The 115,343-nt window shown below is 61.3% G+C and carries 95 protein-coding genes, 1 tRNA gene and 1 pseudogene (2 of these 97 cut by a window edge); 47 read left to right on the plus strand and 50 right to left on the minus strand.

What is annotated here, in order from left to right; all coding sequences use genetic code 11:
- Window positions 1-64, minus strand: the start of a protein-coding gene (locus BMZ46_RS27320) for a choline ABC transporter substrate-binding protein (RefSeq protein WP_074692109.1). The gene continues 887 nt to the left of window position 1, outside the view; 64 of the gene's 951 nt are visible here — the first part of the coding sequence; its start codon is at window positions 62-64; its stop codon lies off the left edge, out of view.
- 434 nt (window positions 65-498) lie between these two features.
- Here BMZ46_RS27320 and BMZ46_RS27325 point away from each other — a divergent pair, with 434 nt between their 5' ends.
- Together BMZ46_RS27325 and BMZ46_RS27330 are read left to right on the plus strand one after the other, a co-directional pair.
- Entirely contained in the window at window positions 499-1,875 is a 1,377-nt protein-coding gene (locus BMZ46_RS27325; protein WP_039767995.1) for an L-serine ammonia-lyase, read from the plus strand.
- 470 nt (window positions 1,876-2,345) lie between these two features.
- On the plus strand, window positions 2,346-3,449 hold the full coding sequence (locus BMZ46_RS27330; RefSeq protein WP_011336300.1) for a choline metabolism transcriptional regulator GbdR: 1,104 nt from the start codon (window positions 2,346-2,348) through the stop codon (window positions 3,447-3,449).
- Window positions 3,450-3,589: 140 nt separating this feature from the next.
- On the opposite strand, the gene BMZ46_RS27335 is transcribed toward BMZ46_RS27330, so the two are convergent.
- The 6 genes from BMZ46_RS27335 to choX all read right to left on the minus strand — a co-directional run bounded on the left by BMZ46_RS27335 (window position 3,590) and on the right by choX (window position 8,960).
- On the minus strand, window positions 3,590-3,853 hold the full coding sequence (locus tag BMZ46_RS27335) for a hypothetical protein (RefSeq protein WP_039767996.1): 264 nt from the start codon (window positions 3,851-3,853) through the stop codon (window positions 3,590-3,592).
- A 358-nt stretch (window positions 3,854-4,211) separates the two neighbouring features.
- Complete coding sequence (locus tag BMZ46_RS27340) at window positions 4,212-5,375, minus strand: gamma-butyrobetaine dioxygenase (RefSeq protein WP_074692112.1); 1,164 nt, start codon at window positions 5,373-5,375, stop codon at window positions 4,212-4,214.
- A gap of 24 nt (window positions 5,376-5,399) precedes the next feature.
- Window positions 5,400-5,876 (minus strand): thioesterase family protein, encoded by a 477-nt coding sequence (locus BMZ46_RS27345; RefSeq protein ID WP_074692115.1) that lies wholly within the window; start codon window positions 5,874-5,876, stop codon window positions 5,400-5,402.
- Window positions 5,877-6,016: 140 nt separating this feature from the next.
- Window positions 6,017-6,982 (minus strand): L-carnitine dehydrogenase, encoded by a 966-nt coding sequence (locus BMZ46_RS27350; protein ID WP_039767999.1) that lies wholly within the window; start codon window positions 6,980-6,982, stop codon window positions 6,017-6,019.
- A gap of 70 nt (window positions 6,983-7,052) precedes the next feature.
- The gene (locus BMZ46_RS27355) at window positions 7,053-7,940 is read right to left on the minus strand and encodes a 3-dehydrocarnitine:acetyl-CoA trimethylamine transferase CdhC (protein ID WP_039768000.1); all 888 of its coding nucleotides are present in this window, start codon (window positions 7,938-7,940) and stop codon (window positions 7,053-7,055) included.
- A gap of 75 nt (window positions 7,941-8,015) precedes the next feature.
- Entirely contained in the window at window positions 8,016-8,960 is a 945-nt protein-coding gene (gene choX, locus BMZ46_RS27360; protein WP_039768001.1) for a choline ABC transporter substrate-binding protein, read from the minus strand.
- Between the two features lie 192 nt (window positions 8,961-9,152).
- On the opposite strand from choX, the gene BMZ46_RS27365 reads away from it, so the two are divergent.
- Together BMZ46_RS27365 and BMZ46_RS27370 are read left to right on the plus strand one after the other, a co-directional pair.
- Window positions 9,153-10,097 (plus strand): GlxA family transcriptional regulator, encoded by a 945-nt coding sequence (locus BMZ46_RS27365; protein ID WP_011336294.1) that lies wholly within the window; start codon window positions 9,153-9,155, stop codon window positions 10,095-10,097.
- A gap of 68 nt (window positions 10,098-10,165) precedes the next feature.
- Window positions 10,166-11,338 carry an ATP-binding protein gene (locus BMZ46_RS27370; RefSeq protein ID WP_074692118.1) on the plus strand — a complete coding sequence of 391 codons (1,173 nt, stop codon included), beginning with the start codon at window positions 10,166-10,168 and terminating at the stop codon, window positions 11,336-11,338.
- Here the strand turns inward: BMZ46_RS27370 and BMZ46_RS27375 are convergent, their stop codons facing one another.
- Window positions 11,339-11,755 carry a DUF3010 family protein gene (locus BMZ46_RS27375; RefSeq protein ID WP_007959772.1) on the minus strand — a complete coding sequence of 139 codons (417 nt, stop codon included), beginning with the start codon at window positions 11,753-11,755 and terminating at the stop codon, window positions 11,339-11,341.
- A 47-nt stretch (window positions 11,756-11,802) separates the two neighbouring features.
- Window positions 11,803-12,204, minus strand: a complete 402-nt coding sequence (locus BMZ46_RS27380) for a lysozyme inhibitor LprI family protein (protein WP_039768003.1) — start codon at window positions 12,202-12,204, stop codon at window positions 11,803-11,805.
- Between the two features lie 234 nt (window positions 12,205-12,438).
- On the opposite strand from BMZ46_RS27380, the gene BMZ46_RS27385 reads away from it, so the two are divergent.
- The 9 genes from BMZ46_RS27385 to BMZ46_RS27425 all read left to right on the plus strand — a co-directional run bounded on the left by BMZ46_RS27385 (window position 12,439) and on the right by BMZ46_RS27425 (window position 28,125).
- Complete coding sequence (locus tag BMZ46_RS27385; RefSeq protein ID WP_074692120.1) at window positions 12,439-13,416, plus strand: dipeptidase; 978 nt, start codon at window positions 12,439-12,441, stop codon at window positions 13,414-13,416.
- A gap of 77 nt (window positions 13,417-13,493) precedes the next feature.
- On the plus strand, window positions 13,494-14,024 hold the full coding sequence (locus BMZ46_RS27390; RefSeq protein ID WP_011336290.1) for a DUF5943 domain-containing protein: 531 nt from the start codon (window positions 13,494-13,496) through the stop codon (window positions 14,022-14,024).
- Between the two features lie 15 nt (window positions 14,025-14,039).
- The gene (dgcA, locus tag BMZ46_RS27395; RefSeq protein WP_011336289.1) at window positions 14,040-16,100 is read left to right on the plus strand and encodes a dimethylglycine demethylation protein DgcA; all 2,061 of its coding nucleotides are present in this window, start codon (window positions 14,040-14,042) and stop codon (window positions 16,098-16,100) included.
- A gap of 150 nt (window positions 16,101-16,250) precedes the next feature.
- A complete protein-coding gene (gene dgcB, locus BMZ46_RS27400) occupies window positions 16,251-18,200 on the plus strand; it encodes a dimethylglycine demethylation protein DgcB (RefSeq protein ID WP_074692124.1) in 1,950 nt (649 codons plus the stop codon).
- Window positions 18,200-19,420, plus strand: coding sequence for an electron transfer flavoprotein subunit alpha (locus tag BMZ46_RS27405; protein ID WP_074692126.1), 1,221 nt, complete (start codon window positions 18,200-18,202; stop codon window positions 19,418-19,420). Before dgcB ends, BMZ46_RS27405 begins: the two co-directional genes overlap by 1 nt.
- Before the next feature lie 9 nt (window positions 19,421-19,429).
- Window positions 19,430-20,200, plus strand: coding sequence for an electron transfer flavoprotein subunit beta (locus BMZ46_RS27410; RefSeq protein WP_074692129.1), 771 nt, complete (start codon window positions 19,430-19,432; stop codon window positions 20,198-20,200).
- 1,185 nt (window positions 20,201-21,385) lie between these two features.
- A complete protein-coding gene (locus BMZ46_RS27415) occupies window positions 21,386-24,838 on the plus strand; it encodes a GMC family oxidoreductase N-terminal domain-containing protein (RefSeq protein WP_074692131.1) in 3,453 nt (1,150 codons plus the stop codon).
- Between the two features lie 148 nt (window positions 24,839-24,986).
- Window positions 24,987-26,855, plus strand: coding sequence for a c-type cytochrome (locus BMZ46_RS27420; RefSeq protein ID WP_074692135.1), 1,869 nt, complete (start codon window positions 24,987-24,989; stop codon window positions 26,853-26,855).
- Between the two features lie 25 nt (window positions 26,856-26,880).
- On the plus strand, window positions 26,881-28,125 hold the full coding sequence (locus BMZ46_RS27425) for a metallophosphoesterase family protein (protein ID WP_074692138.1): 1,245 nt from the start codon (window positions 26,881-26,883) through the stop codon (window positions 28,123-28,125).
- A 117-nt stretch (window positions 28,126-28,242) separates the two neighbouring features.
- Here BMZ46_RS27425 and gbcA read toward each other — a convergent pair whose 3' ends face one another.
- The gene (gene gbcA / locus BMZ46_RS27430) at window positions 28,243-29,535 is read right to left on the minus strand and encodes a glycine-betaine demethylase subunit GbcA (protein WP_039768012.1); all 1,293 of its coding nucleotides are present in this window, start codon (window positions 29,533-29,535) and stop codon (window positions 28,243-28,245) included.
- Between the two features lie 293 nt (window positions 29,536-29,828).
- Here gbcA and gbcB point away from each other — a divergent pair, with 293 nt between their 5' ends.
- A complete protein-coding gene (gene gbcB / locus BMZ46_RS27440; protein ID WP_011336281.1) occupies window positions 29,829-30,929 on the plus strand; it encodes a glycine-betaine demethylase subunit GbcB in 1,101 nt (366 codons plus the stop codon).
- Window positions 30,930-31,158: 229 nt separating this feature from the next.
- Here the strand turns inward: gbcB and BMZ46_RS27445 are convergent, their stop codons facing one another.
- The 3 genes from BMZ46_RS27445 to BMZ46_RS27455 all read right to left on the minus strand — a co-directional run bounded on the left by BMZ46_RS27445 (window position 31,159) and on the right by BMZ46_RS27455 (window position 34,334).
- Complete coding sequence (locus BMZ46_RS27445) at window positions 31,159-31,983, minus strand: SDR family oxidoreductase (protein ID WP_039768013.1); 825 nt, start codon at window positions 31,981-31,983, stop codon at window positions 31,159-31,161.
- A gap of 452 nt (window positions 31,984-32,435) precedes the next feature.
- The gene (locus BMZ46_RS27450) at window positions 32,436-32,969 is read right to left on the minus strand and encodes an REP-associated tyrosine transposase (RefSeq protein ID WP_074692140.1); all 534 of its coding nucleotides are present in this window, start codon (window positions 32,967-32,969) and stop codon (window positions 32,436-32,438) included.
- 324 nt (window positions 32,970-33,293) lie between these two features.
- On the minus strand, window positions 33,294-34,334 hold the full coding sequence (locus BMZ46_RS27455; protein WP_074692143.1) for a threonine aldolase family protein: 1,041 nt from the start codon (window positions 34,332-34,334) through the stop codon (window positions 33,294-33,296).
- 128 nt (window positions 34,335-34,462) lie between these two features.
- Between BMZ46_RS27455 and BMZ46_RS27460 the strand changes: the two genes are divergently transcribed.
- The 8 genes from BMZ46_RS27460 (at window position 34,463) to fdhA (ending at window position 44,193) form a co-directional block, all read left to right on the plus strand.
- Window positions 34,463-35,173, plus strand: coding sequence for a TraX family protein (locus tag BMZ46_RS27460; protein WP_074692146.1), 711 nt, complete (start codon window positions 34,463-34,465; stop codon window positions 35,171-35,173).
- Between the two features lie 156 nt (window positions 35,174-35,329).
- On the plus strand, window positions 35,330-36,583 hold the full coding sequence (glyA, locus tag BMZ46_RS27465; RefSeq protein ID WP_011336274.1) for a serine hydroxymethyltransferase: 1,254 nt from the start codon (window positions 35,330-35,332) through the stop codon (window positions 36,581-36,583).
- 20 nt (window positions 36,584-36,603) lie between these two features.
- A complete protein-coding gene (locus BMZ46_RS27470; protein WP_003206307.1) occupies window positions 36,604-37,854 on the plus strand; it encodes a sarcosine oxidase subunit beta in 1,251 nt (416 codons plus the stop codon).
- 14 nt (window positions 37,855-37,868) lie between these two features.
- Entirely contained in the window at window positions 37,869-38,198 is a 330-nt protein-coding gene (locus tag BMZ46_RS27475) for a sarcosine oxidase subunit delta (RefSeq protein WP_011336273.1), read from the plus strand.
- Window positions 38,195-41,212: a sarcosine oxidase subunit alpha gene (locus BMZ46_RS27480; RefSeq protein ID WP_074692149.1), complete on the plus strand. Its 3,018-nt coding sequence runs from the start codon at window positions 38,195-38,197 to the stop codon at window positions 41,210-41,212. The genes BMZ46_RS27475 and BMZ46_RS27480 overlap by 4 nt, the downstream gene beginning before the upstream one ends.
- A gap of 147 nt (window positions 41,213-41,359) precedes the next feature.
- Entirely contained in the window at window positions 41,360-41,992 is a 633-nt protein-coding gene (locus BMZ46_RS27485) for a sarcosine oxidase subunit gamma (RefSeq protein WP_039768018.1), read from the plus strand.
- Between the two features lie 13 nt (window positions 41,993-42,005).
- Entirely contained in the window at window positions 42,006-42,863 is an 858-nt protein-coding gene (gene purU, locus BMZ46_RS27490) for a formyltetrahydrofolate deformylase (RefSeq protein ID WP_007959808.1), read from the plus strand.
- Window positions 42,864-42,993: 130 nt separating this feature from the next.
- Window positions 42,994-44,193, plus strand: a complete 1,200-nt coding sequence (gene fdhA / locus BMZ46_RS27495; RefSeq protein WP_011336270.1) for a formaldehyde dehydrogenase, glutathione-independent — start codon at window positions 42,994-42,996, stop codon at window positions 44,191-44,193.
- 54 nt (window positions 44,194-44,247) lie between these two features.
- On the opposite strand, the gene BMZ46_RS27500 is transcribed toward fdhA, so the two are convergent.
- Entirely contained in the window at window positions 44,248-44,550 is a 303-nt protein-coding gene (locus tag BMZ46_RS27500; RefSeq protein ID WP_074692150.1) for a hypothetical protein, read from the minus strand.
- 267 nt (window positions 44,551-44,817) lie between these two features.
- Here BMZ46_RS27500 and BMZ46_RS27505 point away from each other — a divergent pair, with 267 nt between their 5' ends.
- Window positions 44,818-45,375: a DUF2780 domain-containing protein gene (locus BMZ46_RS27505; RefSeq protein WP_039768021.1), complete on the plus strand. Its 558-nt coding sequence runs from the start codon at window positions 44,818-44,820 to the stop codon at window positions 45,373-45,375.
- Window position 45,376: 1 nt separating this feature from the next.
- Here the strand turns inward: BMZ46_RS27505 and BMZ46_RS27510 are convergent, their stop codons facing one another.
- The gene (locus BMZ46_RS27510; RefSeq protein ID WP_074692151.1) at window positions 45,377-46,264 is read right to left on the minus strand and encodes an acyltransferase; all 888 of its coding nucleotides are present in this window, start codon (window positions 46,262-46,264) and stop codon (window positions 45,377-45,379) included.
- Between the two features lie 265 nt (window positions 46,265-46,529).
- Here BMZ46_RS27510 and BMZ46_RS27515 point away from each other — a divergent pair, with 265 nt between their 5' ends.
- The 4 genes from BMZ46_RS27515 to creD all read left to right on the plus strand — a co-directional run bounded on the left by BMZ46_RS27515 (window position 46,530) and on the right by creD (window position 50,814).
- Window positions 46,530-47,033 (plus strand): retropepsin-like aspartic peptidase RloA2, encoded by a 504-nt coding sequence (locus BMZ46_RS27515; protein WP_064599935.1) that lies wholly within the window; start codon window positions 46,530-46,532, stop codon window positions 47,031-47,033.
- A 232-nt stretch (window positions 47,034-47,265) separates the two neighbouring features.
- On the plus strand, window positions 47,266-47,946 hold the full coding sequence (creB, locus tag BMZ46_RS27520; protein WP_007959816.1) for a two-component system response regulator CreB: 681 nt from the start codon (window positions 47,266-47,268) through the stop codon (window positions 47,944-47,946).
- Window positions 47,946-49,361 carry a two-component system sensor histidine kinase CreC gene (creC, locus tag BMZ46_RS27525; protein ID WP_074692153.1) on the plus strand — a complete coding sequence of 472 codons (1,416 nt, stop codon included), beginning with the start codon at window positions 47,946-47,948 and terminating at the stop codon, window positions 49,359-49,361. Before creB ends, creC begins: the two co-directional genes overlap by 1 nt.
- Before the next feature lie 82 nt (window positions 49,362-49,443).
- Window positions 49,444-50,814: a cell envelope integrity protein CreD gene (creD, locus tag BMZ46_RS27530; RefSeq protein WP_074692155.1), complete on the plus strand. Its 1,371-nt coding sequence runs from the start codon at window positions 49,444-49,446 to the stop codon at window positions 50,812-50,814.
- Window positions 50,815-50,901: 87 nt separating this feature from the next.
- Here creD and BMZ46_RS27535 read toward each other — a convergent pair whose 3' ends face one another.
- From BMZ46_RS27535 to BMZ46_RS27570, 8 genes are all read right to left on the minus strand, one after another.
- Complete coding sequence (locus BMZ46_RS27535) at window positions 50,902-51,531, minus strand: glutathione S-transferase (RefSeq protein WP_039768114.1); 630 nt, start codon at window positions 51,529-51,531, stop codon at window positions 50,902-50,904.
- Window positions 51,532-51,596: 65 nt separating this feature from the next.
- Window positions 51,597-51,776, minus strand: a complete 180-nt coding sequence (locus BMZ46_RS27540; RefSeq protein WP_039768028.1) for a hypothetical protein — start codon at window positions 51,774-51,776, stop codon at window positions 51,597-51,599.
- Window positions 51,773-52,903: a PepSY-associated TM helix domain-containing protein gene (locus tag BMZ46_RS27545; RefSeq protein ID WP_039768029.1), complete on the minus strand. Its 1,131-nt coding sequence runs from the start codon at window positions 52,901-52,903 to the stop codon at window positions 51,773-51,775. Before BMZ46_RS27545 ends, BMZ46_RS27540 begins: the two co-directional genes overlap by 4 nt.
- Window positions 52,904-52,976: 73 nt before the next feature.
- Window positions 52,977-55,403, minus strand: a complete 2,427-nt coding sequence (locus tag BMZ46_RS27550; RefSeq protein ID WP_039768030.1) for a TonB-dependent siderophore receptor — start codon at window positions 55,401-55,403, stop codon at window positions 52,977-52,979.
- A 178-nt stretch (window positions 55,404-55,581) separates the two neighbouring features.
- A complete protein-coding gene (locus BMZ46_RS27555; protein ID WP_074692158.1) occupies window positions 55,582-56,553 on the minus strand; it encodes a FecR domain-containing protein in 972 nt (323 codons plus the stop codon).
- On the minus strand, window positions 56,550-57,068 hold the full coding sequence (locus tag BMZ46_RS27560; protein WP_039768032.1) for an RNA polymerase sigma factor: 519 nt from the start codon (window positions 57,066-57,068) through the stop codon (window positions 56,550-56,552). Before BMZ46_RS27560 ends, BMZ46_RS27555 begins: the two co-directional genes overlap by 4 nt.
- Before the next feature lie 110 nt (window positions 57,069-57,178).
- A complete protein-coding gene (locus BMZ46_RS27565) occupies window positions 57,179-57,886 on the minus strand; it encodes a 3'-5' exonuclease (protein WP_039768033.1) in 708 nt (235 codons plus the stop codon).
- The gene (locus tag BMZ46_RS27570; RefSeq protein ID WP_074692160.1) at window positions 57,883-59,823 is read right to left on the minus strand and encodes a putative nucleotidyltransferase substrate binding domain-containing protein; all 1,941 of its coding nucleotides are present in this window, start codon (window positions 59,821-59,823) and stop codon (window positions 57,883-57,885) included. Before BMZ46_RS27570 ends, BMZ46_RS27565 begins: the two co-directional genes overlap by 4 nt.
- Before the next feature lie 253 nt (window positions 59,824-60,076).
- Here BMZ46_RS27570 and BMZ46_RS27575 point away from each other — a divergent pair, with 253 nt between their 5' ends.
- A complete protein-coding gene (locus BMZ46_RS27575) occupies window positions 60,077-60,523 on the plus strand; it encodes a response regulator (RefSeq protein ID WP_074692163.1) in 447 nt (148 codons plus the stop codon).
- A gap of 262 nt (window positions 60,524-60,785) precedes the next feature.
- On the opposite strand, the gene BMZ46_RS27580 is transcribed toward BMZ46_RS27575, so the two are convergent.
- The gene (locus tag BMZ46_RS27580) at window positions 60,786-62,963 is read right to left on the minus strand and encodes a malate synthase G (protein ID WP_074692165.1); all 2,178 of its coding nucleotides are present in this window, start codon (window positions 62,961-62,963) and stop codon (window positions 60,786-60,788) included.
- A gap of 454 nt (window positions 62,964-63,417) precedes the next feature.
- Here BMZ46_RS27580 and BMZ46_RS27585 point away from each other — a divergent pair, with 454 nt between their 5' ends.
- The gene (locus BMZ46_RS27585) at window positions 63,418-63,936 is read left to right on the plus strand and encodes a glycine cleavage system transcriptional repressor (protein ID WP_007959830.1); all 519 of its coding nucleotides are present in this window, start codon (window positions 63,418-63,420) and stop codon (window positions 63,934-63,936) included.
- Window positions 63,937-64,159: 223 nt separating this feature from the next.
- On the opposite strand, the gene rarD is transcribed toward BMZ46_RS27585, so the two are convergent.
- The 5 genes from rarD to BMZ46_RS27610 all read right to left on the minus strand — a co-directional run bounded on the left by rarD (window position 64,160) and on the right by BMZ46_RS27610 (window position 69,735).
- A complete protein-coding gene (rarD, locus tag BMZ46_RS27590; RefSeq protein ID WP_039768038.1) occupies window positions 64,160-65,047 on the minus strand; it encodes an EamA family transporter RarD in 888 nt (295 codons plus the stop codon).
- 66 nt (window positions 65,048-65,113) lie between these two features.
- Window positions 65,114-66,088: a serine/threonine protein kinase gene (locus tag BMZ46_RS27595; protein WP_007959832.1), complete on the minus strand. Its 975-nt coding sequence runs from the start codon at window positions 66,086-66,088 to the stop codon at window positions 65,114-65,116.
- Between the two features lie 116 nt (window positions 66,089-66,204).
- Window positions 66,205-68,106: a PhoX family protein gene (locus BMZ46_RS27600; RefSeq protein WP_074692168.1), complete on the minus strand. Its 1,902-nt coding sequence runs from the start codon at window positions 68,104-68,106 to the stop codon at window positions 66,205-66,207.
- Window positions 68,107-68,174: 68 nt separating this feature from the next.
- Window positions 68,175-68,939 (minus strand): TOBE domain-containing protein, encoded by a 765-nt coding sequence (locus BMZ46_RS27605; protein ID WP_074692171.1) that lies wholly within the window; start codon window positions 68,937-68,939, stop codon window positions 68,175-68,177.
- A 58-nt stretch (window positions 68,940-68,997) separates the two neighbouring features.
- Entirely contained in the window at window positions 68,998-69,735 is a 738-nt protein-coding gene (locus BMZ46_RS27610) for a ComF family protein (protein ID WP_039768042.1), read from the minus strand.
- 91 nt (window positions 69,736-69,826) lie between these two features.
- Here BMZ46_RS27610 and bioB point away from each other — a divergent pair, with 91 nt between their 5' ends.
- From bioB to BMZ46_RS27640, 6 genes are all read left to right on the plus strand, one after another.
- Window positions 69,827-70,882 (plus strand): biotin synthase BioB, encoded by a 1,056-nt coding sequence (bioB, locus tag BMZ46_RS27615; RefSeq protein ID WP_011336244.1) that lies wholly within the window; start codon window positions 69,827-69,829, stop codon window positions 70,880-70,882.
- Window positions 70,883-70,950: 68 nt separating this feature from the next.
- Window positions 70,951-72,129, plus strand: coding sequence for an 8-amino-7-oxononanoate synthase (bioF, locus tag BMZ46_RS27620; RefSeq protein WP_074692174.1), 1,179 nt, complete (start codon window positions 70,951-70,953; stop codon window positions 72,127-72,129).
- Window positions 72,122-72,853 carry an alpha/beta fold hydrolase gene (locus BMZ46_RS27625; RefSeq protein ID WP_074692176.1) on the plus strand — a complete coding sequence of 244 codons (732 nt, stop codon included), beginning with the start codon at window positions 72,122-72,124 and terminating at the stop codon, window positions 72,851-72,853. Before bioF ends, BMZ46_RS27625 begins: the two co-directional genes overlap by 8 nt.
- Complete coding sequence (bioC, locus tag BMZ46_RS27630; RefSeq protein ID WP_039768045.1) at window positions 72,846-73,652, plus strand: malonyl-ACP O-methyltransferase BioC; 807 nt, start codon at window positions 72,846-72,848, stop codon at window positions 73,650-73,652. The genes BMZ46_RS27625 and bioC overlap by 8 nt, the downstream gene beginning before the upstream one ends.
- A complete protein-coding gene (gene bioD, locus BMZ46_RS27635; protein WP_074692179.1) occupies window positions 73,649-74,329 on the plus strand; it encodes a dethiobiotin synthase in 681 nt (226 codons plus the stop codon). The genes bioC and bioD overlap by 4 nt, the downstream gene beginning before the upstream one ends.
- A gap of 106 nt (window positions 74,330-74,435) precedes the next feature.
- Window positions 74,436-74,732 carry a pyrroloquinoline quinone biosynthesis protein PqqE gene (locus BMZ46_RS27640; protein WP_074692182.1) on the plus strand — a complete coding sequence of 99 codons (297 nt, stop codon included), beginning with the start codon at window positions 74,436-74,438 and terminating at the stop codon, window positions 74,730-74,732.
- An 89-nt stretch (window positions 74,733-74,821) separates the two neighbouring features.
- On the opposite strand, the gene BMZ46_RS27645 is transcribed toward BMZ46_RS27640, so the two are convergent.
- Window positions 74,822-76,072, minus strand: coding sequence for a hypothetical protein (locus tag BMZ46_RS27645; protein WP_074692185.1), 1,251 nt, complete (start codon window positions 76,070-76,072; stop codon window positions 74,822-74,824).
- Between the two features lie 315 nt (window positions 76,073-76,387).
- On the opposite strand from BMZ46_RS27645, the gene BMZ46_RS27655 reads away from it, so the two are divergent.
- The 5 genes from BMZ46_RS27655 to BMZ46_RS27675 all read left to right on the plus strand — a co-directional run bounded on the left by BMZ46_RS27655 (window position 76,388) and on the right by BMZ46_RS27675 (window position 85,918).
- Window positions 76,388-78,193 carry a phenylacyl-CoA dehydrogenase gene (locus tag BMZ46_RS27655; RefSeq protein ID WP_074692190.1) on the plus strand — a complete coding sequence of 602 codons (1,806 nt, stop codon included), beginning with the start codon at window positions 76,388-76,390 and terminating at the stop codon, window positions 78,191-78,193.
- 260 nt (window positions 78,194-78,453) lie between these two features.
- The gene (locus BMZ46_RS27660) at window positions 78,454-80,568 is read left to right on the plus strand and encodes a cytochrome-c peroxidase (protein ID WP_074692193.1); all 2,115 of its coding nucleotides are present in this window, start codon (window positions 78,454-78,456) and stop codon (window positions 80,566-80,568) included.
- 210 nt (window positions 80,569-80,778) lie between these two features.
- The gene (locus BMZ46_RS27665) at window positions 80,779-82,068 is read left to right on the plus strand and encodes a GGDEF domain-containing protein (protein ID WP_007959861.1); all 1,290 of its coding nucleotides are present in this window, start codon (window positions 80,779-80,781) and stop codon (window positions 82,066-82,068) included.
- 90 nt (window positions 82,069-82,158) lie between these two features.
- The gene (locus BMZ46_RS27670; protein WP_074692195.1) at window positions 82,159-83,955 is read left to right on the plus strand and encodes an acyl-CoA dehydrogenase C-terminal domain-containing protein; all 1,797 of its coding nucleotides are present in this window, start codon (window positions 82,159-82,161) and stop codon (window positions 83,953-83,955) included.
- A gap of 184 nt (window positions 83,956-84,139) precedes the next feature.
- The gene (locus tag BMZ46_RS27675; RefSeq protein ID WP_074692198.1) at window positions 84,140-85,918 is read left to right on the plus strand and encodes an acyl-CoA dehydrogenase C-terminal domain-containing protein; all 1,779 of its coding nucleotides are present in this window, start codon (window positions 84,140-84,142) and stop codon (window positions 85,916-85,918) included.
- 227 nt (window positions 85,919-86,145) lie between these two features.
- Here the strand turns inward: BMZ46_RS27675 and BMZ46_RS27680 are convergent, their stop codons facing one another.
- A complete protein-coding gene (locus tag BMZ46_RS27680; RefSeq protein WP_064380308.1) occupies window positions 86,146-87,075 on the minus strand; it encodes a LysR family transcriptional regulator in 930 nt (309 codons plus the stop codon).
- A 169-nt stretch (window positions 87,076-87,244) separates the two neighbouring features.
- Here BMZ46_RS27680 and BMZ46_RS27685 point away from each other — a divergent pair, with 169 nt between their 5' ends.
- The 4 genes and pseudogenes from BMZ46_RS27685 (at window position 87,245) to BMZ46_RS27700 (ending at window position 89,574) form a co-directional block, all read left to right on the plus strand.
- Complete coding sequence (locus BMZ46_RS27685) at window positions 87,245-88,528, plus strand: aspartate aminotransferase family protein (RefSeq protein ID WP_074692200.1); 1,284 nt, start codon at window positions 87,245-87,247, stop codon at window positions 88,526-88,528.
- Between the two features lie 252 nt (window positions 88,529-88,780).
- Window positions 88,781-88,978: pseudogene (locus tag BMZ46_RS27690) on the plus strand (type II toxin-antitoxin system RelE/ParE family toxin); the annotation flags it as partial.
- Between the two features lie 9 nt (window positions 88,979-88,987).
- On the plus strand, window positions 88,988-89,308 hold the full coding sequence (locus BMZ46_RS27695) for a helix-turn-helix domain-containing protein (RefSeq protein ID WP_039768053.1): 321 nt from the start codon (window positions 88,988-88,990) through the stop codon (window positions 89,306-89,308).
- A 107-nt stretch (window positions 89,309-89,415) separates the two neighbouring features.
- On the plus strand, window positions 89,416-89,574 hold the full coding sequence (locus BMZ46_RS27700) for a YqaE/Pmp3 family membrane protein (protein WP_003228885.1): 159 nt from the start codon (window positions 89,416-89,418) through the stop codon (window positions 89,572-89,574).
- Window positions 89,575-89,577: 3 nt separating this feature from the next.
- On the opposite strand, the gene BMZ46_RS27705 is transcribed toward BMZ46_RS27700, so the two are convergent.
- The 16 genes from BMZ46_RS27705 to rpsU form a co-directional block, all read right to left on the minus strand.
- Entirely contained in the window at window positions 89,578-91,386 is a 1,809-nt protein-coding gene (locus BMZ46_RS27705) for a S9 family peptidase (protein WP_074692203.1), read from the minus strand.
- Window positions 91,352-92,524, minus strand: coding sequence for a pyrroloquinoline quinone biosynthesis protein PqqE (gene pqqE, locus BMZ46_RS27710; RefSeq protein WP_074692205.1), 1,173 nt, complete (start codon window positions 92,522-92,524; stop codon window positions 91,352-91,354). The genes BMZ46_RS27705 and pqqE overlap by 35 nt, the downstream gene beginning before the upstream one ends.
- The gene (gene pqqD / locus BMZ46_RS27715; protein WP_007959876.1) at window positions 92,496-92,771 is read right to left on the minus strand and encodes a pyrroloquinoline quinone biosynthesis peptide chaperone PqqD; all 276 of its coding nucleotides are present in this window, start codon (window positions 92,769-92,771) and stop codon (window positions 92,496-92,498) included. Before pqqD ends, pqqE begins: the two co-directional genes overlap by 29 nt.
- Complete coding sequence (pqqC, locus tag BMZ46_RS27720) at window positions 92,768-93,520, minus strand: pyrroloquinoline-quinone synthase PqqC (RefSeq protein ID WP_007959877.1); 753 nt, start codon at window positions 93,518-93,520, stop codon at window positions 92,768-92,770. The genes pqqD and pqqC overlap by 4 nt, the downstream gene beginning before the upstream one ends.
- A gap of 21 nt (window positions 93,521-93,541) precedes the next feature.
- On the minus strand, window positions 93,542-94,453 hold the full coding sequence (gene pqqB / locus BMZ46_RS27725) for a pyrroloquinoline quinone biosynthesis protein PqqB (RefSeq protein WP_039768057.1): 912 nt from the start codon (window positions 94,451-94,453) through the stop codon (window positions 93,542-93,544).
- A gap of 84 nt (window positions 94,454-94,537) precedes the next feature.
- The gene (gene pqqA / locus BMZ46_RS27730; RefSeq protein ID WP_003444522.1) at window positions 94,538-94,612 is read right to left on the minus strand and encodes a pyrroloquinoline quinone precursor peptide PqqA; all 75 of its coding nucleotides are present in this window, start codon (window positions 94,610-94,612) and stop codon (window positions 94,538-94,540) included.
- A gap of 159 nt (window positions 94,613-94,771) precedes the next feature.
- Window positions 94,772-97,198: a pyrroloquinoline quinone biosynthesis protein PqqF gene (pqqF, locus tag BMZ46_RS27735; protein WP_074692208.1), complete on the minus strand. Its 2,427-nt coding sequence runs from the start codon at window positions 97,196-97,198 to the stop codon at window positions 94,772-94,774.
- 38 nt (window positions 97,199-97,236) lie between these two features.
- The gene (locus BMZ46_RS27740; RefSeq protein WP_074692210.1) at window positions 97,237-98,031 is read right to left on the minus strand and encodes a carbon-nitrogen hydrolase family protein; all 795 of its coding nucleotides are present in this window, start codon (window positions 98,029-98,031) and stop codon (window positions 97,237-97,239) included.
- 12 nt (window positions 98,032-98,043) lie between these two features.
- Window positions 98,044-99,726 (minus strand): flavin monoamine oxidase family protein, encoded by a 1,683-nt coding sequence (locus BMZ46_RS27745; protein WP_074692213.1) that lies wholly within the window; start codon window positions 99,724-99,726, stop codon window positions 98,044-98,046.
- A gap of 146 nt (window positions 99,727-99,872) precedes the next feature.
- A complete protein-coding gene (locus tag BMZ46_RS27750; protein WP_039768063.1) occupies window positions 99,873-100,334 on the minus strand; it encodes an Lrp/AsnC family transcriptional regulator in 462 nt (153 codons plus the stop codon).
- Window positions 100,335-100,501: 167 nt separating this feature from the next.
- Entirely contained in the window at window positions 100,502-101,254 is a 753-nt protein-coding gene (locus tag BMZ46_RS27755) for a hypothetical protein (protein ID WP_074692216.1), read from the minus strand.
- A 133-nt stretch (window positions 101,255-101,387) separates the two neighbouring features.
- Window positions 101,388-101,464, minus strand: a tRNA-Ile gene (locus BMZ46_RS27760).
- A 15-nt stretch (window positions 101,465-101,479) separates the two neighbouring features.
- On the minus strand, window positions 101,480-105,226 hold the full coding sequence (locus BMZ46_RS27765) for a bifunctional diguanylate cyclase/phosphodiesterase (RefSeq protein ID WP_039768065.1): 3,747 nt from the start codon (window positions 105,224-105,226) through the stop codon (window positions 101,480-101,482).
- 126 nt (window positions 105,227-105,352) lie between these two features.
- A complete protein-coding gene (gene rpoD, locus BMZ46_RS27770) occupies window positions 105,353-107,200 on the minus strand; it encodes an RNA polymerase sigma factor RpoD (protein WP_039768067.1) in 1,848 nt (615 codons plus the stop codon).
- 67 nt (window positions 107,201-107,267) lie between these two features.
- Entirely contained in the window at window positions 107,268-109,235 is a 1,968-nt protein-coding gene (gene dnaG / locus BMZ46_RS27775) for a DNA primase (RefSeq protein WP_074692219.1), read from the minus strand.
- A 480-nt stretch (window positions 109,236-109,715) separates the two neighbouring features.
- Window positions 109,716-109,931: a 30S ribosomal protein S21 gene (rpsU, locus tag BMZ46_RS27780; protein WP_002551877.1), complete on the minus strand. Its 216-nt coding sequence runs from the start codon at window positions 109,929-109,931 to the stop codon at window positions 109,716-109,718.
- A 199-nt stretch (window positions 109,932-110,130) separates the two neighbouring features.
- Between rpsU and tsaD the strand changes: the two genes are divergently transcribed.
- The gene (gene tsaD / locus BMZ46_RS27785) at window positions 110,131-111,156 is read left to right on the plus strand and encodes a tRNA (adenosine(37)-N6)-threonylcarbamoyltransferase complex transferase subunit TsaD (protein WP_039768071.1); all 1,026 of its coding nucleotides are present in this window, start codon (window positions 110,131-110,133) and stop codon (window positions 111,154-111,156) included.
- Window positions 111,157-111,179: 23 nt separating this feature from the next.
- Here tsaD and plsY read toward each other — a convergent pair whose 3' ends face one another.
- Window positions 111,180-111,749, minus strand: coding sequence for a glycerol-3-phosphate 1-O-acyltransferase PlsY (gene plsY, locus BMZ46_RS27790; RefSeq protein ID WP_007959895.1), 570 nt, complete (start codon window positions 111,747-111,749; stop codon window positions 111,180-111,182).
- Window positions 111,750-111,823: 74 nt separating this feature from the next.
- Between plsY and folB the strand changes: the two genes are divergently transcribed.
- Window positions 111,824-112,180, plus strand: coding sequence for a dihydroneopterin aldolase (gene folB, locus BMZ46_RS27795; RefSeq protein WP_064380331.1), 357 nt, complete (start codon window positions 111,824-111,826; stop codon window positions 112,178-112,180).
- Complete coding sequence (gene folK, locus BMZ46_RS27800) at window positions 112,171-112,689, plus strand: 2-amino-4-hydroxy-6-hydroxymethyldihydropteridine diphosphokinase (protein ID WP_074692221.1); 519 nt, start codon at window positions 112,171-112,173, stop codon at window positions 112,687-112,689. The genes folB and folK overlap by 10 nt, the downstream gene beginning before the upstream one ends.
- Window positions 112,690-112,728: 39 nt before the next feature.
- On the opposite strand, the gene BMZ46_RS27805 is transcribed toward folK, so the two are convergent.
- Window positions 112,729-113,958 carry a multifunctional CCA addition/repair protein gene (locus BMZ46_RS27805; protein ID WP_074692224.1) on the minus strand — a complete coding sequence of 410 codons (1,230 nt, stop codon included), beginning with the start codon at window positions 113,956-113,958 and terminating at the stop codon, window positions 112,729-112,731.
- A 63-nt stretch (window positions 113,959-114,021) separates the two neighbouring features.
- Window positions 114,022-115,343: the 3' portion of a SpoVR family protein gene (locus BMZ46_RS27810; RefSeq protein WP_039768077.1), read on the minus strand. 241 nt of this gene lie beyond the right edge of the window; only the last 1,322 of its 1,563 coding nucleotides appear in the window; its start codon lies off the right edge, out of view; it ends in the stop codon at window positions 114,022-114,024.

Raw genomic sequence — 115,343 nt, forward strand, 5'->3', positions numbered from 1 at the left:
CGGCTTGAGCCAGTAACGGCAGACTCAGCATGGCGGCCAACAACAACGACGGGGAACCTTTCATGAATGGACTCCTTGGTGTTTTTTTTGGCAGTGTTCCGATTGGACCACCGCACTTATGGGTTGCGGTTGGATGGCGTTCTGGAGACAGCTCTACCGCAGCGCCTTGCAATCGAGTCGATACGATCATGTACCAGTGAAAATCTGACGCCTACAGGGTGCGTCGTATCCAGTACAGGGATGGTCGCATCCAGTGTCAGTGACGTCGTTTACAGCTTTTTTCTGCCCTTTCTGGCCATCTGAACCGCATAAAAACGGCGAAAACACGGGCTGAAACCGGCACGGCGTTTGTGGGCATGAGTACGTCGGTGTCAGACGCCGAACGACCCGGGAAAAGCCTGATGATGCGGGCATTCCGGCGGATCGCAGCTTGAGCGTAGCAGCTCCGCCAGCGGGCGTTTCACGCCCCGGACCGGCACTTTCAGGAGCTCTGCAGCAATGGCTATCAGCGTTTTCGACCTGTTCAAAATCGGCATTGGCCCCTCCAGTTCCCACACCGTCGGGCCCATGCGCGCCGCCGCCCTGTTTGTCGAGTCATTGCGCGACAAACATTTGCTGGAGCAGGTGCGTCGCATCGAGGTGCAGCTGTTCGGTTCGCTGTCGGCCACCGGGGTCGGTCACGGCAGCGACAACGCGGTGATCATGGGCCTGATGGGCGAGTGGCCGGACGCGATCGACCCGTCGCAGATCGGCCCGCGGATCCAGGCTCTGCGTGAAACCCACACGCTGCTGCTCGACGGTCGTTTGTCGGTGCCCTTTATATGGGCCCGCGACATGCGCCTGATCGACGAGAACCTGCCGTTCCACCCCAACGCCATGACCCTGGTTGCCGAAGGCGATCACGGCGAGCTGCATCGCGACACCTACTATTCGGTCGGCGGCGGTTTTGTGGTGGACGAGGCGCAAGCCTCCAGCGGTGTGGTGGATCTGGATCGCACCGAGTTGCCTTACGACTTTTCCAGCGCGGTGGAGCTGCTGGAACTGTGCAAGACCCACAACCTGCGCGTGGCCGAATTGATGATGGCCAACGAGAAGGTCTGGCGCAGCGAAGAGGAAATTCGCGCCGGCCTGATGAAGCTCTGGCGGGCGATGCAGGATTGCGTCGAGCAGGGCCTCAAGCACGAAGGCATCCTGCCGGGCGGCCTCAACGTGCGCCGCCGCGCGGCGAAGTTGCACCGCAGTCTTCAGGAATTGAACAAGCCCAACGTGATCGGCTCGACCCTCAGCGCGATGGAGTGGGTCAACCTGTTCGCCCTGGCGGTGAACGAGGAAAACGCCGCCGGCGGGCGCATGGTCACGGCGCCCACCAACGGCGCGGCGGGGATCATTCCGGCGGTGCTGCATTACTTCATGAAATTCAGCGAGGCGGTGACCGACGCCAACGTGGTCGACTACTTCCTCGGGGCGGCGGCGGTGGGGATTCTGTGCAAGAAGAACGCCTCGATCTCCGGTGCCGAAGTCGGGTGTCAGGGGGAAGTCGGTTCGGCCTGCGCAATGGCGGCAGCTGGTCTGGCGGAAATCCTCGGCGCAAGCCCCGAGCAGTTGTGCAACGCGGCGGAAATCGGCCTGGAACACAACCTGGGTCTGACCTGCGATCCGGTGGGCGGCCTGGTGCAAGTGCCGTGCATCGAACGCAATGCGATTGCGGCGGTGAAGGCGATCAATGCCGCGCAGATGGCCTTGCGTGGGGACGGTCAGCACTTCATCTCGCTGGACCGGGTGATCCGGACCATGCGCGATACCGGCGCGGATATGCATGACAAATATAAAGAGACTTCGCGGGGCGGGTTGGCGGTCAGCGCGGTGGAGTGCTGATACCTGGTCGCCCCAATCGCTGGCTTGCCAGCGACGGGGCCGGACCAGTCAAAACTGCGCACCAAGTGAGCACCGGATATCAAACGCGCCACCTTTTGGCGCGTCGCTATCGGATAAGAGTCTTTCCTGCCTCCAGCGCCTGATTCGCAGGCGCTACCGTCCGTCACCCGTGCCTGCGGTGACACTGTAGGACAATCGCGCGCAGGCCAGTTCCCACAAGTGCTACCGATTTGCTCACACGCTCCGGGGCAGGGCTTTCGCGGCCACTGATGGCACTTCGAATTACCCTTCGTCGGAGCGCTTGTATAGACGCGTCGCGACGTCGTTTTCAGGAGTTATTGAACAGCCATTCAATTTTAGGCATGGCAATTGCTCTGTCATAACAAAGCCCGTCTCACGCAAGAGAACGATGGCAATAACAAGAGCCTCCGCCTGAGGCCATCACCCGCTTTGTGTGAGGAGATACCGCGATGACGTCGTTCAACTCCGGGGCTCAACCCCAGAACCGTGCGCCTCAATCCATCGGCTTTCTGCTGCTGGACAATTTCACGCTGATTTCCCTGGCATCCGCAGTCGAACCGCTGCGCATGGCCAACCAGTTGTCCGGTCGCGAGCTGTATCGCTGGACCACCCTCACCGTCGACGGCGGCCAGGTCTGGGCCAGTGACGGTCTGCAGATCACCCCCGACGCTTCCATGCATAAAGCCCCGGCCCTCGACACCGTCATCGTGTGCGGCGGGATCGGCATTCAACGTACCGTTACCCGTGAACACGTGTCGTGGCTGCAAAGCCAGGCGCGGCAGTCACGCCGCCTCGGTGCCGTGTGCACCGGCAGTTGGGCCCTGGCCTGCGCCGGCCTGCTCGACGGCTTCGATTGCAGCGTGCACTGGGAATGTCTGGCGGCGATGCAGGAAGCTTTCCCGCGTGTTGCGATGAGCACCCGCCTGTTTACCCTCGACCGTAACCGTTTCACCAGCTCCGGCGGCACCGCGCCGCTGGACATGATGCTGCACCTGATCAGCCGCGATCACGGTCGTGAACTGTCCGCCGCGATCTCCGAGATGTTCGTCTACGAGCGCATCCGCAACGAGCAGGATCACCAGCGTGTGCCGCTCAAGCACATGCTCGGCACCAACCAGCCGAAACTGCAGGAAATCGTTGCGCTGATGGAAGCCAACCTGGAAGAGCCGATCGACCTCGACGAACTGGCGGTGTACGTCGCCGTGTCCCGTCGCCAGCTCGAACGCCTGTTCCAGAAATACCTGCACTGCTCGCCGTCGCGCTACTACCTCAAGCTGCGCCTGATCCGTGCGCGGCAACTGCTCAAGCAGACGCCGATGTCGATCATCGAAGTGGCGTCGGTCTGCGGGTTTGTGTCGACGCCGCACTTCTCCAAGTGCTACCGCGAATACTTCGGCATTCCGCCGCGTGACGAGCGCGTCGGCTCCAACACCACCCAGCAGGTGGCAATGATGCCGCTGCCGCAGGCCATTGTGATGTCGCCGCTGTCCGGGCCCATGTCGGCGCTGAGCCAGGCACGCAACGAATCCACATTCGCCAGTGTAAGGCTCTGATAAGTATCGTTCCCACGTCGAGGTGTCGAACCGTCTGCGTGGGAACGCAGCCCGGGACGCTCTGCGTCCCAAAAGGCCGAACGCGGAGCGTCCGTTGAGGCATTCCCACGCAGAGCGTGGGAACGATCAGGTGAGTAACGTCAGGCGCTATGGGTTTGTTGGTATTGCGCCAATGCCGGCAACAATTGTTTGTCGATGGCCTGACGCACTGCAGGCTGGATGCTGGCGCCGCTGGTGTACATGTCCTTGACCATCTTGCGCAGTTCAAAGGCGCGAACGTTATCCAGACCGCGCACCGCATACTCACAGGCCTGCTCGGCAGTTGAACCGCTCGGCACTTGAAAACCCAACGACTTGAGTTGGCCCAACAGGTCTTCCTGATCGATCAAATCGGCATACATCATGACGCGAATCCTTCTTCGGCAACGGAGGTCGTGGCTCGATTCTGGTAGGCCTGCCCAGGCACGGCAAGGGCGATTTGTCGCAGTGGCCGCGACGGCTATGAACAGGTCGTTTTCGGCTAACTCGCCGTCAAGGGGAGTGGGCACACTGGCCTCAGCTCGCTTCACGAAGGTTTGGTCACCCTCGCCACGGCAGCTCCTCAACAGTACCCTCGCCCCGATCCTGTCACGGCTTGTATCGGGGCTTTTTTTGCCTGTGTGTGAGGTAAATCGAGGTGCATTCATCGCCAGCAGGCTGGCTCCCACATTGAAATGCGCTCTTTGTGGGAGCCAGCCTGCTGGCGATGAACGATGACGCGGTTTAGCGCTGCAACACCAGAATCCGCGACAGCAATTCATCCCGATCGATGTAGCAGCCCTGAAAATGCCGGGCCCCGGTGGTCGGGTCGAACGCATTTCGCGCGTGCAAAGTGCGGCGGTTGTCGAAGCACCACAACTCGCCCGGATTGAGCCGCTGCATCACCCGAAAGCGTGGCTCGCGGGTCATGGCGATGAAGCGCCGATAAGCGCGATACAGCAGGGGCATTTGCTCCACGGACGTGTCGAACGCCCCGCGCAAAAAGTTGGCCATGCGGATTTCCGCGACCCGGCCCAACGCGTCCAGGGCGATGACCGGCGCGAGGCAGCGATAGTCGCTGTGGCGGTCCTTGTTGCGAAACTCCACCGGGATCTCGCACAGCGCCTGAAACGACGCGGGATCTTCCTGGCGCAACGCTTCGGCAATCGCAAAACCGTCGACGAAAATGCTCTCGCCACCCTCGGCGTCGTTCACCAGGCAATGCAGAAATTGCAGGCCCGGTTGCAGCTCGCGGGTCGGCAGGTCGGTGTGCAATGGCAGGTTGAAAGCGGTGTAGGCGTTGCTGTCGGCGTCGGCCTTGGATTGCACGTTGAACAGCACGCCGAAATTGCTCTCGCGGATGAACGAAATACGTTGGGCGATCAGCTTCAGCGAACCGGGTTCGGTGGGTACGCCGCGCACTTGGGTCAGGCCGATGTCGCGTACCGCCAGCAACCATTGCAGCAGTGCGGCGTTGTCGTTCATCAGCGCCGCATAGTCGAACACCGGCAACTGCAAATCACTGCGCCACAGGAAGGGTTTCGGCCTGGAGGCGAGGCGTTCGGTGCGCGATTCATCATCGTAGGCGTGGGCGCGCAACCAGCCGGCATCGAAGCGGCTGAGGTGGCCGTCCTGCCAGTCGATACGCAGGCAGCCATCGGTGTCGATGTGCACCGCGGATGGCATCAGGTCGGGAGCCGCATCGACGATCTCGAACACCTGCTCACGGGTGACGCTGTAGACGCAGTGCGGACACGGACAGTTGTCACGCAGCCACACGTGGTGAAACGGGCTGACACGCCCGTCGGCCCATTCGATCAGGACGCGATCCGCCAGGTTCTGCACGCCGTTCAGCGCGCTGATCAACGGATAAGTACGGAAATCGGCAACGGCAACGGCGGTTTGCATGGCGGCTCCTTGTGAGGGATGGATTTACCGGGCTGGGGGCAGGGCGATGACCCGGCCGATGTAAGCCGGGGCGGGCAGATCGGCCTGCTCGGCGACGATGGCTTGCAGACGGCCCAGGGTGTCCGGGGTAAACGGCGCGGAACGCGGCCCGGCCAGGTCGACGTGCAGCAGCATCTGTTCGTTGCCGGCCAGCTCCTTGTCACCGCCGGCCAGATGCAGGCTGTGATAGAGGTGCAGGCGTTTCTGGTCGTGACCGATGATCTGCGTGCGCACTTCGACTTCGGCATCGAGCTTCACTTCGTGCAGGTAGTTGAGGTGCAGTTCGAGGGTGAACAGCGAGTGGCCGCTGGCTTCGCGGTTGTTGCTGTCCATGCCGAGACGATCCATCAGGGCGTCGGTGGCGTAGCTGAAAATCAGCAGATAAAAGGCGTCGCGCAGGTGGCCGTTGTAGTCGACCCAGTCGCGGATGATGCGGGTTTGGTAGGTGGTGAGGGTGGGCATATTTTCTCCTGATGCGATCGTTCCCACGCTCTGCGTGGGAACGCCTCCTGTGACGCTCTGCGTCACGCTTCTGGGACGCAGAGCGTCCCGGGCTGCATTCCCACGCAGACGGTTCGACGCCTCGACGTGGGAGCGATCGGTTACTCGCTGAAACTCATCCCATGCTTCTCTTTGGTGGTCTTCACCGCCTCAAGCACCGCCAGCAGGCAATCATCACGATAGCGCTCCAGCGCCGAAATACTGTGCCGGCCCAGTTGATCGCTGGTGCCGTCCACCACATCGTCGATCAACTTGTCGGTCAGTTCCGGTGCCGGCAGGTACGTCCACGGCAACTGCAACGCCGGGCCGAACTGCGACATGAAGTGGCGCATGCCGGCATCACCTCCGGCCAGGGTGTAGGTCAAAAACGTGCCCATGAACGACCAGCGCAGACCGGCACCAAAGCGGATCGCATCGTCGATTTCACCGGTGGTCGCCACGCCGTCGTTGACCAGGTGCAGCGCCTCGCGCCACAGCGCTTCGAGCAGGCGGTCGGCGATGAATCCCGGCACTTCCTTGCGCACATGCAGCGGGCGCATGCCGAGGGATTCGTAGACGTTCATCGCCGCTTGAACCGCTTCCGGCGCGGTGTTCTTGCCGCCGACCACTTCCACCAATGGCAGCAGGTAAACCGGGTTGAACGGGTGACCGACCACGCAACGTTCCGGGTGGGTCGAGCTCTCGTAGAACTCGCTCGGCAACAGGCCGGAAGTACTGGAACCAATCAACGCATTCGGCTTGGCCGCCGCACTGATTTTGCTGTGCAGATCCAGTTTCAGTTCGAGGCGTTCCGGGGCGCTTTCCTGGATGAAATCCGCATCGCGCACGCACTCTTCAATGGTCGCCACAAAGCGCAGGCGATCCTGCGACGCGCCCGGCGCCAGACCGTTTTTCTCCAGCGCGCCCCAGGCGTTGGCCACGCGTTTGCGCAGCGCCGCTTCGGCACCCGGCGCCGGGTCCCAGGCCACCACGTCGAGGCCGTGGGCGAGGGCGCGGGCGACCCAGCCGCTGCCGATGACGCCGCTGCCCAGTGCTGCGAAGGTTTTGATTTCGGTGATAAAGCTCATGGTCACTTCCTGGAATGAGGCAAAAAAACGGTGGGCGTCAATGGCCCGCCCACCGGGGGAAAGGGTGATTTCAGCCGCGCTGGGTCAGACCCATCTTCTTGCGACCTTCAGCCGGGGTCAGCACGCGGGCGCCGAGGCGGCTGAGGATTTCGGTGGCGCGTTCGACCAGTTGGCCGTTGGTCGCCAGCACGCCTTTGTCCAGCCACAGGTTGTCTTCCAGGCCGACCCGCACGTTGCCGCCAAGCAGCACCGCTTGCGCCGCCATCGGCATCTGCATCCGGCCGATGCCGAACCCGGCCCACACCGCGTCGGCGGGCAGGTTGTCGACCATGGCTTTCATGGTGGTGGTGTCGGCCGGCGCGCCCCACGGGATACCCAGGCACAGCTGGAACAGCGGGTTGTCGAGCAGGCCTTCCTTGATCATCTGTTTGGCGAACCACAGGTGACCGGTGTCGAAAATCTCCAGCTCCGCCTTCACGCCCAGCTCGGTGATGCGTTTGGCGCCGGCCCGCAGTTGGGCCGGGGTGGAAACGTAAATGGTGTCGCCGTCGCCGAAGTTCAGGGTGCCGCAATCCAGCGTGCAGATTTCCGGCAGCAGTTCTTCGACGTGGGCCAGACGGGTCAGCGGGCCGACCAGATCGGTGTTCGGACCGAACTCCATCGGGCTCTCGCCAGGGCCGATTTCCAGGTCGCCGCCCATGCCGGCGGTGAGGTTGACGATGATGTCGACGTCGGCTTCGCGGATGCGCTCCATGACTTCGCGGTACAGCGCCACGTCACGGCTGAACTTGCCGGTCTGCGGGTCACGAACGTGGCAGTGCACGACCGTGGCGCCGGCCTTGGCTGCTTCCACCGCAGCTGCGGCGATCTGTTTCGGGGTGACCGGCACGTGTGGGCTTTTGGCGGTCGTGTCGCCAGCACCGGTGAGTGCGCAGGTGATGATGACGTCGTGATTCATGGTGCGTTTTCCTTCAGGCGTGATGGGTCTGTTCGCAGCCCGTGGCGGGCTGCGAAGTGGTTCGTTCGTTGCGGTTTATTTGCTGGTGAGCTGGAGGTTTTCAGCCGCCGGTTTGCCATCGAAAGTGGTGACGCCTTCGAGCCAGCGCTGTTTGTCCTGCGGGTGATCCTTGAGCCATTGTTTGGCCGATTCGAAAGCGTCCTTGTGATCGAGCAGCGGCTGCATCATCCGGCTCTCGTCTTCGGCGGTGAACGTCAGGTTGCTCAGCAGGCGACTGACGTTCGGGCATTGTTCGGCGTATTTCGGCGCGGTGACGGTCCATACGGTGGCCATGCCTTCGTTCGGGCCGAGGGCGTCGTCGCTGCCGGTCAGATAAGTCATCTGCACGTTGACGTTCATCGGGTGCGGCGCCCAGCCGAAGAACACCACGGCTTCCTTGCGGCGCACGGCGCGATCGACGGCGGCGAGCATGCCGGCCTCGCTCGATTCCACGAGCTGGAACTTACCGAGGCCAAACTGGTTCTTGGCGATCATCGCCTTGATCTGGGTGTTGGCGCCCGAGCCTGGCTCGATGCCGTAGATCTTGCCGCCCAGCTCTTTCTCGAACTTGGCGATGTCGGCAAAGGTTTTCAGGCCCTTGTCCGCCAGATAGGTCGGCACGGCGAGGGTGGCGCGGGCGTCCTTGAGACTTGGCGCTTCAAGCACCTTGACCTGGTTGGCCTCGACGAACGGGGTGATGGTCTGGGTCATCAGCGGGTTCCAGTAGCCGAGGAACAGGTCCAGACGCTGGTCGCGGATGCCGGCGAAGACGATCTGCTGGGAGGCGCTGGTCTGTTTGGTGCTGTAGCCGAGGCCGTCGAGCAGAACCTGGGCCATGGCACTGGTGGCGATCACGTCGGTCCAGTTCACCACGCCCATGCGCACGTTCTGACACGATGCGGAATCGGCCGCCATGACACTGGCGCTTAAAAACGCGGTACCGCTGAGTGCGAGAACACAGCTGCTGATCAGTCGTTTCATGTCGGGTTCCTCGGCAGGTCGTTATTGTGGGTTCCGGTGTCTGTGCGCCGGTGATGCTCAAATTACGCAGCAATGCCCCCGTAAAAACGCACTGCGGCGACCAGCTCTTGCACTGCAGCGACCTGTGCTCTTGAATGCCGCCGACAACTGGCGTATCAACGTTGCACGCTACCCGCTGACCGAGTGCGCGCCATGTCCCAGGATTTCTACTTTCTGTTGATGCCGGGTTTTTCCGCCATCGGTTTCATCTCCGCGATCGAGCCGCTGCGGGTGGCCAACCGCTTTCGCGGCGAGCTGTACCGCTGGCACGTCTTGAGCGCCGATGGCGGGGCGGTGCTGGCGAGCAACGGGATGTCGGTCAACGCCGATGCGGCGCTGGAGCCTCTGAAGAAAGGGGCGACGTTGCTGGTGGTCGCCGGTTTTGAACCGCTGAAGTTCGCCACCCCGGCGCTGGAGCACTGGCTGCGACGGCTGGACAACGAAGGCGTGACCCTCGGCGCCATCGACACCGGCAGCTTCGTCCTCGCCGAAGCCGGTCTGCTCGATGGCCATCGCCTGACCCTGCACTGGGAGGCCATCGACGCCTTCAAGGAATCTTATCCACAGCTCAGCGTCACCCAGGAGCTGTTCGAGATCGACCGTCGGCGCATCACTTCTGCCGGCGGTACCGCATCCATCGACCTGATGCTCGACCTGATTGCCCAGGCCCACGGCCCGCAGCTGGCGATCCAGGTCAGCGAGCAGTTTGTATTGGGACGGATTCGTCCGCGCAAGGACCACCAGCGCATGGAGGTCGCCACGCGCTATGGCATCAGCAACAAGAAGCTGGTGCATGTCATCGGCGAGATGGAGCAGCACAGCGAGCCGCCGCTGACAACTTTGGAACTGGCGGAATCGATCAAGGTGACAAGGCGGCAACTGGAGCGGTTGTTCCGTCTGCACCTGAACGACACGCCGAGCAATTTCTATCTGCGCCTAAGACTTGAAAAGGCCCGGCAGCTGTTGCGCCAGACCGACATGAGCGTGCTGGAAGTCAGCATCGCCTGCGGGTTTGAATCCCCGTCGTATTTCACCCGCAGCTACCGGGCGAAGTTTGCCCGGTGTCCGCGAGAGGATCGGCGACGGGAGGCCGTTTGACGGACGATTATAGTTAATTATACTTTTAGGTATAAATTACAGTCGTTTGAATAATTGAGTGTAAAACCATGTCCCGAAACAACGGCTTCGTTTTCCGCCGCCCCGCTCTGGCCCGCAGCGTTGCCGATGGTCTGGTGGGTGCAGGTCTGCAGGATTTCACCTCCGGTCTTTTTCTGGCAGCGCCGCGTCGCACAGGCAAAAGTACCTTTCTGCGCGAGGATCTGATCCCGGAATGCCAGGCCCGAGGCTGGCTGACGGTTTACGTCGACCTGTGGGCCGATAAGGAAAAAGACCCTGCTGACTTGATCGCCAGTGCCATTGCAGGTGCGTTGGTCCCCTTTGAAAGGGGCATCCGCAAACTGGCGAAGAATATCGGCATCGAAAAACTCAGCTTTCTGCGCACCTTGTCCTGGGATTTCACCAAGCCGCAACTGCCGGCCGGCGCGACCCTGACGCAAGCACTGGAACTGCTCCACAGCGCCGCCGAAAAATCCGTAGTGCTGGTGATCGACGAGGCCCAGCACGCACTCACCACAGCAGCGGGCATTAACGCAATGTTTGCCCTGAAGGCCGCACGGGATCAGCTCAATCAGGGGCGTGAAGGCGAGGGCAGCGGGTTGCATCTGGTGTTCACCGGTTCCAATCGCGACAAACTCGCCCACCTGGTACTGGGCAAGAGCCAACCGTTTTTCGGCTCGAGCATCACGCCCTTTCCGCTGCTGGGAAAAGAGTTCACCCAAGCGTACACCTTGCACCTCAACGCCCATCTGGCCGAGACCAACCAGTTCAGCGCGGCCGATATCGACGACGCCTTTGAATTGGTGGGGCGACGCCCGGAAATGTTGCGCACCATCATCGGCGAAGTCGCGCTGGAGCTGGGCGAGGCCAGCAATCTGGGGCAACTGCTGCAAAGCCGTGCCGAATTGTTGCGCGCAGGCGTATGGACCGAGTTCGAGAGCGCGTGGAACGCTCTGACAATTCCTCAGCGCGCCGTGCTGGAGGTGATGGTGGAGCGCTCACAGAACAACGAGCCCTTTGCACCGTTCACTGACAGCACGCTCATGGCCGTCGGCAAGGCACTGGAAAACATGGGCAGCGACGTGGTGCCGGGCACCCAGACCATTCAGGCCTGCATCGATGCCCTGCGCGACAAGGAGCTGGTGTGGAAGTCGAGCCGTGGTGGCTATGCGCTGGAAGACAAATCCTTTGGCGACTGGCTGAGCGCACGTAAAGCGCGCTAGCTACTTCTTCACCAACGCCGAGCACGCTGCCTTGTAGGCTTCATGCTGATACTTGTTCAGCGTGCCCGGCAGCTCGAAATTGTGCTTCTTGGCCTGGGCATTGATCGTCTGCGGCGACAGCAGCGTCACCTCGCAACCGTCCAGCAACTGAAACACACCCTCGATCTTGAACGTGGTCGGCCCACCGGCAAACTCGCCCTTCTTGCTGCGCTTCTTGATCGCGATGCGATCGATGGAGTTCTCGCGCACGAACGATGCGACCTGCGCGGCGAACAGTTTGACGTTGGCCGCCTCGTCGTCATCGTCCAGCGCGATTTTCTTGGTGTTCAGCGCGACATGGCTCAGCACCGAACCGTCGAGGGACGCCACGGCGATGATCGCTTCACTGCCTTTGATTTCGATACCGCAGATGTTCATGTGAATCCCTTGATTGGCTGAAGAGGTGCAGCTTACAGCTCAAGCCCTCACTCCTGTCCGATCGACTCCAAAAACTCCGACCGCTCGTCACTCATCCGCGCCACGCAGTCATTCTGCGCAATCTTGAACGCCTTGCTGCCGTCCGTCGCCGGGAAGGCTTCGACGGCGCAGTCGGCGTCGCGGGTCTTCAGCCATTGTTGCTGGGCGGCTTTGAGTTTGGCGGTGATGTCGGCCAGTTGTGCCGGGTTCTTGCCGTAGGCGGTCTGCATGCGTTCGTTGAGGCTGGCGTAGTTGTCCTTGAGCAGGTCCTCGGCGGTGGTGCGGCTGTAGGTCGAGCATTCCAGGGTCTGGATGTCGTTTTCCACCGCGTCGCACGGGTTGTTGTCGGACTCTTCGGCGGCGTGTACGCCGGTCGCAATCAGGGCCAGGGCCAGGAAGATCGATTTCATTGATGTCGCCGCTCTAATCCAGTGGTGTTTCCGGGATGCGGCAGATTCTGGCTCAAGCTCGCGGGCTTGAACAGGTGGCCGGTCGGACCGGTTGGCGACCCTTTGTCGCGGATTGACGCTTTCGGCAATTCCCCTGTCGTTTTTGCACCCGGCTGGTCGCGCACCGAGGCATATGCTGGCCCCAAAGCGCCGGCAGACGATTCGGCGCATGAATCGCCAATAAGGGGACGCCTGATGAGCCCAGCCGAATTACACGCCGACAGCATCGTTATCGACGGTCTGATCATTGCCAAATGGAACCGCGAGCTGTTCGAAGACATGCGCAAGGGCGGTCTGACGGCGGCCAACTGCACCGTGTCGGTGTGGGAAGGCTTTCAGGCCACGGTCAATAACATCGCCGCCAGCCAGAAACTGATTCGCGAAAACAGCGACCTGGTGATCCCCGTCCGCACCACCGCCGACATCCGCAAGGCCAAGGAGCAGGGCAAGACCGGCATTCTCTTCGGCTTCCAGAACGCCCACGCGTTCGAAGACCAGATCGGCTATGTCGAGGTGTTCAAGCAGCTCGGCGTCGGTATCGTGCAGATGTGCTACAACACCCAGAACCTGGTGGGCACCGGTTGCTACGAACGTGACGGCGGTCTGTCGGGTTTCGGTCGCGAAATCGTTGCCGAGATGAACCGTGTCGGCGTCATGTGCGACCTGTCCCACGTCGGCTCCAAGACTTCCGAGGAAGTCATCCTCGAATCGAAAAAACCGGTCTGCTATTCCCACTGCCTGCCGTCGGGGCTGAAAGAGCACCCGCGCAACAAATCCGATGAAGAGCTCAAGTTTATTGCTGACCACGGCGGTTTCGTCGGCGTGACCATGTTCGCGCCGTTCCTGGCCAAGGGTATCGATTCGACCATCGACGACTACGCCGAAGCCATCGAATACACCATAAACCTGGTCGGCGAAGACGCCATCGGCATTGGCACCGACTTCACCCAGGGTCACGGCCAGGACTTCTTCGAATACCTGACCCACGACAAGGGCTACGCCCGCCGTCTGACCAACTTCGGCAAGATCATCAACCCGCTGGGCATCCGCACCGTCGGCGAGTTCCCGAACCTGACCGAAACCCTGCTCAAGCGCGGCCACTCCGAGCGCGTGGTACGCAAGATCATGGGCGAAAACTGGGTCAACGTCCTCAAAGACGTCTGGGGCGAATAAGCCGCCGCTTCCCGAATACTTTCCCCCGGCCGTCCGCGCCGGGGGCAACACCAAAATTTTTCTGGAGTTAAGTTTCCATGGCCAAGATCGCCCCGCAATTGCCAATCGAAGTCGACAGCGAGACCGGTGTCTGGACCTCCGACGCCCTGCCGATGCTGTACGTGCCACGGCATTTCTTCGTCAACAACCACATGGGCATCGAGGAAGTGCTGGGCGCTGACGCCTATGCCGAAATCCTCTACAAGGCCGGCTACAAATCCGCCTGGCACTGGTGTGAAAAAGAAGCCGAGTGCCACGGCCTGGAAGGCGTCGCGGTGTTCGAGCACTACATGAAGCGTCTGTCGCAGCGCGGCTGGGGCCTGTTCAAGATCCAGGACATCGACCTCGACAAAGGCACCGCCAGCGTCAAGCTCGAACACTCGGCGTTCGTCTACGTCTACGGCAAGGTCGGGCGCAAGGTCGACTACATGTTCACCGGCTGGTTTGCCGGTGCCATGGACCAGATCCTCGCCGCTCGCGGCAGCCAGATCCGCACCGTGGCCGAGCAGGTTTACGGTGGCTCCGAAGAAGGCCACGACGACGGCCTGTTCACCGTCAAGCCGTTGTAAGTCGAGGAACCCGCCATGGCTTTCGAAGCAATGTTTCAGCCAATTCAAATTGGCAAACTGACCATCCGCAACCGCGTGCTCAGCACCGCGCATGCCGAGGTCTACGCGACTGACGGCGGCATGACCACCGAGCGGTACGTCAAGTATTACGAAGAGAAAGCCAAGGGCGGCATCGGCCTGGCGATCTGTGGCGGTTCGTCCGTGGTGGCGATCGACAGCCCGCAGCAATGGTGGAGTTCGGTGAACCTGTCCACCGACCGGATCATCCCGCACTTCCAGAATCTCGCCGACGCCATGCACAAGCATGGCGCCAAGATCATGATCCAGATTACCCACATGGGCCGTCGCTCCCGTTGGGACGGTTTCCACTGGCCGACCCTGATGTCGCCGTCGGGCATCCGCGAACCGGTGCACCGCGCCACCTGCAAGACCATCGAGCCGGAAGAAATCTGGCGGGTGATCGGCAACTACGCGCAAGCCGCGCGCCGCGCCAAGGCCGGTGGCCTGGACGGCGTCGAACTGTCAGCCGTGCACCAGCACATGATCGACCAGTTCTGGAGCCCGCGCGTCAACAAGCGGACCGACGAGTGGGGCGGCACTTTCGAAGGCCGGATGAAATTCGGTCTGGAAGTCCTGAAAGCCGTGCGTGCCGAGGTCGGTGACGACTTCTGCGTCGGCATGCGCATCTGCGGTGACGAGTTCCACCCGGACGGTCTGTCCCACGAAGACATGAAGCAGATCGCCAAGTATTACGACGACACCGGCATGCTCGATTTCATCGGCGTCGTCGGCTCGGGTTGCGACACCCACAACACCCTGGCCAACGTGATTCCGAACATGAGTTATCCGCCGGAGCCGTTCCTGCACCTGGCGGCCGGGATCAAGGAAGTGGTCAAGGTTCCGGTGCTGCACGCGCAGAACATCAAGGACCCGAACCAGGCCACGCGGATCCTGGAGGGCGGTTACGTCGACATGGTCGGCATGACCCGCGCCCACATCGCCGACCCGCACCTGATCGCCAAGATCAAGATGGGTCAGATCGACCAGATCAAGCAGTGCGTCGGCGCCAACTATTGCATCGACCGTCAGTACCAGGGTCTGGACGTGCTGTGCATCCAGAACGCGGCGACTTCCCGTGAATACATGGGCGTGCCGCACATCATCGAGAAATCCACCGGGCCGAAACGCAAGGTGGTGATCGTCGGTGCCGGCCCGGCGGGGATGGAAGCGGCCCGTGTGGCGGCCGAACGTGGCCACGACGTGACCCTGTTCGAGAAGAAGGAATTCATCGGCGGCCAGATCACCACCGCCTCGAAAGCGCCGCAGCGTGACCAGATCGCCGGCATCACCCGCTGGTTCCAGCTGGAACTGGCGCGGCTGAAAGTCGACCTGCGTCTGGGCACTGCGGCGGACGCCGACACCATCATGGATTTGCGTCCGGACATCGTGGTGCTGGCGGTCGGCGGCCACCCGTACCTGGAACAGAACGAACACTGGGGCGCCGCTGAAGGGCTGGTCGTCAGCAGCTGGGACGTGCTCGACGGCAAGGTCGCGCCGGGCAAGAACGTGCTGGTCTACGACACCATTTGCGAGTTCACCGGGATGTCGGTGGCCGACTTCCTCGCCGACAAGGGCAGCCAGGTCGAGATCGTCACCGACGACATCAAGCCGGGCGTGGCCATCGGCGGTACGTCGTTCCCGACCTACTACCGCAGCATGTACCCGAAAGAAGTGATCATGACCGGCGACATGATGCTGGAGAAGGTCTACCGCGAAGGCGACAAACTCGTCGCGGTGCTGGAGAACGAATACACCGGCGCCAAAGAGGAGCGGGTGGTGGATCAGGTGGTCGTCGAGAACGGTGTGCGCCCGGACGAGGAAATCTACTACGCCCTCAAGGACGGCTCGCGCAACAAGGGCCAGATCGACGTCGAGGCGCTGTTCGCAATCCAGCCGCAACCTTCGTTGAGCAGCACCGGCGACGGTTATCTGTTGTTCCGCATCGGTGACTGCGTGGCGCAGCGTAATACCCACGCCGCCATCTACGACGCCCTGCGGTTGTGCAAAGACTTCTAAACGCTCTAGGACTGATCGTTCCCACGCTCTGCGTGGGAACGCATCAATGGACGCTCTGCGTCCGCTCTTGGGACGCAGAGCGTCCCGGGCTGCATTCCCACGCAGAGCGTGGGAACGATCACTGACCCTGCGGTCTTTGGGAGCTTCACCATGTTGAACACCCTTCTTCCAATCCTGTTGTTCGCAGCCTTGGCCCTCGCGGTGCTGGGGGCGTTGCGGCGGGTGGCCATGTGGCGCCGGGGCCGGGCCTCGAAGGTCGATCTGATCGGCGGCCTGTTCGCCATGCCCAAGCGTTACATGGTCGATCTGCACCACGTGGTGGCGCGGGACAAATACATCGCCAACACCCACGTCGCCACGGCGGGCGGTGCGGTGGCGTCGATCGTGCTGGCGATTCTGGTGCACGGTTTCGGCCTGCATAACCGGATCCTTGGCTACGCGTTGCTGCTGATGACGGCGGTGATGTTCGTCGGGGCGATCTTCGTTTATCGGCGTCGGCTCAACCCGCCGTCGCGGCTGTCGAAAGGCCCGTGGATGCGCCTGCCGAAAAGCCTGCTGGCGTTCTCGGCCTCGTTCTTCCTGGTGACCTTGCCGGTGGCGGGGATCCTGCCGGAGAACTTCGGCGGCTGGGTGCTGGCAGCGATTCTCGGGATCGGTGTGCTGTGGGGCGTGTCGGAGCTGTTCTTCGGCATGACCTGGGGCGGCCCGATGAAACACGCCTTCGCCGGTGCGTTGCACCTGGCCTGGCACCGCCGCGCCGAACGTTTTGGTGGCGGCCGTTCCACCGGTTTGAAACCGCTGGACCTGAATGATCCGACCGCGCCGCTGGGCGTGGAAAAACCCAAGGATTTCACCTGGAACCAGTTGCTCGGTTTCGACGCTTGCGTGCAGTGCGGCAAGTGCGAGGCCGCGTGCCCGGCGTTCGCCGCCGGCCAGCCGCTGAACCCGAAAAAACTGATTCAGGACATGGTCGTCGGCCTCGCCGGCGGCACCGATGCCAAGTTCGCCGGCAGCCCTTATCCCGGCAAACCGGTGGGCGAACACAGCGGTAATCCGCATCAACCGATCGTCAACGGTCTGGTCGATGCCGAAACCCTGTGGTCGTGCACCACCTGCCGCGCCTGCGTCGAGGAATGCCCGATGATGATCGAGCACGTCGATGCCATCGTCGACATGCGCCGCCACCTGACCCTGGAAAAAGGCGCGACCCCGAACAAGGGCGCCGAAGTCCTGGAAAACCTGATTGCCACCGACAACCCTGGCGGTTTTGCCCCGGGCGGACGGATGAACTGGGCGGCCGACCTGAACCTCAACCTGCTCAGCGAGAAGAAGTCCACCGACGTGCTGTTCTGGGTCGGTGACGGCGCCTTCGACATGCGCAACCAGCGCACCTTGCGTGCCTTCGTCAAAGTGCTGAAAGCGGCCAAGGTCGACTTCGCGGTACTGGGGCTGGAAGAACGCGACAGCGGCGACGTGGCCCGGCGTCTTGGCGACGAAGCGACTTTCCAGCTGCTCGCCAAACGCAATATCCAGACCCTGGCCAAATACAGTTTCAACCGCATCGTCACCTGCGATCCGCACAGCTTCCACGTGTTGAAAAATGAGTACGGCGCGTTCGATGGCAACTACCTCGTGCAGCACCACAGCACTTATCTGGCGGAAATCATTCAGGCTGGCGCGCTGAACCTCGGACAGCACAAAGGCAACAGCGTGACCTATCACGATCCGTGCTACCTCGGCCGCTACAACGGCGAGTACGAGGCGCCGCGCGAAGTGCTGCGCGCCCTCGGCATCGAGATCAAGGAAATGCAACGTTCCGGCTTCCGTTCGCGCTGCTGCGGCGGCGGTGGCGGGGCGCCGATCACTGACATTCCGGGCAAGCAGCGGATCCCCGACATGCGCATGGAAGACATTCGCGAGACCGGTGCCGAGCTGGTGGCTGTGGGTTGTCCACAGTGCACTGCGATGCTCGAAGGCGTGGTCGAACCGCGTCCGCTGATCAAGGACATTGCCGAACTGGTGGCCGACGCGCTGCTCGAAGACGCCGCGCCGAACAAGCCTGCCACCCCGGCCAAACGTGAACCTGCGGAGGCCCACTGATGAGCGACATTATCCGCCGCGACCCCCGCGCCGAATGGATCGCACGCAACCGCCTGCACCCGCTGCACGCGGCCATGCAACCGGCGCAACACAGCTGGATGGGCCCTAACGGGATCATCCGCAAGAACCTGCACGGCATCGGCTTCATCGGGCCGAACGGCATCAAGCGCATCGACCGCAGCGGCGCTCAACAGGGCGGGGCGGTCAAACGCTCGGCCGCGGTCGAAGTGCAATTGCCGCTGCATCAGGTGCCGGCCCCGGCGTTCTATATCAGCGTGGTGCCCGACATGGTCGGTGGCCGCTTGAGCAGCCATGACCGTGACATGCTCGGTCTGGCTCATCAGCTGGCCGGCAGCGACGGCGCGGTGCTGGCCGTGGTGTTCGGCGAGCACAAGGAAAACGCTTTCGCCACCGCAGGCGTTGACCGCTTGCTGGTACTGGAAGGCGAAGAATTCAGCGGTTATGCACCGGAGCAACGGATCCAGGGTCTGCGGGCTGTGGATAACCAGTTCAACCCGCGTCACTGGCTGCTGCCGGACAGCCGCAGCGGTGGCGGCGAACTCGGTCGGCGCTTTGCTGCTGCACTGGATGAGCGCCCGGCGACACGGGTGTGGCAGGTCAAGGATCAGGAATGCATCGGCCGCGCCGGTGCCGGGTTGCAGGATCTGGCCCGCCCGGTGGCGCGGTTGATTCTGGCGTCCGCCGAATGTGCAGAACCGGTCAGCGAAACCCGTCATGAAGCGCTGCCGGTGGAGTTATCCACACCCGTCGCGCGCAGCCTGTCGCGGATTGAGGATCTGGGTGCGGTGGCGGTGGATCCGGCGGCGATTCCGATGGCCGAGGCCGAGTTCATCTTCTCCGGCGGCAACGGGGTCAAGGATTGGGAGCTTTTCCACAGGACCGCCGCCGCCCTCGGTGCCACCGAAGGCGCTTCGCGGGTGGCAGTGGACGACGGCTTCATGGCCCGCGACCGCCAGGTCGGCGCGTCCGGCACCTGGGTCACCGCGCGGGTTTATGTGGCCGTGGGGATTTCCGGGGCGATCCAGCACCTGCAAGGCATCGGTGCCTGCGACAAGGTGGTGGCGATCAACCTTGATCCGGGTTGCGACATGATCAAGCGTGCCGATCTGTCGGTGATCGGCGAAAGCGCGGAAATTCTTCAGGCTTTGATCGCGGCGGTAGAGGCTTACCGCAACGAAGCCAAGCGCGATGCGGCTTAAGGAACGGTTATGAGCACAAAGATCATCAGTCTGGTTTCAATCGGCGCCCACCCGACCTCCGGCCGCCCGCGCCGCGCCGATCAGGACGCCCGCGCGGTGGAACTCGGCCTGCAACTGGCGGGGGACAACCTGCAAGTGCTGCACGCCGGCGACATCGCGGAACCGGCGCTGCGCGCCTATCTGGGCATGGGGCTTGCGCAGATGCATGTGCTGGAACAGCCGGCCGGTGCCGATGCGCTGCCGGCGTTGACCGAGTATCTGCGGGATGCCGGCGCCCAGGTCGTGTTGACCGGCAGTCAGGCGGAAACCGGCGAGGGCTCGGGGATGTTGCCGTTTCTGCTGGCCGAAGGGCTGGGCTGGCCGCTGGTGGTGGGTCTGGCGCAGGTCGAGTCGATCAACGACGGTTCGGCGTTGGTGCTGCAAGCGTTGCCTCGCGGGCAGCGGCGCCGGCTGAAGGTGCGCTTGCCGTTTCTGGCGACTGTGGATAACGCTGCGCCCAAGCCTCGGCAGAGTGCTTACGGCCCGGCCCGGCGTGGGGTTCTCCAGGCTGAGGACGTGGAAGTGGTGGATGACGAACTGCTTGCGGTGGCGACCCTGCAACCGGCCAAGCCCCGGCCGAAACGGTTGAAGGTGATCAAGGCGAAGAGCGGGGCGGACCGGATGAAGGCGGCTACGGCCAAGGCCAGTGGCGGTGGGGGGCAGGTGCTCAAGGGTGTGACTGCTGAGGCCGGGGCGGAAGCGATTTTGAAGTTGTTGATTGAAGAGGGGGTTGTCCGCTAGAAGCCCCCTCACCCTAGCCCTCTCCCGGAGGGAGAGGGAACTGACCGAGTTGAGCTGGCTATTTACATCGACCTGCGACTTCAGCGGTGACCTTGGTTTGGCCAAGCCTGAGAACACATTGATCTTTCAGGTCGATGTAGTTCAGAAGGGCAACTCGGTCGGCTCCCTCTCCCCCCGGGAGAGGGCTGGGGTGAGGGCAGCGGTCACAAGCCATCCACTCCTCAGAATTTACACACAATCCCTGTTAACCACTCTGTGGATAACATGTTCGCCCCTCTCCCAACCCCATACAAACCAAGGCCTCTAGCCCAAAGATCAAAAAACAACCAGCCTAACTCGCGGTTTTTTCTGAGTTTTTCCCCAGAACAACTCCCAGACTTGCCCCCAATCTCTGTTGGCGCTTCTGTGGATAAGATGTTCGCTATCCGCTGCAAGCCATATAAAACGCGGCTTACAAAGTTCTGATCAAAAAACGTTCAATTCAATCTTTTAACCCACCAATCCCCACGCAAACCCCGATTTATCAACGCCTCCAGCGCTTTTCCACAGCACCCGCCAAGTTACCCCCGAACTCTGTTGGCGCTTCTGTGGATAAGGTGTTCGCCATCCTCTGCAAGCCACGTAATCCTTGCCATGTAGCGATTTGATCAAAAAACAGTCAATCGCTAATGGAAACCCTGCTTCTGGATAAGTCACGGTTTTTCTTCACAAAACCGCGACTATTTTTCTAGGTCATCCACAGTTGTCCCCATTAGCTGTGGGTGGCTATGTGGATAACTTGTTTGCCAAACCCTGCAACCCCCGGCGGGCTTAGTCCAAAAGGCGATTGATCAGATTTCATACAGTTCTAAGAGGCTGCCTTGACTTCGATCCGGTGCCTGTCTTCACTGCAATGGCACAAGGACAGCTGTCACTTATCCACATCTGGTTCAGGGAGAACGCGTGATGGATACCCAGCCACACCGCTTACCCCCCAATCCCTGCACGCTCCGCGTTCTGCCGGCACCTTCGCCGCGCAAGCGCACGTTGCGTCGTGCCGCCAATCAGCACGCCCGACTGTAGCGCCTGATTCCTGCCCAAACCGTTGTACTGCCGTCGGGATTTCCCGGAGGCCAGGTGCCCGTTCGCCCATTGATTGCAGGCAACCGCAGAGTTGCCCCATCTGCCTGAGAGAGGAACCACCTCATGACACGGATCGCAACGCCCATCAGCGACATCAAGGAACACTACGACGTGATCGTCATCGGCTCCGGGTACGGCGGCGGCATTGCCGCGTCGCGCCTGTCCAGGGCCGGTAAAAGGGTCTGTCTGCTGGAACGCGGCCGGGAAATCCAGCCCGGCGAATACCCCAACACCATGATCGCCGCGACCGAAGAATTGCAGGTGCACGACCCGGACGGCCACATCGGCTCGCGCACCGGGTTGTTCGACCTGCACGTCAACGCGCAGCAGAACGTGGTGGTCGGTTGTGGCCTCGGCGGCACGTCGCTGATCAATGCCAACGTTTCCCTGGAGCCGACTGTCGATGTGTTTCAGGATCCGCGCTGGCCATTGGCGGTGCGCGAAGACCACGACGGCTTGCTCCAGTTGGGTTACCAAAAGGCCCGGGAGATGCTCAAACCCAATCCCTACCCGAGCACCTCGCCGAACCTGCCGAAACTCGATGCCAACAAAAAATCCGCAGATTTCCTCAAGCAAGGCGCGCACTTCTACAAGCCGCCGATCAACGTGACCTTCGACAAACTGCCCAATAACCTCAACCACGTCGGCGTCGAGCAACTGCCGTGCAACCACTGCGGCGACTGCGTTTCGGGTTGTAACAACAAGGCCAAGAACACCACGCTGATGAACTATCTGCCGGACGCCACCAATCACGGCGCGGAGATTTTCTGTCAGGCCCAGGTGCGGCATCTGGAGCGCGACGGCAATGGCTGGATCGTGCACTTCCAGTACCTCGATAGCGGCCGCGAGAAGTTCGATGCGCCGACGCTGTTCGTGAAGGCCGACATCGTCGTGGTGTCCGCCGGCACCCTCGGCTCCACTGAAATTCTGCTGCGTTCGCGGGACAAAGGCCTGGCGATGTCCGGCCAGCTCGGCGAGAACATGAGCGGCAACGGCGACATCCTCGGCTTCGGCCACAACTGTGAGCAGACCATCAACGGCATCGGTTTCGGCGCGCATTCGGCCAAGGAACTGCAACCGGTCGGCCCGTGCATCACCTCGATCATCGACATGCGCACCGAGGGTGACCGCAGCAGTCGCATGGTCATCGAGGAAGGCTCGATCCCCGGCGCGCTCGGCCGGCCGATGGTGCCGGCGATGGCCGGGTTCGCCGAAATGATCGGCAAGCCCACCGACGACAGCTTCAGTGGCAAGGTGAAGTACAAGGAGCGCGAAGCCGAAAGCTTCCTGCGCGGCCCGTATCACGGCGCGCTGCACAACATGCAGACGTACCTGATCATGAGCCACGACAGCGGCCAGGGACGCATGGTTCTCGACAGCAAGGATCAACTGCGCATCGACTGGCCGGGTGTCGGCGAGCAGGAAAACTTCAAGATCGGCAACCAACGGCTGTATCAGAGCACCAAGGCCCTGGGCGGGATCTGGGTCGAGAATCCGATCTGGACCAAACTGCTCAAGCACAGCATCGTCTCGGTGCATCCGCTGGGTGGTTGCGTGATGGGCGAAGACGCCGCACAAGGCGTGGTCAACCACAAGGGCCAGGTGTTCAGCGGCGCCAGTGGCACCGATGTCTACGCCAACCTGTACGTGACCGACGGCGCGGTGATCCCGACGTCACTGGCGGTCAATCCGCTGCTGACCATTTCCGCCGTGAGCGAGCGCAACATGGGATTGCTGGCGGCAGACCGAGGCTGGACGATCGACTACACGCTGCCGTCGGCGCCGCGCAAACAGACCGCGCCGCCGACCCTCGGCGTGCAGTTCACCGAAACCATGAAGGGCTACTTCTCCCGCGCTTTCACCGCCGCGCAAAGCACCGACCTGAAGGTTTATGAGGCGGCCGCCAAACGCGGCGAGGCGGACAACTCGCCGATCGACTTCACCCTGACCATCACCGCCAACGACCTCAACCGGATGATCAAGGAGCCGGAACACGCCGCGACCATCGTCGGCACGGTGATCGCCCCGGCGCTGTCGCCGGAACCGCTGACCGCCAGCAACGGTGTGTTCAACCTGTTCGAGCAGTTCGAGCAGCAGGTCGATACGCGCCACATGAAGTACGACATGAAACTGACCGCCGAGGACGGCAACGACTACTTCTTCAGTGCCTTCAAGACCGTGCCGGAAGACAACGGCGTGCTGAATATCTGGCATGACACCAGCACCCTCTACGTCACGCTGTATCGCGGGCCGGACAAGACCGGCGAGGTGATCGGCTCCGGAGTGATGCACATCAAACCGACCGATTTCGCCAAGCAGATGACCACCATGAAAGTCCTCAATGCGCGCAACGAGCGTGAGCGCATCGAAGGGCTGGCGCGGTTCGGCAAGTTCTTCGCCGGGATTCTCTGGGAGAGTTACGGCGGGGTGTTCGCCGGTGACAAATATTTCAACCCCGACGCGCCGCCACGGCTGAAACGGCCACTGGATGCACCGACGCCTGCCGTGCATTTCTTCTCCACCGAAGACGGCGTGCAGTTGCGCCTGACCCGTTATCAGGCCGGCAGCAAAGGACCGGTGATGCTGGTGCATGGTCTGGGGGTGGGCTCGAATATCTTTTCCACCGATACGATCCAGACCAACCTGCTCGAATTTCTGTGCAAGCACGACTACGACGTGTGGCTGCTGGATTTCCGGGTGAGCATCCTGCTGCCGGCAAGCAAGAAAGAATGGAACGGCGACCAGATCGCCCAGTACGACTTCAAGGCCGCCATCGCACAGATCCAGCAGGAAACCAAAGCCAAAGACGTGCAGTGCGTGGTGCATTGCTACGGCGCGACGACCTTCTTCATGTCGCTGCTCGCCGGTTTGCAGGGCGTGCGTTCGGTGGTCTGCTCACAGATTGCCGCCGACACGGTGGTCGCGACGGCAACGGGGCTGAAGGCCGGTCTGCACTTGCCGGGGATGCTTGACGCAATCGGCATCAAATCCATGACTGCCTACGCCGACAGCAAGGAGAACTGGTTCAACCGGCTCTACGACAAGGCGCTCAACGGCTACGCGCGGATCGAAGCCCAGGGCTATTGCACCAACCCGGTGTGTCACCGCATCACCTTCATGTACGCCTCGCTGTATCGCCACGACACCCTCAACGAGACGCTGCACGACAATCTGCACGAGCTGTTCGGCGAGTCGAACATCGAGACCTTCGAGCACCTGGCGCTGATCGTGCGCAAAGGGCATCTGGTGGATTTCAAAGGGCACGACGTGTACATGCCGCACTTTGATCGGCTGACCATGCCGATCTGTTTCATCAGCGGCGCTGACAACCAGTGTTATCTTCCGGAAAGCACGCTCAAGACCTACCAGCGGGTTTGCGAGAAACACGGGCCGGAACGCTACAGCCGGCATGTGGTGCCGGGTTACGGCCACATCGATTGCATGTTCGGCAAGAACGCGGTGGTCGATGTGTATCCGATCATCCTTGAACACCTGGAGAAAACAGCCCTCGGATAGCCCCCGATCGTGTCGATCGTTCCCACGCTCTGCGTGGGAACGCCGCCATGGACGCTCTGCGTCCGCTTTTGTGACGCGGAACGTCACGAGATGCATTCCCCCGCGGACGGTTCGACGCTTCGACGGGGGAACGATCTGGGGAACTGATATGGACAGCTACATCCGCTGGTTTCAACGCTTCATCTGGCTCGGCATTGCGATGAACATGGTGTTCGCGATCCCGGCGCTGTTTGCGCCGGGGTTGCTGACATCGGTGGTCGGCCTGCCGCCGCAACTCTCCGACCCGTGGCTGGAAAACGCCGGGATGCTGCTGGTCGGCATCAGCGTGTTCTACATGCCGTCGGGCTTCAACGCGCCGCGCTACGTGGTGCATTCCTGGCTGTGCGTGCTGACGCGGCTGATCGCCGTGGCGTTCTGGATCTACCTGATCAACACCAGCAGCCAGGGCTCGGTGTTCGTACCGATGCTGATGGGCGATCTGAGCTTTTTCCTGATCCTCGGCATCCTGCTGTACCTCGGCACCCCCCCTGAAAACCGACCCTTGACGCTGCTCTGTGAGGGCTGGCGCGAATGGCGCGCAGCGTGGGCGCGGCACTGGCAGAGCCACGGGTTCAAGGTCGGCACGCTGGTCGTGGTGGCGCTGCTGGCGTTCATCGGTTACCAGACCTGGTATCAGATGCTGCGCGTGGTGCCGGAGCAGGATTACGCCTCCGACGAAGATCACTACAAATACGCCGCGATTGGCCTGGGTATCGAGGCGCGGATTCCGTATTACCTGTTCTCCGTGCTGCCGCAGATGTGCTCGGAAAAACTGCCGAAACCCGGTGGCTGGGAAGTCTTCGGTTTCCTGTTCGAGAACGGCAAGGACCTGCCGATCGGCATGGCCAAGCGACAGATCGGCTACCCGACCGTCGAGCCGAATTGTGCGCTGTGCCACACCGGTTCCTACCGGGCGAATGCCAGCGACGTCGCGGTGAATGTGCCGAGCGCACCGGCCAACACCCTGCAACTGCAGGCCTTCCAGTGGTTCGCCTACGATTGCGCCAGTGATCCGAAATTCACCACCGACGCGGTGATGGCGGCGATCAACAGCAAGTTTCAGCTGGGCTTCTTCGAGAAGATCTACAACCGTTACCTGATCATCCCGATGGCCAAGACCGCGCTGCTCAAACAGAAGCAGGCGTACGCCTGGCAGAAGCTGCGCCCGCAACAGGGACCGGGGCGTACCGACACCTTCAACCCGACGAAGATGGTGGTGTTCGGCTTCCCGGATGACTCGACCATAGGCACCGTCGACCTGCCGCAAGTGTGGAACCAGAAACCCCGGGAATCGATGTACCTGCACTGGGACGGCAATAACAACAAGATCCACGAGCGCAACTACGCCGCCGCGATGGCCGTGGGCGCGACGCCGGAGTCGGTGCTGCCGCCGAGCTTCAATCGGGTGACCAACTGGCTGCTCGGGCACAAGGCGCCGGCGTGGCCGTGGGCACTGGATCAGGCGAAGGTCGCTCAGGGCAAACCGGTGTGGGAGGCTAACTGCGCGGGTTGTCACGATTTCGGTCGCGTCGACACCGGGCAGGTCACCACCAACATCGACCAGCTCGGCACCGATCCGCACCGGCTGAACTCGTTCACCACAGGGCTGGTGGCGGCGTTCCACACCTTCAAGAAACCGCCGTTCGATTTCGGCGCCTACCGCAAGACCCAGAGCTACAGCAACACGCCCACCGACGGCATCTGGCTGCGCGCGCCGTATCTGCACAACGGTTCGGTGCCGACCCTGTGGGACTTGCTGCAACCGCCGGAAAAACGTCCGCAGGTGTTCATCACCGGCTCCGATGTCTACGACCCGGTCAACGTCGGCTTCGTGACCAGTGGCGCCCAGGCCAAAGCCTCGGCGGATTTCACCTACGACACGCGCCTGGAGGGCAACCACAACAGCGGTCACCTGTACGGCACGACGCTGTCGGACGACGACAAGCGTGCGCTGATCGAATTCATGAAAACCCTGTGAACCCCTACGGATAGAGGATTACGCCATGTCAGCGGTTGGTCATCTGAAACACGAATACGACAAGGTCAAGCTGCGCCTGCACGGCTTGTTCACGCGCATCGAAATGGCCTGGATGAAGCTCATCAGCGAGCTGGAGCCGCAGGAGTTTCAAGCCATCATCAAATTGCTCCAGCGCGGTCACGATCAGGCGCAATACGTGCTCAAGCACGGCGAGTTGCCGACCGACGAGCCGGCGGTGCCGTGGGAGTTGTCCCACGGCCTGTCGATCCTGCGTATCGGCAACGCGACGCCGTTACCGCAATCGCCCGATCAACTGCAGACCAAGGTGCTCAAGGACGGCACGCTGCTGGGCTGTCGCAAGTGGGAGCTGCTGGATCTGCTGTGGAGCGAGGCGCTGCTGAAGTGGATCGAGAACCTGCGCCATCACGCGACTTTCGGCACCGATCCGGCAATGGTGACCATGGATCGCGAAGTGACGCTGGCGATTGCCGGCGACTGGGGCACCGGGCCGTTCAACAGCCATGCGCCGGCGGTGTCGGTGGCCAACCAGATGCAATTGGCCAATGCCGATTTCACCATTCACCTGGGGGATGTCTATTACGCCGGCACCCACTCCCAGGAAGACACCGACATGGCCGGCTGGCCGATGGGTACCCACGGCTCGTTCACCCTCAATTCCAATCACGAGATGTACAGCGGCGCCCACGGCTATTTCAAGGAACTGGCCGCGCGTTTTCCGGGGCAGCAGGGCACCAGCTACTTTGCCCTGATCAACGATGACTGGCTGATTGTCGGGCTGGACACCGCGTACGCCTCGGATGTCATGAACCTGTATATGGACGGCACGTTGAACAAGCCGCAGATCGAGTGGATGAAAAGCCTGCCCAAACGCAAGAAACTCATGGTGCTCAGCCACCATCAGGGCTTGGACATCACCGGGCACAACAAGACCGCGCTGTATCAACCGGTGTGCGATGCACTGGGGCGCGAGCCGGATTACTGGTACTGGGGGCATCTGCACAATGGCATCGTCTATGCGCCGCAGGGTGGGCTGCACGCGCGCTGTGCCGGGCATGGAGCGATTCCCTACGGCACCACCAGCGAGCTGAACGGGCATTCGCGGGTGCTGTTTTCGGAGACGCAGGATGCCAACGATCCGGACTATCCGCTGCGGGTGTTGAACGGCTACGCGAAGATCAGGTTGGTGGGGGAGGAGATTTTCGAGGAGTTTATCGGGGAGGATGGATCGGTAAGGTGGTCATCCCAATGATCGTTCCCACGCTCCGCGTGGGAATGCCTCAATGGACGCTCTGCGTCCGCTTTTGGGACGCAGAGCGTCCCCGGCTGCATTCCCACGCAGAGCGTGGGAACGATCTGTCAGATGCAATCAGCCTTGGACCGGCACGCCTTTGAGGTACGGCGCAGGCTCGGCGCCGAGGTTGCTCAGCATCCGCTCGCTGTACCAGTCCACGAAGTTGACTACGCCGAATTCATAGGTCTTGGAGTACGGCCCCGGCTGGTACGCGGTGGAGTTGATCCCGCGCTGGTTCTCTTCGGCCAGACGACGGTCCTGATCGTTGGTCGCGTCCCACACCTGGCGCATGCGTTCGACGTCGTAATCCACGCCTTCGACCGCATCCTTGTGCACCAGCCATTTGGTGGTGACCATGGTTTCCTGAGCGCTGATCGGCCACACCGTGAACACGATGATGTGGTCGCCCATGCAGTGGTTCCACGAGTGCGGCAGGTGCAGGATGCGCATCGAGCCCAGGTCCGGGTTCTTGATCCGGCCCATCAGCTTGGCGCAGCCCTGTTTACCGTCCATGGTCATCGACACGGTGCCCTTGAGCAGCGGCATGCGCACGATACGGTTGCGCAGGCCGAAACTGGCGTGGGCGTAAGGGATCTTCTCGGCTTCCCAGGCAGCGGCGGAGGCGGCGACGTGGTCCTTGAACGCCTGATCGGCGCGCGGGTCGGTGACGTCGTCCCATTCCAGCAGGGTTTTCAGCAGTTCCGGGTGCGAACCGTTGCAGTGGTAGCACTCGCGGTTGTTTTCCAGCACCAGTTTCCAGTTGGCCTTTTCCATCAAGGTGGTTTGCACCGCCACCTTGGTGTTTTCCATGTCGTACGGTTCCATGTAGTGGTTCAGCGTCGACAGGAAGTCATCGATGGCCGGCGGGTTCTCCGCCAGACTGATGAAGATGTAGCCGCCGGCAGTCTTCACGTTCACCGGTTTGAGGCCGTACTGCTTCATGTCGAAGTCGGCGCCCATCTCGGTGCCGGCGAACAGCAGGCGACCGTCCAGCTCATACGTCCACTGGTGGTAATGGCAGACCAGTTTGGCGACCTTGCCCTTGTCGCTGGTGCACAGGCGCGAGCCACGGTGGCGGCAGACGTTGTGGAACGCGTGCACCACGCCTTCGGCACCGCGAATGACGATGATCGGGTTCTTGCCGATCTGCAGCGTGATGTAGTTGCCCTTGGCCGGGATCTCGCAGGTCATGCCGGCGATCAACCACTCTTTCTGGAAGATCTCCTGCATGTCGATATCGAACAGGCGCTCGTCACTGTAGAACGGTTGCGGCAGCGAATAGGTGCGCTCGCGTTCCTGGAGCATTTGTGCGGTGGCCTTGCGTGCGGGTTCCAGCGGGTCGCCCAGGCTGATTTTTGCGGTGTCCATCGATGAATTCCTCAAGGCCATCTGCGTGGCCGCGAAAGTGGCTGATCGGGTGTGCGGCTAAAGGGTGCAACGCAAGGTGTAAAGAATCTGTTTGTGTTGGGGCGAGTGTGGGGCCGCCGCTGCCCGGAACCTTATCCATGGGCGACATGGTGCAATCTGTTCCCGACGCGCAACCCCCGGTGGTTGGGGGCTGGTCGCGATAAGTATGTCAATGTCGCGGATAGGTAAACGGGGCGTTCGCGCTATACGCAGAATCGCCACATGAAGGCCGACAGTCGGCCGTGGAGAACAGCATGTCGAACAGCTTCCTGAATCCGGTCACCACCCAGACCTGGGCCAATGGCCGACACATCGTCCGTTGCGTCAAAGTCATCCAGGAAACCTGGGATGTGCGTACCTTCTGCTTCATGGCCGACCAGCCGATCCTGTTCTTCTTCAAGCCCGGGCAGTTCGTGACCCTGGAGCTGGAAATCGAAGGCCAGCCGATCATGCGTTCGTACACCATCTCCAGCTCGCCGTCGGTGCCGTACAGCTTTTCGGTAACCATCAAGCGCGTGCCGGGGGGCAAGGTGTCCAACTGGCTGCACGACACGCTGCATGAAGGCCAGGAGCTGGCGGTGCACGGGCCGGTCGGGCTGTTCAACGCCATCGACTTCCCGAGCCCGAAAGTGCTGTACCTGAGCGGCGGTGTCGGCATCACCCCGGTGATGTCGATGGCGCGCTGGTTCTACGACACCAACGGCAACGTCGACATGACGTTTATCCACAGCGCCCGCTCGCCGAAAGACATCATTTACCACCGCGAGCTGGAACACATGGCGTCGCGGATCGACAACTTCAGTCTGCACCTGATCTGCGAGAAGCATGGACTGGGCGAACCGTGGGCCGGTTATCGCGGCTACCTCAACCATAAGATGCTGGAACTGATGGTGCCGGACTTCCTCGAGCGCGAAGTCTTCTGCTGCGGCCCGACGCCGTACATGACCGCGGTCAAGCGCCTGCTGGAAAACGCCGGCTACGACATGAAGCGCTATCACGAGGAATCCTTCGGCGCCACGCCGCCGGAAGCTCGTGCCGATGCGGTGGAGCAGGCCGAACAGGCGGCGGAAGCACCGGAAGTCCCGGCGGCTGATCTGCACCTGGTGGAATTCACCTCTTCGGACAAGAGCATCCGTGTTGCGCCGGGCGAGACCGTGCATGCGGCGGCTGCCAAGGTCGGCCTGATGATCCCGAAAGCCTGCGGCATGGGGATTTGCGGGACGTGCAAGGTGCTCAAACTGGGTGGCGAAGTGGAGATGGATCACAACGGCGGGATCACCGAGGACGACGAGGCGGAGGGGTACATTCTTTCTTGCTGCAGTGTGCCGAAGGGGGATGTTCGGATCGAATATTGAGTGGTTCTTCAAAAGCCCCCTCACCCCAGCCCTCCCGAAACGTCGGACCGCCCGGAGGGAGAGGGAGCTGATTGGGGGATGTTCAAGGAATACGCCGACCTGAATCTTCTTTGCCGAATCCATAATCGATAAGGTCTTGCAGGTCGATGTGGCTCGCCAAAACAACTCGGTCGATTCCCTCTCCCTCTGGGAGAGGGCTAGGGTGAGGGGGATTTCACAGACTTGCTGATCAATCCACAAACAAATCCGTCATCAACTTCGCATCACTCCCCGGCTCAAAACGGTAATGATCGAATTCGGTCACACCGCTTTCGCGCAAAATCTCCTCATCAATCAACAACCGTCCGGTAATTCGCCGTCCGCTGCTGTCCAGAATCACATGTGCCGCATCCGCCATGATCGCTGGCGTGCGCGCATGCTTGAACGACTCGCGATTGCCCAGCTGAAATTCGATCGCCGCCGTGGCGATCATGGTCTGCGGCCACAGCGAATTGACGCTGATCCCGTAGTTGGCGAATTCCTCGCTCATCCCGACCGTCAGCATGCTCATGCCGTACTTGGTCACGGTGTAGGGGCTGTATTGCGCGAACCATTTGCTGGCCAGATTCAGCGGCGGTGACAGGTTGAGAATGTGCCCGGAGGATTTCTTCAGGTAGGGCAGGGCCGCCTGGCTGCACAGCAAAACCGCGCGAGTGTTGATCTGGTGCATCAGGTCGAAACGCTTGAGCTCGATGTGCTGCACACCGGTCAACTTGATCGCCCCGGCGTTGTTCACCAGCGCATCGATCCCGCCGAAATGTTCATTGGCCTGGGCCAGCGCCTGACGCACCGCGTCTTCATCACGCACATCCAGTTGCAGCGCCAAAGCCTTGCCGCCGGCCGCTTCGACTTCGGCGGCGACACTGTGGATGGTGCCGGGCAACTTGGCGTGCGGCTCGGCGCTCTTGGCCGCGATTACGATATTGGCCCCGTCCCGCGCGGCCCGCAGCGCAATCTCACGCCCGATGCCACGGCTGGCGCCAGTGATGAACAGGGTTTTGTCTTTCAGCGACATGCGGATGCTCCTGCTTATTGTTATGTGAGCGATGGCTCGACAGACAATGTAGACGATGGAGCTGAAACGATAGGGAGCCAGATCGTTCCCATGCTCCGCGTGGGAATGCAGCCTTTGACGCTCCGCGTCATGGCGATGCCTGGCGTTGCATCAGTGGTGGGGCAGGAACGCGGAGCGTTCCGGTATGCATTCCCACGCGGAGCGTGGGAACGAGAAGGGTAAGGAGGTCGATGTGACCTAGCGTCAGGAGGCGACTGTGGCGGCGGTAAGAGAGTCAGTTGTCGCTTTGAGTGGTGATCGTTCCCACGCTCCGCGTGGGAATGCAGCCCTTGACGCTCCGCGTCATGACGATGCCTGGCGTTGCATCGGTGGTGCGGCAGGAACGCGGAGCGTCCCGGTATGCATTCCCACGCAGAGCGTGGGAACGATCTGCGTGTGGGATACCGGGAGCTTCAGTACCAGCGCTGAACCTCGATCAACCCATCCAGCCCTGCATAGTTTCGGGCGCTTGAATACCGCCAGTGTTCCGGTAACTCCACATAACCACGCTTTACCGGGTTGTTATGGATGTAATCGAGTTTCTGGCGCATGACTTCTTCGCTGTAGACCATCTCTGCGTGAGCGCCTTCCTGCCACATCTGATACACCCGATCTTCCTTGTGTGCCCGTTTGCTGAAGCGAAGGCGCTTCAATGCTCTTTCGGCGCCCCTGTTTTGCAGGTCATCAATGATCTGTCGGGCGGTGAAGGATTTGAATTGGCTCAGGCATTTGCTCAGGTCAGGCGCCTGGGCGACGAAGTGCAGGTGGTTTTCCAGGATCACGTAGCCGTAGAGCTTCAGTTGCTGGTGGGATTGTTGATAGCGCCAACAGTTGAGCAGGTGGTCGACGAGGTAAGGGCGGACGAACAGTGGCAGCCACTCCACCAGCGTGCAGGTCAGGAAGTGAGGCTTTTCAGGTTCGGTGATGGTGTAGCGACTTCGGCCCATGGGATTCATCCTTGAATCTTGCGGTGCTGCTGAGAGGAACGCGGAGCGTCCCCGGATGCATTCCCACGTGGACGGTTCGACGCCTCGACGGGGGGACGAGCAGAGTGGGGTGGTCGGAGTGATCGCGCTAGAGGCGAAGTCTGTAGCGGCGGTGGGAAAAGTCATCTGTAGCTTTTGATCGTTCCCACGCTCCGCGTGGGAATGCAGCCATTGACGCTCCGCGTCATGACGGTGCCTGGCGTTACATCAGTGGTGGGGCAGGAACGCGGAGCGTTCCGGTATGCATTCCCACGCGGAGCGTGGGAACGATCAAGGAGGAGGCGATCAGGCCGACATGACTTCGCGGATGTCGCGCGCCAGTTCGCATACGCGTTCTTCTTCGGTGTCCCACGAGCACATGAAGCGCGCGCCGCCCTTGCCAATGAAGGTGTAGAAGCGCCAGCCGCGCGCGGTCAGGGCGGCGATGGCCGGTTCCGAGAGTTGCAGGAACACGCCGTTGGCCTGGACCGGGAACATCAGTTCCACGCCCGGGATGTCGCTGACCAGTTCGGCCAGCAGTTGCGCGCAGTGGTTGGCGTGGCGGGCGTATTTGAGCCAGGCGTCGTTTTCCAGGATGCCGACCCACGGCGCCGACAGGAAGCGCATCTTCGACGCCAGTTGCCCGGCCTGTTTGCAGCGGTAGTCGAAGTCTTCGGCCAGTTTGTGGTTGAAGAACAGGATTGCCTCACCCACCGCCATGCCGTTTTTCGTGCCACCGAAGCACAGCACGTCGACGCCGGCCTTCCAGGTCAGGTCTGCCGGCGAGCAGCCGAGGAAGGCGCAGGCGTTGGAGAAACGCGCGCCGTCCATGTGCAGGTTCAGGCCCAGCTCCTTGCAGGTGTCGCTGATGGCGCGGACTTCTTCCGGGGTGTAGACGCTGCCGACTTCGGTGGCCTGGGTCAGGGTCACGACGCGCGGTTTCGGGTAGTGGATGTCCTGGCGCTTGAGTGCGACTTCGCGGATCGAGGCCGGGGTGATCTTGCCGTTTTCGGTGCCGGCGATCAGCAGTTTCGAACCGTTGGAGAAGAATTCCGGCGCGCCGCATTCGTCGGTTTCGACGTGGGCGGTTTCCGAGCAGATCACGCTGTGGTAACTCTGGCACAGCGACGACAGCGCGAGGGAGTTGGCGGCGGTGCCGTTGAAGGCGAAGAACACTTCGCAGTCGGTCTCGAACAGCTTGCGGAAATCATCCGAGGCGCGGGCTGTCCATTCATCGTCGCCATAGGCGCGCTGGTGGCCGTGGTTGGCCTGTTCCATGGCAGCCCAGGCTTCAGGGCAGATACCGGAGTAGTTGTCGCTGGCGAATTGTTGGCTCTTGTCGGTCATGGCCGGCTTCCGTGATCGAGGCGCTTGTGGCGCTTCGTGGGGTCAATGATGGTGCGCACTGTACCGAAGATCATCCGGGGAGCACACGGGATGTCGCTGTCAGAACATTACAGGGATGCGAGCCGATTATGCACCTGAGCCGGCGCGACGGCGCACTCGATCTGCTCAAGTGGCTGGCGCTGCTGAGCATGCTGCTCGATCACTTGCGATATGTCGGGATCAGCGCCGATTGGCTGTATGTGCCGGGGCGGCTGGCGTTCCCCTGGTTCTGTCTGGCGATGGCGGCAAATCTGGCGCGGGACGGCGCGCGCAAGACCGAGTGGCGCTATCTGGGCTGGTTGCTGCTGTTCAGCCTGCTCAGCGAGATTCCCTACCGCTTGTACATTCCCGAGCCCGACACCTTGAACGTAATGCCCACCCTGGCGCTGGGCCTGCTGGTGGCGCGGGGCTGGCAGGATCGAGCGCTGATTTCGCGACTGCTGGGCGTCAGTGCTTTGCTGGTGGCCGCGCTGTTCCCGGAGCGACTGATGTTCGGTCTGTTCGGCGTCCTGCTGCCGCTGGCGATGTTGCTGGTGTTTCGCAAACCCTGGTTTTTCAGCCTGTTGCCGGGCCTGCTGTGTCTGGCCGCTAATCAATGGCGGGTGCTCTACGAATCCGCGCAGTTCGGCAACATCGTCGCCATCCTCGGGATTGCGACCTGCCTGATCGCGCCACTGCTCGGAATGTTCCTATTGCGACACGCCACTTGCCTCCACGCGCCACCCATGCGGCGCTGGGCGTATGCGCTCTATCCCGCGCATTTCATGGTTCTTCTGGCCTTGCGCCAGCTGCTTGTTTGAGTCCGTCGCCGCCGCCATGTCGTAAACGCACCTTTGCGTGGCGTCCGTAGGCATTTGACCTCCCTGCGCCGGCCATACCATCGCATCAAAGGGCACTGGCTGAACGCCGTGCCTTACCGAGACGAATGGCGCACAGATGCCGCTGGGAGAGACGCGATGTTCAGCAAGCAAGACCAGATCCAGGGTTACGACGATGCACTGCTGGCGGCGATGAATGCCGAGGAGCAACGTCAGGAAGATCACATCGAGCTGATCGCGTCGGAGAACTACACCAGCAAACGCGTGATGCAAGCGCAAGGCAGCGGCCTGACCAACAAATACGCCGAAGGTTATCCGGGCAAGCGCTACTACGGTGGCTGCGAGCACGTCGACAAGGTCGAAGCGCTGGCCATCGAACGCGCCAAGCAGCTGTTCGGCGCCGATTACGCCAACGTCCAGCCTCACTCCGGTTCCTCGGCCAACAGCGCCGTGTACCTGGCCCTGCTGCAAGCGGGCGACACCATCCTCGGCATGAGCCTGGCCCACGGCGGTCACCTGACCCACGGCGCCAAGGTCTCGTCCTCGGGCAAGCTGTACAACGCCGTGCAGTACGGCATCGACACCAAAACCGGCCTGATCGATTACGACGAAGTCGAGCGGCTGGCTGTCGAGTGCAAGCCGAAAATGATCGTCGCCGGTTTCTCGGCCTACTCGAAAACCCTCGACTTCCCGCGCTTCCGTCAGATCGCCGACAAGGTCGGTGCGCTGCTGTTCGTCGACATGGCCCACGTCGCCGGTCTGGTGGCTGCCGGTCTGTACCCGAACCCGCTGCCGTACGCCGACGTGGTCACCACCACCACCCACAAGACCCTGCGCGGTCCCCGTGGCGGCCTGATCCTGGCCAAGGCCAACGAAGAAATCGAGAAGAAACTCAACGCGGCGGTATTCCCCGGCGCCCAGGGCGGCCCGCTGATGCACGTTATCGCCGGTAAAGCCGTCTGCTTCAAAGAAGCGCTGGAGCCAGGCTTCAAGGCCTATCAGCAACAAGTGATCGACAACGCCCAGGCGATGGCGAGCGTATTTATCAAACGTGGCTACGATGTAGTGTCCGGCGGCACCGACAACCACCTGTTCCTGGTCAGCCTGATCCGTCAGGGCCTCACCGGTAAGGACGCCGACGCCGCCCTCGGTCGCGCGCACATCACCGTCAACAAGAACGCCGTACCGAACGACCCGCAGTCGCCGTTCGTGACCTCCGGCCTGCGCATCGGCACTCCGGCGGTGACCACTCGCGGCTTCAAGGTGACCCAGTGCGTGACGCTGGCCGGCTGGATCTGCGACATCCTCGACAACCTCGGCGATGCCGATGTCGAGGCCAACGTCGCCCAGCAGGTTTCGGCCCTGTGTGCTGACTTCCCGGTTTATCGCTGAGCGTTCTGGAGTACATGACTATGCAACGCTATTCGGGCTTCGGCCTCTTCAAACACTCCCTCAGCCACCACGAAAACTGGCAGCGCATGTGGCGCACGCCGACCCCGAAAAAGGTCTACGACGTGGTCATCGTCGGCGGCGGCGGGCACGGTCTGGCGACGGCCTACTATCTGGCCAAAGAGCACGGCATCACCAACGTGGCCGTGGTCGAGAAGGGCTGGTTGGGTGGCGGTAACACCGCGCGCAACACCACCATCGTTCGCTCCAACTACCTGTGGGACGAGTCGGCTCACCTGTACGAACACGCGATGAAACTGTGGGAAGGCCTGTCTCAGGACCTGAACTACAACGTGATGTTCTCCCAGCGCGGCGTCTACAACCTGTGTCACACCCTGCAGGACATCCGTGATTCCGAGCGTCGGGTCAGCGCCAACCGTCTCAACGGCGTCGACGGCGAACTGCTCAACGCCAAGCAGGTCGCGGACGAAATCCCGTACCTCGATTGCTCGAAAAATACCCGCTACCCCGTGATGGGCGCGACCGTTCAGCGTCGCGGTGGCGTGGCCCGTCACGATGCCGTGGCGTGGGGTTTTGCCCGTGCCGCCGACGCCTTGGGCGTGGACCTGATCCAGCAGACCGAAGTGATCGGTTTCCGCAAGGAAAACGGCGTGTGCATCGGTGTTGAAACCAACAAGGGCTTCATCGGCGCCAAACGCGTCGGCGTGGTCACCGCCGGTAACTCCGGGCACATGGCCAAGCTTGCCGGTTTCCGTCTGCCGATCGAATCCCACCCGCTGCAGGCGCTGGTGTCAGAGCCGATCAAACCGATCATCGACAGCGTGATCATGTCCAACGCCGTGCACGGTTACATCAGCCAGTCCGACAAGGGCGACCTGGTGATCGGCGCCGGTATCGACGGCTACAACGGCTACGGCCAGCGCGGTTCGTACCCGGTGATCGAGCACACCATCCAGGCCATCGTCGAGATGTTCCCGGTGCTGTCGCGAGTGCGCATGAACCGTCAGTGGGGCGGCATCGTCGACACCACGCCGGACGCCTGCCCGATCATTTCGAAAACCCCGGTACCGAACATGTTCTTCAACTGCGGTTGGGGCACCGGTGGCTTCAAGGCCACACCTGGCTCGGGCAACGTGTTTGCCGCGAGTCTGGCCAAGGGTGAAATGCACCCGCTGGCCGCTCCTTTCTCCATCGACCGTTTCCACAACGGTGCGTTGATCGACGAACACGGCGCTGCGGCTGTCGCCCACTAACAGGAGAAATCCCCATGTTGCATATCTTCTGTCCTCACTGCGGCGAACTGCGCTCCGAAGAGGAATTCCACGCATCCGGCCAGGCGCACATCCCGCGTCCGCTGGATCCGAACAGCTGCACCGACGAGGAGTGGGGCGACTACATGTTCTTCCGCGACAACCCGCGCGGTCTGCACCACGAGTTGTGGGATCACGTCGCCGGTTGCCGCCAGTACTTCAACGTCACCCGCGACACCGTGACCTACGAGATTCTCGAAACCTACAAGATCGGCACCAAGCCGCAATTCACCGACAAGGCTGACACTGCGAAAACAGCCACGACGGCGCTGGGAGAGAAGGTATGAGCCAGACCAATCGCCTGTCCAACGGTGGACGGATCGACCGCAACAAAGTGCTGAGCTTCACCTTCAACGGCCAGACCTATAAAGGTTTTGAAGGCGACTCGCTGGCCGCAGCTCTGCTGGCCAACGGCGTCGACATCATTGGCCGCAGCTTCAAGTATTCGCGTCCGCGCGGCATCTTCGCCGCCGGTGCCGAAGAGCCGAACGCGGTGCTGCAGATCGGTGCTACCGAAGCCACCCAGATCCCTAACGTGCGCGCCACGCAACAGGCGTTGTACCAGGGCCTGGTCGCCACCAGCACCAACGGCTGGCCGAGCGTCAACAACGACATGATGGGGATTCTCGGCAAGGTCGGCGGCAAGCTGATGCCGCCGGGTTTCTACTACAAAACCTTCATGTACCCGCAATCGTTCTGGATGACTTACGAGAAGTACATTCGCAAGGCTGCCGGCCTGGGCCGTTCGCCGACCGAAGTCGATCCGGACACCTACGACTACATGAACCAGCACTGCGACGTGCTGATCGTCGGCGCCGGCCCGGCCGGTCTGGCCGCTGCACTGGCGGCTGCGCGCAGCGGTGCGCGGGTGATCATCGCCGACGAGCAGGAAGAGTTCGGCGGCAGCCTGCTCGATTCCCGCGAAAGCCTCGACGGCAAACCGGCGATGGAATGGGTGGCCGGCGTCATCGCTGAATTGAAGAGCACTCCGGACGTGCTGCTGTTGCCGCGCGCCACGGTCAACGGCTACCACGACCACAACTTCCTGACCATTCACGAACGCCTCACCGATCACCTCGGTGACCGCGCGCCGATCGGCCAGGTGCGTCAGCGCATCCACCGCGTCCGCGCCAAACGTGTGGTGCTGGCGACCGGCGCTCACGAGCGTCCGCTGGTCTACGGCAACAACGACGTGCCGGGCAACATGCTCGCTGGCGCAGTCTCGACTTACGTGCGCCGTTATGGCGTGGCACCGGGCAAAAAACTGGTGCTGTCGACCAACAACGATCACGCCTACCGAGTGGCGCTGGACTGGCTCGACGCCAGCCTGCAAGTGGTCGCCATCGCCGACGCCCGCAGCAATCCGCGTGGCGCATTGGTCGAAGAAGCGCGCGCCAAAGGCATTCGTATCCTCACCGGCAGCGCCGTGATCGAGGCCCGTGGCAGCAAGCACGTGACCGCTGCCCGCGTGGCGGCGATCGATGTCAAAGGCCACAAGGTCACCAGCCCGGGCGAATGGCTCGACTGCGACCTGATCGCCAGCTCCGGCGGTTACAGCCCGGTGGTTCACCTGGCGTCGCACCTCGGCGGCAAGCCGATCTGGCGCGAAGACATCCTCGGTTTCGTACCGGGCGAAGCACCGCAGAAACGTGTGTGCGTCGGTGGCATCAATGGCGTCTACGGTCTTGGCGATTCTCTGGCTGACGGTTTTGAAGGCGGCGTGCGCGCTGCGTCCGAAGCCGGTTTCCAGGCCGTTGAAGCCGTGTTGCCGAAAGCCCTGAGCCGTCTCGAAGAACCAACCCTGGCGCTGTTCCAGGTGCCCCACGAGAAGGGCACTTCGCGGGCACCGAAGCAATTCGTCGACCTGCAGAACGACGTGACCGCCGCCGCCATCGAACTGGCGACCCGCGAAGGTTTCGAGTCGGTCGAGCACGTCAAACGCTACACGGCGCTGGGCTTCGGCACCGATCAGGGCAAGCTCGGCAACGTCAACGGCCTGGCGATTGCCGCCCGCTCGCTGAACGTGACCATCCCGCAGATGGGCACCACGATGTTCCGTCCGAACTACACGCCGGTCACTTTCGGCGCGGTAGCCGGCCGTCACTGCGGGCACATCTTTGAACCGGTGCGTTACACCGCACTGCATCAATGGCACCTGAAAAACGGCGCCGAGTTCGAAGACGTCGGCCAGTGGAAACGTCCGTGGTACTTCCCGAAAAACGGCGAAGACATGCATGCCGCCGTCAAACGCGAATGCAAGGCTGTGCGCGACAGCGTCGGTCTGCTGGACGCTTCGACCCTGGGCAAGATCGACATCCAGGGCCCGGACGCCCGCGAGTTCCTCAACCGCGTGTACACCAACGCCTGGACCAAGCTCGACGTGGGCAAGGCCCGTTACGGCCTGATGTGCAAGGAAGACGGCATGGTCTTCGACGACGGGGTGACGGCGTGTCTGGCCGACAACCATTTCGTCATGACCACCACCACCGGCGGCGCGGCTCGCGTCCTGCAGTGGCTGGAGCTGTACCACCAGACCGAATGGCCGGACCTGAAGGTGTATTTCACCTCCGTCACCGACCACTGGGCGACCATGACCCTGTCCGGCCCGAACAGCCGCAAGCTGCTCAGCGCCGTGACCGACATCGACCTGGCCAACGAAGCGTTCCCGTTCATGACCTGGAAGGAAGGTCTGGTCGGCGGTGTGCCGGCGCGGGTGTTCCGTATCTCGTTCACCGGTGAGCTGTCGTACGAAGTCAACGTCCAGGCCGATTACGCGATGGGCGTGCTGGAAAAAATCGTCGAGGCGGGCAAGCAGTACAACCTGACCCCGTACGGCACCGAAACCATGCACGTGCTGCGGGCCGAGAAGGGCTTCATCATCGTCGGCCAGGACACCGACGGCTCGATGACCCCGGACGACCTGAACATGGGCTGGTGCGTCGGTCGCACCAAACCGTTCTCGTGGATCGGCCAGCGCGGCATGAACCGTGAAGACTGCGTGCGTGACCAGCGTAAGCAGCTGGTGGGCCTGAAGCCGATCGATCCGAACGTCTGGCTGCCGGAAGGTGCACAGCTGGTGTTCAACACCAAGCAGTCGATCCCGATGACCATGGTCGGCCACGTGACCTCCAGCTACGCGCACAACTCCCTCGGCTATTCGTTTGCCATGGGCGTGGTGAAGGGCGGTCTGAAGCGCATGGGCGAGCGGGTGTTCGCACCGCTGGCGGACGGCAGCGTGATCGAGGCGGAAATCGTTTCTTCGGTGTTCTTCGATCCGAAAGGCGATCGCCAGAACATTTGACACTGATCGTTCCCACGTCGAGGCGTCGAACCGTCTGCGTGGGAATGCATCCCGGGACGCTCCGCGTCCCAAGAGCGGACGCAGAGCGTCCATGGCGGCATTCCCACGCAGAGCGTGGGAACGATCAAACAAAAGAATAGGTGCTTTATGACCGCAGCCAACGTTTACCAACAACGCCCGACCACCGGGGCCAAGGCCGAGTCGTCGCTGCATCACGCCGACCTCGCCAGCCTGGTCGGCAAGGGCCGCAAGACCGCCGGTGTGACCGTGCGCGAAAAGAAACTCCTCGGCCATCTGACCATCCGCGGCGACGGCCACGATGCCGCGTTCGCCGCCGGTGTGCACAAGGCGCTGGGCATCGAGTTGCCGGGCGCCCTGAGCGTCATCGTCAAAGGTGAAACCAGCCTGCAATGGATGGGCCCGGATGAGTGGCTGCTGATCGTGCCGAGCGGTGAAGAGTTCGCCGCCGAGCAGAAACTGCGCGAAGCGCTGGGCGATCTGCACATCGCAATCGTCAATGTCAGCGGCGGCCAGCAGATTCTCGAACTGAGCGGCCCGAACGTGCGTCAGGTGCTGATGAAATCCACCAGCTACGACGTGCACCCGAACAACTTCCCGGTCGGCAAGGCTGTCGGCACGGTGTTCGCCAAGTCGCAGTTGATGATTCGCCATACCGCCGAAGACACCTGGGAACTGCTGATCCGTCGCAGCTTCTCGGATTACTGGTGGTTGTGGTTGCAGGATGCGTCCGCCGAATACGGCCTCAGCGTTCAGGCCTGATCAGGAGAAAACGATGAGCCGCGCCCCGGATACATGGATTCTGACCGCCGACTGCCCCAGCGTTCTCGGCACCGTGGACGCGGTGACGCGTTTTCTGTTCGAGCAGGGTTGCTACGTGACCGAGCACCATTCGTTCGATGACCGGCTCTCGGGCCGTTTCTTCATTCGGGTGGAGTTCCGTCAGCCCGACGGTTTTGACGAGCAATCCTTCCGCGCCGGCCTCGCCGAACGCGGTCAGGCGTTCGGCATGATCTTCGAGCTGACCGCGCCGAACTACCGGCCAAAAGTGGTGATCATGGTCTCCAAGGCCGATCACTGCCTTAACGATTTGCTCTACCGCCAGCGCATCGGCCAGTTGTCGATGGACGTGGCGGCGGTGGTGTCGAACCACCCGGACCTCAAGCCGTTGGCCGACTGGCACCAGATTCCCTACTACCATTTCCCCCTCGACCCCAACGACAAACCGGCCCAGGAGCGGCAGGTGTGGCAGGTGATCGAAGAGGCCGGCGCTGAACTGGTGATCCTCGCCCGCTACATGCAGGTGCTGTCGCCGGAGCTGTGCCGCAAGCTCGATGGCAAGGCGATCAACATTCACCACTCGCTGCTGCCGGGCTTCAAGGGCGCCAAACCGTATCACCAGGCCTACAACAAGGGCGTGAAGCTGGTGGGCGCAACCGCGCACTACATCAACAATGACCTCGACGAGGGGCCGATCATCGCCCAGGGCGTCGAGGCGGTGGATCACAGTCATTACCCCGAAGACCTTATCGCCAAGGGCCGCGACATCGAAGGCCTGACCCTGGCCCGGGCTGTTGGGTATCACATTGAAAGAAGGGTTTTTTTGAACGCCAATCGCACGGTCGTTCTCTAGGCCGCTATCGCTGGCTTGCCAGCGATGAGGCCATAACAGGCAACACAAGAATCAGCATCTGTACCCGAGCACTTAACGCGCTGCCTGCCTGGGCGGCGCGGTTCCATAAAAACAACAGCGAGGTGAAAGCATGTCTGGCAATCGTGGTGTGGTGTATCTCGGCGCTGGCAAGGTCGAAGTACAGAAAATCGACTATCCGAAAATGCAGGATCCGCGCGGCAGGAAGATCGAGCACGGTGTCATCCTGCGTGTGGTTTCAACCAACATTTGCGGCTCCGACCAGCACATGGTGCGCGGCCGTACCACCGCTCAGGTCGGTCTGGTGCTGGGACACGAGATCACCGGTGAAGTGATCGAGAAGGGCAGCGACGTCGAAAGCCTGAAAATCGGCGATCTGGTGTCCGTTCCGTTCAACGTGGCTTGCGGGCGCTGCCGTTCCTGCAAGGAGCAACACACCGGCGTCTGCCTGACCGTCAACCCGGCCCGTGCCGGGGGTGCCTACGGTTACGTCGACATGGGCGACTGGACCGGCGGCCAGGCCGAGTATGTGCTGGTGCCGTACGCCGACTTCAACCTGCTGAAACTGCCGGACCGCGACAAGGCCATGGAGAAAATCCGTGACCTGACCTGCCTCTCCGACATTTTGCCGACCGGTTACCACGGCGCCGTTACCGCTGGCGTCGGTCCGGGCAGCACCGTTTACATTGCCGGCGCTGGCCCGGTCGGTCTGGCCGCTGCCGCCTCCGCCCGTTTGCTCGGCGCTGCGGTGGTGATCGTCGGCGACGTCAACACCATCCGCCTGGCCCACGCCAAGGCTCAGGGTTTCGAAATCGTCGACCTGTCGAAAGACACCCCGCTGCACGAACAGATCGCCGCGCTGCTGGGCGAGCCTGAAGTGGATTGCGCAGTGGACTGCGTCGGCTTCGAAGCCCGTGGTCATGGTCACGACGGCGTCAAATCCGAAGCTCCGGCCACCGTGCTCAACTCGCTGATGGGCGTGGTGCGCGTAGCTGGCAAGATCGGCATTCCGGGCCTGTACGTGACCGAAGATCCGGGTGCCGTGGACGCTGCCGCGAAAATGGGCAGCCTGAGCATTCGCTTCGGCCTCGGCTGGGCCAAATCCCACAGCTTCCACACCGGCCAGACCCCGGTGATGAAGTACAACCGCCAGCTGATGCAGGCGATCATGTGGGACCGCATCAACATCGCCGAAGTGGTGGGCGTGCAAGTCATCAGCCTCGATCAGGCGCCGGAAGGTTACGGCGAGTTCGATGCCGGCGTGCCGAAGAAGTTTGTGATTGATCCGCATAAGTTGTTCAGTGCGGCGTAAGTCGTAGCCAAAAAAAGAGCAACCGGTTCGGTTGCTCTTTTTTAAACATCTAACTCACAATTTAACCGAGCATTTGCTGGCATCACCATCGGTGACTGCACACTCAAGGTTTTTATCCCAACCCGATCCAGTAGGCGTAATTGGAGTGCTTGACTCTAAAACAGTCGTGACGCCCAGACTGCCTTTACCATCATTCTGACAAATGAGCTTGTTTCCGCTTTTAATGCGTGCAGCTGTAAATACCGGATCTTCCGCGCCTCCGGAATCGGTCACGGATACCTTTGGGCATTCCAGTGCATGAGCAGTGCTCAGCATTGCCAGGCAAGCCAGCGCACCCGCGAGAACTTTCAGTTTCATTGTTCGTACTCCGTTACGTAATTGGAGTTCATATATTCCATTTCCCCTTCCAAATTTCCAACTGTCATAAATGACAGGTTTTTAGTTCTATTTGTAATGGTTGCTGCAGAACTTAGAAGTAAGTGGACTCAGGACGAAATGTTTTCCTGTGGTTGATGCAAGAAAACACAGCTTCTGTCTGGGGGAACATGCTGCCGCCAACCCGGTCAAACCGGCAGTTTGATCGCCTGTATCCGGGCGGTCTTCACGCCACAAGAGGATGTCTGAATGAAGATTTCACGCGGTTTTGCCCTGGCATCGCTCCTGACCCTGGCGGCAGGGCCGGTGTTTGCCGGTTTCAGTTTGAATGATGTGGCCGGCGTGGTATCGGGCATGCAGGGCGGTGACAAGGCTGCGACGGCCGCGCCGACCTCGGAAACCGCTGGCTTGTTGAGTGCGCTGAGCGCACTGGACCTCACGCCACAACAAGCGGTGGGTGGCACCAGTGCCATGTTGGGCCTGGCGAAGAACCAATTGAGCAGCACCGATTATTCCGAACTGGCCAAGGAAGTACCGGGTATCGACCAGTTGTCGGGTGGCGCTGGCAGTCTGGCGGCGTTGAGCGGTCTGCTCGGCTCGTCGGGCAAGTCCGCCGGGCTGGAAAATGCGCTGGGCAACGTCAAGGACACCAATGACCTGAACAACGCCTTCGGTGCGTTGGGCATGGACAGCGGGATGGTCGGCCAGTTTGCCCCGATCCTCCTGCAATATCTCGGTCAACAGGGTGTCGGCGGTTCGCTGCTGCAAAGCTTGGGCAGCATCTGGGGCACCGGCACCAACGGTTGATTCAGCGGCGCTCGACCTTGAGTTCGGCGATGCGCTGATCCTTGAGGGTCCAGAGCTGGTTGACCCAGTTCTGGACCTTCTCGCGAAACACCGGATCATTTTCGTAATCGCCCTGGCACAGGGCCGGATCCAGCTCGCGGGTCTGGATGTCGATGATCACGCGCGGCACGTTGCCGCTGATCAGGTCCCAGAACCCCGGAATCTTCTGCTGTGGATAAACCACGGTCACATCGAGAATCGCGTCCAGCTGTTCGCCCATCGCCGCCAGTACGAACGCCACGCCGCCTGCCTTGGGCTTGAGCAGATGGCTGAACGGTGACTGCTGCTGAGTGCTTTTGGCAGCGGTGTAACGCGTGCCTTCCAGATAATTCACCACCGTCACCGGCTGACGCTTGAACAGTTCGCACGCCGCTTTGGTGATTTCCAGATCCTTGCCGGCCAGCTCGGGGTTCTTCGCCAGGAACGCCTTGGTGTAGCGCTTCATGAACGGGTAATCCAGCGCCCACCAGGCCAGGCCCAGGAAGGGCACCCAGATCAGCTCTTTCTTGAGGAAGAACTTGAAGAACGGCGTGCGTCGGTTGAGGGTCTGGATCAGCGCCGGGATATCGACCCAGGACTGATGGTTGCTGATCACCAGGTAGGAAGTGTCGCTGCGCAGGTCTTCGCCGCCGCGAATGTCCCATTGCGTGGGGATGCACAGGCGGAAGATCAGCTTGTCGATTTCCGCCCAGGTTTCGGCGATCCACATCACCGCCCACGAGGCGTAGTCGCGAAAGCGCCCCGGCAGGATCAGCTTGAGCACGGCGAACACCATCAGCGGGCCAAACAGCACCAGGGTGTTGGACAACAGCAGCAGGGTGACGAAACAGCCGGTGAGCAGGCGGCGCATAAGCAACTCTTGGAAAACGGATGGGCGCGCCATGATAAGTGGCTTCGGCCGACAGGCCAAATCCACCGGTGACGAATGTTTCACCTGTGGCGCGTTAGTCTGATCGTTCCCACGCTCTGCGTGGGAACGCCGCCGGGGACGCTCTGCGTCCCTGTGACGCGGAGCGTCATCTGATGCATTCCCACGCGGAGCGTGGGAACGATCAAGTAAACAACGGTCTAAAATCTCGCGTCTGACGCCCCCATTTCCCAAGGAAGCCCCTTACGTGAAATCCCTCCTTGCACTGCTTTCCCTCGTCGCCCTGCCGGTGCTCGCCGCCGAACCGACCCTGTACGGTCGTTACGAATACATCGCACTGCCGGAGATCGGCGGCGAAGTGCTCAAGGCCAAGATGGACACCGGCGCGCTGACCGCCTCGCTGTCGGCCAAGGACATCGAGACCTTCACCCGTGACGGTGAAGACTGGGTGCGTTTCCGTCTGGCCACCAAGGACGCCAGCAACAAGGTGTACGAGCACAAGGTCGCGCGGATCAGCAAGATCAAGAGTCGCTCGGATGAAGAAGACGAGGGCGAAAGCACCGAAGTGGCCAAGCGCCCGGTGGTCGATCTGGAGCTGTGCCTGGGCGACGTCAAGCGTACCGTGGAGGTCAACCTGACCGACCGCAGCAACTTCAACTACCCGTTGCTGATCGGTGCCAAGGCCCTGCGCGAGTTCGGCGCGGCGGTGAACCCAGCACGACGCTTCACCGCTGACAAACCTGATTGCTGATCGAGCGTCGTGTCTCGCAAATGCTGTTCCTTTTTGACGGTGTCTGTTGCCGTCATGCTGCGTTGCCGCTCCTCGCCATAGCGGGCTATGACTCGTCGCGGCGCCTTGCCTGACGACAACAGCCACTCGTCAAAAAAGGAACGCATTTGTGAGACGCGACGCTGGTGGTCTCATTGACGTAACGCCGGGCTTGGGGCACCGTTCGCGCACTTAACCCACAGGCTCGGACGCCATGCCTCATATCCTGATTGTCGAAGACGAAGCGGCGATTGCCGACACGCTGATTTTTGCCTTGCAGGGCGAGGGATTCACCACGACCTGGCTGAGCCTGGGCGCGGCGGCGCTGGAGCATCAGCGCCAGACCCCGGCGGATCTGATCATCCTCGACATCGGCTTGCCGGACATCAGCGGCTTCGAGACCTGCAAACAGTTGCGTCGCTTTAGCGAAGTGCCGGTACTGTTCCTCAGCGCGCGCAATGCCGAAATCGATCGCGTGGTGGGCCTGGAGATTGGTGCCGATGATTATGTGGTCAAACCGTTCAGCCCACGGGAAGTGGCGGCGCGGGTCCGGGCGATTCTCAAGCGCATGGCGCCACGTCCGGTCATTGAGGCGTCCTCGGCGCTGTTTCGCATCGATCCCGAACGTGTGCAGATCAGCTATCGCGGCCAGCCCCTGAGCCTGACTCGCCACGAATTCCGTCTGCTGCAATGCCTGCTCGAACAACCCGAGCGCGTGTTCAGCCGCGAGCAATTGCTCGATGCGCTGGGCGTGGCGGCGGATGCCGGTTACGAGCGCAGCATCGACAGCCATATCAAAAGCGTGCGCGCCAAATTGCGTCTGGTGCGTGCCGAGGCCGAGCCGATCCAGACCCATCGCGGCCTCGGCTACAGCTACAGCCCGGGGCACAGCTGATGTCGCTGGGGCTGCGGATTTTCCTGGTGTACGTGCTGTTCATCGGCCTCACCGGGTATTTCGTGCTCAACACCGTGATGGAAGAAATCCGCCCCGGCGTGCGCCAGTCCACCGAAGAAACCCTGGTCGACACCGCCAACCTGATGGCGGAAATCCTGCGGGACGATTTCAAGGCCGGCACCCTCAACCAGAATCGCTGGCCGGAATTGCTCCGCGCCTATGGCGAACGCCAGCCGAAGGCAACGATCTGGGGCCTGGCGAAAAACCAGGTCAACCATCGCATCTATGTCACCAACGCCAAGGGCATCGTGGTGCTGGATTCCAGCGGTGTCGCGGTCGGTCAGGACTATTCGCGCTGGAATGACGTCTACCTGACCCTGCGCGGCGAATACGGCGCACGCTCCAGCCGCAGTGACCCGAATGACCCGAACTCCTCGGTGATGCATGTCGGCGCGCCGATTCGCGACAACGGCGCGATCATCGGCGTGGTCACCGTGGCCAAACCCAACAGTTCACTGCAGCCCTATGTCGATCGCACCGAACGCCGCTTGCTCGGTTACGGCGCCGGATTGATCGGCCTCGGCCTGTTGCTTGGCGCCGTGCTGTCGTGGTGGCTCAGTCGCGCGCTGCACCGCTTGACCGTGTACGCCCAGGCCGTGAGCGAGGGCCGTCGGGTGGCGGTGCCGCACTATCGCGGCGGCGAGCTGGAGCAGTTGGCGACCGCCGTGGAACAGATGCGCACCCAGCTCGAAGGCAAAGCCTACGTCGAGCGCTATGTGCACACCCTGACCCACGAACTGAAAAGCCCGCTGGCCGCCATTCGCGGTGCCGCCGAGTTGTTGCAGGGCGAGATGCCGGCGGATCAGCGCCTACGTTTTGTCGGCAACATCGACAGTGAAAGTGCTCGGATGCAGCAGTTGATCGAACGCCTGCTCAATCTGGCTCAGGTCGAACAGCGGCAGGGTCTTGAGGAACGCGTCGCAGTGCCATTGGCGGCGCTGGTGGATGAGCTGTTACAGGCTCAAATGGCACGCATCGAAGGCCGGCAACTGCGGATCGAGCAAACCATCGCGCCGGATCTGGCGTTGATAGGCGAGCCGTTTCTGTTGCGTCAGGCGCTGGGCAATTTGCTGGAGAACGCATTGGATTTCACCCCGTCGCACGGTCTGCTGCGCTTCGGCGCCGAGAAAATCGGTGAGCGGGTCGAGCTTCGCCTGTTCAACGAAACCACGCCGATTCCCGACTACGCCTTGCCGCGCTTGAGCGAGCGCTTCTACTCCCTGCCACGCCCGGACAGCGGACGTAAAAGCACTGGTCTCGGGCTCAATTTTGTCGAAGAGGTGATCAAGTTGCACGGTGGTTCGATGCGCATCGGCAACGTCGAAGCCGGGGTGGAAGTCGTTCTGCAGTTGTAGTCTCCACACAAACTCCATATTCCTCCCACAAAACCCCCACATCCCCTTCGCAGACTCTGCCCACCGAAACAGGGAGAGTCCCATGAACAAAAGTCTGACGATAAAACTCGGGGCCATTGCCCTGCTGATCCTGGTATTGCTGGTGCCGCTGTTGATGATCGACGGCATCATCGATGATCGCCAGCAACTGCGTGACGGTGTGCTGGAAGACATTGCCAGAAGCTCAAGCTACAGCCAGCAACTCAGCGGGCCGGTGATGGTTGTGCCGTATCGCAAAGTGGTGCGCACCTGGAAGACCAAAGAGAAGAGTGACGAGCGATACCAGGAAATCGGTGAGGAACGCGGACGGCTGTATTTCCTGCCGGAGCGCTTTGAGCTCGACGGCCAGGTGCAGACCGAACTGCGGGCCCGGGGCATTTACGAAGCGCGGCTGTTCCATGCCGACAACCGCATCAGTGGGCATTTCTCGCTGCCGGCGCAGTTGGGGATCAAGGAAGACTTTGTCGATTACACCTTCGATGCGCCGTTCCTGGCGGTCGGCATCAGTGACATTCGCGGGATCGAAAATGCCCTGAAGCTGGAACTCGGCGCGCAACGCCTGGACTTCGTGCCCGGTACTCAGGTCGGCTGGCTGGGCGAGGGTGTGCGAGTGACGCTGCCGGCGCTGGACACCAGCAAAACCACGGAGCTGGCCTTCGGCTTCGACCTGCGCCTGCAAGGCACCGGTTCGTTGCAGGTGCTGCCGGTGGGCAAGACCAGCCGCGTGAACCTCGCCGCCAACTGGCCGCACCCAAGCTTCATCGGCAACTTCCTGCCGGCCAAACGCGAGATCAACGATCAGGGTTTCACCGCCGATTGGCAGACCTCGTTTTTCTCCACTAATTTGCAAGAAGCGATGAGCCGTTGTGTGTCGGGCAATGATTGCGAGGCGTTCAACGAGCGCAGTTTCGGCGTGAGCTTCATCGATCCGGTGGATCAATATCTGAAGAGCGACCGGGCGATCAAATATGCGCTGCTGTTCATCGTCCTGACGTTCGCCGGTTTCTTCCTGTTCGAAGTGCTGAAAAGCCTGGCGGTGCACCCGGTGCAATACGCGCTGGTGGGTGTGGCGCTGGCGTTCTTCTATCTGTTGCTGCTGTCGTTGTCGGAGCACATCGGGTTTGCCCTGGCGTATCTGTTGTCGGCCAGCGGTTGTGTGGTGTTGATCGGGTTCTACGTCTGCCACGTGCTGCGCAGCGTGCGGCATGGCTTGAGTTTTTCGGCGGGGCTGGCGGCGTTGTACGGCTTGCTCTATGGCTTGCTGAGCGCCGAGGATTACGCGCTGCTGATGGGTTCGCTGCTGCTGTTCGGTCTGCTCGGTGTGTTCATGGTGCTGACCCGCAATCTGGATTGGTACGGGATCGGGCAGAAACCGGCCAAATCGCTGGAGTTCGATATCGGAGCGGTGCAATGAGCCGGTTCGTTGGGTTGCGTGAGGAGCAGCGGGAGGCCGAGGTGTTGATGACGCTGATCTTTGCCTCGTTACCTCCCGCCCGGTGCGTCAAGCCTTCGGCATCGTCGCAATCATCGACGGCCGCTGGCTCACTTCAAAGAACCAGTTGGCCAGTTGCGGGTTGGCGTCACGCCAGCCCAGATCCGGAAAGCGCAGATCCAGATAACCCAGCGCACAGGCCACGCTGATCGAAGCGACGTCGAAGTGGCAGGTCAGTTCGGCAATCGCGTCGCGTTCCAGCAGGGCGAGGGCGCGGCGGATCTTCTCGCGCTGGGCCTCGAGCCATTCGTCCCAGTGTTTTTCCGGGGCGCGCAGCACTTGCTCGTAACGCACCATGACCGAGGCGTCCATGATCCCGTCGGCCATCGAGGCCAGGGTCAGGCGCCGCCAGCGGGCCGAGCCGTCGCGAGGGATCAGCGGATTGCCGACGTGCTGGTGGTCGAGGTAATCGAGGATCACCCGGCTGTCATGGATGACATTGCCGTCGGCCAGGCGCAGGGCCGGGATCTTGCCCAGCGGGTTGTCTTCGTTGAGGGCCGCGTCCGGGCTGACAGGGCTGAGCACGCAGTCCTGCAGCGCGACGCGATCCTGCTGGCCGGTCTCGTGCAGCAGCACCATGACTTTGCGCACGAACGGGGACAGGGTGTTGTGGAACAGGGTCATGCTGGGAGCGGACATCGGCAGGGTCTCGGTCAGGGGCAATGACGGGCAGCATAGCGCGTTGCCCGTCAGGCTCAAGCCGTTCAGCGATGTTGCAGCAATCCGCGCAGGGCAAGGGCTGCCGGAATGCCCAGACCAATCCAGCTCAAACCATCCCAGATCCCGTCGCCCAGCAACGCCGCGAACAGGCCCGCCGCACTCAGCAGCGCGATCACCAGCGGCGTGCTGAAGACTTTCCAGAAATTCGACTGACGCGGTTTCATGCAGAGGCCTCCGCCGGTTCCTGCACCGGTTTCGCGGCCTTGCGCCGTACCACCCACAGGTACACGCCGCTGGCGAGGACGATGATGGTCAGCACGTCCAGCGTGGCCCAGAGGATTTTCATCGGCATGCCGCCGTAGTCACCAAAGTGCAGCGGCTGCGACATGCCCATGGCGTCCATGTACCACGGTCGCTCTGCCACCGCCGTGACTTGCAGGGTGCTGGCGTCGATCAGCACCGGGGTCAGCAGGTGCGAGGTCAGGTGGGTGCCGCCCTTCATGAATACCGAGTAGTGGTGCTCGCTGGAGAACCGGGTGCCGGGGAAGGCGATGAAGTCCGGTTTCATCCCCGGTGTGACGTCACTGGCAATCTCCAGCACACGGGTGGCCGGGGCCAGTTGCGTCAGGGGCGGGGCATCGCGGTAGGGCGCGATCAGGGTCGTCAGGGCTTCGGCCCGCCACGCGGCGATCAGCAGATCGGCGCAGGCGCTGATGACACCGGTCACGCCGACCACCAGCGCCCAGGTCAGGGTCACCACGCCGATCAGGTTATGCAGGTCGAGCCAGCGCAGGCGGGTGGATTTGTCCTGGCGCACCGTGCCGAACTTCAAGCGGCGCATGAACGGCAGGTACAACACCGTGCCGGACACGATCGCGACCACGAACAGCAAACCCATGAACGCCAGCAGCAGCTTGCCCGGCAGCCCGGCGAACATGTCGACGTGCAGGCGCAGGATAAACAGCATCAGCCCGCCGTTGGCCGACGGCATTTCCAGGGCTTCGCCGGTGCGCGCGTCGAGCATGAAGGTGTGCGAGGAGTTGGGCTCGGTGCCGGCGGTCCTGGCCATGATTGTCAGCACGGCATTCGGCTCGTCGTCTTCGAAGCCGAAATATTGCACGACTTCGCCGGGCCGATGCTTTTCCGCCGCTTCGACCAGTTGCGCCAGGTTCAGATGCGGCGTGTCCGCCGGCATCACCCGCAACTGGGGCGCATCGCCCAGCAGGTGGTCGATCTCGTGATGGAAAATCAGCGGCAGGCCGGTCAGGGCCAGCAGCAGCAAAAACACGGTGCAGATCAGGCTGGTCCAGGTGTGGACGAAGGACCAGCGGCGAATGGTTTTACTTTTCATTTCATGACCTTCAAAAACACCCAAGCCGTCCACGAGGGACGGCCTGGTTGCAGGGCCTGTTCAGCTCAGGCGCTTACCACTTGTAAGTGGCGCTGGCGACGACGCTGCGCTGGTCGCCGTAGTAGCAGTAGAAGCTGTCGCAGGTGGAAATGTAATCCTTGTCCAGCAGGTTGGTGGCGTTGAGTGCCAGCGACGCGCCTTTGAGGCTGTTGTCCAGACGACCGAGGTCGTAATGCACGGCGGCGTCGAACACGGTGTAGGCGTCCGCCTTGCCCAGCCAGGTGTTGGCTTTGTCGCCGTAGGTGTTGCCGGTGTAGCGCGCGCCGGCACCGATGCCGAAGCCGTCGAGCACACCGCTGTGCCAGGTGTAATCGGCCCACAGCGACGCTTGCTGATTCGGCATCAGTTGCAGGCGGTTGCCCTTGTCGGCGCCGTTCTGCACTTCGGACTTGGCCAGGGTGTACGCGGCGATGACCTTCAGGTTGTCGGTGACGTCGGAGACGGCTTCCAGCTCAAGGCCTTTGACCTTCACTTCGCCGGTCTGACTGGTGATTGATACGCCGTTGACGAACGAGCTGACCGAGACGTTTTTCTGGGTCAGGTCATACACGGCCGCAGTCAGCAGGGTCTTGCTGCCCGGTGGCTGGTACTTGATGCCCAGTTCCCACTGCTTGCCTTCGGTGGGTTTGAGTGATTCGGTCGACGAGGCGTCGGCGCCAGTAGTCGGCTGGAACGATTCGGCGTAGGACAGGTACGGCACGAAACCGGAGTCGAAGACATAACTGATCGCCGCGTTACCGCTGAACGCCTTGTCACGCTGGGTGTTGGTGGCGTCACCCTTGTTGATGAATTGAGTGCTGGTATGCACCCAGTCTTCACGACCGCCCAGGGTCAGGCGCCATTGGTCCAGGGCCATCTGGTCCTGAACGTAGAGGCCGGTCTGGTAGGTCTTCTGGTTGTAGTCATAGAACGCGGTGGAGCGCGCCGGACGCACGATCGGCTGACCATGGATCGGGTTGTTCACGTTGATCTCCGGCGCACTGCCGAAGATCGAGGTGTAGTTGGTGTTGCTGCGCTGGTGATCCAGACCCAGCAGCAGGGTGTGGCGGATGTCACCGGTGGCGAAGTCGGCCTGGAAGTTGTTGTCCACGGCGAACTGGCTGATGTCTTCGTCGACGATGGTCGTGGTACGGCCGACGTTGCCGTCATTGTCCACTTGAGTGAACGGATACGAGCCGACGGTGATGCCCTGGAACGACAGATCCGACTTGGTGTAGCGCAGGTTCTGCTTGAACTGCCACACATCGTTCAGGCGATGTTCGAAGGCATAGCCCAGCGCGTAGTAGGTGCGGTCGTAATATTCCCAGTCCGGATCGCCCAGATTCTTGTGGTGGGAAACCTTGCCGAACGGCATGTCGATCTTGGTGCCCTGCACCGGCAGGAACTGGCTGGTGATGCCGGTATCGTCGCGGGTGAACTGGGTCAGCAGGGTGAATTTGGTGTCGTCGTCGATGTTCCAGGTCAGGCTCGGCGCGATGTTGTAGCGCTTGTTGTCGACGTGGTCGATCTGCGTGCCGCTGTCACGTACCACACCGCTGAGGCCGTAGAGAAACTGGCCGGCGTCGTCGATCTTGCCAGTGCTGGCGAAGTTGATCTGGCGGTGGTTGTCGCTGCCGTATTGCAGCTGGATTTCGCTGCTCTGCACATCGCTCGGACGACGGCTGACCATGTCCAGCAGGCCGCCCGGCGGGGTCTGGCCGTAGACGGAAGAGGCCGGGCCGCGCAGCAGGGCGAGACGGTCGAGGTTCCAGGTTTCCTGTTTCGGGTTGGCGTACACGCCTTTTGGCAGGGGCAGGCCGTCGAGGAACTGGGTCGGTTCGAAGCCGCGCACGCGCAGCCAGTCGGCGCGGGTGTCGCTGCCGTAGCTGCTGGCGGTGATGCCCGGCATGTAGCGCACGGCGTCATCGAGGCTGTGCACGCCGCGGTCTTCCATTTGCTGGCGCGTGGCGACCGAAATCGAACGCGGCGCTTCGACCAGTGCGGTGTCGGTCTTGGTGCCGGCGGCGGTGCGGGTGGCGGTGTAGCCTTCGACCGGGCCCCAGGCGCTTTCGAAGTTTTCCACGCCGATCACCGAGGTTTCCGGCAGAGCCATCGCGCCCTCCGGCACGGCGACCAGGGTGTAGGTGCCAGCGCCGCTCTGTTCCAGTTGCAGACCGGTGCCACGCAGCGCCGCGCGCAGGGCGCCGGCCGCGTCATATTGGCCGTTGACCGGCGCCGAGGTCTTGCCCGCCGCCAGCGACGGGTTCAGCGACAGCGTCAGGCCGCCCTGGCTGGCGATCTGGTTCAGGGTGGTCGACAACGGAGCCGCCGGCAGGTTGTAGGCGCGCACGCTCGATGCCTGTTCAGCGGCGATCAGTTGGCTGCTGGCCAGCGGAGTGCAGAGGGCAATGGCGACCGCCAGCAAACTGGGGCGCAACAAGGTGTCTAGCGAACGGGACATACGGCGGCTCCTGAATGGAAATATTTCTCAATTGCCTGTGTGCCGGACGAGATTCGAAAAGTGATAGGGCTGGATGAAAATAATTTCGATTAACGAACGACATCGCTGCGCAAGTCAGCAGAAAGTCCGTTTTCAGGGGGGTGGCAGGCGGCCTGTCGTGGGCAGGCAGTGCTGAATGTCAGGGCTTCGGATCCGCCTTGGCCACGGTCACCCACCATGGCGTGTGCTGTTCGATCTGCACCGGCAGGGTCGGCAGCAGGGCGTTCAGCGCCTTGTCGGTGTCGTGCAGCGGGAAACTGCCGGTGATGCGCAGGTCGGCGACTTCCGGCGCAATGCCCAGATGGCCGCGACGATAGCGGCCAAGTTCACGCACCAGGTCTTCCAGGCGCGCGTTGTCCACCACCAGCATGCCGCGGGTCCAGGCATCGGCGCCGGGGTTGAGCGCCACCACCGAATCCAGACCGTTGTGGCGGATCAGCACTTGCTGGCCTTCGCGCAGGATCTGTTCCTGCGGATCGGATTGCGGATGCGCCGCCACCGCCGACTGCAACACGCTCAGACGCGTGCCGGCGTCTTCGCGCTTGACCAGGAACCGCGTGCCCAAGGCGCGCATGCTGCCCTCGGCGGTTTCGACGATGAATGGCCGCGCATCGCCGTGACCGGTTTCGACAAGAATTTCGCCTTCCTGCAACACGATCAGGCGTTGTTTTTCATCGAAACGGACATCCACCGCGCTGTGGGTATTGAGGTTGAGCACGGTGCCATCGGCCAGACGCACCGTACGCTGTTCGCCGGTGGCGGTGCGTTGATCGGCGAGCCAGTAATCCAGCGGCAGATAACGTTCGCCGGCAAACAACGCCAGACCGACCACCGCCACGACACTGGCCAGCCCGCTGCCCAGCTTGCGCACCCGGCGGCGGATGCCTTCGCGCGATTGCAGCAACGCGCTGCGTGCCGGGCCCTTGGCCACGCTGAAACGCTGGTCGAGCATGCCCAACTGGCGCCAGGCGCGGGCGTGTTCTTCGTTGGCCGCGTGCCACTTGGCGAACTCTTCGCGCTCCAGTGGGGTGCTGGAATCGAGGGTCAATTGCCAGGCAATCGCCGCATCCAGCACATGGGCCGGGACCGGTCGGGAACTGGCCGGGCTCATGTTGGCTCACCGTACAGCGCGATGTAGCACTGTCGAATACCCTGGGCCAGATACTGGCGTACGCGCGGGACCGACACGCCGAGTTTGTCGGCGATCTCGGCGTGGGTCAGGCCATCGAGGCGGTTATAGAGGAAAGCGGCGCGGGCCTTGGTCGACAGCTTGCCGAGCATGCGGTCGATGGCCTTGAGGTCTTCGAGGATCAGTTGCTGTTCTTCGACCGAGGGTTGTTCGCCCTCGGGGATCAGCATCAGTTCGGTCAGATACGCCTGTTCCAGCGCGGCCCGGCGGAAGTAGTCGAACAACAAGCCTTTGGCGATGGCCACCAGAAACGCCCGGGGTTCGCGGGGCGTCAGCAGTTCGTCGCGGCCGAGCAGGCGGACGAAGGTGTCCTGGCTCAGGTCTTCGGCGCGTTGCGGGCAAGCCACGTTGCGCCGCAGCCAGGCCAGCAGCCAGCCGCGGTGGTCGCGATACAACGCACCGACGAGCTCACTATGAGGGCTTTGGGCTGAAGACACGACGACACCGACTGGGAAGTGTTAACTAACGAGAATTGTTCGCGATTGTGGCAGAGGTGGGAATGGTTAGCAATTGGCCACCGGTCGGGTTGTCGGGCGGCAACCCGGATTCAGAACGAATGCGTCTGCTGGCGGCGTTTCCACTGACTCAAGCGTTGCTGCAGATTCAGCGGACTGTGGATCTGCTGCTGGCGTGCCCGGCTGAACAGGATCAGCGCCAGTTCCGCGGTAGCCAGAGCATCGGCGCTCGCATGGTGACGTTCGAACACTTCAAGCTTGAACCAGTCGATCCACTCGTCCAGCCCCGCCTCGCGAATGTGTGCCTGCGGGCAAACCAGCGGGGCGATCTGCGCCACATCGAGGAACACCGTCTGCAACTTGTGCCCCAGATGTTCTTTCAGCGCGCGGCCGAGCATGTGCTGGTCGAACGAGGCGTGAAACGCCAGCACCGGACTGTCGCCGATAAACTCCAGCAGCTCGACCAGGGCTTCGGTGGGCTCGCTGCCGGCGGCAATCGCGCTCGGTGCCAGACCGTGAATCAACACGCTCGGGCCGAGTTTCAGCTCGCGGCATTGCAGGGTGCGTTCGAATTGCTGGCTGAAGTCGATCGCACCGTCCTCGATCACCACCGCGCCGATCGACAGCACCCGATCCTTGTTCAGGTTCAGCCCGGTGGTTTCCAGATCCAGCACCACCCAGCGTTGTTCGCGCAGACTGCACTCGCGCAGCTCGCCGATGGCCGGCAGTGTCGTCAGGCGCTGTTGCAGGTCGTCCGGCACAACGGGGCTGGCCGGACGCAGCCACGAAAACAGGCTCATAGCTGATACCGCAGGGTCAGGCTGCTTTGCAGGCGCTGGGCCTGGCGCAGGGATTCACGCAGGATGCGCCGGTCCAGATGATTGAGGCTGTCGGGATCGACCCGGTTCGAGTACGGCTGGTTTTCCCGGGTCTGCAGTTGATGCTGCTGCATGCGCGTCTGCTGGATGAAGTGGTAGGCCTCTTCGTACGCGGCGCCATCCAGCCGGTCGATGACTTCTTTATCCACCAGTTGGCGAAAGCGTTCGAGGGTGTTGTTGGCGTCGATGCCATGGGCCAGTGCGAGCAAACGTGCGCCGTCGACAAAGGGTGTCAGGCCCTGGATTTTCAGGTCCAGCGTGGCTTTCTCGCCGTTCTTGCGGGTCAGCACGAACTCACGGAATCGCCCAACCGGCGGACGGTTGCGCAAGGCGTTCTCGGCCATCATTCGCTGGAACAGACGGTTGTCGCCGACCTGATCGAGAATCCCCCGGCGCAATTGCTCGCAGCCCTGTTCATCACCCCAGACCACGCGCAGGTCGAAATAAATGCTGGAGCCCAACAGGTTCTCCGGCGTCGCCTCGCGAATAAACGCGGCAAAGCGTCGGGCCCATTCGGCGCGGGACAGGCACAACTGCGGATTGCCGGCCATGACGTTGCCCTTGCACAGGGTGAAACCGCATTGCGCCAGGCTGGTATTGATCTGCTGGGCGATGGGCAGCAGCTTGCCGCGAATCTCCGCCGCATGGGCCGCATCCCGCGCGTCGAACAGAATGCCGTTGTCCTGATCGGTGTGCAGCGTCTGCTCGCGCCGGCCTTCGCTGCCGAAGCACAGCCAGCTGAATGGCACACCGGGGTCGCCTTTTTCGGCGAGGGTCAGTTCGATCACCCGGCACACGGTGTGATCGTTGAGCAGAGTGATGATGTGGGTGATCTGGGTCGACGAGGCACCGTGAGCCAGCATGCGCTCCACCAGTTGGCCGATCTCGCCGCGCAGGGTCACCAGTTGTTCGACCCGCTGGGCACTGCGGATGGTCCGCGCCAGGTGCACCAGATCGACCCGTTGCAGCGAGAACAGATCCCGTTCTGAAACCACGCCGCACAGGCGTCGATCCTTGACCAGACACACGTGGGCGATGTGCCGTTCTGTCATGGCAATCGCCGCGTCGAAGGCGCTGTGATCCGGCGAAAGATAGAACGGCGAGTGCGTCATGTGCCGTTCGATCGGCTCGCTGAAATCGCCAGCCCCTTCAGCCACGACATGCCGCAGGTCGCGCAGGGTGAAAATCCCCAGCGGGGCCTTGTGTTCGTCCACCGCGACGATGCTGCCGACCTGTTGTTCGTGCATCAACTTCACCGCTTCGCGCAGTGGGGTGGAGGGGTTGCAGGTCACCGGATGGCGCATGGCCAATTCGCCGAGACGGGTGTTCAGCGAGTACTGGGTGCCGAGGGTTTCCACGGCTTTCTGCTGGACTTGCTGATTGACCTGATCCAGTAGGCTGCTGACTCCGCGCAGGGCGAAGTCGCGGAAGGTGTTGGAGAGGGCGAACAGCTTGATGAACGCCAGTTTGTTCAGTTGCAGGCAGAAGGTGTCTTCGCCGGCCAGGTGTTCGGTGCGAGTCGCCCGTTCGCCGAGCAGCGCGGCGAGGGGAAAACACTCGCCGGTTGTGATTTCAAATGTGGTTTCGGTGCCGCCCTTGGCCGTGTGCGGCCGCTCGCCGACCACCCGGCCCTGCTTGACGATGTAGAAGTGTTCGACCGGCCCGTCGGCGGGTTTGATGATGCTTTCGCCCTGACCGTAGAAGCGCAGCTGGCATTGCTCCACCAGGTAGGCCAGGTGGGCGTGTTCCATTTGATTGAAAGGGGGGAAGCGCTGGAGGAATTGCAAAGTGCCCTGAATGTTCTGCAACACCGCGGTTTTCCCTGCCTGGGTGAAGGCGTCCGCTTTACTCATAACCATTACCGCAGTCTTTTTCGAATTGTTGTTGTCGGATCGTTGCAGCCATGGTCGACCCCATCGCGCGGGGTGCCCATTGGACGTAAGTCTAGGTTGGGCATGCCGTTGGGGAATTTTCGGATATGCCCTACAAAATCAGTCGGAAATTCTTCGGTTCGCCCCTTGGAAAAAAATCCGACGAAGTGCACATTGAAGCTCTGCCCAGCGATGTCTGACCACTGTGCCAGGGGATCGAATTGAAAACGTAGAGAACGCCATGTCCGACCACGATATTTTGAGCGACGCCGAGCGCGAAGCGCTCAGCGCTGTAATGCTCGAACCCGATCTGCCACCGCAGCGCGTATTGATCGTCGATGACGACAGGGACGCCCGGGAACTGTTGTCGGAGATTCTCGGGTTGGACGGTATTCGTTGCATGACCGCGGCCAGCGGTGAGTCTGCGCTGAAGATGCTCGAGGAAAGGCCCTCCATCGGCCTGGTGATCACCGATCTGCGGATGGGCAATGTCGATGGCCTGGACCTGATTCGTCAGGTGCGTGAATCGGTACGGGCGGCGATGCCGATCATCATTGTTTCGGGCGATGCCGACGTGAAGGACGCGATTGCGGCTATGCATCTGAGCGTGGTGGATTTCCTGCTCAAACCGATCGATACCGCCAAGTTGCTCGGTCTCGTCAGACATGAGCTGGGCATTGAGCCTTAAGCCAAAGCCCCCTCACCCTAACCCTCTCCCGGAGGGAGAGAGGACTGACCGAGGTGAATGTTCGAGATACACCGACCTGAAATATTGAGTCGAACTCAGGTTCTGAAAAGTCCCCTATCTGCTCCCTTTCCCCCTCTACCCCTTGGGGAGAGGGTTGGGGTGAGGGGGCGATCCAAAGCCCTTCACCAATCTCAAATTCACGAGCACAAAAAAAGCCCTGATCGAAAGATCAGGGCTTTTTCATGTCCGGCATCCGCGCAGGTTACAGGCCGTTGGCAGCCTTGAACTCGCGACGACGACGGTGCAGGACCGGCTCGGTATAGCCGTTCGGCTGTTTGGTGCCTTCGATCACCAGTTCGACTGCCGCCTGGAAGGCGATGTTGCTGTCGAAGTTCGGGGCCAGCGGACGGTACAGCGGGTCGTTGGCGTTCTGACGGTCCACCACCGGCGCCATGCGCTTGAGGCTTTCCATCACTTGCGCTTCGGTGACCACGCCGTGACGCAGCCAGTTGGCGATGTGCTGGCTGGAGATACGCAGCGTTGCACGGTCTTCCATCAGGCCGACGTCGTTGATGTCCGGCACTTTCGAGCAGCCCACGCCCTGATCGATCCAGCGCACCACGTAACCGAGAATGCCCTGGGCGTTGTTGTCCAGTTCGTTCTTGATCTGCTCCGGGGTCCAGTTCGGGTTGACCGCCAGCGGGATGGTCAGGATGTCATCGACCGAAGCGCGCGCGCGTTTGGCCAGCTCGGCCTGACGGGCGAACACGTCGACCTTGTGGTAGTGCAGCGCGTGCAGCGCAGCGGCGGTCGGCGACGGAACCCAGGCAGTGTTGGCGCCGGCCAGCGGGTGAGCGATTTTCTGTTCGAGCATCGCCGCCATCAGGTCGGGCATCGCCCACATGCCTTTACCGATTTGCGCACGACCTTGCAGGCCAGTGCTCAGACCGATATCGACGTTCCAGTTTTCGTAGGCGCCGATCCACTTCTCGGCCTTCATGTCAGCCTTGCGAACCACCGGGCCGGCTTCCATGGAGGTGTGGATTTCGTCGCCGGTGCGGTCGAGGAAACCGGTGTTGATGAACACCACGCGCTCGCTGGCCGCCTGGATGCAGGCCTTGAGGTTGACCGTGGTGCGGCGTTCCTCGTCCATGATCCCGACTTTCAGGGTGTTGCGCTTGAGGCCCAGCACGTCTTCGATGCGACCGAACAGCTCGTTGGTGAACGCCGCTTCTTCCGGGCCGTGCATCTTCGGTTTGACGATGTAGACGGAACCGGTGCGGGTGTTCTTGCGCGAAGTGTTGCCGTTCAGGTTGTGCATCGCCGCGAGGCAAGTCACCAGACCGTCGAGGATGCCTTCCGGCACTTCGTTGCCGTGCTTGTCGAGGATCGCGTCGATGGTCATCAGGTGACCAACGTTACGCACGAACAACAGCGAGCGGCCGTGCAGGGTCAGTTCGCTGCCGTCGACCTTGGTGTAGGTGCGATCCGGGTTCATGGTGCGGGTGAAGGTCTGGCCGCCCTTGGACACGGATTCCGCCAGGTCGCCCTTCATCAGGCCGAGCCAGTTGCGGTAGATCACTACCTTGTCGTCGGCATCGACGGCAGCCACGGAGTCTTCGCAATCCATGATGGTGGTCAGCGCTGCTTCCATCAGGATGTCTTTGACGCCGGCCGCATCGGTCTGGCCGACCGGGGTGCTGGCGTCGATCTGGATTTCGAAATGCAGACCGTTGTTTTTCAGCAGAATCGCGATCGGCGCATTGGCGTCACCCTGGAAACCGATCAGCTGTGCGTCGTTGCGCAGGCCGCTGGTGCTGCCGCCCTTGAGGGTGACGACCAGTTTGCCGTCAGCGATCTTGTAGCCGGTGGAATCGACGTGGGAGCCGGTCGCCAGTGGCGCGGCTTCGTCGAGAAACGCACGGGCGAAGGCGATGACTTTGTCGCCACGCACCTTGTTGTAGCCTTTGCCTTTTTCCGCGCCGCCGGCTTCGCTGATGGCGTCGGTGCCATACAGGGCGTCGTACAGCGAACCCCAGCGGGCGTTCGAGGCGTTGAGGGCGAAGCGGGCGTTCATCACCGGCACCACGAGTTGCGGGCCGGCGGTACGGGCGATTTCGTCATCGACGTTTTGCGTCGTTGCCTGGAAATCAGCCGCTTCTGGCAGCAGATAACCGATCTCTTGCAGGAAGGCTTTATAGGCCACGGCGTCGTGCGGCTGACCGGCACGGCTCTGGTGCCAGCCATCGATACGAGCCTGGAAGTCATCGCGTTTGGCGAGTAGGGCTTTGTTCTTCGGCGCCAGGTCGTGAATGACCTTGTCGGCACCTTCCCAGAATTTGTCGGCGGTGAGGCCGGTACCGGGAATGGCTTCGTTGTTCACGAAGTCGAACAGGACTTTGGCGACCTGCAGGCCACCGACTTGAACGTGTTCAGTCATTGCTTGCCTCACTCTGCTCAGCTATTTCGCTTTTCAGCTCGTCAATTTAACAATGAAGCCTCTGGCCATTTAAACCACAAACCCTTCGACCAGTACATGCCATCGCTGGCGGCTGGGTTGGGACCAATCAACGGCTTGGGGGCCTTGCTGACGGGGCTTTCAGGGTTGCGAACATGCCTTGGGCAGACATCGATCCAGCGTTATGTAGTGCGCGCTGCGGCATACTACATGATGAGTTGCGGTTGTGAAAATCAGACTAATTACGTCGTTCTGCGACCCCATGACGCATTGCGGTCACGGCGCGGAACGGGATGTTCTCAAAAAACCAATGGATTGTTCCAGTTAAATATAAAAAGTTGTACACGATTTGTGACTTCGAGCGTCTGAGGCGTCTGTGGAACGCTTGCCTATACTTGCTCTTCTATAACAAAAGTCATGACAAGAGGGCTGCGCCATGGATCACCTCGTACTCACCGTCTTCGCACCGGACAAGCCCGGGCAGGTCGAGCGCATCGCCCAATGCATCGCCGAACACGGCGGCAACTGGCTGGAAAGCCGCATGTCGCGCATGGCCGGGCAGTTCGCCGGGATCCTGCGGGTCGGTGTGCCGGCGGAGGCTTACGACGAATTAGTCGATGCCTTACAAGCACTGTCGGCACAGGGCATTCGCGTGCTGGTGGCCGAAAGCGGTATCGAGCAGGCCTGCACCTGGAAACCGATCGCCATGGAACTGGTGGGCAATGATCGTCCCGGTATCGTGCGCGACATTACTCGGTTGCTGAGCGAGCAGGGCGTCAACCTCGAACGGCTGGTGACCGAAGTGCGCCCGGCGCCGATGAGCAGCGAACCGCTGTTCCACGCCGAGGCGATCCTGGCAGTGCCGCTGACCCTGTCGCTGGACGTGCTGCAATCGCGCCTGGAAACCCTGGCCGATGACTTGATGGTGGAACTGGTGTTGCGCACTGATCCATGAGAGCGGAATGGGTTATCCAGTTTTAGCGTGCACCTGCCTGTGGATAACCTGTAGAGACTGAGCGCCAGGCTACGTCCGCTGTGGCTTGGCGAAGATTGATCAAAAAACCGCCAGCATTCAGTGACTTGCGCACAAACGGCGGGGATCACGCTGTGGATAACCTTGGGAAGGAACGATACAGGCCACGAGAACCGTGGCCTGTGGAGGTTTGTGCGTTTTTTGATCAGCTGCGCCGGCGCAAGCTCATCCATGCATCGACGCTGTACACCGCCAGACCGGCCCAGATAAACATGAAGGCGATCAGCGTGCTGGACGACAAGTGCTCGCCGAACAGCAGCACGGCTTGCAGCAGTACCAACGTCGGCGCCAGGTATTGCAGGAAACCGAGGGTGGTGTAGGGCAGGTGCCGTGCCGCCGCGTTGAAGCACACCAGCGGCACCAGCGTCACCGGGCCGGCCGCCACCAGCCACCAGGCTTCGGAGGTGGTCCAGAACTCGGCCTGGGCGCTGGTGGCGGTCGGATTGAACAGCAGCCACGCGAGGGCGATCGGCACCAGCATCCAGGTTTCCACCACCAGCCCCGGCAACGCCTTGACCGGCGCCTGCTTGCGGATCAGCCCGTAGAAACCGAAGGTCAGCGCCAGCACCAGCGATACCCACGGCAGACTGCCGACCTGCCACACCTGCTGCGCCACACCGACCGCCGCCAGACCAACCGCCAGCCACTGCATGCGCCGCAAGCGTTCGCCGAGGATCAGCATGCCCAGCAGCACGTTCACCAGTGGGTTGATGTAGTAACCGAGGCTCGCTTCCAGCATCCGGCCGTTATTCACCGACCAGACGTAGGTCAGCCAGTTGGCCGCGATCAAGGTGCCGCTGAGCGCAAGAATCGCCAGGCGTTTCGGGTTGTCGCGCAGTTCCTGCCACCAGCCGGGATGCTTCCACACCATCAACAGCAGCGCGCCGAACAGCGCTGACCACAGCACCCGGTGAATGATGATTTCCACCGCCGGCACTTCGGCGATGGCTTTGAAGTAGAGCGGGAACAGTCCCCAGATGATGTAGGCGCTGAGGCCCAGAATGTACCCGCGACGCGGGTTGGCGGCTTGCATGCAGAATCCTTGCTTAGGCAGCTAACAAAGCAGCGATTGTACGGGCAGTTGTATAGACGTGTCGTGTCAGAAAAGCTTCAACGGCTCTTCGTTCAGCGCCGCCAGTTGCTCGCGCAACGCCAGCACCTGATCGCCCCAATACCGCTCGCTGCCGAACCATGGAAAGCTGCGGGGGAACGCCGGATCGTCCCAGCGCCGGGCCAGCCAGGCGCTGTAATGCATCAGGCGCAGGGCGCGCAGCGGTTCGATCAGCGCCAGTTCGCGCGGGTCGAAGTCATGGAATTCGTTGTAGCCGTCCATCAATTCCGACAGCTGCCCGAGACAATCCTGACGGTCGCCGGCGAGCATCATCCAGATGTCCTGTACCGCCGGACCCATGCGACAGTCGTCGAGGTCGACGATGTGGAACATCTCGTCGCGGCACATCATGTTGCCGGGGTGGCAGTCTCCGTGCATGCGGATGTTCTGGTGCGGCGTGTTGGCGTAGACGTCTTCCACACGCTTGAGCAGATCGCGGGCGACGGACTCGTAGGCCGGCAGCAGGCTCTTGGGAATGAAGTTGCCTTCCAGCAGGGTGGTCAGCGAGTCATGGCCGAAGTTCTTCACCGCCAGCGCTTCGCGGTGCTCGAACGGTTTGGTGCCGCCGACCGCGTGCATGCGCCCGAGCAACTGGCCGAGGCGATACAGCTGATCGAGATTGCCCGGCTCCGGCGCCCGGCCACCACGACGGGGAAACAGGGTGAAACGAAAACCGGCGTGTTCGTGCAGGGTTTCGCCGTTGTGGATCAGTGGCGCCACCACCGGGATCTCGACGTCGGCCAGTTCGAAGGTGAACTGGTGCTCTTCCAGGATCGCTTCGTTGGTCCAGCGCTGCGGGCGATAGAACTTGGCGATCAGCGGTTCCGAGTCTTCGATGCCGACCTGATAGACGCGGTTTTCATAACTGTTGAGCGCCAGAATGCGCGCGTCGCTCAGGAAGCCGATGCTTTCGACGGCATCGAGCACGAGGTCTGGGGTGAGGGTTTCAAACGGGTGGGCCATGCTGACTCCTGCGCGCAGCAGGCTGCCGCGTCCGGCTCAGCATGGTAGCGCAGACGGGCTGTCTTGAGTGGGATCGTTCCCGTGCAGTGCACGGAAACGATCAGAGCTTCGCCCGATCAGGCGCCAACGATCCCGCCATCCTCACGGGTAATCGCCATCACCGATGACCGCGGCTTGCCGTTCGGCAGGTGCTCGGGGAAGGTCGAACCGCCGTTCTCGCCCGGGTGCTGAATCCCGACGAACAGGGTTTTCTGATCCGGCGAGAAGCTGATCCCGGTGACTTCACAGCCGATCGGCCCGACCATGAACCGGCGAATTTCCCCGGTTGCAGGATCGGCGCAGAGCATCTGGTTGTTGCCCATCCCGGCGAAATCACCGGCGTTGCTCGAGTCGCCGTCGGTGAGAATCCACAACCGTCCGGCCTTGTCGAAACCGAGGCCATCGGGGCTGTTGAACATGTTCTGCGGGGTGATATTCGACGAACCGCCCTTCGGTGTACCGGCATGGACGCCCGGGTTGCCGGCCACCACGAACAGGTCCCAGGCGAAAGTTTTCGCCGCGTGATCGTCGCGGTCGGTGCGCCAGCGCAGGATCTGCCCATAGACGTTCTTCTCGCGCGGGTTCGGTCCGCCCACCGGTTGGCCGTCTTCGCCGCGTTTGGCGTTGTTGGTCAGGGTGCAATAGACCTGACCGTCTTTCGGGCTGACCACGATCCACTCCGGACGGTCCATGCGCGTGGCGCCAACCACGCTGGCGGCGAGTCGCGCATGAATCAGCACTTCGGCCTGATCGGCGAAACCGCTGCTGGCGTCGATGCCGTTCTTGCCGTGGGTCAGTTCGATCCACTGGCCCTGGCCTTTGGGGTGATCCGGATTGCCGTCGCCCGCATCGAACTTGGCCACGTACAGCGTGCCGTGGTCGAGGATGTCGCGGTTGGCTTTGGCGTTGCGGTGGTTGATCTTGTCGCGGCTGACGAATTTGTAGATGAACTCGCCGCGTTCGTCGTCGCCCATGTACACCACAGCGCGACCGTCATCGGTCTCGGCCAGTGCGGCGTTTTCATGCTTGAAGCGGCCCAGCGCGGTGCGTTTGACCGGGGTCGATTGCGGGTCGAACGGGTCGATCTCCACGACCCAGCCGTGGCGGTTGAGTTCGTTGGGGTTCTTCGCCATGTCGAAGCGCGGATCGAACGGATGCCAGTTGATCTCACGGCTGGCGGCCGATACGCCGTAGCGCTTTTGCGCCGGGTCGAACTGTTGCTGGGCGTTGCTGCTGCCGAAGCAGTCGGTGAAGTTCTCTTCGCAGGTCAGATAAGTGCCCCACGGTGTCTTGCCGTTGGCGCAGTTCTGGAAAGTGCCGAGGACTTTTTTGCCGTGCTTGTCGGCGCTGGTTTTCAGCAGTTCGTGGCCGGCGGCCGGGCCGCTGAGGCGGATCGGGGTGTTGCCGTGGATGCGTCGGTTGTAGCGCGAACCCTGAACGAACTGCCACTGGCCGTTCTTGCGCTGCACTTCGATCACCGACACGCCTTCACAGGCCAGAGCCTTGCGCACGTCTTCGGCCGACTGCGGCATACCGCCGTGCGGATAGAGGTAGCGGTAGTTGGTGTATTCGTTGTTGATCGCCATCAACGCGCGGTTTTTCTCGCCCGGGAATTCGAACAGGCTCATGCCGTCGTTGTTGTCGCCGAATTGCACTTCCTGTGCAGCCGCGGTGCCATTGCCGCTCGGGTCGAAGGCCGGGCCGTTCTTGTGCAGCGGTTGACCCCAGCTGATCAGCACCGACGACTTGTAGCCTTTGGGCAGGCTGATGGTGTCGGTGGTGGCCGCCGGAATGCTGTCGAAGCCGAGCAGACGGCTGTTGCCGGCGCTGACACTGGCGGCCAGCACGCTGCGGCTCAGCAGGTTGCCGCCGAGGAACATCGCCGCGCCGCACAGCGCGCCGGCGCTGATGAAACCGCGACGGCTCAGGCCGACCATTTTTTCCAGGTCTGTGGATTGGTTTTCTTCTAATAGGCTCACATCAGGCTCCCTGCATGGTTTTGGCAGCCACCTTAATGCGGGTCGATGACGCTTTCGTTGCAGTGCGCTCAGAGCGGTGTTCCGAGCAGCACATTGGACGGGGAAAACTGCACCTGCACCGGTTGATCGACCTTCAGACCACGGCTGCGCAAGTCCAGCGGTTCGGCCAGCGCGCACAGGGTCTGGCCGTTGGGCAGCGCGATGCGCACTTCGCTCGGGCCGTCTGCGGCGTCGAGAATCGCCTCGATCCGACCGTTCAACAGGTTGTGGCCGACGGCAGGCGTGGCCTCTGGCGCGAGCAGTTCGAGCCAGCCGGCCTTGATCAGCGCCACCACTTCGGTGCCCGGTTGCAGTTCCAGATGCACGGTGCTGTCGTGGGTGATCTGCGCCTCGATCGACAGGCCTTCAGCCAGTTCGAGGCGGATCAGGTCGTTGCGGCCCTGACCTTCGATCAGCACGACTTTGCCGTGCAGCTGGTTGCGTGCGCTGGTCCTGAGCATCAGCCGACCGAGCAGGTCCAGATCGCTGGCATCCTCGGCCGCCTCCAGTACCTGAGCCTGCAAGGCTTGCAGCTTTTGATAGAGGCGCAGCACTCGCTCGCCCTCGCTCGACAGTTTGGCTCCGCCACCGCCCTTGCCGCCTATCGCTCGCTCAACCAGCGGTTTCTGCGCGAGGTTGTTCAGCTCATCGATGGCATCCCACGCCGCCTTGTAACTCAGGCCGGCGCTCTTCGCGGCACGGGTGATCGAACCCTGTTCGGCGATGTGTTGCAGCAAGGCGATGCGCTGCGGACGGCGGACGATGTGCTGGGACAACAGACTGGGCAGGGACATGGCGGACGCTTTGTACTGAAGGGTTGAGGGAGGACGTTGGCGGCTCGAGGCGTATCCGTCAAGCCGCGTCGCCGGGTTTTGGCGTGCGGGCCAGGCAGTACACATCCACCCGCGCGGCACCGGCGTCCATCAGCAACCGGGCCAGCGCCTGGGCGGTGGCACCGGTGGTCAGCACGTCGTCGACCAGGGCCAGGTGCCGGCCTTTCACCTGGGCATCGGGACTGAGGGCGAAGGCGTTTCGCAGATTGCGTTTACGCGCTTTGGCGTTGAGGGCCTGCTGGGCGTCGGTATCCTGCACGCGCAACAGGCTGTGTTCCTCGCAAGGCAGGTCGAGTGCCTTGCCCAGCCACCGCGCCAGCATCGCCGCTTGATTGAAACCGCGCTGGCGCAGGCGTTTCGGTGCAAGCGGCACCGGTAGCAGAGCGTCCGGACGAGGCAGGTCTTCTTCGAAGCGATGTTGCAGGAACTCGCCGAGAACGTCGGCAAGCAAGTGGCCAAGCGGCCATTTGGCGTTGTGCTTGAAACGGGTGATCAGCGTGTCCACCGGAAAGCCATAAATCCAGGGCACAGCCACCTGTTCGAAGGCCGGTGGCTCCTGCAGGCAGCCACCACAGGTCAGGCCGGCGGCGAGGGGCAGGGCGCAGGTCAGGCATTGATCGCCCAGCCACGGCAAATCGGTTTCGCAGGCGGTGCAGATCGGGATTTGCGCGTCTGCCGGTTCGTCGCACAATAAGCAGTTATGTTTGTTTTTTAACCAGATGTAAACCGGCCTTTCGTAGTGTGGTTGACAGCGCATGACTCTTCCTTAAATATGCCGAACATCCGTGTCGTGCCTGTGGGTATTCCGTTTCCCCAGGCGCCAGCCAAGCATAACCAAGGAAACGCCCATGAGCGCCAGCACCACTGCCACCCTGCGTCACGACTGGACTTTGGCCGAAGTCAAAGCACTCTTCGTTCAGCCATTCAACGACTTGCTGTTCCAGGCGCAGACGGTGCACCGCGCGCATTTCGACGCCAACCGCGTCCAGGTTTCCACTCTGCTGTCGATCAAGACCGGCGCCTGCCCGGAAGATTGCAAATATTGTCCGCAGTCCGGTCACTACAACACCGGGCTGGAAAAAGAAAAGCTGATGGAAGTGCAGAAAGTCCTCGAAGAGGCTGCCCGCGCCAAGGCCATCGGTTCGACCCGTTTCTGCATGGGCGCGGCGTGGAAACACCCGTCGGCCAAGGACATGCCTTACGTGCTGAAGATGGTCGAAGGCGTGAAGGCCATGGGCCTGGAAACCTGCATGACCCTCGGTCGTCTCGATCAGGACCAGACCGAAGCGCTGGCCAAGGCCGGGCTCGACTACTACAACCACAACCTCGACACCTCGCCGGAGTTCTACGGCAGCATCATCACTACCCGCACCTATGCCGAGCGTCTGCAGACCCTGGCCTATGTGCGCGATGCGGGGATGAAAATCTGCTCCGGCGGCATTCTCGGCATGGGCGAGTCCCTCGATGACCGCGCCAACCTGCTGATCCAGCTGGCCAACCTGCCGGAGCATCCGGAATCGGTGCCGATCAACATGCTGGTGAAAGTTGCCGGCACGCCGCTGGAAAACGCCGACGACGTCGATCCGTTCGATTTCATCCGCATGCTCGCCGTGGCGCGCATCCTCATGCCGCAATCCCACGTACGCCTGTCCGCCGGCCGCGAAGCGATGAACGAGCAGATGCAGGCCCTGGCGTTCTTCGCCGGCGCCAACTCGATCTTCTACGGCGACAAACTGCTGACCACCGCCAACCCGCAGGCCGACAAGGACATGCAACTGTTCGCGCGCCTGGGCATTCAGCCGGAAGCCCGCGAAGAGCATGCCGACGAGGTCCATCAGGCCGCTATCGAGCAGGCGCTGGTGGAGCAGAAGAGCAGCGAGCAGTTCTACAACGCGGCGGTCTGATCGCCCGTTCTTCTCAGGCGCTGCCTCGGGCGGCGCCTGCTGATTCATTTGCCACCCGTGAGGCTTGCATGTCTTTCGATCTCGCCGCACGCCTTGCTGCCCGTCGTGCCGAAAATCTCTACCGCCAGCGCCCGCTGCTTGAAAGCCCGCAAGGGCCGCAAGTGGTGGTCGACGGTCAGCCGTTGCTGGCGTTCTGCAACAACGATTACCTGGGCCTGGCCAACCATCCGCAAGTGATCGAAGCCTGGCGCGCCGGTGCCTCGAAGTGGGGCGTCGGCGGCGGCGCCTCGCATCTGGTGATCGGTCACAGTGGCCCGCATCACGCACTCGAAGAAGCTTTGGCTGATCTCACCGGACGGCCGCGTGCGCTGTTGTTCACCACCGGTTACATGGCCAACCTCGGCGCGGTCACGGCGCTGGTCGGGCAGGGCGATACGGTGCTGGAAGACCGGCTCAACCATGCCTCGTTGCTGGACGCCGGGTTGTTGTCCGGTGCGCGCTTCAGTCGCTATCTGCACAACGACGCCGACAGCCTCGCCAAGCGCCTGGAAAAAGCCACCGGCAATACGCTGGTGGTCACTGACGGCGTATTCAGCATGGACGGCGACCTTGCCGATCTGCCGACGCTGGCCCGGGAAGCCAAGGCCAAAGGCGCCTGGCTGATGGTCGATGACGCTCACGGTTTCGGCCCGCTGGGGGCGAACGGTGGCGGCATCGTCGAACATTTCGGTTTGAGCCAGGAGGATGTGCCGGTGCTGGTCGGCACACTCGGCAAAGCGTTCGGCACGGCTGGCGCCTTTGTGGCCGGCAGTGAAGAGCTGATCGAAAGTTTGATTCAGTTCGCCCGCCCGTACATCTACACCACCAGCCAACCGCCGGCGCTGGCCTGCGCAACCTTGAAAAGTCTGGAACTGCTGCGCAGCGAACACTGGCGTCGCGAGCATTTGCAGACGCTGATCCGCCAGTTCCGCCACGGCGCCGAACAGATCGGCCTGGAACTGATGGACAGCTTCACGCCGATTCAGCCGATCCTGATTGGCGATGCCGGTCGCGCCGTGCGTCTGTCGCAGATGCTGCGTGAGCGTGGGCTGATGGTCACCGCAATCCGCCCGCCGACCGTGCCTGCCGGCAGTGCGCGGTTGCGGGTCACACTGACCGCCGCCCACAGCGAGGCACAGGTGCAGCTATTGTTAGAAGGACTGGCCGATTGCTTTGCTCAACTTACGTCGGAGCCGAGCCATGCGTGATCGCCTGATTCTGTTACCGGGTTGGGGGCTCGGCGTTTCGCCGCTGGAGCCGCTGGCCGCTGCATTGCGCGGACTCGATGAACACCTGCAGGTCGACATTGAGCCGTTGCCGGAGCTGGACTCCAGCGATCTGAACGACTGGCTCGACGAGCTCGATGAGCGCATCCCCGAAGATGCCTGGCTCGGCGGCTGGTCGCTGGGTGGCATGCTCGCTTCCGAGCTGGCGGCGCGGCGTGGCGAACATTGCTGCGGCTTGCTGACCCTGGCGAGCAATCCTTCGTTTGTCGCCCATGAACAATGGCCGAGCGCGATGCCCGGCGAGACCTTGGATGCGTTTCTGGCCGGCTGCAGCGCCGATCCGCGCACGACCCTCAAGCGATTCTCGCTGCTGTGCGCCCAGGGCGCGCAAGACGCGCGCGGCTTGTCGCGGCTGTTGCTCGGCGGCGCGCCGAACACTTCGTCGGCCGCTTTGATGGCCGGTCTGGAATTGTTGGCGCAGATCGATACACGCGAAGCCTTGCAGGCATTTCGCGGCCCGCAACTGCATTTGTTTGGCGGGCTGGACGGGCTGGTGCCGGCGGAGGCCGCGGGCGAGTTGTTCGCGTTGCTGGCGGATGTCGAGGTCGGTCTGATCGAGCAGGCCAGCCATGCGTTTCTTCTGGAAGACCCCCACGGTGTGGCGGGTGCGATCCAGGCGTTTTTGAGTGAGTGCGGTGATGACTGATTTGTCTGTTGCGGCGTTGCCCGGCGGCTTGCCTGACAAGCGCCAGGTCGCAGCTTCTTTTTCTCGCGCAGCGGCCAGCTATGACAGCGTCGCCGAGTTGCAGCGCGATGTCGGTACGCAGTTGATGAATCGCTTGCCGGTGGATTTTCTGCCGTCACGCTGGCTGGATCTCGGCTGCGGCACCGGGTATTTCACCCGGGCGCTGGCCGAGCGATTTGGTGAGGGGCTGGCGCTGGATATCGCCGAGGGCATGCTCAATCACGCGCGGCCGTTGGGTGGGGCCATGCACTTTATTGCTGGCGATGCCGAACGTTTGCCGTTACAGGATTCGACCTGCGATCTGATCTTCTCCAGCCTCGCCGTGCAGTGGTGCGCGGACTTCGAAGCGGTGCTCGGCGAAGCGTTTCGGGTGCTGAAACCGGGGGGGATTTTCGCGTTTGCTAGTCTTTGTGTAGGGACGCTGTACGAATTGCGAGACAGCTGGCGTCAGGTCGATGGTCTGGTGCACGTCAACCGCTTCCGCGAATTCGCCCGCTATGAGCAATTGTGCGCGGCCAGTGGTTTGCGCAGTGTTTGTCTGGAGAACCGGCCGCATGTGCTGCATTACCCGGATGTGCGCAGCCTGACCCACGAACTCAAGGCACTGGGCGCGCATAACCTGAACCCTGGCCGGCCGGGTGGATTGACCGGGCGGGCGCGGATTCTGGGGCTGGTCGAGGCTTACGAGCAGTTCCGTCAGCCTCAAGGGCTGCCAGCGACCTATCAGGTGGTCTACGCCGTGTTGGAGAAACCCTTATGAGCGCAGCCTATTTCATCACCGGAACCGACACTGACGTCGGCAAGACCACCGTCGCCGCCGGGTTGCTGCACGCTGCGCGCTCGGCGGGGCTGAGTACCGCGGCGGGCAAACCGGTGGCGTCCGGTTGTGTGGTAACGCCCAGAGGTTTACGCAATTCCGATGCGCTGGCGTTGCAGGCCGAATGCTCGTTGCCGCTCACGTATCAACAGGTCAATCCGGTGGCGTTCGAGCCGGCGATCGCGCCGCATCTGGCAGCGCGCGAAGCGGGCGTGGCAGTGACCGTGCAATCGTTGCTGGCGCCGATGCGCGAGATTCTGGCCATGAATGCCGACTTCACGTTGATCGAAGGCGCGGGCGGCTGGCGGGTGCCGTTGGCGGATCAGGACAATCTGTCGGATCTGGCCATTGCGCTGAAGCTGCCGGTGATTCTGGTGGTCGGCGTGCGTCTGGGTTGCATCAGCCATGCGTTGCTGACGGCCGAGGCGATTGCCCGGGACGGGCTGCAACTGGCGGGGTGGGTGGCGAACATCATTGATCCGAAGACGTCGCGGCTGGAGGAAAACCTGGCGACACTTGCCGAGCGGATTCCGGCGCCGTGCCTGGGGCGGGTGCCGAAGCTCAAGGCGGTCAGCGCCGAAGCGGTCGCCGATCACTTGCAACTGGATCTGCTCGACTGATTTTGGCTATGACAAGGCACTGTGCCATTAGTGTTTTTGACGGGTGTTTTTCTGACGCCTCTGGTTCAATGGCACCCATTGATCCTTCCCAAGGATGAGAGCTCCCATGGAAATCTCCGGAAACACAGCTTTTTATGCAGGTCTGAGTACCATTCAGACCGGGCAGAACCGCGTCGATCAGGCCGCCAGCCAGATCGCCAGCAATACCATCGAGCGTTCGGTCACCAGCCAGTCTTCGGAAGTACAGGTCGATCGTCTGCGTTCCGTGGATCGCGCCCAGCAATCGGACCTGGCGAGCAACATGGTCGAAATGGCCCAAGGCAAGTTTCAGGCGGAACTGGGCGTGAAAGTCGCCAAGGCTTCCGATGAAATGCTCGGTACGATCATCGATACGTTTGCCTGATCGTTTGACTTGGCGACATATCGATATCCCTTCATGCTTAAGTTCAATAGCTGCGCCCATTGAGCGTACGAGCGTGGCAGAAAAAGGTATCAGGCGCCCAAGCGGCCCCATATTCTTGGAAAGCGAGTGCTGTGATTATTCCCGGAACTCCCTGAAATGATAACTCGCCCTCCCGGTTGGATCGTCACATCAGTACAGGTACCGATACTGTATCCGCTCCAGAAATTCTCTCTTACTCCGTTTTTGCTAATCCGCTCGTAAACTTCCATTAACGTGCCTGCGAGGTTACCGCTGCCCACGGCCACGATTTTGCCATTCGGATCTATCCCGATCGAGTAAAAGTCCATGGCATCCATTGAGCCAGAAATTAGCAGAGGTACCCCCTTATTGAAGTTTTCATCAATGCTGCCGTCTTTTTCGAGTCTGGCAAGTAGACCCCTGTTGTTCCCGTCAGAGCCCTTCGCATAGCCGGCGATGATGATTTTGTCATCATCCTGGATAGCAACCCGAGAGACGATATCGGCCCAGACAAGCTCCTGAATCTGCGATTCGGTTCCTCGTTCGCCGGCCACTACGACATCGGTATAGCCTGCCTGGCCAAAGGTATAGTCCAGAATGCCCTCATCCGTGTAACGAGCCACGGTGCGTGTCCTCTGTTGTTGATCGACGTATCTCCAGCTACCTGCCACGATAATGCTGCCATTGCCTTGGATCTGGACATTGTTGGCATAACTGTCGAGTCCGTGGAGCCTGATATCGATGAATCCGCTGCCACCGCCAAAACTCTTGTCAGTCTCGCCATCAGCTTGCAGACAAAAAAGCCTGCTCAAAGGGCCTGACGGAAGTGTGTAGGTCGCTGCAATAAGTATCTTCTGACCTTTTTGCAGGCAGCCATCTGCAAACTTGTAGGGTGACCGTGAAGGGGTTGCACCTTCTGGACCAGTAGTAATGACTCTGCGGCCTAACACCAGATCGGGACTACCGCTGGGGTTGAAACGGGTGACAGCGGGTCTCACGGCGTCGGCTTTCAGCGACTCCCCGATGACCAGAATTTTTCCATCTTCCTGCAGTAATACACGCTGCGGCGTGGATTGGTCGCCATCTTCGAAGTTCCAGGTCCTCTCCTCGAATGAGTCATCTTTAGTGCCGTCGACGAGGTAACGCGACAGGCGAAACCGGTCGCTGATATGTGAGACAACAACCAGTTTGCCGTCTTTATCGGAGATGGTTGAGTTTGCTGTACCTCTTTCGTCGATCTCGATGCGGCCTTCGGTTCCGAAGGTAAGGTCGAGATTACCGGGAGCGTGAGTGTGATTGTTATCACCAGCCTTGATTTCCATTTTGTTCTCCTACTGAAAGATTTCCTCAGGCCACCATGTCTAGAGAGGTGTCCGCGATAGTCAGTACACAGGTTTTGGAACGATTTTTATCCTGTAAAAACTGACAGTCCGACATTCTTTCGGAGCCAATAAATATGCTTTTGAGGCCGATGGCGGGTAGTTTCATCCGGACGAAGGCTTTACGCCTGACGAACGGCAAAAGGGCGACGCTTGACAAGATTTCGGCGTAAACGTATGTTTCAAACAACTGTTTGACCGTCACAACAAATCAACGCGGTCTTTCATTCCCGGTTACATCAGCAGAGGTTAATCGCTATGCCTGACTACAAGGCCCCCTTGCGTGATATTCGCTTCGTTCGTGACGAACTGCTCGGCTACGAAGCGCACTATCAGAGCCTTCCAGCGTGTGCAGAGGCAACGCCGGACATGGTTGACGCCATTCTCGAAGAGGGCGCCAAGTTTTGTGAGCAGGTGCTGGCACCGCTGAACCGCGTGGGTGACACCGAAGGCTGCACCTGGAGCGAGTCCGGCGTGAAAACCCCGACCGGCTTCAAAGAGGCCTACAAGCAATTCGTGGAAGGCGGCTGGCCGAGCCTGGCCCATGACGTCGAGCATGGCGGTCAGGGCCTGCCTGAGTCGCTGGGTCTGGCAGTCAGCGAGATGGTCGGCGAAGCCAACTGGTCGTGGGGCATGTACCCGGGCCTGTCGCACGGCGCGATGAACACCATCTCCGAGCACGGTACTCCAGAGCAGCAAGAAGCCTATCTGACCAAACTGGTCTCCGGCGAATGGACCGGCACCATGTGCCTGACCGAACCGCACTGCGGCACCGACCTGGGCATGCTGCGCACCAAGGCCGAACCTCAAGCCGACGGTTCCTATAAGGTTTCCGGCACCAAGATCTTCATCTCGGCCGGTGAACACGACATGGCCGACAACATCGTCCACATCGTGCTGGCCCGCCTGCCGGACGCACCGGCCGGCACCAAGGGCATCTCGCTGTTCATCGTTCCCAAGTTCCTGCCGAACGCCGACGGCACCGTCGGTGCACGCAACGCCGTGACCTGCGGTTCGATCGAACACAAGATGGGCATCCACGGCAACGCGACCTGCGTGATGAACTTCGACGGCGCGACCGGTTTCCTGATCGGCCCGGCGAACAAAGGCCTGAACTGCATGTTCACCTTCATGAACACCGCACGTCTGGGTACCGCGCTGCAAGGTCTGGCTCACGCCGAAATCGGCTTCCAGGGCGGCCTGAAATACGCTCGCGATCGCCTGCAAATGCGTTCCCTGACTGGCCCGAAAGCACCGGACAAGGCCGCTGACCCGATCATCGTTCACCCAGACGTACGCCGCATGCTGTTGACCATGAAGGCATTCGCCGAAGGCAACCGTGCGATGGTGTACTTCACCGCCAAACAGGTCGACATCGTCAAATACGGCGTGGACGAAGAAGAGAAGAAGAAAGCCGACGCACTGCTGGCCTTCATGACTCCGATCGCCAAAGCGTTCATGACCGAAGTCGGTTTTGAATCCGCCAACCACGGCGTGCAGATCTACGGCGGCCACGGCTTCATCGCCGAGTGGGGCATGGAGCAGAACGTTCGCGACAGCCGCATCTCGATGCTGTACGAAGGCACCACCGGCATCCAGGCACTCGACCTGCTGGGCCGTAAAGTGCTGATGACTCAAGGCGAGGCTCTCAAAGGCTTCACCAAGATCGTCCACAAGTTCTGCCAGAACAACGAAGGCAACGAAGCCGTCAAAGAATTCGTCGCACCGCTGGCTGCACTGAACAAAGAGTGGGGCGAGCTGACCATGAAGGTCGGTATGGCCGCCATGAAAGATCGCGAAGAAGTCGGCGCGGCCTCCGTGGACTACCTGATGTACTCCGGTTACGCCTGCCTGGCCTACTTCTGGGCTGACATGGCGCGTCTGGCTGCCGAAAAACTGGCTGCCGGCACCACCGACGAGGCGTTCTACACCGCCAAGCTGCAAACCGCGCGGTTCTACTTCCAGCGCATCCTGCCGCGTACCCGTACGCACGTGGCCACCATGCTGTCGGGCGCCAACAACCTGATGGACATGAAAGAAGAAGACTTCGCACTGGGCTACTAAGCCTTAACGCAGTCCTTCAAAAAACCGCTGCTCCTTCGGGGGCAGCGGTTTTTTTGTGCCCGGATTTCCCCAATCCCGGGGCTGATTCCCCAGCATTGATGAAGCCACTCCTTAGCCGAACCCCTGCGCTTATTGATTCAAAATGTTTCCAGAAGAGTGGCCAATTAATTGCACTGCCCGATTTACCGGTGCTAACCAGAACTGCCTGCTCAAAGAAGCAAGACGCCCGGCACTTAACAACAACAGTCAGGGTGAAGCCTATGAACATCAGTCGACTCGCTCGTTTGACCTTCTGGTTACCCGTTGCGCTGGCAGTCCACAGCGCATGGGCTGCCGACCCCGCCGTGGTCGATCCTCCCGTGCCGGAGGTGCCTTCGTTGCAATCGTTGCGCGGGATGGTGCCCCCCGATCCGTCCGGGACCGAAGGCGGACGCAAGGTCGACCTTATGACCGACTACGTGCTCAACCGTCAGGCTGCGATCCTGCTGGGCAAGGCGTTGTTCTGGGACATGGAGATCGGCAGTGATGGCTCCACGGCCTGCGCGTCCTGCCACTACCACGCCGGCGTCGACCACCGCATCACCAACCAGCTCAACCCCGGCCAGGCGCACACCAACGCCAACGTCGCGTCGATCTTCAACAAGCCGTTTGTGGCGTCGGACATTCGCGGTGACGTGGCGTCCTACGCGACGTTGTCCGGCGGCAAGGGCGGCCCGAACTACACGCTGAAGAAAACCGACTTCCCGACCCACGTGCTGAGCAATCCTCTGGAGCGCAACTCGCCCATCGTGTACTCGACGGACGACGTGGTCGGCTCGCAAGGCGTGTTCGACGCCAACTTCGTCAAACCCAATCAGGCGCGTTTCGACAAATGTACTCAGCAGCCGGACGGTATTTTCCAGGTCGGTGGCATCAACGTACGTCGCAGCACCGGACGCAACGCGCCGTCGGTAATCAACGCCGCGTTCAACGTGCGCAACTTCTGGGACGGTCGGGCCAACAACGTGTTCAACGGCTTCTCGCCGTTCGGCAATCGCGACCCGGATGCCGGGATCTACGTGACCAGCGAACGCAGCACGGTCGCCACCAAAGTGCGGCTGGCGCTCAATGACGCGTCAGCTGCCTCGCAAGCCGTCGGTCCGCCCGGCAGTCCGGTGGAAATGTCCTGCGGTGGCCGTACGTTTGCCGACATTGGCCGCAGGATGCTCGACACGTTGATGCTCAAGCAGCAGCGGATCTCGTCCACGGATTCGGTACTGGCTCCGGTGTCTGGCGCACGGCGACCGACCTATCGCGAGCTGATCAAGAACGCCTTCCAGCCCCGGCTGTGGAATGCCACGCAAAACGTTCTGGTGGGCGGTGCGCCGTACACCCAGATGGAGGCCAACTTCCCGCTGTTCTTCGGCCTGGCGATCCAGATGTATGAGGCCACGCTGGTGTCCGATCAGGCGCCGATCGACGCCTACCTGCAAGGCGACCATACGGCGATGAATGCGCAACAGGTCGAGGGCATGAACCTGTTTCTCGGCAAGGGCAAATGCGTCAATTGCCACGGCGGTCCGGAGCTGACCAACGCCGCCAGCCGCCTGCTGATGCATCCGCGTGAACGCATCGAGCGGATGGTGATGGCCGACAACCTGACCACTCTTTACGACAACGGCTTCTACAACACCGGTGTGCGCCCGACCTCGGAAGACCTGGCCCTCGGCGGCGCGGATGCCTGGGGCAATCCATGGTCGTTCACCCGGCAGTACAACAGTGTGTTGCAGGGCGGCCGCTCGGTTGATCCGCTGGACGTCGATGTCTGCACATTCGAGGCGCCGTTGAGTGCGGCGATTCCATGCGATGCCACGCTCAAGCCGAACGTCGGTTTCCGCGATTCGGTCGATGGCGCGTTCAAGACCCCGACCCTGCGCAACATCGCCCTCACCGGGCCGTACTTCCACAACGGCAGCCGCTCGACGCTCAAACAGGTGATGGAGTTCTACAACCGTGGCGGTGACCGGCGCGGCGAAGACGCCAACAACACCAGCGGCTTCGAGCATCCGGCGGTGAACCAGCACAACACCTCCAACCTCGACCCGGACATGACGGCGCTGAACCTGACGCCCGATGAAATCGACGCGCTGGTGAAATTCATGGAGGTCGGCCTGACCGATCCGCGCGTGGCCTGGGAGCGCGCACCGTTCGATCATCCGTCGCTGGTGATTCCGCAGGGCCACATCGGCGATGAAAATGCCGTGACCCAGCGTCCGGCCAGTCCGAAAGTCACGACCCGTCAGGCGATGGACGCATCGCTCTATCTCAAGCCTTACGGTGCTGAAGGCCGGCCGGCGGCAGAGGGGCCATTGCAGCCGTTCTACAACGATCTCTGAGCAGAAAAACACACCATGGCCATCAAGAATGATGGCCATGGTGGCCGTCTAGCGGCCGTTGCGCAAAAAACCTTACTGAATCCCTCAGCAACCGCCGATTTCGGCCGTTAAAGAGACAGCCTGTGATCTGGATCACATTATGTGTGCTTAACTGGCCACATTGCAGGCACAATGCCATCTCTTTGCCATGACGGGTCGGAGCTTTTACCCTTGCCGCGTTCTTCCGCTGTACGTTTCAGTCATTTCCTGCCTTCACTGCTGTTGTTGCTCGCGGGGTTGGCGGCTGCGTACGTCAAAGATCTCAACGTGTTCTTCACCTCGCTGTTTAACGTATTGCCAACCTTGGTGCTGCTGTTGGGCGGTTCGTACTGTGCGGTTTACCGACGCCAGCGCGAGCTGTTTCTGATGGTCACGGTGTACATCGCCTACTTCCTGCTCGATACCCAGACCGACTATTACCGCGACAACGGCAAGGTGCGCGAAGACGCGGCCGTGGTGTTCCACCTGGTCTGTCTGCTATTGCCGCTGTTGTTCGGACTATTCGCCGCATGGCAGGAACGCACGCATCTGTTTCAGGACATGGTCGCGCGCTTTGCCGTGTTGCTGGCCTTTGGCAGCGTGGCGCTGGGGCTTGAGCAAAGCTACCCGCAGGCCTTGCTGATGTGGCTTTCCGAGATCCGCTGGCCGGCGCTGCATGGCGCATGGATGAGCCTGATTCAGTTGTCGTATCCGGTGTTCATCTCGGCGTTTCTGCTGCTGGCCTGGCAATACTGGCGCAACCCGCGGCCGCTGCACGCGGCGCAACTGGTGGGGTTGCTCGGGGTGTTCTGGATGCTGCCGAAAACCTTCATCCTGCCGTTCACCCTGAACATCATGTGCAGCCAGGTCATGCTGATGATTGCGGCGGCGGTGGCGCACGAGGCTTATCAAATGGCCTTCCGCGACGAGCTCACCGGCCTGCCCGGCCGCCGCGCACTCAACGAGCGCATGCAGCGTCTGGGGCGCAACTATGTGCTGGCGATGAGCGACGTCGATCACTTCAAGAAATTCAACGACACCCACGGTCACGACGTGGGGGATCAGGTCTTGCGCCTGGTCGCCAGCAAACTGTCCAAAATCAGCGGCGGCGGTAGGGCGTATCGCTACGGCGGTGAGGAATTCGCCCTGGTGTTTGCGGGCAAAACCCTTGAAGAGTGCATGCCGCATCTGGAAGTCATCCGCGAGTCGATTGCGTCTTACAACATTCAGCTGCGCAATCAGGAAAGTCGCCCGCAGGATGATCAGCAGGGCCGCCAGCGGCGTTCGGGTTCGGGCGCGTCCAGTGTGTCGGTCACGGTCAGCATCGGCGTGGCCGAACGTCTGGAACAGCGCACCCCGGAAGAAGTGTTGAAATCCGCCGACCAGGCGCTCTACAGCGCCAAGGGCGCGGGGCGAAACTGCGTGATGGCGTTCGGTCAGAACCGCCGTGGCGCGGTGCGCATGGACAATGCCGCAGGTTGAGTGATGACGGCGCATTCAGCGTCTGGACAGTGATTGTGGGGCAGGGTGGCCGGCAGTAGGTTGAAGCAATCTGCTGAAGGAGAAGCCACCATGCCCGAATACAAAGCTCCCCTGCGCGACATGCGCTTTCTGATCGACCACGTCTTTGACTTCCACACTCAGTACGCGGCCCTCGGCGCCCACGACGCCAGCCCGGACATGATCAACGCGATCCTCGACGAGGGCGCGAAGTTCTGTGAGAACGTTCTGGCACCGCTCAATCGCAGCGGCGACGAAGAGGGCTGCCATTTCGACAATGGTGTAGTGACAACGCCTACAGGCTTCAAGCAAGCCTTCGCACAATACGTGGAAGGTGGCTGGCACGGTCTGGCGGCAGATCCGACCTACGGTGGCCAGGGCCTGCCAAGTTCGCTGGGACTGGTGATCAGCGAAATGGTCGCCTCCAGCAATACCTCATGGGGCATGTACCCGGGCCTGACTCATGGCGCCATGTCGGCGATTCACGCCCACGGTACCGAAGAACAGAAAAACACCTATCTGCGCAAACTCACCGCCGGCCAGTGGACCGGCACCATGTGCCTGACCGAAGCCCATTGCGGCACCGATCTGGGCATCATCAAGACCCGCGCGGTGCCTCAGGCCGACGGCAGTTATGCAGTGACCGGCAGCAAGATTTTCATCTCCGCCGGCGAGCACGACATGAGCGACAACATCATTCATCTGGTGCTGGCCAAACTGCCGGACGCACCGGCCGGGACCAAGGGGATTTCGCTGTTCATCGTGCCGAAATTTCTCCCGGACGCATCCGGTGAGGCGGGCGAGCGCAACGGTGTTTCCTGTGGCTCGATCGAGCACAAGATGGGCATCAAGGCCTCGGCCACCTGCGTGTTGAACTTCGACGACGCCAAAGGCTTCCTGATCGGCGAGCCGAACAAAGGCCTGAATTGCATGTTCACCATGATGAACCATGCACGTCTGGGCACCGGAATGCAGGGCCTGTGTCTGGGCGAAGCGAGTTTTCAGGGCGCAATCAAATACGCCAACGACCGCTTGCAGATGCGTGCCTTGACCGGCGCCAAAGCTCCGGACAAACCGGCCGACCCGATCATCGTCCACCCGGACGTGCGACGCATGCTGCTGACCATGAAAGCCTTCAACGAAGGCAACCGCGCGCTGACCTATTTCACCGCGCAAATGCTCGATGTCGCGCACCTGAGCGCGGACGCCGAGGCGCGTCAGCAGGCCGAAGACTTGTTGGCGTTCCTGACCCCGATCTGCAAGGCGTTCATGACCGACACCGGCCTGGAAGTGACCAACCACGGCATGCAGGTGTTCGGCGGCCACGGATTTATCCGCGAGTGGGGCATGGAGCAACTGGTTCGTGATTGCCGCATCGCGCCGATCTACGAAGGCACCAACGGCATTCAGGCGCTGGATCTGCTCGGGCGCAAGGTGCTGGGCAGCCAGGGAAAGCTGCTGCGCAACTTCACCAAAATCGTCCACAAGTTCTGCGCCGCCAACGCCGGGAATGCGCAGTTGGGCGGGTTTGTCGCGCAGCTTGATGGTCTCAATCAGCAGTGGGGCGAGCTGACCATGAAGGTCGGCATGGCCGCGATGAAAAATCCGGATGAAGTCGGCGCCGCGTCGGTGGATTACCTGATGTACAGCGGTTACATCGTTCTCGGCTACCTGTGGCTGCGCATGGCTCTGGTTGCCCAGGCGCAGCTGGAGTCGGGCGAGGGGGATGGCGATTTCTGCCAGGGCAAACTGGCGACGTGCGAGTTTTACTTCAAGCGGTTGCTGCCGCGCACCGCTGCGCATCGTGCGGCGATCGAGGCGGGTAGCGATTGCCTGATGAAACTGCCGGCGCAGTTGTTCTCGCTGTAACACGCCACTGTTAAACAAATGAGCCCGCTGATTGCGGGCTTCTTTATGATTGATTGCTGGTGACTAAAAATAACAAATCAGTCACCGCCTGACCCTATGTGTCGCAAAAGTTGTTGGGTTACACTCCAGCTCAACGAAAACACCCTTCCACGAATCACCTGTTTAGATCTTTGCGAGGTTTGCCATGGCTGACTACAAAGCGCCGCTGCGCGATATGCGCTTCGTCCTCAATGAAGTGTTCGAAGTCGCCAAACTCTGGGCCGAACTGCCGGCCCTGGCCGAGACCGTGGACGCGGAAACCGTTGAAGCCATTCTCGAAGAGGCCGGCAAGGTCACCAGCAAAAGCATTGCGCCCCTGAGCCGTGCCGCCGATGAAGAAGGCTGCCACTGGGCCGACGGTGCCGTCACGACGCCGGCCGGTTTTCCACAGGCTTATCAGACTTATGCCGAAGGCGGCTGGGTCGGTGTTGGCGGTGATCCGGCCTACGGCGGCATGGGCATGCCAAAAGCTGTCTCGGCCCAGGTCGAAGAAATGGTCAACTCCGCCAGCCTGGCCTTCGGTCTGTACCCGATGCTGACCGCCGGCGCTTGCCTGTCGATCAACGCCCACGCCAGCGAAGAACTGAAAGCCGCTTACCTGCCGAACATGTACGCCGGTGTCTGGGCCGGTTCCATGTGCCTGACCGAGCCGCACGCCGGCACCGACCTGGGCATCATTCGCACCAAGGCCGAACCTCAGGCCGACGGTTCCTACAAGGTCAGCGGCACCAAGATCTTCATCACCGGCGGTGAGCATGACCTGACCGAAAACATCATCCACCTGGTGCTGGCCAAACTGCCGGACGCACCGGCGGGGCCGAAAGGCATTTCGCTGTTCCTGGTGCCGAAGTTCATGGTCAATGCCGATGGCAGCCTGGGCGCGCGCAACCCGGCGAACTGCGGTTCGATCGAACACAAGATGGGCATCCAGGCCTCTGCCACCTGTGTGATGAACTTCGACGAAGCCGTGGGTTACCTGGTCGGCGAGCCGAACAAGGGCCTGGCGGCGATGTTCACCATGATGAACTACGAGCGTCTGGGCGTCGGTATCCAGGGCCTGGCCACCGGCGAGCGCTCGTACCAGAACGCCATCGAATACGCTCGCGACCGCCTGCAAAGCCGTTCGCCGACCGGCGCGCAGAACAAGGACAAGGTGGCCGACCCGATCATCGTCCATCCGGACGTGCGTCGCATGCTGCTGACCATGAAAGCCTCGAACGAAGGCGGCCGTGCGTTCTCCACCTACGTGGCGATGCAACTCGATACTGCCAAGTTCAGCGAAGACGCCGCGACCCGCAAACGTGCGGAAGATCTGGTGGCCTTGCTGACGCCAGTGGCCAAGGCGTTCCTGACCGATCTGGGACTGGAAACCACCGTCCACGGCCAGCAGATCTTCGGCGGCCACGGCTACATCCGTGAGTGGGGCCAGGAGCAACTGGTGCGTGACGTGCGCATCACCCAGATCTACGAAGGCACCAACGGCATTCAGGCGCTGGACCTGGTGGGGCGCAAGATCGTCGGCAGCGGCGGCGCGTTCTACAAACTGTTCGCCGACGAGATCCGCCATTTCACTGCAACCGCCAATGCCGATCTGGGCGAGTTCACCAAGCCGCTGAATGACGCTGTCGACACCCTCGACGAGCTGACCTCCTGGCTGCTGGACCGGGCGAAAACCAACCCGAACGAAATCGGTGCGGCATCGGTCGAGTATCTGCAAGCGTTCGGCTACACCGCTTACGCGTACATGTGGGCGCTGATGGCCAAGGCATCGCTGGGCAAAGAAGCGCAGGACGATTTCTACGCGAGCAAACTCGGCACGGCACGGTTCTATTTCGCCCGTCTGCTGCCGCGGATTCACTCGCTGAGCGCGTCGGTCAAGGCTGGCAGCGAGTCGCTGTTCCTGCTGGACGCTGCGCAGTTCTGATGATGTAACGTCATGTAAGCGATCGCTTACATGACGTGCTGCTGTTCTCCCATAGGCGTGGATTGGATCCAGAGCTAATCTACTTTCCATGGACGTCGCGCAGGAAGCGCAAAGCAACAACACGGACACGTAGGATTCTGCCAGGGTGGCGGAGTGAAATGGATGTCAGGGAAACAGTCTGCAAAGCCCCGCTTCGGCGGGGTTTTCTTATGCCCGCAGAAAAGTTTTCAGCTCAGCGCGTCCAGCGGTGGTGCACCTTTCAGCGGTTTGTCCTCACGCTGCATCACCTCTTCCAGCAACGTTCGCAGCAAGGCCAATGGCGCTTGCTGGCGCTGCACATCGCGACACACCAGCCCGACCTTCAACGGTACACGCGGCTCACTCAACGGTTTCCACAACAGATCCTGATCGTCGTACTCCTTTTGCGAACGACCGGGTAGCACCGTCGCCAGACGCGTATGCGGCAGGCTGTCTAGAATCCCCACCATATTGTTCAATTCGGCCTGCACTTGCGGGCGTCGTCCGAGGCTGGCCAATTGCGCCTGCCAGATCTGACGGATCTGAAATTCTTCGCCCAATAGCAACATCGGCAATTCGGCCGCCTGACTCATCGAGACTTTCTTGAATTCCCGCAGCGGATGATCCGCCGGGATGACCAGCGTCAGCTCATCTTCGTACAGCATCACGCCGTGCAGACCGGGTTGGCGTGGCGGCAAATAGCTGATGCCGATATCCAGTGAGCCGTTGAGCAGGCGCCGCTCGATCTCAAGCCCGGTCAATTCATAAATCTGTACCACCAGATGCGGCTGGGCCTTGCGCACTCGCTCGAGCATTTGCGGCACCAGGCTGGTGTGCACGGTCTGTAGCACGCCTATCGCCAATGTGCGCAGTGCCTGACCCTTGAAGTTGCCCAGCGCCTCGCGCGCCCGCTGCATGCCGTCGAGCAGCGGCAGGGCGTGGTTGTACAAGGTATGGGCGGCGAGGGTCGGCAACAGGCGTTTGCTGCTGCGTTCGAACAGGGTGACGTCGAGGTTTTGTTCCAGGTGGCGAATCTGCTGGGACAGCGCGGGCTGAGAGATCGACAGGCGCTCGGCGGCGCGTCCGACATGCCCTTCTTCGTAGACCGCGACGAAATAACGCAGTTGTTTGAAATCCATAAGTAACACTTATCGAAAATGCTGAGAAATCGAAATGGCTCGACGCCGTGAACCGGCCTAGTCTAACCGCATTCACAAGGCTTACAGGGCCGGAAAGCGCCATGACCAGCGTTTGTTTCGAAAGTCTTTACATAGGCAGTTCAAAAAACCTCGAGCGAGGTTTTTTTCAATGAATCTGTTCAGTTCGCGGCGCCAGACGCCGAGCCTAGATGACCTGGCTTTTGAAACCCAAGAATCGAACTTCGCTGATGGCCTGAATGCCGAGCGTCTGATGCCCAGCGTCGAGCGCCCGCGGCAGGTATTCGTTCGCGGCCAGGGCTCCTGGCTATGGGACAGCTATGACCGCGCCTACCTGGACTTTTCCCAGGCCGGCGGCGCCAACAGCCTCGGCCACAGCCCTTCGGTGCTGGTCAAGGCTATCGCCAGCCAGGCCCAGGCCCTGATCAATCCCGGTTTCAATCTGCACAACCGCGGCATGCTCAGCCTTGCCGAGCGCCTGTGTGCCAGCACTGCCAGCGATCAGGCGCACCTGCTCAACAGCGGCAGTGAGGCCTGTGAAGCGGCGATCAAACTGGCGCGCAAATGGGGTCAACTGCATCGCGGTGGCGCTTCGCGGATCATTGTCGCCAGACAAGGCTGTCACGGACGTAGTCTGGCGACGATTTCGGCGTCGGACAGTTGCAACCTGCACAACCGCTTCGCGCCGTTGCTGCCGGGTTTCGATCTGGTGCCATTCAATGACCTGCCGGCGCTGCATGCGGCTGTTGATGCGCAGACCGTGGCGATCATGCTTGAACCGATCCAGAGCGATGCCGGAGTAATCCCGGCGACCGAGCATTACCTCAAGGGTGTCGAACGTCTGTGCCGGGAGCTGGGGATTCTGCTGATTCTCGACGAGGTGCAGACCGGTATCGGCCGCTGCGGCACCTTGCTCGCCGAACAGTCCTACGGGGTGCGCGCCGATATCGTCGTGCTCGGCAAAGGCCTCGGCGGTGGCGTGCCGTTGGCCGCGTTGCTGGCGCGAGGCAAGGCCTGCTGTTTCGAACCCGGCGAATTGGGCGGTACGCATCACGGCAACGCGCTGATGACCGCCGCTGGCCTGGTGGTGCTTGACAGCGTGCAGGACCGCGCCTTCCTCGAACAGATCCGGGACAACGGCCAGCATCTGCGCGAAGGGCTCGCCCGTCTGGCCCATCGTTATGAACATGGCGAGTTGCGCGGGCAAGGGCTGTTCTGGGGACTGACCCTGTCGGAAGACTCCGCCGAGGCCGTCGTCAAAGCCGCACTTCACGAAGGTTTGCTGCTCAACGCCCCGCAAGCCAACTGCCTGCGCTTCACCCCGGCGCTCAACGTCAGCAAGGCCAACATCGACGAAATGCTCCTGCGTCTGGCCCGCGCCTTCTCCCGGGTCCGCACCGCGCAGCTGCAATGCCGCAAAGGGATTGCCGTCTGAGCTGAAGTTTCCCACCCGAATTCAAGAACCGTCTCGCGGTATAACGCACGCCCCACGCCTGATTCTTTTGGCGTGGGGCGTTTTTTTGTGGCCGGATTTTTCCATTGCGGTTTATTGCTTGAGGGACCGCCGCTGCAGTGTTTATTTAGCCGGCTTCGGCAAGGATTGCCGAAGCCGGCAGAACACCCTCGTCGAAAGACAGGCTTTGTAATCTATACCACTGAGTGGTATGTTTTTTTGGAAGGGATACCGATGTCGTTCAGGTTGTTCAAGACAAAAGGTTTTGCGATACAGGCCAGCAAAGCATGGATCACCGACGACGAGCTTCGCGAGGCTTTTGCCGAGATGCTTGATGGGCAGGCGGACAATCTGGGAGGCGGAGTCTGGAAGAAGCGCCTGAAAGAAAATCGCTACCGTTCGATCGTTCTGGCCAAAGGCGGGCGTTCGTGGAGATAACTCATGAGTAAAAAATTCAAGAGTGACGTATTTGAATCAGTGCACGAGTCGGCCAGTGCTCTGCATGCAGTCGGCGCTATCAGCAAGGCAACGATGCGTGAGTTTGATGAGTCGTGCCTTGCAGCGGTCCCGGATGCGATTCCTGCGGAGCAGATCAAGGCGTTGCGTGAGCGCAACAATGTCAGCCAGCCAGTGTTCGCACGTTATTTGAACACCAGCGCATCGACCGTCAAACAATGGGAATCAGGGGATAAGCATCCAAGCGGAATGGCTTTGAAGCTGCTCAGCATTGTGCAGAAACACGGTCTGCAAATACTGGCTTGAGTGGTCTTGCGCACTCTGTCTGGCGATAGCACTGAACCCTGACAAACGGCACAGGTCGATTAGCTTGTATGGCTCAGGTGAGCCAACCCCCAATCAGGAGCTTCCCCATGGACTTTATCCGCATCATCATCGCCATTCTGTTGCCGCCACTGGGTGTGTTTCTGCAGGTCGGGTTCGGCGGCGCGTTCTGGCTGAACATTCTGCTGACGTTGTGCGGTTACATCCCGGGGATCGTGCACGCGGTGTACATCATCGCCAAGCGCTGAGTCTCAATCCGTCAGGCCCATCACTCGCTGGTAGAACCGCCATTCCTGCTCCAGCGCATGGGCCTGATTGGCGGCCCGGCGGAAGCCGTGACGTTCATCGGCGTAGTAATGCGCTTCGACCTCAATGCCGTTTTGCTCCAGGGCCGCGACCATGTCGCGGGTCTGTTGCGGCACGACCACGGCGTCCAGCTCACCTTGGAAGAAGATCACCGGTACGCGAATGTTGCCTGCGTGCAGCAACGGCGTGCGGGCGGTGTAGCGTTCGGCATCTTTCTCGGGATCGCCGATCAGCCAGTCCAGGTAATCGCCTTCGAACTTGTGTGTCGCCCGGGCGAGGGCTACCGGGTCGCTGACGCCGTACAGACTGGCGCCGGCGCGGAATACCTGATGGAACGCCAATGCACAAAGCGTCGTGTAACCACCGGCGCTGCCGCCACGGATGAATGCACGATCACCGTCGATCATGTCGCGATCATTAAGGTAGGCCACGACCGCACACGCGTCCTCGACATCCACCGCGCCCCAGCTCAGATGCAGGGCCTGTCGATACTCCCGCCCATAGCCGCTGCTGCCTCGGTAGTTGAGATCGGCGACGGCAAAGCCGCGTTGCGTCCAGTACTGGATGCGCGGATCCAGCATTGGGTAGCAAGCTGACGTCGGGCCACCGTGGATGAACACCACCAGCGGCGGCTTCACATCACCATTCGTGGCCGGGTAAAAGAAGCCGTGTGCTTCACCCGAACCGCTGGGGTAGCGCAGGGTTTGCGGGCGGCTGATGCGCTCGGCTGGCAGCGGTGCGACACCGCCAGCCAGGACATTCACCTCATGAGATTCGCGATCAATGGCGATCACCGCTGAAGGGCTGACCGGTGAGGCGGCAATGCAGTAAACAAATTGATCATCGACAGCCAGATGACGGAAGCGGCTGTAATCACCGGTGAAGTCTTCGCCGTTGAGCGCCAGACGACCGAAACCGCCTTCGCTCCAGCTCGCCAGAAAGCTTTCGCCGGCGGGCAGCCAGGTGCAGCCGCCAAGTTGCCATGGGGCTGGAGCGTGATCGGCTTCGGCGCTGGCTAACGGTTGCAAGCCGTTTGCCGACTCGACCCACGGTTGCCAATAACCAGCACGATCGGTCAGACAGCCCAGTCGGCCATTGGCATCAAAACGCGGTTGCTGGATCGACTCTTCAAGGGTTTGACCCGCCACGCAACGCGGGGCGGAAAATCCATTGGACGAGCGCTCGGCGAGCATCAGTCGTGTGGATGTCCACGGCTGATGCGGACGGCTCCACTCGATCCACGCCAGGCGCTGACCGTCCGGATTGATGATCGGCGACGCGTAAAAATCCGCGCCTTCAACCAGCATTTGGCGGTCGCCATTCGCCAGATCGATAGCCACCAGCCGATGGCGATCACCGTTCTCTTCAACGGCCAGCACCTGCCCGTCGGCGTAGTTCAGATCGCCATAACGACACTCGCCAGACGTCAATGCCACGGGCTCGCCATCCAGGGTCTGGCGATACAGCTGCTGATCCGCCTCGTTGACGAAAACCACCCCGTCAGGCGTCAGACAAAACGCCCCACCGCCATATTCGTACACCCGGCTGCGCACGCTGAAACCCGCGGGCGTCAGACATTTCGCCACGCCATCGCACCAATGCCAGATCCGGCACGCGGCGTCTGTCGGGCGATATTCATTCCAGAACAAACCCTGGGCGCCGAGCTGCAATTCGGCGAAGTCCACGCCGGCGGCAACCGCGGCGGTGGCGCTGAAAGGCTCAGCCTTTGGCGATGAGGCGCGAGTTTCGTTCATTGCGAAAGGCCAGTTGTTCGATGGTCTGGGTGGCGTGCTCGGCTTCTTCGCGGGCCTTGAGGATCACACCGTGATGTTCGGACTTGCTGCACACCGGGTCGGCATTGCTGGCATCGCCGGTGAGCATGAAAGCCTGGCAGCGGCAGCCGCCGAAGTCCTGCTCTTTCTCGTCGCAGGAGCGGCACGGCTCGGGCATCCAGTCATAGCCGCGAAAGCGGTTGAAGCCGAACGAGTCGTACCAGATGTGCTGCATGCTGTGGTCGCGCACATTGGGAAATTGTACCGGCAGCTGTCGGGCGCCATGACAGGGCAGGGCGGTGCCGTCCGGTGTGACTGTCAGAAACAGACTGCCCCAGCCGTTCATGCAGGCTTTCGGGCGCTCCTCGTAGTAGTCCGGGGTGACGAAAATCAGCTTGCACGGATGCCCTTCGGCTTCCAGCTTGGCGCGGTATTCGTTGGTGATGCGTTCGGCGCGGATCAGTTGTTCCCTGGTCGGCAACAGGCCAACACGATTGAGCTGCGCCCAACCGTAGAACTGGCAGGTGGCGAGTTCGACGAAGTCGGCCTCCAGCGCAATGCACAGCTCGATGATGCGGTCGATCTTGTCGATGTTGTGCCGATGGGTGACGAAGTTCAGCACCATCGGATAGCCGTGGGCCTTTACGGCACGGGCCATTTCCAGTTTCTGCGCGAAGGCTTTTTTCGAGCCGGCGAGCAGGTTGTTCACTTGCTCGTCGCTGGCCTGGAAACTGATCTGGATGTGATCGAGTCCGGCCTTCTTGAAGTCGCTGATCTTCTGTTCGGTCAGGCCGATGCCGGAGGTGATCAGGTTGGTGTAGAAACCCAGCTGACGCGCTTCACGGATCAGCTCGGCGAGGTCCTGGCGCACCAGCGGTTCGCCGCCGGAAAAGCCCAGTTGCGCCGCGCCCATCTCCCGCGCCTCGCGAAACACCTTGATCCACTGCTCGGTGCTCAGCTCTTTGCCCTGCTCGGCGAAGTCCAGCGGATTGGAGCAGTACGGGCATTGTAGCGGGCAGCGGTAAGTCAGCTCGGCGAGCAGCCACAGCGGCAGGCCAACTTCCGGTTTGGCCGGGACTTGCACCGATGACTCAGGCAAGTTCGATCCAGTGCTGCGCACGGGCAACCTCCATGAATTGCTCGATGTCGTCACCGAGCTCGGGCACGCCGGGGAACTGTCTGTCGAGTTCGGCGATGATTGCCGCGACATCCCGTTCACCGTCGATCAGACCGCCGATCAGCGCGGCACTTTCGTTGAGCTTGATCATGCCTTCCGGGTACAGCAGCACGTGGCCTTTCTGGGCCGGTTCGTACTGGAAACGGTAGCCGGGACGCCAGGTCGGGGTCTTGCTGCGGTCGAAACTCATAAGGCGATTCCTTTATGCCAGACCCGTTGATCGGTGACGCTGTGATACGGCGGGCGGTTCAGTTCGTAGGCCATGCTCATGGCATCGAGCATGCTCCAAAGGATGTCCAGTTTGAACTGGAGAATTTCCAGCATGCGCTCCTGACCTTCGCGGGTCTTATAGTGCTCCAGCGTAATCGCCAGACCATGCTCGACATCGCGCCGGGCCTGACCGAGACGGGTGCGGAAATACTCGTAGCCGGCCGGGTCGATCCACGGGTAATGCTGTGGCCAGCTGTCGAGACGCGACTGGTGGATCTGCGGCGCGAACAGTTCGGTCAAAGAGCTGCTGGCAGCTTCCTGCCAACTGGCGCGGCGGGCGAAGTTGACGTAGGCATCGACGGCGAAACGCACGCCGGGCAGCACCAGTTCCTGGGAACGCAATTGATCCGGATCGAGACCGACGGCCTGGCCCAGACGCAGCCAGGCTTCGATGCCGCCGTCTTCGCCGGGGGCGCCGTCGTGGTCGAGCAGGCGCTGAATCCATTCGCGGCGGATCTCGCGATCCGGGCAGTTGGCGAGGATCGCCGCGTCTTTCAGGGGGATATTCACCTGATAGTAGAAGCGGTTGGCGACCCAGCCCTGGATCTGCTCGCGGGTGGCCCGGCCTTCATACATCGCCACGTGATACGGGTGATGAATGTGGTAGTAGGCGCCCTTGGCGCGCAGGGCCGCTTCGAATTCGGCGGTGGACAGCGGGGTGTCGGTCATTGCGGTTCTCCGGGCCATTCGTTACAGGACGATGCTCATGCCGTCATACGCCACTTCAACATTGCGCCGCACCAGTTCCGCGCGCTCCGGGGAGTCTTCGTCGAGAATCGGGTTGGTGTTGTTGATGTGGATAAGCACCTTGCGCTGTTCGGGAAGCTGCTCCAGCACTTCGAGCATGCCGCCAGGGCCGTTCTGCGCCAGGTGGCCCATTTCGCGGCCGGTGCGGGTGCCGACGCCACGACGCTGCATTTCATCGTCGTCCCACATCGTCCCGTCCACCAGCACGCAGTCGCTGCCGGCCATGATTTCCAGCAATGGCGCGTCGACTTTGCCCAAACCCGGCGCGTAGAACAATTTGCCGCCGGTGCCGAGGTCTTCGACGATCAGGCCGATGTTGTCGCCCGGATGCGGGTCGAAGCGGTGCGGCGAGTAGGGCGGTGCGGCGCTGCGCAACGGCAGCGGGGTGAAGCGCAGGTTCGGGCACGCGGCGACGGTGAAGCTCTGGTCGAGTTCGATGCGGTTCCAGTCCAGCCCGCCGTTCCAGTGCTTGAGCATGGTAAACAGCGGGAAACCGGTGCTCAGGTCTTCGTGGACCATGTCCGTGCACCAGACCTGATGCGGGCAGCCCTCGCGCAGGCTGAGCAGGCCGGTGGTGTGGTCGATCTGGCTGTCCATCAGGATGATCGCGCTGATGCCGGTGTCTCGCAGGGCGCGGCCCGGCTGCATCGGGGCGAAGCTCTGAAGCTGCGCGCGGATGTCCGGCGAGGCATTGCACAGCACCCAGTTCACGCCGTCATCGGAAATCGCGATGGACGATTGGGTACGGGCCTGGGCATTCAGGCTGCCATCGCGAAAACCGGCGCAATTGACGCAGTTGCAGTTCCACTGCGGAAAACCGCCACCGGCGGCCGAACCCAGAATCTGGACGAACATGAACGCTCCATCATTTCAACGCTGAAAATAAAACGCCCCGGCGAGCCGAGGCGTTGCACTGCAGTGTTCTGCTTGAGGCAGGACTCAGCGGCTGGCGAAGTACATGGTGACTTCGAAGCCGATGCGCAGGTCGGTGTAAGCAGGTTTGGTCCAGGCCATCGGGTGACTCCTTTTTCAGGTGGGTGGGATAGCGCTATCCATAGGTATAGTCCACGGCAGCGCAGGGATGTTCCAAATAGTTAGGTGGCTATGTTACTCAAAATTTCAGGGGGTTTGCCCGTGAATCTTTGAGAAAGCTCCTTGCAGCCCCGGTAATGATCAATTTGCCGCTTGCCACGGTGCGCCCGGCGAAGGGCTGTTGGCCAGGACGTGCCAGCCGCCTTCGACGCGGATTAAACAGTCTGCGGCGGCCAGCAATGCCTCGCGGTCAAGCTGACTTATGGCATTGCTCAGTTGAATCAGGTAATCCGACGAGTGGCCGGCAAGTTTTGCCTGCCACAGAAGTTCGGCAGCCTCCTTGCCGGGCAGAATGCCGGCATCCAGGTGTACGGCGAGGATCTGGCGCTGCTCGACGAGGAAGGCATCATCAATGTTTTCGATCAGCGCGGGGATGCCTTCGATGAACTGTTGAACGTGATCGAGCAGTTGCGCGGGAGTGGCGGTCGGCGATTGCACGCCGAACTGCCATCCACCCTGGCCGTGTACCTGTCTGAAAGCACTGAACACCGCGTATCCCAGTTGCAATTCACCTCGTAGCCGCTGATAGAACGGCGTGTGGCACAGGTGCGCAAGGAAGCGCCACGCGGCTTCGCTGGGAATGTCCGGTCTGGCGGTCGGGCAGAACAGTAGTAATGCGTGTTCGCTGGAGGCGGTGTCGAACTGATCCCAGCGAAGTTGTGCGTGGAATGCCGGCAGGGTCGGTAATTCATTGGATGGCTTGCCGGGAATGCGGCTCAGGGCCAGTCCCATGGCCGATTGGGTGTGGGCATCGAGACCCAGCGCCAGACCATCCCAACGGGAAGTTGTCCACACCTGCTTGGCATCATCGGATTGCGCAACCACGGGCAGGCAACGCTCCGGCCATGCCTTGAGCAATTGACGGATCAGCATCGACGGCACTGGCGGCTCACCGCTTGGCGAGTCGGCATCGACCTGCGTCAGATATTTCAGCGCATGTTCCAGCACAACCGGCAGTGTGTCCTGCAGGCCGGTCAATTTCAGCAGCCACTGATTACCCGTAGCGCTGAAGGACAACTCCACCCCGGCCTGACGCGCGTCGTCAGACACCTCCCGCAGGCTGCGTTGCAGTTTCGCTTGCAGCTCGGCCGTGGCCGCCGCTTCCGTCTGCCAGCGCACATACACCGCGCCTTCGTCGCCGTTATCCGGCAGCGCCTGGCTGAATTGCATCGGCGAGCGTTCGCGGCGGCTGCGCGAGCGATCCTGAGCGAATGTGCGCAGGCCTCGGTGGGCGCTGGTCTGGCCGCGGATCAGACCGGCGTTGGCCAGCGGCTCGGCTGTGCGCAGAAACGGGTTGGCCGCAGGCAGATGCCAGTGACTGCTGAAGTTATCCACAGTGCCGATTTTGCCGAGAATCACTTTGAGCGCCATCACGGCCGAATCGGGCAGGCCGCTCTCGAGTTGTTCGCTGTCGAGTCGCGCTCGTTGCAGCGCGCCGCTGACCTGCTGCTTACGCTGAAACTGTGCCGAATATTCCTCCCGCAAAGTTGGCCAGTCCTGCTGGACTGCGAAGAAGCTCAACCAGTCGAGAAACTGTGCGCGGATGGCGTCGAGTGGACCGGATGGCGTCGTGAATTGAAGGTGCAGCAAAGCCTGCTCAGCAAATTGGTAGGGCACACAGGCCTGTAAACCTTCCGCCAGACCCTGCTGCTGCAAATGGGCGAGCAAGCCACCGGGTTTGGCGCTGTTCAACCCGTGGCAGAGAAACGCCAGCGCTTCGGCTGACGACTCCGGTAACTCCTCCAACGCAAACAGCAGATTGCCGCGATGCTCGCCGGCCTGTTGATAACTTTCCTGCGCGTTACCCATCAAGCGTACGGGGGCTGCCTGTGCAGTTTTATCCCCAGGCGTCAGCGTGGCGGCAAACTGTTCGGCCAGCGTGCGCAGCTCTTCAACACTCTGCGGCCCGACCAGGCTCAGGGTCATCTGCCCGGTGCGGTAGAACTGCTGGTGGAAGTCTTTCAATGCCTGTTGAAAGTCCGCTTGCTCCACCGGCAGGCTGTCGCGGTTTCCGGCGTGGAAACCGCGCAACGGATGTTCCGCTGACAACCCTTCGAACAGCGCTTCTTTCTGCTGAGCCGCAGCATCCTGCGTCCACGCGACAAACTCCGCCTGCAACACTTCCCGTTCCCGCAACTGATCGTCCGGATTCATACGCGGATGGGCGAGCATGTCTGACAGACGCTCCAGCCCGGCGCTGAACGACGCTGGCGGCAATTCAAAGAAGAAATCGGTGGTGCGCTCGCGGGTGCTGGCATTCACCTGGCCGCCGTGACCTTGCACGTAGGCCATCAGCCCTTGCTGTGCAGGAAATCGCTCGGTGCCGAGAAACAGCAGATGCTCAAGGAAGTGCGCCAGCCCCGGCCATGCCAACGGCACGTCATGACTGCCGGCCGCCACTCGCAACGCAGCGGCGCTGCGTTTCAGGCCGGGCACGTGGCGCAGGGTCACGCGCAAGCCGTTGGCCAGGGTTTCGGTGTGGGGGCGGGGGTGAGTCGACGCAGGCATGGGCACTTCCAGAACAGTGAAGTGCCAATGCTAGCGGATTAGCGCTTGTTGAGCGCGTCGTAAAGTTCGGGGCGGCGGTCGTTGAAGTAACGGTTGGCGCTGCGCGAGTCGACCATCAACTGGCGATCCAGCTCGCCGACGATCAAGGCTTCGTCCAGTCCGGCCTGAGCAATGCGGCTGCCATCCGGCGCGGCGATGCTGCTTTGCCCGCAGTAATGGATGTCGCCCTCGTGGCCGCAGTAGTTGGCGTACGCCACGTAGCACTGGTTTTCGAAAGCCCGGGAGCGCACGGAGACGTCGGCAATGAAATCGAAAGGAATCATGTTCGCTGTCGGCACCAGAATCAGTTCGGCACCTTCAAGGGCCAGGCGCCGGGCGTTTTCCGGGAACTCCAGGTCGTAGCAGATCAGGAACCCGAGCTTCCAGCCGTTGAGCTCGACGATGGGAAACTCGCCATCGCCGGCGCTGAACATCGAACGATCCAGATCGCCGAACAGATGCGTCTTGCGGTAATTGCACAGGCGCTCGCCGTTTGAGTCGATCAACTGCACGGCGTTGTAGATCTGTCCTTCGGCGGTGCGCTCAGGGTAACCGTAAAGAATCGCCAGGCCGGCAGCCTTGGCGATCCGTCCGACTTGCTGCGCCCACTCACCGTTGTAGACCTCGGCCAATGTGGCGACCGCCTCCTTGCCGATGTTGTAGCCGGTGAGAAACATCTCCGGCACCACCAGCAGATCGGCGCCTTTGGCCTCCATCGCCACTTGATGCAGGCGCTGAAGGTTGGCGGCGGGTTCCAGTGGCAGTGGTGGACATTGGTAAAGGGCTACGCGCATCGGGGATTCCTCTTACTCGGGCAGGGCGATCGGGCCGATGTCGTTGAACACATCGCCCGGGCCGGGGTTCTCTTTATGTGTGGACCCGCCGAAGTGCTTCATGATTCCCCACACCGCGTTGAGCGACGTTTGCACCGCGCCTTCAACCCAGGCCGGCGTCCACGACACGTCGTCACCGGCGATGAAAATCCCGCGCTGCTCCGGCGGCATGTCGTCCTGCATGAAGTGCGCGTACATGCGCTGGTTGTAGCGATAGTGGCCGGGCAGGGCGCCCTTGAACGCGCCGAGGAAGTGCGGGTCGGCTTCCCAGGACACGGTGATCGGATCGCCGATGATCCGCGCGGCGATGTCGACTTTCGGGTAGATCTTCTTCAGCGCATCCAGCGCCAGTTTCACGCGTTTTTCCACCGGGTGCGGGAGCATCTTGAGCGCATCGCTCATCCACGAGTACGACAGGCAGATCACGCCCGGCTTGTCGTCTCCGTTGTCGAACAGATAGGTGCCACGGGTCAGGCGATCGGTGAGGGTCATGCTCATCAGGTCGCGGCCGGTTTCCGGGTCCTTGTCCTTCCAGAACGGGCGGTCGACCATCACGAAGGTCTTCGACGATTGCATGTAGCGAGTGCGGTCCAGCGCCATCCACATCTTCTGCGAGAACAGGGTCTCGTCGCATTCGATCTGGGTGGTCAGCAGCCAGCTCTGGCAGGTGGTGAGCACGGCGGCATATTCGCGGATGTCGCCGTTGTTGTCGGTGACTGCGAAACGTCCGTCAGGCGCGTGGGCGATTTTCTTTACCCCGGAGCGCGGGGCGCCGTGGTGCAGCGATTTCAGGCTGGTGCCTTGCGGCCAGTGTACGCAGCGTTCCGGCGCATGACGCCAGATGCCTTGCGGCACTTGTTCCACACCGCCGACCACCAGATGCTGGTGATCGTCGCAATTGGTCATCACCACGCGGAAGATTTCCAGCATCGAGTTGGGGAAGTCCGAGTCCCAGCCGCCGGTACCGAAACCGACCTGACCGAACACTTCACGGTGATGGAACGACAGTTTGGCGAAGGCTTTCGAGGTGGCGACGAAGTCGTAGAAGGTGCGGTCGTCCCACAGCGGCACCAGGGTGTTCCACAGTTCCTTGAGGCGTGGCACGTCGCGGTCGCGGATCGCCTGCTGGATATCGGCGAACTGCGAGCCGGCCTCCAAAGCGTCGGCCCAAGCGTCAGCCACTTCCTGGAACAGCGCAGGAAGATCCTTCAGGCTCTGTGCGTAATGGGTTTTGCCTTCCAGGTCGATCACGGTGCTGCCGGAGGCCGGCGTCAGCGGGTTGGGGAAGGGCCTGGTCTCGAGGCCGAGTTTGTCGACGTAGTGATAGAACGCGGTGGAAGACACCGGGAAGCGCATGCCGCCGAGCTCGGCGACGATGCCGTCGGTACCGTTGAACGCTTGCGAACGCAGGCGTCCACCAAGCTTCGAGGCCTCATACACGACCGGTTTCAAGCCGAGCTTCATCAGCTCGTAAGCCGCCACCAGACCGGCGATACCGGCCCCGACGATCGCCACTTCGGCACCGTGGTTGTGCTCGGGAATGCTGCCCAGGCCGGCCGGGTGTTCGATCCAGTCGTCGAAGGCGAAAGGAAAGTCCGGACCGAAAATGGTGATCGGTTTCTTACCGTCTGCAGGATGGCGATTGTGCTTGTTCATGGCTGACCTTGCTGGCGACCCGACGCTGGAGGCGCGTCTGAGTATAGGAAAAGATGCCAGCCATTCTAGGGAGCGTAGAACACGTTAATAAGACGCAATGTGTCGTCGTTTTGAGTGTTTGAGCTGCAATGTGACGATGGTGATGATCAAACTGGATGCCCGCGATCAATCTTGCTGCTGAGGATGATCGACGTCGTGGTCTTCTCCACGCCGTCTACGCTGCCGATCTGATCCAGAAGCTGATCGAGTTGTTCCGGTGAATCGGTCCGCAGCCAGGCTACGTAGTCAAATTCACCACTCACCGCGCACAATTGCTGCACTTGGGCCATCGCGCTCAACCGGCGCAGCACCTCTTTGCCGGAGCGTGGCTGCACTTTGATTCCGACGTAAGCCTGCAGCCCGCCATCTACCACACGCTGGCCCAGACGCACGCCGTAACCAGTGATGACCTTGGCCTTTTCCAGTCGCGCCAGTCGTGAAGTCACGGTGGTGCGGGCGATCCCTAATTGCCGGGCCAGCATCGCCACGCTTTCGCGGGCGTTGATTTGCAGGGCAGCGATCAGCTGGCGGTCGATTTCATCGAGCACGGGTGGGCGGTTGTCGGACAAAGAGGTTCTCCATGGCGTGCGGATTACTGGTCCGTATGTTACAGGCTCGTTTGGCGAGACGCTTGTGAGAGGCCACTGGGCAGTTGGTGGTGTGTGGCCGTTGTCGAATAGAGGGAAATGCTGAGTCGACAAAGCCGCGGTTTACGCGGCTTTTTACATCTGCGGATTCAGACTTCTGATTTTTTACATTGCCTGCTCAGGACATGTTCGATGAGTTCGACTTGAAAGCGATAGCGAGCGCTGACTTGTTTAAGTAACAACGCACCCAGAGACAGGCCTAGCACCATGGCAATGATCATCAACAGTGCAGTATTTCCCCAATTACCCAACACAAAACCGGCTTCAAGGGTTTTGCCAAGCCATGGAAAACCACCAAACTCCTTGGCGCAAACATAAGCTGTTCCCAGCAGGGCGAGCCCTGCCGTTTTTTCTCCAAAGAAATAAGCGACCCTTGCTTCTGCTCGGGTGATCTTTAGCTGCAGCCAGTATTTCGCTTCTTGTAGCACCGAAATCGCATGGTGCTGGAGTGAGTCGACCACCGTATTTTCATGCCTTATATCGTCGATCATGTTTTTCAGACTGATAGTTTTCCATCGTTTGAGAATGCAGATTTGCGCCACGATGGGAGTCAGGAACGAGAGCAGTACAGACACCGTCGAGGTAAAAATTAACACCAGTGCCAGGTCTTTTCCCCACATGGGAAGTGATTTGATGGAGCTATGCCAATAGGCCATGCAGCCCGCCAACGCAATTCCTCCCGCTCCGAAGCCTAGGAACAAGTTGGTCAATCTGTCGGCATTGACTTCCAGTTTGGTCCTGCGTGCTTTCGCTTTGAGCGGTTCGCAGGTATTCAGGTATTCGAGAACCTTGATGGTCTGTTCGATAGTGTTCTCTGGAATTTCCTTTTCCATGTTGCTCATTTTTTGCTCCAGTTGATGCAAGAGTCCGTCTTGGCATTGATGCAATGCCAGATGGGGCTTGAGTGCTTCCAGTGCACTTATGTTCCAAATACAAAAAAAGGTTTATGCCGTTGGCATAAACCTTTGTCTTGTTTGGTGGGCCCACACGGACTTGAACCGTGGACCAAAGGATTATGAGTCCTCTGCTCTAACCAACTGAGCTATAGGCCCTCAGTAGGCCGCGGATTATAGCGACGGTTTCTCGGCTGTGCTATCCGAAAAATCCGATACGGCTATACGAAGAAACGTCGCGGCGAACTCTTCTGGTGGCAGCGGCAGGCTGACGATGTAGCCCTGGATCTGTTCGCAGCCTTCGGCGGCGAGGAACTGTTGTTGGGCCTGGGTTTCCACGCCTTCGGCAATTACTGTGAATTGCATGCTGCGGCCGAGAGCGATGATGGCGCGGACAATCGCCGCGTCGTGCGGGTCGTCGGGCAGGCCGCGAACGAACGACTGGTCGATCTTGAGGATGTCCAGCGGCAGGCGTTTGAGGTAACTCAACGAGGAATAACCGGTGCCGAAGTCATCGATGGCCAGTTGCACGCCGAGTTGTTTGAGCTGGTGCAGCACTGCCAGCGCTTCTTCAGCCTGGCTCATGATGAAGTTTTCGGTAATTTCCAGTTGCAGTAATTCCGGCTGCAGGCGGTTGTCCTTGAGCAGTTGCTCGATGCGTCCCAGCAGATTCGGTTGACGCAGTTGTGCGCCGGCGAGGTTCACCGATAGCGGGCCGAGGGATTCATAGATCTGGCCCCACTCGAACATCTGCCGGCAGGCGGTTTCCAGCACCCAGTCGCCGATTTGCAGAATCATGCCGTTCTCTTCTGCCAGCGGAATGAAATGCTCTGGCGGCACTTCGCCGAAGTTCGGGTGGCGCCAGCGGATCAGGGCTTCGGCGCCGACCAGATTGTGATCGTCGAGGCTGATTTTCGGCTGGTAATAGAGGTACAACTCCTCGCGCTCGATGGCCCGGCGAAGTTCGTGTTCCAGTGCTACGCGTTCGCTGGCCTGGGCGGTGAGGTCGCGGGTGTAGCTTTCGACCCGGTTGCGGCCCTTGGCCTTGGAGCGGTACATCGCCGCGTCCGCGTTCTTGATCAGGGTCGCGACATCGCAGCCGTCGCGCGGGTAAAGGCTGGTGCCGATGCTGGCGCTGATGAAGAACTCATGCTCGCCGGCCTGGAACGGCGCGCCGAAGCAGTTCAGCAGTTTGGTGGCGATGTTGTCGGCATCGCCGGGTTGTTGCAGGCCGGGCAACAGAATGATGAATTCGTCGCCACCCAGCCGCGCGACGGTGTCGATGTCTCGCAGTTGCTCCTTGAGGCGTACGGCGATGCCCTTGAGCAGCAAATCGCCGACCGGGTGACCGAGGCTGTCGTTGATGTGCTTGAAACGGTCGAGGTCGAGGAAGAGCACAGCGCCCTGGCCGCCGTTTTCCTGCTGGCTGTTGAGTGCCGTCAACAGACGGCTTTCGAACAGCGTACGGTTTGGCAGCCCTGTGAGCGGGTCGTGATGGGCCTGGTAGTCGAGTTTGGCCTGGGCGTGCTTGAGGCTGGAGATATCGGCAAACACCGCAACGAAGTGGGTGATGAACTTGTCGCGGTTGCGCACGGCGCTGATGGTCAGCCAGCTCGGGTACAGCTCGCCATTTTTACGCCGGTTGGAGATCTCGCCCTGCCAGTGACCTTCGTCGGTCAATTGATGCCACATCGCCGCGTAAAACGCGCTGTCGTGCAGTCCGGAGGCCAGCAGGCGCGGAGTGTGACCCAGTGCTTCGCTTTCGCTGTAGCCGGTGATTTCGGTGAAGGCCCGGTTCACGGCGCTGATGTGTTGCTGGGTGTCGGTGATCAGCACGCCTTCGGCAGTGCTCTCGAACACGGTCGCAGCTTGCTGCAGTTTTTCCTGCATCAAGTGGCGCTCGGTGATGTCCCGGGCGATGGTCAGCATGCAGTCTTCGTCGCCGATGGGCAGCGGACGGCTGGAGACTTCGCAGAGGCGGATCTGCCCGTCGCTGCGGCGGATGTGGCAGCTGAAGTCGCGAACGAACCCGTCGCGGTGCAGCAGATCGAGCATTTGCTTGCGCTCGTTGAGGTTGACCCAGATGCCCAGGTCCAGCGCCGAGCGATCCACCGACATGGCGCTGTTGAAACCAGTGATACGACTGAAACCTTCGTTGACCTCCAGCAGCAGGCCATCGCTCTGGCGCGACAGCAGCAGACCGTCCGGCGAGGCGTGGAAGGCCTTGGCGAACTTTTCTTCGGAGGTTTGCAGTTGCTGCTGGGTTTCCTTGAGCTGGGTGATGTCGCGCACCACCACGACCAGCGCCGGTGTGGTGTCGAGCTCGAAGGGTTCAGCGGAAATCAGCCCGGTGAACACTTGACCATTGTTGCGGCGAAAGGGCATCTCCAGGTTGCGAATGCTGCCGGCCTGCAGCCGCTGAAGCAGGCCGGGACCAACACCGGGAATGCCCCAGATGTTGAGTTCGGTGGCGGTCTGGCCGATGACTTCTTCGGCCTTGAGCCCGATCTGCTCCTCAAAGGCTTCGTTGACCTCCAGCAGGCAGCCGTCGGAGAGCCGTGCAATGACCAGGATGTCCGGGCATTGCTGGAATACCGACGCGAACTTCTGTTCCGACAGGCGCAACGCCTCTTCAGTGCGCTTGGTTTCGCTGATGTCGATCATCAGGCCGCGCATTACCGGTTCATGGCCATGTTCGATCAGGCTGACGATGTCGCGCACCCACAGGCAGCGGCCGTCAGCGGTGATCACCCGGTAATCGAGGCTGTGGTCGCGTCCAGCCAAGACTTCGTGATCGCAGAAGCTCTGGGCGCGGGTCAGATCCGCCGGGTGAATGATGTTGCGCCAGAAGCCCGGAATCAGCCAGTGAGACAGCGGATAACCGAGCAGATCTTCGGCGTGGGGCGAAACATAGCTGTAGGTGAAGTCACTGATCCGCGCTTCCCAGGCGATGGCCGAAAGACTCTCCACGAGTCCGCGATAGTGGTATTCGCTGCTGCGCAGTTCCTGTTCGAGGTCGATGCGGCGGGCGATTTCCGAACTGAGGCGGCGGTTGATGCGGATCACCACCGCCAGCACGATGACCAGAAGCGAGAGACCCGGTAAGCCGTAAACCAGCAGATCGGACCAGAATGTCCGGTGATCGAGGACGTTGCCCACCCAATGTTCCTGAATGCTGCTGATTTCCTCCGGGGACATATCGGCAAGCACCTTGTCCAGAATCCCCACCAGCATTTTGTTGTCCCGAGGAACGCCCATCGCCAGTTGGTAGCGATAAGGGGTTTCGCCGCTGACATACAAACCATCCAGTTTGAGTTGGCGCAGGCTCCAGACGCTGGAGGCCAGATCGCCGACCACGGCGTCCACTTCATCGGTGGCCAGGGCCTGCAGCGCAGAGCTGACATTGGGCATCGCCACCAGGTTCAGGTCGGGATGATGGGTGCGCAGCAGTTCGTGGGGCGCGTAGTTTTCCACTACGGCGATTTTCAGGCCGTAAAGCTCCTCGAGCTTGCGCGGTTGCGGGCCGCCGACGTGGGCGAGGATGACGATCGGAAAGTCGAGATAAGGGCGGGTGAACGACAGGTAGCTCTGGCGTTCCGGGGTGGACATGATGCCCGGCAACAGGTCGATCTTGCCGTTTTTCGCTTGTTCGAGCACTACGGTCCAGCTCACCGGCTCGATGGGCGTGAGTTTGATCGCCAGGCGTTGGCGAATCACATCGATATAGTCCGCCGCCAGGCCCTGGTAGCGATTCTGGTCGTCGCGGAACTCGAAGGGCGGCCACGATGCATCGACACCCAGGCGCAGGTCCGGGTGAGCCGCCAGCCAGCTACGTTCTTCATCGTTCAGAGTCAGCGCGTCAGCCGTTGCGGTCCAGATCATCAGTGGCAGCAAAAAAAGCACGGACGCCAGTCTGGGCATAACGGTCTCGTTATGGCTCGGGGGGAATGTTTCGAGTGTAGACGGGCTGTGCGCGGGGGAGGGCGGAGCTGAGTATTTAATCTGCCATATAAACAAAACCCCCGGCCTGGGCCGGGGGTTCTGGTATCACTCGTCGAGGAAGGAGCGCAGATGCTCGCTTCGCGTCGGGTGGCGCAGCTTGCGCAGCGCCTTGGCTTCGATCTGACGGATCCGCTCGCGGGTCACGTCAAACTGTTTGCCGACTTCTTCGAGCGTATGGTCGGTGTTCATGTCGATACCGAAACGCATGCGCAGTACCTTGGCTTCACGGGCAGTAAGGCCGGACAGCACTTCGCGGGTCGCTTCTTTCAGGCTCTCAACAGTGGCGACATCGATTGGCGACTGCATGGTCGAGTCTTCGATGAAGTCACCCAGATGGGAGTCTTCGTCATCACCGATCGGGGTTTCCATGGAGATCGGCTCTTTGGCGATCTTCAATACCTTGCGGATCTTGTCCTCAGGCATTTCCATGCGTTCACCCAGCTCTTCCGGGGTCGGTTCGCGACCCATTTCCTGCAGCATCTGGCGGGAAATACGGTTGAGCTTGTTGATTGTCTCGATCATGTGCACCGGAATACGGATGGTGCGGGCCTGGTCGGCGATCGAGCGAGTGATCGCCTGACGGATCCACCAGGTGGCATAAGTCGAGAACTTGTAACCACGACGGTATTCGAACTTGTCCACCGCTTTCATCAGACCGATGTTGCCTTCCTGGATCAGATCGAGGAATTGCAGGCCGCGGTTGGTGTACTTCTTGGCGATGGAGATCACCAGACGCAAGTTTGCTTCAACCATTTCTTTCTTCGCGCGGCGGGCCTTGGCCTCACCGATCGACATGCGACGGTTGATGTCCTTGATCTCGGCGATGGTCAAACCGGTCTCGGTTTCCAGCGCGGTCAGCTTCTGCTGGCAACGGATGATGTCCGGTTGCACGCGAGCAATGGCTTCGGCGTACTTGCTCTTGCCTTTGGCCAGGGCGTCGGACCAGCTTTCGTCGACTTCGTTGCCCGGGAACTGGCGCAGGAAGTCGGCGCGAGGCATACGTGCATCACGTACGCAGAGTTGCATGATCGCGCGCTCTTGCTGACGCAGACGATCCAGGGCACTGCGAACACGCTCGACCAGGGCTTCGAATTGCTTCGGCACCAGTTTGATCGGCATGAACAGCTCGGCCAGGGCCAACAGTTCGGCAATTGCCGCCTTGTTGTGACGACCGTGCTTTTTCAGGGCCTTGCGGGTGATTTCCATCTGGTCGGCGACAGCACCGAAGCGCTGTGCGGCAATGACCGGATCCGGACCGCTTTCGGCTTCTTCTTCGTCATCGGAAGCTTCGGCGTCGTCATCGTCGTCGGACTCTTCGGCTTTCGCCGCTTTCGCGTCGATCGGCGGCGGCACTTCGGCGGCAGGCGGCGCAATGCCGTCGTCCGGGTCGATGTAACCGCTCAGAACGTCGGACAGGCGACCGCCCTCGGTAGTGACGCGAGTGTACTCGGAGAGAATATGGTCAACCGTGCCAGGGAAGTGCGCGATGGCGCTCATCACTTCACGGATGCCTTCTTCGATGCGTTTGGCGATTTCGATTTCGCCTTCACGAGTCAGAAGCTCGACCGTACCCATTTCACGCATGTACATGCGCACCGGGTCGGTGGTGCGACCGATATCGGTCTCCACCGCCGCCAACGCAGCGGCTGCTTCTTCCGCAGCGGCCTCGTCGGTATCGGCGTCGGCCAGCATAAGGGCGTCCGCATCCGGAGCACTCTCGTGTACGGGGATCCCCATGTCGTTAATCATGCGGATGATGTCTTCCACCTGCTCCGGATCTGAAATATCCTCGGGCAGGTGGTCGTTGACCTCGGCGTAAGTCAGATACTTCTGCTCACGACCCAGTTTGATCAACTCAATAATACGAGACTGCTGTTGCGCTTTTCCGGACATAACACCCTATCCACTGAAGGTCTTGGCGGGCAAAAAACAAGCCGAGGATTATACCTGAGCTATGACCTCACGCGCCAGTTGAGGTCGGGTTTGATGCGGAAACATTGCGACTTAAAAGGTCGCGCAGTTGATTTTTCTCTTCGGCGCTCAGTTCGCTTTGACGCGCTTTCCTGAGCAGTTGTTCCAGATTTCGCTCGCGTTGGCGGGCTGACAAGCTAGTAATGGTGTCGAAAAACTGTTGTTCAAGGTTGTCTCCGTCAATCAGCCATTCCTTTTCCGCCAGCGCCTTGAGCAAGCGGCCCTGTTCGGTTCCGTGCCATCGCGCGATCAACTGAAATGAGTTTAGCTTGGGATTCTTCTGTACGGCTTCGAGCAGTGCCACCAGCAGTTGTGCGTTGGTCTGGTTCTCGTCCGCGAAGTGCCCGGCGTCCTCGACTTTCTCCGCCAGTTGCGGGTGATGCAGCAAGGTTCTCAGGGCGGCCAGGGTCGGTGGTTCGACGGCGGCCGGCACGCGCGGGGCACGGGGCTGGTCGCGATCGCCGCCACGCTTGCCATTCTTGTCCCACGGTTTCTTGTCCCATTTCTTGCCGCCGGCACCGGGTTTCTTCGGCGTCCATTCCTGCTGCGGCACATACATGTCCTGTGCCTGCGGCTGATGGTAGTCGCTGTAGTCCGGCATGGCGTCATAGTCGATGCCCGGGTCGTAGGCGGGCGGTGCTTCCTGCGGCGCGCTCTGGGCCAGCTGGCTGACGCTTTCACTGCTCAGGCCGGTGATCTCGCTCAGGCGCTGGCGCATCAGGATGCGCAGGTTGGCGCCAGGGACCTTGTCGATCAGCGGTGCTGCGAGCGTGGCCATGTGGGCCTTGCCCTCCAGTGAGCGCGGGTCGGCTTCTTCGGTCAGTTGCTGGAAGAAGTAGTCCGCCAGCGGCTGTGCGTGCTGATTGATCCGGGCGCGGAAGGCGTCAGTGCCCTCGGCGCGAATCAACGTATCCGGGTCTTCGCCTTCAGGCAGAAACAGAAAGCGTGCACGGCGCCCGTCCTGCAGGCAGGGCAGTGTGGCTTCCAGTGCGCGCCAGGCGGCATTGCGGCCAGCCTGGTCGCCGTCAAAGCAAAACAGTACGTTCGGCACCACGCGAAACAGACGCTTGAGGTGTTCTTCGCTGGTGGCGGTGCCGAGTGTCGCGACGGCATTGCGCAGGCCTTGCTGGGCCAGGGCGATGACGTCCATATAGCCCTCGACGACGATGATTTCGTCGAGGTTGCGATTGTTCTTGCGTGCTTCGTAGAGGCCGTAGAGTTCCTGGCCTTTATGGAACACGGGGGTTTCCGGCGAGTTCAGGTATTTCGGCTTGTCGTCACCGAGCACTCGTCCACCGAAAGCGATGATCCGTCCACGGGTGTCGCGGATCGGGAACATCACGCGATCGCGAAAGCGGTCGTAGCGTTTGCCGGTTTCGGCGTTTTCGATCAGCAGGCCGGCATCGATCATGGCTTTCTGCTGCAAGGTGTCGCTGCTCAAGTGTTTGAACAGGTTGTCCCATCCCGGCGGTGCGAATCCGAGGCCGAAGTCCCGGGCGATTTCGCCGGTCAGGCCGCGACCCTTGAGGTAGTCCACTGCAGCCTTGCGTGCCGGATGGCTTTTGAGCGCCTGTCGATAAAAGTCGGCGGCGGCTGTGAGCAGCGGGTACAGCGGTGAGTCGGTCGGCTGGCGCGGTTTGTTCGAGCGACCGCCTTCTTCGCGTGGGACTTCCATGCCGGCGGCTTTGGCCAGATCTTCGACAGCCTGGGGGAAGTCCAGGTTGTCGTGATCCATGAGAAAGCCGAGGGCGTTGCCGCCGGCGCCGCAGCCGAAGCAGTAATAGAACTGCTTATCGGGACTGACGCTGAACGACGGGGTTTTCTCTTTATGGAACGGGCAGCAGGCGGTGTAGTTTTTGCCGGCCTTCTTCAATTGCACGCGCGAGCTGACCACGTCGACGATGTCGGTGCGGTTCAGAAGGTCGTCAATGAAGCTCTGGGGAATCAGCCCGGCCATGGCGTTCTCGTCTGCGCTGTAATGGGTCCGATGCGAAAGGCGGCCGGACGCGGGTCAATGAGTGATGCGCGCACGTTGGGCGGCTCGACCGGTGTCGTTTGCGTAATCGCTGTCGGGAAGTGTATCTGCCGAAAATCCACTGACGTTAGTGCTCATCAGTCTTCGACTATTCGAAAATGTTGCGCTGAATCCGCTGACGGCTGGTAATCGGCCTCGGATAGCTCATGAAGCGGGCACGCAAGCTGGTGCCTTGGGCTGATCGTCGTAAGAGGAATCAGTGGGTGTGCTCGTCAGTAGCCTTGAAAGGCTCGTCAGAAAAGACGTGCACCGCTGGCAAAAGAGCCAGGCCTGACGCGGTGAAGCGGGTTTGTCTCGGTCGCATCTGCGGCTTCGACGGTGAAGCATCAAGCGTTTTACGCAAATGCCATTAGCCCGGCTGAGGGCCGGGCTTGGCAGAAGCTTGCTACGATCGTCTGTGTATTAGTACAGACGAACGGCGCGGCGCTGTTCGCGCTGAACTTTCTTGGCGTGACGCTTAACAGCAGCAGCTGCCTTGCGCTTACGCTCAGAAGTTGGCTTCTCGTAAAATTCGCGGCTACGAACTTCAGCCAGTACACCGGCTTTTTCGCAGGAGCGCTTGAAACGACGCAGAGCTACGTCGAAGGGTTCGTTCTCTTTAACTTTGACGGCTGGCATCCAGAGCTACCTTCATTCATTACCGGGGTCAACATCCTCGCGGCAAAAGAGCACTTGAAGACGTCGGTTTTTAAGGGTTGCGGATGTTAACCCCTCATCGCTCGGAATGCAAAGCCTCTGATCGAAAACCGCTGGTCGGGGCATCACGCGGCGACTATTATGCGCGCCTTCGAATTCAGCCTAAACAAGGCGCAAACCCATGCTAGTACTGGGATTAGAAACTTCCTGCGACGAAACCGGCGTCGCTTTGTACGACAGTGAACGCGGCCTGCTGGCCGATGCGCTGTTCAGTCAGATCGACCTGCACCGTGTCTATGGTGGCGTGGTGCCGGAGCTGGCCTCGCGCGATCACGTCAAGCGCATGCTGCCCCTGATTCGTCAGGTGCTGGCCGAGGCGGACTGCGTACCAACCGAGATCGACGCCATCGCCTACACCGCGGGTCCCGGCCTGGTCGGTGCGCTGCTGGTGGGGGCTTCGTGCGCCCAGGCGCTGGCCTTTGCCTGGGGCATTCCGGCCCTTGGCGTGCACCATATGGAAGGCCACCTGCTGGCGCCGATGCTGGAGCCAAAACCGCCAGAGTTCCCGTTCGTCGCTTTGTTGGTGTCCGGTGGTCATACGCAGCTGGTTCAGGTCGATGGCATCGGCCAATACAGCCTCCTCGGCGAGACGCTGGACGATGCGGCGGGCGAAGCTTTCGACAAGACTGCCAAAATGATGGGTCTCAATTATCCGGGCGGACCGGAAATCGCCAAGCTGGCAGAGAAGGGCGTCGCAGGACGTTTCACCTTCCCGCGTCCGATGTGTGATCGCCCGGGCCTGGATTTCAGCTTCAGCGGCCTGAAGACCTTCGCCCTCAACACCTGGCAGCAGTGCGTCAGCGCCGGGGACGACAGCGAGCAAGCCCGTTGCGACATCGCGCTGGCGTTCCAGCAGGCCGTGGTGGAGACTTTGACCATCAAGTGCAAGCGGGCCTTGAAGCAGGCCGGCATGAAGCGTCTTGTAATTGCCGGCGGCGTCAGTGCCAACAAGGCCCTGCGTGTGTCGCTGGAGAAAATGCTCGGCGACATGAAGGGCGATGTGTTTTATGCCCGTCCCGAGTTTTGCACCGATAACGGCGCGATGATCGCGTTTGCCGGTTGCCAGCGTTTGCAGGCCGGTCAGCAGGAAAGTCTGGCGATCAGCGTGCAGGCGCGCTGGCCGATGGAGCAGTTGTCGGCGCTGTGATGAGCGGCGCTCACGTACGTTATTTAAAAATGCCGTTCGCGCCCGGCGAACAGGTCGCGTAGATTGCCCCGGTGGCGCCAGACGATCAGCAATGTCAGCGTGCTCATCGGCAACAGCGCCGCCGGTTCCTGCCAGGCCAGCAACGGCAGGGTCAGCGGAGTGGCGATCAGTGCCGCCAGCGAGCTGGTACGGGTCAGGTAGAACGTCAGCAGCCAGGCGCACACGGCCAGCAGCGCAGCGGGTGGATACAGGCCCAGCAGCATGCCGGCCGCCGTGGCGACGCCCTTGCCACCGCGAAAGCGAAAGTACAACGGGAACAGGTGACCGATCACGGCGCAGACGCCGATCCACGCTTGATCCTGCAGCGAAAGGCCCATAGCCGAGGCGATCAGCACCGGCAGCAGGCCTTTGCACAGATCACCCAGCAGGGTCAGGATCGCGAGTTTGCGTCCGGCCAGGCGCAGCATGTTGGTGGCGCCGGCATTACCCGAGCCACTCATTCGCGGATCCGGATTTCCGGTCAGGCGGCTGAGCAAAATGGCGAAGGACAGAGAGCCGAGCAGGTAGGCGAGGATCGCCAGTAACCAAAACATGCTAACTATTCCGGGCGAGGACGCCCTGATTCTAACGGCGCATTGCGCCCTTGTCGTGCAGCGGAGAAAAGTGCTTGGACAGAGTGTTTATCGAGGGCCTGGAAGTCGACACCGTGATCGGTGCCTACGACTGGGAGCGCGGCATCCGACAGTGCCTGCGTCTTGATCTGAGCTTCGCCTGGGACAATCGGCCGGCCGCCGCCGGTGACGACCTGACCCTGGCGCTCGATTACGCCAGTGTATCCACGCGGATCCAGGCCTTTGCCGAGCAATCCCGGTATCAACTGGTCGAGACGTTCGCCGAACGTCTGGTTGAAGTGCTGATGAGTGAATTCAAGATCACCTGGGTGCGCCTGAAGCTGACCAAGCCAGGTGCCGTACCGGCCGCCAAGGGTGGCGTGGGTGTGGAGATCGAGCGCGGATGTCGCTGACCCAGGTCTATCTCGGGCTCGGTAGCAATATCGAGCGCGAAACCCATTTGCAGGCCGGTCTGGATGCCTTGTCCACGTTTTTGGTGGATATTCGCTGTTCGCCGGTGTTCGAAAGCCAGCCGGTGGGGATCAAGAGCGGGCCGTTCTTCAACTTCGTGGTGTCGGCTTTTACGGATCTGCCGTTGATCGAGCTGGATCGCCGCTTGAAATTCATTGAAGCGGACAATGGCCGTTATGCGCCGGATCGCAAGGGCTTGCCGCTGGATATCGACGTGCTGCTGTACGGCGATCTGGCGGGCAACTTCGATGGACTGGTCCTGCCTCGGGCGGAAATCCTGAAAAATGCCTTTGTGCTGTGGCCGCTGTCTTTGATTGCGCCGGATCGGGTGCATCCTGGTGTGGGAAAAAGCTTTGCGACATTGTGGGCCGAGGCGCAGATCGATCAGGTGCTGGCACCGGTCGGATTTGAGTGGCGCGGTGCTCAGCTCACGCCTTCGGGCATGCGTTGAACTGCCTGATCCGTCCTCACGAGGGCGGATCACCTGATATCAAGACGCTGCCGACTCCTTGTAAGCCTTCAACGCCTTGAGCCGTTCGCGCTTGAGTGCCTCGCCCAGTTCCGGGCCTTTGAATCCCTTCTCCAGCAACGGCTGTACCGCCACGCCGCGCGCCACATCGGCCGCACCGCGCAGGTAATCCGCCTGTGGATAACTGCGCTGCTCAAGCCCTTTGCGGCCTCGGGCATCCATCTCGCACGCGACGATGAATTCTTCGAAACGCTGTGGTCGACGGTAAACGTCAAAGCTTTGCAGCAACTCAAGCAAAGTCGACGCTTTCAACTCCAGGGCGCGATGCCCGTGGGTGTGATATTGGCCGACCAGCAAGGCCAACTCCTGACAGTCCTTCGGCGCCTTGAAGCGTTCGTTGACCGCTTTGATCAACGTCAGGCCTTTGTGCTCATGGGCGATGTGTCGTGGCCATTCCGCTTCTGGCGTCAGGCCTTTGCCGAGGTCGTGCAGCAGGCAGGCCCAGCGCACGGTCAGCGGCTGCTTGTGCAGGGCTGACTGCTCAAGCACGCTCAGGGTGTGAATACCGCTGTCGATTTCCGGATGATGGGCTTCCGGTTGCGGCACGCCGAACAAGGCATCGACCTCTGGCATCAGCACCTTCAAGGCGCCGCAATCGCGCAACACCTGAATGAACACCTGGGGCTGATCTTCCATCAGTGCGCGGGAAATCTCCTTCCAGCTGCGTTCGGCCGTAAGGGCTTCCAGTTCACCTGATTCGCTGAGCTGACGCATCAACTCCAAAGTTTCGGGCGCTACCTTGAAACCCAGCTCTGCGTAGCGGGCAGCAAAGCGCGCAACACGCAGAACCCTGAGCGGATCTTCGGCAAACGCGGGGGAAACGTGGCGCAGGATCCGCTCTTCAAGATCACGCTGACCGTGGTAGGGATCGGTCAGGTTTTGCTGATCGTCTTCGGCCATGGCATTGATTGTCAGGTCACGGCGGATCAGGTCTTCTTCCAGCGTGACCTCGGGGCTGGCGTGAAAGGTGAAGCCACCATAACCGCGACCGCTCTTGCGCTCGGTGCGGGCGAGGGCGTACTCCTCGCCGCTTTTCGGGTGAAGAAACACCGGGAAATCCGCACCGACCGGGCGATATCCCTTGGCAAGCATTTCTTCCGTGGTCGCGCCGACCACCACCCAATCGATATCGGTGACCGGTTTGCCCAGCAGGCGATCACGTACCGCACCGCCGACCTTGTAAATCTGCATAAAAAACCTCCGTTGGCCCGACAGGATAACCCTTGCGCCGGACTTTCGGAGGCCTGAACGGGATCAAAGATGAATGACGGCCAGGTCGAGTCGACCGTAGTCCCCCTCGCTGTGTTCGCTGCGGGGCGGAACGTGATGGGTCTTCATGATCTGGTCGCCCTGCAGGGTTTCCAGATGAATGTCGAAGCCCCATAGCCGGTGCAGGTGTTTGAGGACCTCTTCGGTGGAATCGCCCAGCGGTTTGCGGTCGTGTTGCTGGTGGCGCAGGGTCAGCGAGCGGTCGCCGCGGCGATCGATGCTGTAGATCTGCACGTTCGGCTCGCGGTTACCCAGGTTGTATTGCGCGGCGAGCGTTTCGCGGATGATCCGGTAACCGCCCTCGTCATGGATCGCCGGTACCAGCAGATCGTCCTTCTGGTCGTCATCGAGGATGCTGAACAGCTTCAGGTCGCGGATCACCTTGGGTGACAGGTACTGCAGGATGAAACTCTCGTCCTTGAAGCTGCTCATGGCGAACTTGATGGTCGACAACCAATCGCTGCCGGCGATTTCCGGGAACCAGCGGCGGTCTTCTTCCGTGGGCTCTTCGCACATGCGCCGGATGTCGCGATACATCGCAAAGCCCAGGGCATACGGGTTGATGCCGTTGTAATACGGGCTGTCGAACCCCGGCTGGAACACCACGCTGGTGTGGGACGTCAGGAACTCCATCATGAAGCCGTCGGTCACCAGGCCTTCGTCGTACAGGTCGTTCATCAGCGTGTAGTGCCAGAACGTCGCCCAGCCTTCGTTCATCACCTGGGTCTGGCGCTGTGGATAGAAATACTGGGCGATCTTGCGCACGATCCGCACGATCTCGCGCTGCCAGGGTTCCAGCAGCGGGGCGTGTTTCTCGATGAAATACAGGATGTTTTCCTGCGGTTCGGCCGGGAAGCGCGCGTTGTCCTTGTCGCTGTACTTGTCTGCGCCTTTGGGGATGGTGCGCCACAGGTCGTTGATCTGTTTCTGCAAGTGCTCCTCGCGATCCTTCTGCCGGCGCCGCTCTTCCTCCGCGGAAATCGGATACGGACGCTTGTAGCGGTCGACGCCGTAGTTCATCAGGGCATGGCAGGAGTCGAGCAGATCCTCCACCGCATCGATGCCGTGGCGCTCTTCGCACTGCATGATGTACTGCTTGGCGAACACCAGGTAATCGATAATCGAACTGGCGTCGGTCCAGGTGCGGAACAGATAGTTGCCCTTGAAGAAGCTGTTGTGGCCGTAGCAGGCATGCGCGACCACCAGCGCCTGCATGCAGATGGTGTTTTCTTCCATCAGGTACGCGATGCACGGGTCCGAGTTGATCACGATCTCGTACGCCAGCCCCATCTGCCCGCGACTGTAGG

This window comes from Pseudomonas sp. NFIX49, assembly GCF_900115915.1.
GTDB lineage: Bacteria > Pseudomonadota > Gammaproteobacteria > Pseudomonadales > Pseudomonadaceae > Aquipseudomonas > Aquipseudomonas pharyngis.

Bases quoted from the DNA above. Each gene is read 5' to 3' on its own strand.
- BMZ46_RS27585 (WP_007959830.1), top strand. From the start codon at position 63,418: ATGGATCACCTCGTACTCACCGTCTTCGCACCGGACAAGCCCGGGCAG.
- BMZ46_RS27335 (WP_039767996.1), bottom strand. From the start codon at position 3,853: ATGATGTATGCCGATTTGATCGATCAGGAAGACCTGTTGGGCCAACTC.
- BMZ46_RS27425 (WP_074692138.1), top strand. From the start codon at position 26,881: ATGTCAGCGGTTGGTCATCTGAAACACGAATACGACAAGGTCAAGCTG.
- BMZ46_RS27370 (WP_074692118.1), top strand. From the start codon at position 10,166: ATGTCCCGAAACAACGGCTTCGTTTTCCGCCGCCCCGCTCTGGCCCGC.
- BMZ46_RS27325 (WP_039767995.1), top strand. From the start codon at position 499: ATGGCTATCAGCGTTTTCGACCTGTTCAAAATCGGCATTGGCCCCTCC.
- BMZ46_RS27510 (WP_074692151.1), bottom strand. From the start codon at position 46,264: ATGCGCCGCCTGCTCACCGGCTGTTTCGTCACCCTGCTGCTGTTGTCC.
- BMZ46_RS27580 (WP_074692165.1), bottom strand. From the start codon at position 62,963: ATGACTGAACACGTTCAAGTCGGTGGCCTGCAGGTCGCCAAAGTCCTG.
- BMZ46_RS27675 (WP_074692198.1), top strand. From the start codon at position 84,140: ATGGCTGACTACAAAGCGCCGCTGCGCGATATGCGCTTCGTCCTCAAT.
- BMZ46_RS27540 (WP_039768028.1), bottom strand. From the start codon at position 51,776: ATGAAACCGCGTCAGTCGAATTTCTGGAAAGTCTTCAGCACGCCGCTG.
- BMZ46_RS27500 (WP_074692150.1), bottom strand. From the start codon at position 44,550: ATGAAACTGAAAGTTCTCGCGGGTGCGCTGGCTTGCCTGGCAATGCTG.
- BMZ46_RS27480 (WP_074692149.1), top strand. From the start codon at position 38,195: ATGAGCCAGACCAATCGCCTGTCCAACGGTGGACGGATCGACCGCAAC.
- BMZ46_RS27365 (WP_011336294.1), top strand. From the start codon at position 9,153: ATGTCCCAGGATTTCTACTTTCTGTTGATGCCGGGTTTTTCCGCCATC.
- BMZ46_RS27670 (WP_074692195.1), top strand. From the start codon at position 82,159: ATGCCCGAATACAAAGCTCCCCTGCGCGACATGCGCTTTCTGATCGAC.
- purU (WP_007959808.1), top strand. From the start codon at position 42,006: ATGAGCCGCGCCCCGGATACATGGATTCTGACCGCCGACTGCCCCAGC.
- BMZ46_RS27610 (WP_039768042.1), bottom strand. From the start codon at position 69,735: ATGCGCTGTCAACCACACTACGAAAGGCCGGTTTACATCTGGTTAAAA.
- BMZ46_RS27655 (WP_074692190.1), top strand. From the start codon at position 76,388: ATGCCTGACTACAAGGCCCCCTTGCGTGATATTCGCTTCGTTCGTGAC.
- BMZ46_RS27410 (WP_074692129.1), top strand. From the start codon at position 19,430: ATGAGCACAAAGATCATCAGTCTGGTTTCAATCGGCGCCCACCCGACC.
- BMZ46_RS27765 (WP_039768065.1), bottom strand. From the start codon at position 105,226: ATGCCCAGACTGGCGTCCGTGCTTTTTTTGCTGCCACTGATGATCTGG.
- BMZ46_RS27545 (WP_039768029.1), bottom strand. From the start codon at position 52,903: ATGAAAAGTAAAACCATTCGCCGCTGGTCCTTCGTCCACACCTGGACC.
- bioC (WP_039768045.1), top strand. From the start codon at position 72,846: ATGACTGATTTGTCTGTTGCGGCGTTGCCCGGCGGCTTGCCTGACAAG.
- BMZ46_RS27640 (WP_074692182.1), top strand. From the start codon at position 74,436: ATGGAAATCTCCGGAAACACAGCTTTTTATGCAGGTCTGAGTACCATT.
- BMZ46_RS27405 (WP_074692126.1), top strand. From the start codon at position 18,200: ATGAGCGACATTATCCGCCGCGACCCCCGCGCCGAATGGATCGCACGC.
- BMZ46_RS27415 (WP_074692131.1), top strand. From the start codon at position 21,386: ATGACACGGATCGCAACGCCCATCAGCGACATCAAGGAACACTACGAC.
- BMZ46_RS27475 (WP_011336273.1), top strand. From the start codon at position 37,869: ATGTTGCATATCTTCTGTCCTCACTGCGGCGAACTGCGCTCCGAAGAG.
- BMZ46_RS27455 (WP_074692143.1), bottom strand. From the start codon at position 34,334: ATGACCGACAAGAGCCAACAATTCGCCAGCGACAACTACTCCGGTATC.
- BMZ46_RS27535 (WP_039768114.1), bottom strand. From the start codon at position 51,531: ATGTCCGCTCCCAGCATGACCCTGTTCCACAACACCCTGTCCCCGTTC.
- BMZ46_RS27700 (WP_003228885.1), top strand. From the start codon at position 89,416: ATGGACTTTATCCGCATCATCATCGCCATTCTGTTGCCGCCACTGGGT.
- BMZ46_RS27460 (WP_074692146.1), top strand. From the start codon at position 34,463: ATGCACCTGAGCCGGCGCGACGGCGCACTCGATCTGCTCAAGTGGCTG.
- BMZ46_RS27350 (WP_039767999.1), bottom strand. From the start codon at position 6,982: ATGAGCTTTATCACCGAAATCAAAACCTTCGCAGCACTGGGCAGCGGC.
- BMZ46_RS27485 (WP_039768018.1), top strand. From the start codon at position 41,360: ATGACCGCAGCCAACGTTTACCAACAACGCCCGACCACCGGGGCCAAG.
- BMZ46_RS27740 (WP_074692210.1), bottom strand. From the start codon at position 98,031: ATGCGCGTAGCCCTTTACCAATGTCCACCACTGCCACTGGAACCCGCC.
- gbcB (WP_011336281.1), top strand. From the start codon at position 29,829: ATGTCGAACAGCTTCCTGAATCCGGTCACCACCCAGACCTGGGCCAAT.
- BMZ46_RS27555 (WP_074692158.1), bottom strand. From the start codon at position 56,553: ATGAGCCCGGCCAGTTCCCGACCGGTCCCGGCCCATGTGCTGGATGCG.
- BMZ46_RS27505 (WP_039768021.1), top strand. From the start codon at position 44,818: ATGAAGATTTCACGCGGTTTTGCCCTGGCATCGCTCCTGACCCTGGCG.
- BMZ46_RS27420 (WP_074692135.1), top strand. From the start codon at position 24,987: ATGGACAGCTACATCCGCTGGTTTCAACGCTTCATCTGGCTCGGCATT.
- BMZ46_RS27375 (WP_007959772.1), bottom strand. From the start codon at position 11,755: ATGAACATCTGCGGTATCGAAATCAAAGGCAGTGAAGCGATCATCGCC.
- BMZ46_RS27340 (WP_074692112.1), bottom strand. From the start codon at position 5,375: ATGCAAACCGCCGTTGCCGTTGCCGATTTCCGTACTTATCCGTTGATC.
- bioF (WP_074692174.1), top strand. From the start codon at position 70,951: ATGTCTTTCGATCTCGCCGCACGCCTTGCTGCCCGTCGTGCCGAAAAT.
- BMZ46_RS27445 (WP_039768013.1), bottom strand. From the start codon at position 31,983: ATGTCGCTGAAAGACAAAACCCTGTTCATCACTGGCGCCAGCCGTGGC.
- pqqF (WP_074692208.1), bottom strand. From the start codon at position 97,198: ATGCCTGCGTCGACTCACCCCCGCCCCCACACCGAAACCCTGGCCAAC.
- BMZ46_RS27745 (WP_074692213.1), bottom strand. From the start codon at position 99,726: ATGAACAAGCACAATCGCCATCCTGCAGACGGTAAGAAACCGATCACC.
- BMZ46_RS27390 (WP_011336290.1), top strand. From the start codon at position 13,494: ATGGCCAAGATCGCCCCGCAATTGCCAATCGAAGTCGACAGCGAGACC.
- pqqC (WP_007959877.1), bottom strand. From the start codon at position 93,520: ATGACCGACACCCCGCTGTCCACCGCCGAATTCGAAGCGGCCCTGCGC.
- glyA (WP_011336274.1), top strand. From the start codon at position 35,330: ATGTTCAGCAAGCAAGACCAGATCCAGGGTTACGACGATGCACTGCTG.
- choX (WP_039768001.1), bottom strand. From the start codon at position 8,960: ATGAAACGACTGATCAGCAGCTGTGTTCTCGCACTCAGCGGTACCGCG.
- BMZ46_RS27380 (WP_039768003.1), bottom strand. From the start codon at position 12,204: ATGAAATCGATCTTCCTGGCCCTGGCCCTGATTGCGACCGGCGTACAC.
- plsY (WP_007959895.1), bottom strand. From the start codon at position 111,749: ATGTTTTGGTTACTGGCGATCCTCGCCTACCTGCTCGGCTCTCTGTCC.
- gbcA (WP_039768012.1), bottom strand. From the start codon at position 29,535: ATGGACACCGCAAAAATCAGCCTGGGCGACCCGCTGGAACCCGCACGC.
- BMZ46_RS27805 (WP_074692224.1), bottom strand. From the start codon at position 113,958: ATGCAGATTTACAAGGTCGGCGGTGCGGTACGTGATCGCCTGCTGGGC.
- bioB (WP_011336244.1), top strand. From the start codon at position 69,827: ATGAGCGCCAGCACCACTGCCACCCTGCGTCACGACTGGACTTTGGCC.
- BMZ46_RS27355 (WP_039768000.1), bottom strand. From the start codon at position 7,940: ATGAATCACGACGTCATCATCACCTGCGCACTCACCGGTGCTGGCGAC.
- rpoD (WP_039768067.1), bottom strand. From the start codon at position 107,200: ATGTCCGGAAAAGCGCAACAGCAGTCTCGTATTATTGAGTTGATCAAA.
- creC (WP_074692153.1), top strand. From the start codon at position 47,946: ATGTCGCTGGGGCTGCGGATTTTCCTGGTGTACGTGCTGTTCATCGGC.
- BMZ46_RS27660 (WP_074692193.1), top strand. From the start codon at position 78,454: ATGAACATCAGTCGACTCGCTCGTTTGACCTTCTGGTTACCCGTTGCG.
- BMZ46_RS27595 (WP_007959832.1), bottom strand. From the start codon at position 66,088: ATGGCCCACCCGTTTGAAACCCTCACCCCAGACCTCGTGCTCGATGCC.
- fdhA (WP_011336270.1), top strand. From the start codon at position 42,994: ATGTCTGGCAATCGTGGTGTGGTGTATCTCGGCGCTGGCAAGGTCGAA.
- BMZ46_RS27680 (WP_064380308.1), bottom strand. From the start codon at position 87,075: ATGGATTTCAAACAACTGCGTTATTTCGTCGCGGTCTACGAAGAAGGG.
- BMZ46_RS27450 (WP_074692140.1), bottom strand. From the start codon at position 32,969: ATGGGCCGAAGTCGCTACACCATCACCGAACCTGAAAAGCCTCACTTC.
- BMZ46_RS27385 (WP_074692120.1), top strand. From the start codon at position 12,439: ATGAGCCCAGCCGAATTACACGCCGACAGCATCGTTATCGACGGTCTG.
- pqqB (WP_039768057.1), bottom strand. From the start codon at position 94,453: ATGTTCGTCCAGATTCTGGGTTCGGCCGCCGGTGGCGGTTTTCCGCAG.
- BMZ46_RS27625 (WP_074692176.1), top strand. From the start codon at position 72,122: ATGCGTGATCGCCTGATTCTGTTACCGGGTTGGGGGCTCGGCGTTTCG.
- dgcB (WP_074692124.1), top strand. From the start codon at position 16,251: ATGTTGAACACCCTTCTTCCAATCCTGTTGTTCGCAGCCTTGGCCCTC.
- BMZ46_RS27755 (WP_074692216.1), bottom strand. From the start codon at position 101,254: ATGAGCAACATGGAAAAGGAAATTCCAGAGAACACTATCGAACAGACC.
- BMZ46_RS27550 (WP_039768030.1), bottom strand. From the start codon at position 55,403: ATGTCCCGTTCGCTAGACACCTTGTTGCGCCCCAGTTTGCTGGCGGTC.
- BMZ46_RS27685 (WP_074692200.1), top strand. From the start codon at position 87,245: ATGAATCTGTTCAGTTCGCGGCGCCAGACGCCGAGCCTAGATGACCTG.
- folK (WP_074692221.1), top strand. From the start codon at position 112,171: ATGTCGCTGACCCAGGTCTATCTCGGGCTCGGTAGCAATATCGAGCGC.
- BMZ46_RS27570 (WP_074692160.1), bottom strand. From the start codon at position 59,823: ATGGTTATGAGTAAAGCGGACGCCTTCACCCAGGCAGGGAAAACCGCG.
- BMZ46_RS27565 (WP_039768033.1), bottom strand. From the start codon at position 57,886: ATGAGCCTGTTTTCGTGGCTGCGTCCGGCCAGCCCCGTTGTGCCGGAC.
- rpsU (WP_002551877.1), bottom strand. From the start codon at position 109,931: ATGCCAGCCGTCAAAGTTAAAGAGAACGAACCCTTCGACGTAGCTCTG.
- BMZ46_RS27470 (WP_003206307.1), top strand. From the start codon at position 36,604: ATGCAACGCTATTCGGGCTTCGGCCTCTTCAAACACTCCCTCAGCCAC.
- dgcA (WP_011336289.1), top strand. From the start codon at position 14,040: ATGGCTTTCGAAGCAATGTTTCAGCCAATTCAAATTGGCAAACTGACC.
- creD (WP_074692155.1), top strand. From the start codon at position 49,444: ATGAACAAAAGTCTGACGATAAAACTCGGGGCCATTGCCCTGCTGATC.
- tsaD (WP_039768071.1), top strand. From the start codon at position 110,131: ATGCTAGTACTGGGATTAGAAACTTCCTGCGACGAAACCGGCGTCGCT.
- BMZ46_RS27705 (WP_074692203.1), bottom strand. From the start codon at position 91,386: ATGAACGAAACTCGCGCCTCATCGCCAAAGGCTGAGCCTTTCAGCGCC.
- BMZ46_RS27575 (WP_074692163.1), top strand. From the start codon at position 60,077: ATGTCCGACCACGATATTTTGAGCGACGCCGAGCGCGAAGCGCTCAGC.
- BMZ46_RS27645 (WP_074692185.1), bottom strand. From the start codon at position 76,072: ATGGAAATCAAGGCTGGTGATAACAATCACACTCACGCTCCCGGTAAT.
- BMZ46_RS27695 (WP_039768053.1), top strand. From the start codon at position 88,988: ATGAGTAAAAAATTCAAGAGTGACGTATTTGAATCAGTGCACGAGTCG.
- BMZ46_RS27330 (WP_011336300.1), top strand. From the start codon at position 2,346: ATGACGTCGTTCAACTCCGGGGCTCAACCCCAGAACCGTGCGCCTCAA.
- pqqD (WP_007959876.1), bottom strand. From the start codon at position 92,771: ATGAGTTTCGACCGCAGCAAGACCCCGACCTGGCGTCCCGGCTACCGT.
- BMZ46_RS27345 (WP_074692115.1), bottom strand. From the start codon at position 5,876: ATGCCCACCCTCACCACCTACCAAACCCGCATCATCCGCGACTGGGTC.
- bioD (WP_074692179.1), top strand. From the start codon at position 73,649: ATGAGCGCAGCCTATTTCATCACCGGAACCGACACTGACGTCGGCAAG.
- rarD (WP_039768038.1), bottom strand. From the start codon at position 65,047: ATGCAAGCCGCCAACCCGCGTCGCGGGTACATTCTGGGCCTCAGCGCC.
- creB (WP_007959816.1), top strand. From the start codon at position 47,266: ATGCCTCATATCCTGATTGTCGAAGACGAAGCGGCGATTGCCGACACG.
- dnaG (WP_074692219.1), bottom strand. From the start codon at position 109,235: ATGGCCGGGCTGATTCCCCAGAGCTTCATTGACGACCTTCTGAACCGC.
- BMZ46_RS27605 (WP_074692171.1), bottom strand. From the start codon at position 68,939: ATGTCCCTGCCCAGTCTGTTGTCCCAGCACATCGTCCGCCGTCCGCAG.